The organism is Caloramator mitchellensis (genome assembly GCF_001440545.1).
In the GTDB taxonomy this organism is placed as follows: domain Bacteria; phylum Bacillota; class Clostridia; order Clostridiales; family Caloramatoraceae; genus Caloramator; species Caloramator mitchellensis.
Window position 1 is genome coordinate 127,843 of the sequence record NZ_LKHP01000004.1, and the last position, 108,926, is coordinate 236,768.

122 protein-coding genes, 5 tRNA genes and 1 other annotated feature (1 of these 128 running past the window's edge) are annotated in these 108,926 nt (G+C 32.5%); of the genes, 29 read left to right on the forward strand and 98 right to left on the reverse strand.

The window, feature by feature from the left end:
- The 3 genes from ABG79_RS04820 to ABG79_RS04830 all read left to right on the forward strand — a co-directional run.
- On the forward strand, positions 1-574 hold the 3' portion of the coding sequence (locus ABG79_RS04820) for a hypothetical protein (RefSeq protein WP_057977711.1). 470 nt of this gene lie to the left of the window's left edge; the window shows 574 of its 1,044 coding nt (coding positions 471-1,044); its start codon lies off the left edge, out of view; its stop codon occupies positions 572-574.
- Positions 575-705: 131 nt separating this feature from the next.
- Entirely contained in the window at positions 706-1,872 is a 1,167-nt protein-coding gene (locus tag ABG79_RS04825) for a peptidoglycan-binding protein (RefSeq protein ID WP_057977713.1), read from the forward strand.
- Between the two features lie 253 nt (positions 1,873-2,125).
- A complete protein-coding gene (locus ABG79_RS04830) occupies positions 2,126-2,827 on the forward strand; it encodes a L,D-transpeptidase family protein (RefSeq protein ID WP_057977715.1) in 702 nt (233 codons plus the stop codon).
- A gap of 26 nt (positions 2,828-2,853) precedes the next feature.
- On the opposite strand, the gene ABG79_RS04835 is transcribed toward ABG79_RS04830, so the two are convergent.
- Positions 2,854-3,915 carry a DUF5050 domain-containing protein gene (locus ABG79_RS04835; protein WP_057977717.1) on the reverse strand — a complete coding sequence of 354 codons (1,062 nt, stop codon included), beginning with the start codon at positions 3,913-3,915 and terminating at the stop codon, positions 2,854-2,856.
- Positions 3,916-4,169: 254 nt separating this feature from the next.
- Between ABG79_RS04835 and ABG79_RS12240 the strand changes: the two genes are divergently transcribed.
- A complete protein-coding gene (locus ABG79_RS12240) occupies positions 4,170-4,325 on the forward strand; it encodes a DUF1540 domain-containing protein (RefSeq protein ID WP_083490341.1) in 156 nt (51 codons plus the stop codon).
- Between the two features lie 32 nt (positions 4,326-4,357).
- On the opposite strand, the gene ABG79_RS04840 is transcribed toward ABG79_RS12240, so the two are convergent.
- Positions 4,358-5,260 carry a hypothetical protein gene (locus ABG79_RS04840; protein WP_160318219.1) on the reverse strand — a complete coding sequence of 301 codons (903 nt, stop codon included), beginning with the start codon at positions 5,258-5,260 and terminating at the stop codon, positions 4,358-4,360.
- 236 nt (positions 5,261-5,496) lie between these two features.
- Here ABG79_RS04840 and ABG79_RS04845 point away from each other — a divergent pair, with 236 nt between their 5' ends.
- Positions 5,497-6,324, forward strand: a complete 828-nt coding sequence (locus ABG79_RS04845; RefSeq protein WP_057977721.1) for a methyl-accepting chemotaxis protein — start codon at positions 5,497-5,499, stop codon at positions 6,322-6,324.
- An 18-nt stretch (positions 6,325-6,342) separates the two neighbouring features.
- On the opposite strand, the gene ABG79_RS04850 is transcribed toward ABG79_RS04845, so the two are convergent.
- Entirely contained in the window at positions 6,343-10,434 is a 4,092-nt protein-coding gene (locus tag ABG79_RS04850) for a phosphodiester glycosidase family protein (RefSeq protein WP_057977722.1), read from the reverse strand.
- A gap of 192 nt (positions 10,435-10,626) precedes the next feature.
- On the opposite strand from ABG79_RS04850, the gene hydE reads away from it, so the two are divergent.
- Positions 10,627-11,664 (forward strand): [FeFe] hydrogenase H-cluster radical SAM maturase HydE, encoded by a 1,038-nt coding sequence (hydE, locus tag ABG79_RS04855; RefSeq protein WP_083490342.1) that lies wholly within the window; start codon positions 10,627-10,629, stop codon positions 11,662-11,664.
- A gap of 48 nt (positions 11,665-11,712) precedes the next feature.
- Entirely contained in the window at positions 11,713-13,011 is a 1,299-nt protein-coding gene (locus tag ABG79_RS04860) for a hemolysin family protein (RefSeq protein ID WP_057977724.1), read from the forward strand.
- A 173-nt stretch (positions 13,012-13,184) separates the two neighbouring features.
- Here ABG79_RS04860 and ABG79_RS04865 read toward each other — a convergent pair whose 3' ends face one another.
- The 8 genes from ABG79_RS04865 to ABG79_RS04900 form a co-directional block, all read right to left on the reverse strand.
- Positions 13,185-14,114, reverse strand: coding sequence for a V-type ATP synthase subunit I domain-containing protein (locus tag ABG79_RS04865; RefSeq protein WP_057977726.1), 930 nt, complete (start codon positions 14,112-14,114; stop codon positions 13,185-13,187).
- 84 nt (positions 14,115-14,198) lie between these two features.
- Positions 14,199-15,149 carry an L-threonine 3-dehydrogenase gene (locus tag ABG79_RS04870; RefSeq protein ID WP_057977728.1) on the reverse strand — a complete coding sequence of 317 codons (951 nt, stop codon included), beginning with the start codon at positions 15,147-15,149 and terminating at the stop codon, positions 14,199-14,201.
- Positions 15,150-15,339: 190 nt separating this feature from the next.
- Entirely contained in the window at positions 15,340-16,329 is a 990-nt protein-coding gene (gene galE, locus ABG79_RS04875; RefSeq protein ID WP_057977731.1) for a UDP-glucose 4-epimerase GalE, read from the reverse strand.
- 78 nt (positions 16,330-16,407) lie between these two features.
- Positions 16,408-18,534 (reverse strand): type I pullulanase, encoded by a 2,127-nt coding sequence (gene pulA, locus ABG79_RS04880; protein WP_083490343.1) that lies wholly within the window; start codon positions 18,532-18,534, stop codon positions 16,408-16,410.
- 12 nt (positions 18,535-18,546) lie between these two features.
- On the reverse strand, positions 18,547-19,467 hold the full coding sequence (gene mnmL / locus ABG79_RS04885) for a tRNA modification radical SAM protein MnmL/YtqA (RefSeq protein WP_057977733.1): 921 nt from the start codon (positions 19,465-19,467) through the stop codon (positions 18,547-18,549).
- Positions 19,468-19,588: 121 nt separating this feature from the next.
- Positions 19,589-20,239 carry a hypothetical protein gene (locus ABG79_RS04890; RefSeq protein ID WP_057977735.1) on the reverse strand — a complete coding sequence of 217 codons (651 nt, stop codon included), beginning with the start codon at positions 20,237-20,239 and terminating at the stop codon, positions 19,589-19,591.
- A gap of 4 nt (positions 20,240-20,243) precedes the next feature.
- Positions 20,244-20,897, reverse strand: coding sequence for a PspA/IM30 family protein (locus ABG79_RS04895; RefSeq protein ID WP_057977736.1), 654 nt, complete (start codon positions 20,895-20,897; stop codon positions 20,244-20,246).
- Positions 20,898-20,909: 12 nt separating this feature from the next.
- On the reverse strand, positions 20,910-21,305 hold the full coding sequence (locus ABG79_RS04900) for a hypothetical protein (RefSeq protein WP_057977738.1): 396 nt from the start codon (positions 21,303-21,305) through the stop codon (positions 20,910-20,912).
- A 262-nt stretch (positions 21,306-21,567) separates the two neighbouring features.
- Between ABG79_RS04900 and ABG79_RS04905 the strand changes: the two genes are divergently transcribed.
- Both ABG79_RS04905 and ABG79_RS04910 read left to right on the forward strand, forming a co-directional pair.
- Positions 21,568-22,152 carry a DUF1836 domain-containing protein gene (locus ABG79_RS04905; RefSeq protein WP_083490344.1) on the forward strand — a complete coding sequence of 195 codons (585 nt, stop codon included), beginning with the start codon at positions 21,568-21,570 and terminating at the stop codon, positions 22,150-22,152.
- A 28-nt stretch (positions 22,153-22,180) separates the two neighbouring features.
- A complete protein-coding gene (locus ABG79_RS04910; RefSeq protein WP_057977742.1) occupies positions 22,181-22,759 on the forward strand; it encodes a class I SAM-dependent methyltransferase in 579 nt (192 codons plus the stop codon).
- Positions 22,760-22,905: 146 nt separating this feature from the next.
- Here the strand turns inward: ABG79_RS04910 and ABG79_RS04915 are convergent, their stop codons facing one another.
- The 9 genes from ABG79_RS04915 to ABG79_RS04955 all read right to left on the reverse strand — a co-directional run bounded on the left by ABG79_RS04915 (position 22,906) and on the right by ABG79_RS04955 (position 31,217).
- Complete coding sequence (locus tag ABG79_RS04915) at positions 22,906-25,224, reverse strand: glycoside hydrolase family 31 protein (protein ID WP_057977744.1); 2,319 nt, start codon at positions 25,222-25,224, stop codon at positions 22,906-22,908.
- Positions 25,225-25,392: 168 nt separating this feature from the next.
- The gene (locus tag ABG79_RS04920; protein ID WP_057977746.1) at positions 25,393-25,842 is read right to left on the reverse strand and encodes a threonine/serine exporter family protein; all 450 of its coding nucleotides are present in this window, start codon (positions 25,840-25,842) and stop codon (positions 25,393-25,395) included.
- Positions 25,839-26,600 carry a threonine/serine exporter family protein gene (locus tag ABG79_RS04925; RefSeq protein WP_057977748.1) on the reverse strand — a complete coding sequence of 254 codons (762 nt, stop codon included), beginning with the start codon at positions 26,598-26,600 and terminating at the stop codon, positions 25,839-25,841. The genes ABG79_RS04920 and ABG79_RS04925 overlap by 4 nt, the downstream gene beginning before the upstream one ends.
- A 137-nt stretch (positions 26,601-26,737) precedes the next feature.
- Positions 26,738-27,754, reverse strand: a complete 1,017-nt coding sequence (locus ABG79_RS04930) for a permease (protein WP_057977751.1) — start codon at positions 27,752-27,754, stop codon at positions 26,738-26,740.
- 26 nt (positions 27,755-27,780) lie between these two features.
- Positions 27,781-28,014 (reverse strand): thioredoxin family protein, encoded by a 234-nt coding sequence (locus ABG79_RS04935; protein ID WP_057977753.1) that lies wholly within the window; start codon positions 28,012-28,014, stop codon positions 27,781-27,783.
- 2 nt (positions 28,015-28,016) lie between these two features.
- Positions 28,017-28,316, reverse strand: a complete 300-nt coding sequence (locus tag ABG79_RS04940) for an ArsR/SmtB family transcription factor (protein ID WP_057977755.1) — start codon at positions 28,314-28,316, stop codon at positions 28,017-28,019.
- Between the two features lie 744 nt (positions 28,317-29,060).
- Positions 29,061-30,119, reverse strand: coding sequence for an ACR3 family arsenite efflux transporter (gene arsB / locus ABG79_RS04945; protein ID WP_200956796.1), 1,059 nt, complete (start codon positions 30,117-30,119; stop codon positions 29,061-29,063).
- Between the two features lie 14 nt (positions 30,120-30,133).
- The gene (locus ABG79_RS04950; RefSeq protein WP_057977760.1) at positions 30,134-30,844 is read right to left on the reverse strand and encodes a metallophosphoesterase family protein; all 711 of its coding nucleotides are present in this window, start codon (positions 30,842-30,844) and stop codon (positions 30,134-30,136) included.
- A 25-nt stretch (positions 30,845-30,869) separates the two neighbouring features.
- Positions 30,870-31,217 (reverse strand): ArsR/SmtB family transcription factor, encoded by a 348-nt coding sequence (locus tag ABG79_RS04955; RefSeq protein ID WP_057977763.1) that lies wholly within the window; start codon positions 31,215-31,217, stop codon positions 30,870-30,872.
- 146 nt (positions 31,218-31,363) lie between these two features.
- On the opposite strand from ABG79_RS04955, the gene ABG79_RS04960 reads away from it, so the two are divergent.
- A complete protein-coding gene (locus tag ABG79_RS04960; protein WP_057977765.1) occupies positions 31,364-32,035 on the forward strand; it encodes a beta/alpha barrel domain-containing protein in 672 nt (223 codons plus the stop codon).
- On the opposite strand, the gene ABG79_RS04965 is transcribed toward ABG79_RS04960, so the two are convergent.
- The 10 genes from ABG79_RS04965 to ABG79_RS05010 all read right to left on the reverse strand — a co-directional run bounded on the left by ABG79_RS04965 (position 32,032) and on the right by ABG79_RS05010 (position 41,387).
- Positions 32,032-32,739, reverse strand: a complete 708-nt coding sequence (locus ABG79_RS04965) for an NAD-dependent protein deacylase (protein WP_057977767.1) — start codon at positions 32,737-32,739, stop codon at positions 32,032-32,034. The genes ABG79_RS04960 and ABG79_RS04965 overlap by 4 nt on opposite strands.
- 169 nt (positions 32,740-32,908) lie before the next feature.
- A complete protein-coding gene (locus ABG79_RS04970) occupies positions 32,909-34,597 on the reverse strand; it encodes a methyl-accepting chemotaxis protein (RefSeq protein WP_057977769.1) in 1,689 nt (562 codons plus the stop codon).
- A 61-nt stretch (positions 34,598-34,658) separates the two neighbouring features.
- Positions 34,659-38,930, reverse strand: coding sequence for a 2-hydroxyacyl-CoA dehydratase (locus ABG79_RS04975; protein ID WP_057977771.1), 4,272 nt, complete (start codon positions 38,928-38,930; stop codon positions 34,659-34,661).
- Positions 38,931-39,215: 285 nt separating this feature from the next.
- A tRNA-Cys gene (locus ABG79_RS04980) sits at positions 39,216-39,290 on the reverse strand.
- A gap of 9 nt (positions 39,291-39,299) precedes the next feature.
- A tRNA-Gly gene (locus ABG79_RS04985) sits at positions 39,300-39,375 on the reverse strand.
- Between the two features lies 1 nt (position 39,376).
- A tRNA-Phe gene (locus ABG79_RS04990) sits at positions 39,377-39,452 on the reverse strand.
- 3 nt (positions 39,453-39,455) lie between these two features.
- A tRNA-Asp gene (locus ABG79_RS04995) sits at positions 39,456-39,532 on the reverse strand.
- A gap of 42 nt (positions 39,533-39,574) precedes the next feature.
- Positions 39,575-39,650: transfer RNA gene (locus tag ABG79_RS05000), tRNA-Val, on the reverse strand.
- Between the two features lie 123 nt (positions 39,651-39,773).
- Positions 39,774-40,646, reverse strand: a complete 873-nt coding sequence (hslO, locus tag ABG79_RS05005) for an Hsp33 family molecular chaperone HslO (RefSeq protein ID WP_057977773.1) — start codon at positions 40,644-40,646, stop codon at positions 39,774-39,776.
- Positions 40,647-40,658: 12 nt separating this feature from the next.
- Positions 40,659-41,387: a class I SAM-dependent DNA methyltransferase gene (locus tag ABG79_RS05010; protein ID WP_057977775.1), complete on the reverse strand. Its 729-nt coding sequence runs from the start codon at positions 41,385-41,387 to the stop codon at positions 40,659-40,661.
- A 116-nt stretch (positions 41,388-41,503) separates the two neighbouring features.
- Between ABG79_RS05010 and ABG79_RS05015 the strand changes: the two genes are divergently transcribed.
- Positions 41,504-42,451: a type I phosphomannose isomerase catalytic subunit gene (locus tag ABG79_RS05015; RefSeq protein WP_083490345.1), complete on the forward strand. Its 948-nt coding sequence runs from the start codon at positions 41,504-41,506 to the stop codon at positions 42,449-42,451.
- On the opposite strand, the gene ABG79_RS05020 is transcribed toward ABG79_RS05015, so the two are convergent.
- On the reverse strand, positions 42,452-42,682 hold the full coding sequence (locus ABG79_RS05020) for an alpha/beta-type small acid-soluble spore protein (RefSeq protein ID WP_057977777.1): 231 nt from the start codon (positions 42,680-42,682) through the stop codon (positions 42,452-42,454).
- 208 nt (positions 42,683-42,890) lie between these two features.
- On the opposite strand from ABG79_RS05020, the gene ABG79_RS05025 reads away from it, so the two are divergent.
- The 4 genes from ABG79_RS05025 (at position 42,891) to ABG79_RS05040 (ending at position 46,878) form a co-directional block, all read left to right on the forward strand.
- Positions 42,891-43,874 carry an aspartate-semialdehyde dehydrogenase gene (locus ABG79_RS05025; RefSeq protein WP_057977779.1) on the forward strand — a complete coding sequence of 328 codons (984 nt, stop codon included), beginning with the start codon at positions 42,891-42,893 and terminating at the stop codon, positions 43,872-43,874.
- A gap of 64 nt (positions 43,875-43,938) precedes the next feature.
- Complete coding sequence (gene dapA, locus ABG79_RS05030) at positions 43,939-44,820, forward strand: 4-hydroxy-tetrahydrodipicolinate synthase (RefSeq protein ID WP_057977782.1); 882 nt, start codon at positions 43,939-43,941, stop codon at positions 44,818-44,820.
- Positions 44,821-44,830: 10 nt separating this feature from the next.
- Positions 44,831-45,583 carry a 4-hydroxy-tetrahydrodipicolinate reductase gene (gene dapB, locus ABG79_RS05035; RefSeq protein WP_057977938.1) on the forward strand — a complete coding sequence of 251 codons (753 nt, stop codon included), beginning with the start codon at positions 44,831-44,833 and terminating at the stop codon, positions 45,581-45,583.
- Between the two features lie 155 nt (positions 45,584-45,738).
- The gene (locus ABG79_RS05040) at positions 45,739-46,878 is read left to right on the forward strand and encodes an aminotransferase A (RefSeq protein WP_057977784.1); all 1,140 of its coding nucleotides are present in this window, start codon (positions 45,739-45,741) and stop codon (positions 46,876-46,878) included.
- 241 nt (positions 46,879-47,119) lie between these two features.
- Here ABG79_RS05040 and ABG79_RS05045 read toward each other — a convergent pair whose 3' ends face one another.
- From ABG79_RS05045 to ABG79_RS05060, 4 genes are all read right to left on the reverse strand, one after another.
- Entirely contained in the window at positions 47,120-47,539 is a 420-nt protein-coding gene (locus tag ABG79_RS05045) for a hypothetical protein (RefSeq protein WP_057977786.1), read from the reverse strand.
- Positions 47,540-47,581: 42 nt separating this feature from the next.
- The gene (locus ABG79_RS05050; protein ID WP_057977788.1) at positions 47,582-47,770 is read right to left on the reverse strand and encodes a hypothetical protein; all 189 of its coding nucleotides are present in this window, start codon (positions 47,768-47,770) and stop codon (positions 47,582-47,584) included.
- 127 nt (positions 47,771-47,897) lie between these two features.
- Positions 47,898-49,280 (reverse strand): hypothetical protein, encoded by a 1,383-nt coding sequence (locus ABG79_RS05055; protein ID WP_057977790.1) that lies wholly within the window; start codon positions 49,278-49,280, stop codon positions 47,898-47,900.
- Positions 49,281-49,526: 246 nt separating this feature from the next.
- Positions 49,527-50,066 (reverse strand): cob(I)yrinic acid a,c-diamide adenosyltransferase, encoded by a 540-nt coding sequence (locus ABG79_RS05060; protein WP_057977792.1) that lies wholly within the window; start codon positions 50,064-50,066, stop codon positions 49,527-49,529.
- Positions 50,067-50,221: 155 nt separating this feature from the next.
- Here ABG79_RS05060 and dapD point away from each other — a divergent pair, with 155 nt between their 5' ends.
- Positions 50,222-50,944: a 2,3,4,5-tetrahydropyridine-2,6-dicarboxylate N-acetyltransferase gene (gene dapD / locus ABG79_RS05065; protein ID WP_057977795.1), complete on the forward strand. Its 723-nt coding sequence runs from the start codon at positions 50,222-50,224 to the stop codon at positions 50,942-50,944.
- Positions 50,945-51,048: 104 nt separating this feature from the next.
- Here dapD and ABG79_RS05070 read toward each other — a convergent pair whose 3' ends face one another.
- The 3 genes from ABG79_RS05070 to pdaB form a co-directional block, all read right to left on the reverse strand.
- Positions 51,049-51,672, reverse strand: coding sequence for a single-stranded DNA-binding protein (locus tag ABG79_RS05070; RefSeq protein WP_057977797.1), 624 nt, complete (start codon positions 51,670-51,672; stop codon positions 51,049-51,051).
- A gap of 75 nt (positions 51,673-51,747) precedes the next feature.
- Positions 51,748-52,338, reverse strand: coding sequence for a hypothetical protein (locus ABG79_RS05075; protein ID WP_057977799.1), 591 nt, complete (start codon positions 52,336-52,338; stop codon positions 51,748-51,750).
- 35 nt (positions 52,339-52,373) lie between these two features.
- Positions 52,374-53,162 carry a polysaccharide deacetylase family sporulation protein PdaB gene (gene pdaB, locus ABG79_RS05080; protein WP_057977801.1) on the reverse strand — a complete coding sequence of 263 codons (789 nt, stop codon included), beginning with the start codon at positions 53,160-53,162 and terminating at the stop codon, positions 52,374-52,376.
- Between the two features lie 90 nt (positions 53,163-53,252).
- Here pdaB and ABG79_RS05085 point away from each other — a divergent pair, with 90 nt between their 5' ends.
- From ABG79_RS05085 to ABG79_RS05095, 3 genes are all read left to right on the forward strand, one after another.
- Entirely contained in the window at positions 53,253-53,441 is a 189-nt protein-coding gene (locus ABG79_RS05085) for a hypothetical protein (RefSeq protein ID WP_057977803.1), read from the forward strand.
- A gap of 149 nt (positions 53,442-53,590) precedes the next feature.
- The gene (locus ABG79_RS05090; protein ID WP_057977805.1) at positions 53,591-53,833 is read left to right on the forward strand and encodes an alpha/beta-type small acid-soluble spore protein; all 243 of its coding nucleotides are present in this window, start codon (positions 53,591-53,593) and stop codon (positions 53,831-53,833) included.
- Positions 53,834-53,940: 107 nt separating this feature from the next.
- Positions 53,941-54,468: a DUF4364 family protein gene (locus ABG79_RS05095; protein ID WP_057977807.1), complete on the forward strand. Its 528-nt coding sequence runs from the start codon at positions 53,941-53,943 to the stop codon at positions 54,466-54,468.
- Between the two features lie 35 nt (positions 54,469-54,503).
- Here ABG79_RS05095 and ABG79_RS12490 read toward each other — a convergent pair whose 3' ends face one another.
- Both ABG79_RS12490 and ABG79_RS05100 read right to left on the reverse strand, forming a co-directional pair.
- Positions 54,504-54,680, reverse strand: a complete 177-nt coding sequence (locus ABG79_RS12490; RefSeq protein WP_160318220.1) for a hypothetical protein — start codon at positions 54,678-54,680, stop codon at positions 54,504-54,506.
- Between the two features lie 47 nt (positions 54,681-54,727).
- On the reverse strand, positions 54,728-56,020 hold the full coding sequence (locus ABG79_RS05100) for a bifunctional folylpolyglutamate synthase/dihydrofolate synthase (protein ID WP_057977809.1): 1,293 nt from the start codon (positions 56,018-56,020) through the stop codon (positions 54,728-54,730).
- A gap of 138 nt (positions 56,021-56,158) precedes the next feature.
- Here ABG79_RS05100 and ABG79_RS05105 point away from each other — a divergent pair, with 138 nt between their 5' ends.
- Positions 56,159-56,437, forward strand: a complete 279-nt coding sequence (locus ABG79_RS05105; protein ID WP_057977811.1) for a hypothetical protein — start codon at positions 56,159-56,161, stop codon at positions 56,435-56,437.
- 108 nt (positions 56,438-56,545) lie between these two features.
- Here the strand turns inward: ABG79_RS05105 and ABG79_RS05110 are convergent, their stop codons facing one another.
- The 4 genes from ABG79_RS05110 to ABG79_RS05120 all read right to left on the reverse strand — a co-directional run bounded on the left by ABG79_RS05110 (position 56,546) and on the right by ABG79_RS05120 (position 61,988).
- Positions 56,546-59,185 (reverse strand): valine--tRNA ligase, encoded by a 2,640-nt coding sequence (locus tag ABG79_RS05110; RefSeq protein ID WP_057977814.1) that lies wholly within the window; start codon positions 59,183-59,185, stop codon positions 56,546-56,548.
- A gap of 15 nt (positions 59,186-59,200) precedes the next feature.
- Positions 59,201-59,377: a hypothetical protein gene (locus ABG79_RS12495; protein WP_160318221.1), complete on the reverse strand. Its 177-nt coding sequence runs from the start codon at positions 59,375-59,377 to the stop codon at positions 59,201-59,203.
- Between the two features lie 30 nt (positions 59,378-59,407).
- Positions 59,408-59,613: a binding site (T-box leader), on the reverse strand.
- Positions 59,614-59,628: 15 nt separating this feature from the next.
- Entirely contained in the window at positions 59,629-60,822 is a 1,194-nt protein-coding gene (locus tag ABG79_RS05115; protein WP_057977816.1) for an L-lactate MFS transporter, read from the reverse strand.
- Between the two features lie 14 nt (positions 60,823-60,836).
- Positions 60,837-61,988 carry an MFS transporter gene (locus ABG79_RS05120; RefSeq protein ID WP_057977817.1) on the reverse strand — a complete coding sequence of 384 codons (1,152 nt, stop codon included), beginning with the start codon at positions 61,986-61,988 and terminating at the stop codon, positions 60,837-60,839.
- A 113-nt stretch (positions 61,989-62,101) separates the two neighbouring features.
- Between ABG79_RS05120 and ABG79_RS05125 the strand changes: the two genes are divergently transcribed.
- The 4 genes from ABG79_RS05125 (at position 62,102) to glpX (ending at position 65,804) form a co-directional block, all read left to right on the forward strand.
- Positions 62,102-63,118, forward strand: a complete 1,017-nt coding sequence (locus ABG79_RS05125; protein WP_057977819.1) for an ABC transporter substrate-binding protein — start codon at positions 62,102-62,104, stop codon at positions 63,116-63,118.
- Between the two features lie 42 nt (positions 63,119-63,160).
- Positions 63,161-63,928 carry an ABC transporter ATP-binding protein gene (locus ABG79_RS05130; protein WP_057977821.1) on the forward strand — a complete coding sequence of 256 codons (768 nt, stop codon included), beginning with the start codon at positions 63,161-63,163 and terminating at the stop codon, positions 63,926-63,928.
- Positions 63,918-64,730 (forward strand): ABC transporter permease, encoded by an 813-nt coding sequence (locus ABG79_RS05135; protein WP_057977940.1) that lies wholly within the window; start codon positions 63,918-63,920, stop codon positions 64,728-64,730. The genes ABG79_RS05130 and ABG79_RS05135 overlap by 11 nt, the downstream gene beginning before the upstream one ends.
- A 120-nt stretch (positions 64,731-64,850) precedes the next feature.
- Positions 64,851-65,804: a class II fructose-bisphosphatase gene (gene glpX / locus ABG79_RS05140; protein WP_057977824.1), complete on the forward strand. Its 954-nt coding sequence runs from the start codon at positions 64,851-64,853 to the stop codon at positions 65,802-65,804.
- Positions 65,805-65,873: 69 nt separating this feature from the next.
- Here glpX and ABG79_RS05145 read toward each other — a convergent pair whose 3' ends face one another.
- From ABG79_RS05145 to ABG79_RS05185, 10 genes are all read right to left on the reverse strand, one after another.
- Positions 65,874-67,616: an aldehyde ferredoxin oxidoreductase N-terminal domain-containing protein gene (locus ABG79_RS05145; protein WP_057977825.1), complete on the reverse strand. Its 1,743-nt coding sequence runs from the start codon at positions 67,614-67,616 to the stop codon at positions 65,874-65,876.
- A 2-nt stretch (positions 67,617-67,618) separates the two neighbouring features.
- Positions 67,619-68,017 carry a 4Fe-4S binding protein gene (locus tag ABG79_RS05150; RefSeq protein WP_057977828.1) on the reverse strand — a complete coding sequence of 133 codons (399 nt, stop codon included), beginning with the start codon at positions 68,015-68,017 and terminating at the stop codon, positions 67,619-67,621.
- Positions 68,018-68,107: 90 nt separating this feature from the next.
- Complete coding sequence (locus ABG79_RS05155; RefSeq protein WP_057977830.1) at positions 68,108-68,722, reverse strand: hypothetical protein; 615 nt, start codon at positions 68,720-68,722, stop codon at positions 68,108-68,110.
- An 89-nt stretch (positions 68,723-68,811) separates the two neighbouring features.
- Positions 68,812-70,071 (reverse strand): tetratricopeptide repeat protein, encoded by a 1,260-nt coding sequence (locus tag ABG79_RS05160; RefSeq protein ID WP_152978215.1) that lies wholly within the window; start codon positions 70,069-70,071, stop codon positions 68,812-68,814.
- Between the two features lie 26 nt (positions 70,072-70,097).
- Positions 70,098-71,396, reverse strand: coding sequence for a helix-turn-helix domain-containing protein (locus ABG79_RS05165; protein WP_057977833.1), 1,299 nt, complete (start codon positions 71,394-71,396; stop codon positions 70,098-70,100).
- A gap of 121 nt (positions 71,397-71,517) precedes the next feature.
- The gene (locus tag ABG79_RS12390; RefSeq protein WP_152978216.1) at positions 71,518-71,682 is read right to left on the reverse strand and encodes a YtxH domain-containing protein; all 165 of its coding nucleotides are present in this window, start codon (positions 71,680-71,682) and stop codon (positions 71,518-71,520) included.
- Between the two features lie 73 nt (positions 71,683-71,755).
- Complete coding sequence (locus ABG79_RS05170) at positions 71,756-72,673, reverse strand: hypothetical protein (protein WP_057977835.1); 918 nt, start codon at positions 72,671-72,673, stop codon at positions 71,756-71,758.
- 61 nt (positions 72,674-72,734) lie between these two features.
- The gene (locus ABG79_RS05175) at positions 72,735-73,277 is read right to left on the reverse strand and encodes a flavodoxin family protein (RefSeq protein WP_057977837.1); all 543 of its coding nucleotides are present in this window, start codon (positions 73,275-73,277) and stop codon (positions 72,735-72,737) included.
- 152 nt (positions 73,278-73,429) lie between these two features.
- Positions 73,430-73,834, reverse strand: a complete 405-nt coding sequence (locus ABG79_RS05180) for a hypothetical protein (protein ID WP_057977839.1) — start codon at positions 73,832-73,834, stop codon at positions 73,430-73,432.
- Between the two features lie 125 nt (positions 73,835-73,959).
- Positions 73,960-75,141 (reverse strand): FprA family A-type flavoprotein, encoded by a 1,182-nt coding sequence (locus tag ABG79_RS05185; RefSeq protein WP_057977841.1) that lies wholly within the window; start codon positions 75,139-75,141, stop codon positions 73,960-73,962.
- 95 nt (positions 75,142-75,236) lie between these two features.
- Here ABG79_RS05185 and ABG79_RS05190 point away from each other — a divergent pair, with 95 nt between their 5' ends.
- Positions 75,237-76,292: a hypothetical protein gene (locus tag ABG79_RS05190; RefSeq protein ID WP_057977843.1), complete on the forward strand. Its 1,056-nt coding sequence runs from the start codon at positions 75,237-75,239 to the stop codon at positions 76,290-76,292.
- Between the two features lie 64 nt (positions 76,293-76,356).
- On the opposite strand, the gene ABG79_RS05195 is transcribed toward ABG79_RS05190, so the two are convergent.
- On the reverse strand, positions 76,357-76,866 hold the full coding sequence (locus tag ABG79_RS05195; RefSeq protein WP_083490347.1) for an ECF transporter S component: 510 nt from the start codon (positions 76,864-76,866) through the stop codon (positions 76,357-76,359).
- Positions 76,867-77,206: 340 nt separating this feature from the next.
- Between ABG79_RS05195 and ABG79_RS12500 the strand changes: the two genes are divergently transcribed.
- Together ABG79_RS12500 and ABG79_RS05200 are read left to right on the forward strand one after the other, a co-directional pair.
- Positions 77,207-77,368: a hypothetical protein gene (locus tag ABG79_RS12500; protein ID WP_160318222.1), complete on the forward strand. Its 162-nt coding sequence runs from the start codon at positions 77,207-77,209 to the stop codon at positions 77,366-77,368.
- Positions 77,369-77,418: 50 nt separating this feature from the next.
- Positions 77,419-77,649 (forward strand): MoaD/ThiS family protein, encoded by a 231-nt coding sequence (locus tag ABG79_RS05200; protein WP_057977845.1) that lies wholly within the window; start codon positions 77,419-77,421, stop codon positions 77,647-77,649.
- An 87-nt stretch (positions 77,650-77,736) separates the two neighbouring features.
- On the opposite strand, the gene ABG79_RS05205 is transcribed toward ABG79_RS05200, so the two are convergent.
- The 3 genes from ABG79_RS05205 to ABG79_RS05215 all read right to left on the reverse strand — a co-directional run bounded on the left by ABG79_RS05205 (position 77,737) and on the right by ABG79_RS05215 (position 85,547).
- Positions 77,737-79,410 (reverse strand): putative ABC transporter permease subunit, encoded by a 1,674-nt coding sequence (locus tag ABG79_RS05205; protein WP_057977846.1) that lies wholly within the window; start codon positions 79,408-79,410, stop codon positions 77,737-77,739.
- On the reverse strand, positions 79,403-80,131 hold the full coding sequence (locus ABG79_RS05210; protein ID WP_057977848.1) for an ABC transporter ATP-binding protein: 729 nt from the start codon (positions 80,129-80,131) through the stop codon (positions 79,403-79,405). Before ABG79_RS05210 ends, ABG79_RS05205 begins: the two co-directional genes overlap by 8 nt.
- Positions 80,132-80,237: 106 nt before the next feature.
- Positions 80,238-85,547, reverse strand: a complete 5,310-nt coding sequence (locus ABG79_RS05215) for a diguanylate cyclase (RefSeq protein WP_057977850.1) — start codon at positions 85,545-85,547, stop codon at positions 80,238-80,240.
- Between the two features lie 173 nt (positions 85,548-85,720).
- On the opposite strand from ABG79_RS05215, the gene ABG79_RS05220 reads away from it, so the two are divergent.
- Together ABG79_RS05220 and cwlD are read left to right on the forward strand one after the other, a co-directional pair.
- Positions 85,721-85,945, forward strand: coding sequence for a hypothetical protein (locus ABG79_RS05220; protein WP_057977851.1), 225 nt, complete (start codon positions 85,721-85,723; stop codon positions 85,943-85,945).
- An 86-nt stretch (positions 85,946-86,031) separates the two neighbouring features.
- Complete coding sequence (gene cwlD / locus ABG79_RS05225; protein ID WP_057977853.1) at positions 86,032-86,715, forward strand: N-acetylmuramoyl-L-alanine amidase CwlD; 684 nt, start codon at positions 86,032-86,034, stop codon at positions 86,713-86,715.
- Positions 86,716-86,755: 40 nt separating this feature from the next.
- On the opposite strand, the gene rpsI is transcribed toward cwlD, so the two are convergent.
- The 40 genes from rpsI to ABG79_RS05425 all read right to left on the reverse strand — a co-directional run.
- Positions 86,756-87,148 carry a 30S ribosomal protein S9 gene (gene rpsI / locus ABG79_RS05230; RefSeq protein WP_057977942.1) on the reverse strand — a complete coding sequence of 131 codons (393 nt, stop codon included), beginning with the start codon at positions 87,146-87,148 and terminating at the stop codon, positions 86,756-86,758.
- Between the two features lie 25 nt (positions 87,149-87,173).
- Complete coding sequence (gene rplM / locus ABG79_RS05235; protein WP_057977855.1) at positions 87,174-87,608, reverse strand: 50S ribosomal protein L13; 435 nt, start codon at positions 87,606-87,608, stop codon at positions 87,174-87,176.
- Positions 87,609-87,724: 116 nt separating this feature from the next.
- Positions 87,725-88,459 carry a tRNA pseudouridine(38-40) synthase TruA gene (gene truA, locus ABG79_RS05240; RefSeq protein ID WP_057977858.1) on the reverse strand — a complete coding sequence of 245 codons (735 nt, stop codon included), beginning with the start codon at positions 88,457-88,459 and terminating at the stop codon, positions 87,725-87,727.
- A 2-nt stretch (positions 88,460-88,461) separates the two neighbouring features.
- A complete protein-coding gene (locus ABG79_RS05245; protein ID WP_057977860.1) occupies positions 88,462-89,259 on the reverse strand; it encodes an energy-coupling factor transporter transmembrane component T family protein in 798 nt (265 codons plus the stop codon).
- Entirely contained in the window at positions 89,256-90,116 is an 861-nt protein-coding gene (locus tag ABG79_RS05250) for an energy-coupling factor transporter ATPase (RefSeq protein ID WP_057977862.1), read from the reverse strand. The genes ABG79_RS05245 and ABG79_RS05250 overlap by 4 nt, the downstream gene beginning before the upstream one ends.
- A complete protein-coding gene (locus tag ABG79_RS05255; RefSeq protein WP_057977864.1) occupies positions 90,101-90,943 on the reverse strand; it encodes an energy-coupling factor transporter ATPase in 843 nt (280 codons plus the stop codon). Before ABG79_RS05255 ends, ABG79_RS05250 begins: the two co-directional genes overlap by 16 nt.
- 77 nt (positions 90,944-91,020) lie before the next feature.
- The gene (gene rplQ, locus ABG79_RS05260; protein WP_057977944.1) at positions 91,021-91,365 is read right to left on the reverse strand and encodes a 50S ribosomal protein L17; all 345 of its coding nucleotides are present in this window, start codon (positions 91,363-91,365) and stop codon (positions 91,021-91,023) included.
- 24 nt (positions 91,366-91,389) lie between these two features.
- Positions 91,390-92,337, reverse strand: coding sequence for a DNA-directed RNA polymerase subunit alpha (locus tag ABG79_RS05265; protein WP_057977866.1), 948 nt, complete (start codon positions 92,335-92,337; stop codon positions 91,390-91,392).
- 57 nt (positions 92,338-92,394) lie between these two features.
- Positions 92,395-93,015: a 30S ribosomal protein S4 gene (gene rpsD / locus ABG79_RS05270; RefSeq protein ID WP_057977867.1), complete on the reverse strand. Its 621-nt coding sequence runs from the start codon at positions 93,013-93,015 to the stop codon at positions 92,395-92,397.
- A gap of 18 nt (positions 93,016-93,033) precedes the next feature.
- A complete protein-coding gene (gene rpsK / locus ABG79_RS05275; protein ID WP_057977869.1) occupies positions 93,034-93,432 on the reverse strand; it encodes a 30S ribosomal protein S11 in 399 nt (132 codons plus the stop codon).
- A 17-nt stretch (positions 93,433-93,449) separates the two neighbouring features.
- A complete protein-coding gene (rpsM, locus tag ABG79_RS05280) occupies positions 93,450-93,827 on the reverse strand; it encodes a 30S ribosomal protein S13 (protein WP_057977872.1) in 378 nt (125 codons plus the stop codon).
- 77 nt (positions 93,828-93,904) lie between these two features.
- On the reverse strand, positions 93,905-94,018 hold the full coding sequence (gene rpmJ / locus ABG79_RS05285; RefSeq protein WP_048571584.1) for a 50S ribosomal protein L36: 114 nt from the start codon (positions 94,016-94,018) through the stop codon (positions 93,905-93,907).
- Between the two features lie 12 nt (positions 94,019-94,030).
- Positions 94,031-94,249, reverse strand: a complete 219-nt coding sequence (gene infA, locus ABG79_RS05290) for a translation initiation factor IF-1 (RefSeq protein ID WP_057977873.1) — start codon at positions 94,247-94,249, stop codon at positions 94,031-94,033.
- A 17-nt stretch (positions 94,250-94,266) separates the two neighbouring features.
- On the reverse strand, positions 94,267-94,536 hold the full coding sequence (locus ABG79_RS05295) for a KOW domain-containing RNA-binding protein (protein ID WP_057977875.1): 270 nt from the start codon (positions 94,534-94,536) through the stop codon (positions 94,267-94,269).
- A gap of 14 nt (positions 94,537-94,550) precedes the next feature.
- Complete coding sequence (gene map, locus ABG79_RS05300; protein ID WP_057977877.1) at positions 94,551-95,297, reverse strand: type I methionyl aminopeptidase; 747 nt, start codon at positions 95,295-95,297, stop codon at positions 94,551-94,553.
- Positions 95,294-95,947: an adenylate kinase gene (locus ABG79_RS05305; RefSeq protein ID WP_057977878.1), complete on the reverse strand. Its 654-nt coding sequence runs from the start codon at positions 95,945-95,947 to the stop codon at positions 95,294-95,296. Before ABG79_RS05305 ends, map begins: the two co-directional genes overlap by 4 nt.
- A gap of 18 nt (positions 95,948-95,965) precedes the next feature.
- A complete protein-coding gene (gene secY, locus ABG79_RS05310) occupies positions 95,966-97,240 on the reverse strand; it encodes a preprotein translocase subunit SecY (RefSeq protein WP_057977880.1) in 1,275 nt (424 codons plus the stop codon).
- 1 nt (position 97,241) lies between these two features.
- Entirely contained in the window at positions 97,242-97,682 is a 441-nt protein-coding gene (gene rplO, locus ABG79_RS05315; RefSeq protein WP_057977882.1) for a 50S ribosomal protein L15, read from the reverse strand.
- Positions 97,683-97,701: 19 nt separating this feature from the next.
- A complete protein-coding gene (gene rpmD, locus ABG79_RS05320) occupies positions 97,702-97,881 on the reverse strand; it encodes a 50S ribosomal protein L30 (RefSeq protein ID WP_057977884.1) in 180 nt (59 codons plus the stop codon).
- Positions 97,882-97,893: 12 nt separating this feature from the next.
- Positions 97,894-98,394 carry a 30S ribosomal protein S5 gene (gene rpsE, locus ABG79_RS05325; RefSeq protein WP_057977886.1) on the reverse strand — a complete coding sequence of 167 codons (501 nt, stop codon included), beginning with the start codon at positions 98,392-98,394 and terminating at the stop codon, positions 97,894-97,896.
- A 19-nt stretch (positions 98,395-98,413) separates the two neighbouring features.
- On the reverse strand, positions 98,414-98,782 hold the full coding sequence (gene rplR / locus ABG79_RS05330; protein WP_057977889.1) for a 50S ribosomal protein L18: 369 nt from the start codon (positions 98,780-98,782) through the stop codon (positions 98,414-98,416).
- Positions 98,783-98,801: 19 nt separating this feature from the next.
- Positions 98,802-99,344, reverse strand: a complete 543-nt coding sequence (gene rplF, locus ABG79_RS05335; RefSeq protein ID WP_057977891.1) for a 50S ribosomal protein L6 — start codon at positions 99,342-99,344, stop codon at positions 98,802-98,804.
- A gap of 24 nt (positions 99,345-99,368) precedes the next feature.
- Positions 99,369-99,767 (reverse strand): 30S ribosomal protein S8, encoded by a 399-nt coding sequence (gene rpsH / locus ABG79_RS05340; protein WP_057977892.1) that lies wholly within the window; start codon positions 99,765-99,767, stop codon positions 99,369-99,371.
- Between the two features lie 28 nt (positions 99,768-99,795).
- Positions 99,796-99,981, reverse strand: a complete 186-nt coding sequence (locus ABG79_RS05345; RefSeq protein WP_057977894.1) for a type Z 30S ribosomal protein S14 — start codon at positions 99,979-99,981, stop codon at positions 99,796-99,798.
- 16 nt (positions 99,982-99,997) lie between these two features.
- Entirely contained in the window at positions 99,998-100,540 is a 543-nt protein-coding gene (rplE, locus tag ABG79_RS05350) for a 50S ribosomal protein L5 (RefSeq protein ID WP_057977896.1), read from the reverse strand.
- A gap of 22 nt (positions 100,541-100,562) precedes the next feature.
- Positions 100,563-100,880, reverse strand: coding sequence for a 50S ribosomal protein L24 (rplX, locus tag ABG79_RS05355; protein ID WP_057977897.1), 318 nt, complete (start codon positions 100,878-100,880; stop codon positions 100,563-100,565).
- A 15-nt stretch (positions 100,881-100,895) separates the two neighbouring features.
- Entirely contained in the window at positions 100,896-101,264 is a 369-nt protein-coding gene (rplN, locus tag ABG79_RS05360) for a 50S ribosomal protein L14 (RefSeq protein WP_057977900.1), read from the reverse strand.
- Positions 101,265-101,288: 24 nt separating this feature from the next.
- The gene (gene rpsQ / locus ABG79_RS05365) at positions 101,289-101,543 is read right to left on the reverse strand and encodes a 30S ribosomal protein S17 (RefSeq protein WP_057977902.1); all 255 of its coding nucleotides are present in this window, start codon (positions 101,541-101,543) and stop codon (positions 101,289-101,291) included.
- Positions 101,544-101,561: 18 nt separating this feature from the next.
- Positions 101,562-101,774: a 50S ribosomal protein L29 gene (gene rpmC, locus ABG79_RS05370; RefSeq protein WP_057977904.1), complete on the reverse strand. Its 213-nt coding sequence runs from the start codon at positions 101,772-101,774 to the stop codon at positions 101,562-101,564.
- Positions 101,764-102,204 carry a 50S ribosomal protein L16 gene (rplP, locus tag ABG79_RS05375; RefSeq protein ID WP_057977906.1) on the reverse strand — a complete coding sequence of 147 codons (441 nt, stop codon included), beginning with the start codon at positions 102,202-102,204 and terminating at the stop codon, positions 101,764-101,766. The genes rpmC and rplP overlap by 11 nt, the downstream gene beginning before the upstream one ends.
- Before the next feature lie 26 nt (positions 102,205-102,230).
- Positions 102,231-102,905 carry a 30S ribosomal protein S3 gene (rpsC, locus tag ABG79_RS05380; protein WP_057977908.1) on the reverse strand — a complete coding sequence of 225 codons (675 nt, stop codon included), beginning with the start codon at positions 102,903-102,905 and terminating at the stop codon, positions 102,231-102,233.
- An 18-nt stretch (positions 102,906-102,923) separates the two neighbouring features.
- Positions 102,924-103,268 carry a 50S ribosomal protein L22 gene (gene rplV / locus ABG79_RS05385; protein WP_057977910.1) on the reverse strand — a complete coding sequence of 115 codons (345 nt, stop codon included), beginning with the start codon at positions 103,266-103,268 and terminating at the stop codon, positions 102,924-102,926.
- An 18-nt stretch (positions 103,269-103,286) separates the two neighbouring features.
- The gene (rpsS, locus tag ABG79_RS05390; RefSeq protein ID WP_057977912.1) at positions 103,287-103,568 is read right to left on the reverse strand and encodes a 30S ribosomal protein S19; all 282 of its coding nucleotides are present in this window, start codon (positions 103,566-103,568) and stop codon (positions 103,287-103,289) included.
- Between the two features lie 74 nt (positions 103,569-103,642).
- Positions 103,643-104,470: a 50S ribosomal protein L2 gene (gene rplB / locus ABG79_RS05395; RefSeq protein ID WP_057977914.1), complete on the reverse strand. Its 828-nt coding sequence runs from the start codon at positions 104,468-104,470 to the stop codon at positions 103,643-103,645.
- Between the two features lie 60 nt (positions 104,471-104,530).
- The gene (rplW, locus tag ABG79_RS05400; protein ID WP_057977916.1) at positions 104,531-104,830 is read right to left on the reverse strand and encodes a 50S ribosomal protein L23; all 300 of its coding nucleotides are present in this window, start codon (positions 104,828-104,830) and stop codon (positions 104,531-104,533) included.
- Positions 104,830-105,450 carry a 50S ribosomal protein L4 gene (rplD, locus tag ABG79_RS05405; protein ID WP_057977918.1) on the reverse strand — a complete coding sequence of 207 codons (621 nt, stop codon included), beginning with the start codon at positions 105,448-105,450 and terminating at the stop codon, positions 104,830-104,832. The genes rplW and rplD overlap by 1 nt, the downstream gene beginning before the upstream one ends.
- A gap of 23 nt (positions 105,451-105,473) precedes the next feature.
- Positions 105,474-106,115 carry a 50S ribosomal protein L3 gene (rplC, locus tag ABG79_RS05410; protein ID WP_057977920.1) on the reverse strand — a complete coding sequence of 214 codons (642 nt, stop codon included), beginning with the start codon at positions 106,113-106,115 and terminating at the stop codon, positions 105,474-105,476.
- A gap of 46 nt (positions 106,116-106,161) precedes the next feature.
- Positions 106,162-106,470 (reverse strand): 30S ribosomal protein S10, encoded by a 309-nt coding sequence (gene rpsJ, locus ABG79_RS05415; protein WP_057977921.1) that lies wholly within the window; start codon positions 106,468-106,470, stop codon positions 106,162-106,164.
- 277 nt (positions 106,471-106,747) lie between these two features.
- On the reverse strand, positions 106,748-108,292 hold the full coding sequence (locus tag ABG79_RS05420) for a glycoside hydrolase family 26 protein (RefSeq protein ID WP_057977923.1): 1,545 nt from the start codon (positions 108,290-108,292) through the stop codon (positions 106,748-106,750).
- Positions 108,293-108,442: 150 nt separating this feature from the next.
- The coding region (locus ABG79_RS05425) for an EF-Tu C-terminal domain-related protein (RefSeq protein WP_242859311.1) at positions 108,443-108,926 on the reverse strand (484 nt) is incomplete at its 5' end.

The following is a 108,926-nucleotide window of genomic DNA, read 5'->3' on the forward strand; positions in this document are numbered from 1 at the left end:
AAATATTTTATATTCCAACTTAAAAACTGCTAAAATATCTCTACCAGATGATTTTTCTAAATTCCCAGATACGCTTCAGACTTTTGCATATAAATATTTTGAGAACTACGATAAAAAAAACAGGTTGTTTGAACAATATCAGGATTATTTTGTGTCGACGGATGCAATTATTAGTCAATTTATTAATACAAAAGTAAATTTGTCAATCTATTTAGATAAAATGAAAAATAATCATATGTCTATAGAAAATATAAATGCTGAAATAGAAAAAAGATTGATTTTTTTAGAGGATATTAAAAATACTTACTTAGAAGTAGCAGCACCAGAAAAAGTAGTCGATGCTCATTCAAAGTTAGATGCTATTTTAGAAGGGTTTGAATTATACTGTAAGGATTTTAAGTCTAATCTTTTGGAGCTAAGCAATGCAGGTTCTGATGAAGCGAAGTTATTGCAGATAAGTCAAAAATTTGAGGAACTTGAAAAGAGCTATAATCTGTTGACTGAAGATTGGATGCGTTTTCTTGATGAATATAATAATCTCAAAGATGAGTTTTCAGATATTAATAATATTTAAGCAGCTTATGCTGCTTTTTTTATGCCATCAATCCATGATATAGCAGTAAAACCATATATTTTGCATTAATTTTTATACTTATGTTTGTTATAATTATAAAAAATTTTAATTTAATATAAGGAGTGATTACGTTGGTTAAAAGAATCACAGCACTATTAGTAGCCTTCTTCGTAACATTTGCAACGATAGCCAGCGCAGCAATAACGATGCCTTTAGTTTATGGCAATAAGAATTTCCAGGTGGCTGAGCTTCAAACAAGCTTAAAAACCCTTGGATTTTACACTGGAACAATTGATGGTATATTCGGCTATGGAACTTATACAGCAGTAAAAAAATTCCAGAGCTCTAATAACCTCGAACCTACTGGAAATTTAGACTTAACTACTCTTAACGTTTTGAATAAGATATTAGCTGGGGAACCAAAAATATTAAGCATAGGTATGAGGCATGATAGAGTTTCTGAATTGCAGACTTATCTTTATGCATTAGGCTATTTGCCAGTCTCGCCAACAGGATATTTTGGAACTTTAACATTTGATGCAGTTTCAAGATTTCAAAAAGACAACGGAATGACAGTAACAGGTAGAGCAGATAATACTGTCTTTAATAAAATATTCGAAGTAGTAGATAGCAAATATGTTCCGTATAAAGTTTACAACACTTATTATGTTCAGTCAGGGGATACCCTATGGTCCATTTCACAAAAAACAGGGGTAACGACTCAAGATATTATGAGTGCGAATAATTTTACTTCTACAACAGTTTTATATATTGGACAAGCCATAAAAATTCCAAAAATAATTGTTCCAGTAAAGCCTTCATATGGCAAGTATGGTGAATATCTTGACTGGTTCAGTGCAGCTCAATATGTTTTCCCAATAGGTTCTGAGGCAACAGTTGTGGACTACTTTACTGGAAAGAGCTTCAAGATTAAAAGAACTTTAGGTTCTGGACATGCCGATGTCGAAACATTAACAGCTCAGGATACTGCAATAATGAAGGAAATATTCGGCGGAAGCTGGACATGGGATGTAAGGCCTATATTAGTTATTGTTAACGGAAGAAAATTAGCAGCATCTATGTCCGGAATGCCACACGCTGGACTTGATGCTTACGCTGGAGGAGTGAACGTATATAACCGTTCTGGAGGCTATGGTTATGGCCCAAATTATGACTATATTAAAGGAAACAATATGGATGGACACTTCGATATTCATTTTGTAAACTCACTAAGACACAAGGATTGGCAGATAGATGCAAGACATCAGGCCATGATTGAAATTTCAGCTAACAGATAATTTATAATAGCTGGAGCAAATAAAATTTTGTTTAAGCGCTAATTTTACTAAGTCCCATGAAATTATTTCATGGGACTTTTAATTCCTATCTATTTATATGCATATTTTCGTTTGAATCATTATTAAATATTTCATTCTTACTTTCATCTATTAATTTTTCTATAGATATACAACTTTTGAGAAATCTAATAAATCATATTTCTAACTACAATATAATAAAATGTTAATGGGACTTATTTAGAGGAGTGGTGTTGTGAAAAAAGGCATACTTATTTTCTTTATATTCATTATCTCGATTGTTGTTATTCTATTAGGGAAGATTACTTTTATTAGAAGCGACAGCGTATTGAAGCAGGTTAATAATAGCGTTAAGTATAAAAACATATATATATTTGTTGATATCACTGAAAATAAAATGTATGTTATAAGCGAGGGAAAAGTGGTAAAAACCTATCCAGTCTCATCCGGGAAATATTCAACTCCTTCCCCCATAGGCGACTGGATTATAACGGGCAAAGCAAGGTGGGGAGAAGGTTTTGGAGGATACTGGATGGGGTTTAATGTCCCGTGGGGACAATATGGTATTCATGGAACTGACGAACCCTGGTCTATAGGATACGCAAAGTCACATGGCTGCATAAGAATGTTTAATAAAGATGTTGCTGAATTATATAAAATCACACCTATAGGGACAAAAGTTAGAATATACGGTGGACCATTTGGACCATTTGGAAGTGGATTCAGGGTTTTGGAGCCGGGAGACAGAGGTTCAGATGTATATGAGATTCAAAAGAGACTAAAAGCATTAGGTTTCTACCATGGCTATGTAAACGGTATATATAACGAATCTACAAAACATGCTATCCATAACTTTCAGAAAAAACATGGACTTCCTATATCTAACTACGTAGGATTTAGTTTTTATAATAAATTGGGGGTATTTTTGTTTGATTAAAAAAGTGGCAGAAATCTGCCACTTTTTTAATCTATCGTTAAGAAGAAAATTTCACCAAAAACATTTTCTAAGTTTTGCGATTTTGCCAATAGAATTAGTTGGTCATCCTTATAATCTAAAATAAAAATATATTTTAAATCTTCATTATAAAATCTTTTTTCTTTATCATTGTTTATCATGATAATTTCACCATCTTCATAGGAAGTAAAATATATTACTCTGTCATTTTTAACGTAAAAATCCTGAACATTATTTGCAACCAAACTTTTTTGTCCATCAGCTAGGTCTATGCGGACTAAATCGCTTTTATTATCTCTATATGATATGTAATAAAGTTTATTATCATCTATCATTAGTTTGCCTGCTGTAAAGTCACCTGTATCATCAAGTGCTCTATCTTCGCTAATAATCTCAAGGTTTTCCCCTCTTAAATCAGTGCTGCACACTCTTTTATCTTCATCAATAAAATAAATTTTGTCTTTATAAGTGGCCAAAAAATAAACTCTACTAAAATATATTTGTTCTACTTGAAAATTATTGATGTCAATTTTATTTATTCCTTCCTCTCCCCAAGTAAACAGTGAATCACCTATAATAATTTGATTTTCATATATATTATTTGCAACATACTTTTCTGAAGGCATTACAATTAAGTCTCTACCATTTGAGACTTTATGTAAATTATTTAACTCGTCAAAATAAAAAATATCATTCTTTAAAACAAAAAAGCTGCCATACTTTTTAACTAATTTATACTGGCTTATTTTATCAGTCTCTTTATTCAAAATATCGTAGCTATATAAATATCCATTATCTTTTTTATAAATAATTTTCCCATCTTTGTATATAAAACCTGTATTATCTACTTTATCTCCAATTAACTTAAGTTTATTTTCTTTATCCAAATCGGATACATATATGCAAAAATCATTGGTGTCTATAAAATAAATATTTTGCCTGTCAACATGATAGTATGAAGCCCAAATGAAATTATTCTGCTTATTATGACTAAATGCAGGCTCTGTCTTAGCGGAATACATGTTTAACAATATTGGAATTATAATCAAAACCTCTAAAATTTTTTTCATACGCCACACCTCATGGAATTTTTTTCTATTTATATTATTCTTTTACTTTTATAAAACTCCTTCTATAAATTTTATGAATTCGTATTGCAAATTATTATAATAATTTGCAATAAAACAACTTATTTTATATTCTTCACTATATTTCTTATTTTTAGACTATTTCTTGGTTTAAATTTTCATATTTCTTGGTTTTTTGAATAATATAAATTTAATTGTAAAAAATATTAATATAAAAATTACTTGGAGGTGTTTTTATGATAAACAAAAGCATTGGTTGTAATGTAAGGGACTGTAGATACCATGCTCAAAATGAAAACTACTGCACACTAAATAGCATTCAAGTTGTTAATCACTCAACTCCTGCGACAACAAAGGAAAGCACAGATTGCGGAAGCTTTGAAAAAAGATAAGAAAATCCCTTATGCACGTGCATAAGGGATTTTTATTTGACCTCAAAAATATATTTATCATATTTTTGTGATATTTCTTTATTGCTAAATTTCAAATAATAAATTCCTTTATTAAGTTTTATTTTATAAACATCACTGTCAAAATACATCAAAACATTTTCTTTATCATCTATTAATTGTGCTTCAATTCCTTTTGGCAGCTGATATATTTTTATTAAAACTTCATCATGTTCATCAACTAATAATTTAAAATAATCAACATCCTCAATGTAATCCATTCCACCTGCGTAAATAAAATCTTTTTTTGCAGGATATGCAATATTTTTATTATTATTAAATTCATATTGGTCCATCCTAATACTAACTTCATCATCTATTATTCCTTTATATCGCATTACTTTGTATTTTTTCCCATTTATTCCCTTGTTGATTTCTTCATAAGTTCTATAGCTTACAACGGTCTTATCTTTACTTTTGATGCTATCGCTGTGCCTTGCTTCTAATGTAATTATACCGTTTTTATCATAGCTTTCCTTAAGATATATGAAAGTGTGATTATTTTCGCTATTAAAAATGTCCATAGGTTTTATTTCGCTTAAATTTATATAGCTAAAATAATTTTTTAATGTTTCAGTCGACACTTTTTCACGAAGTTTAAACACAGCTCCAATATATCCAGAGCAATCAAGCCCAGCAGTTTTATCTTTATAGACACCTTCTGTCAAAATATTTCCCGGAAAATATCCTTTTTTTATTGCATCTGTAAAGTTCTTTACTTCTTTTCTGTCGCTTAAATCGATTGAAATATATCCTCCCCAGCAATAAGGAATTCCTACATATGTTTTTTTATCATTTGTTATAAAATTCGGCAGTTTAATATCATTTCTGTCAAGTTCTTTAGCTTCATACTCCCATACAAAATCAATTATTTCCATTGCCCGCTTATAAGCCTCAGAACGTTTAATAGGTTTTATCACTATTTTTTCTGTTTTGGGCAACCTGGATATTAAGATTATAATAACAATTACGATAAATAATAGCATAAGTGCGAACAAAAAAATAAAACAATTTTTTCTATACCTCATAGAATCACCACATAACATTTTAATATTAAAAATATTATTGCATTTCAAAAAATATGATAAAATAGTTAAAAAGGGGGTAAAAAAAGATGAACGATATCCATGAAGTGTTGAATTCATTTGAACTCGTTGCTCCATATCTTGTTAATTTTTTTGAAGATAGGGTAGCCTTTAATATTTCTGATAAAGAGAGATACTTAAGGGTATATTACCTTGATAAACTTGGAATTCATGTTAATAATGGAGACCCTATATCAAGGGATGGAGCTGATTATGAAGCTATTAGAACTGGTAGAGTTATTACCCGAGACATCCCAAAGGAAGTATTTGGTGAACCCATTAGATGTGTATCCAATCCTATTAAAGATTCTAACAACAATGTGATTGGAGTTATTTCCATAATAAAAAGCACTAAAAAACATGCTGAAATACACAATCTATCTGACAATTTAAATCAAGCCCTCACTCAAATAACCGAAGCAATAAGCAGTATTTCAGTTGGTGTTCAAAATGTCTCGGAATCAAATAAAAAAATTCAAGAAACAATTGATATTACAAATGAGCAGGTGAAAAGCACAGATGAGATATTAAAATTTGTAAGAAACGTAGCTGACCAAACAAATCTATTAGGATTAAATGCAGCAATTGAAGCTGCAAGAGCAGGGGAAACTGGAAGAGGTTTTAGCGTTGTTGCTCAGGAAATCAGAAAACTTTCTAATTCGAGCAATGAATCCATCAAGAAAATAAACGATATATTAAAATCATTACAAAAATCTGTTAACGAAATATACCAAAATGTTAATGCTGCTAACTCTATATTTGAAGGACAAGCTTCTGCACTTGAAGAAATACTTGCAACTGTTGAAGAAATTTCAGCTACTTCACAGGTTCTATTTGAAATAACTAGCAAAAGATAAAGGCTACAGATGCAGCCTTTATCTTACTTCAAGATTAATTGTAGCTTTTAACTTACCATAGGTAGCCGTAACTACTGACTTAGCTCCTTTTTTTGCTTTAATAGTAATTTTGCCTTGTTTTATTGTTCCAATTTTGCCCTTCATCTCGTATTTTATTTTGCTAGTATCAATCAAATGAGCATTTCCATATAAGTCAAAACCGTATAAATTTAGATTGTAGGTTTTATTGTTTTCAACTTTTAACAGGCTATCTTTGAAACCAATGCTGGTAAATTCCTTTACCTGCTCAGTTACTTCAACTGGAATTCTTCTTGTTATATCCCCGATTGTCACCTTAATATAAGTATTTCCAATATTTTTTGCATAACAGATTCCATTTGAAACAGCAACTATATTTGAATCTTCAGATTCCCATTTAACATCAACATTTCTTAAATAGGCTGAATTCATTATGTTGTTATAACTTCCATAGGCAAAATCAACAGCAGCCAAAATTTCATTTGACATCCCCCTTGATAAGTAAATTTTATTCAAAGGTTCATTAAATTTATTCATTATACCAATTCTCTCGATAATTGGTATATTCTTTATAACAATTGAATTACCTATTGATAGCCTTGTATAGCTCAAATATCCTCCATCCTCCATCTTAGCATATTTTTTACCTGAACCATTTCCTGAAATCAGATAATTGATGCCATTTGTAGTCCAAGTTTTAAATATATGCTGATGTCCAGAAATCACTAATATATTTTTATCCTTATTCTTTGATTTATAGTTTACTAATATGCTTTCAAGTAGCTTTCTATCCTCTTCTTTTAATGAATAGGATTTATTTATGAAATCTCTTGTTGGAATATGAGTCATTATGATGATATTTTTCTTCTTATTCTTTGCTAATATTTCCTTCAAAAATTCATATTGCGTAGGGTCTGAATCTTTTATCGAATTATTTATAGAGCTATCCAACTTAATAATAATCGTATTCCCATAATTGTATACCTGTGATAAACCACCAAAATATGAATTAAAGTTATCACTTCCGTTTATCACATCATGGTTTCCTGCTGCAGCGATTATTTGTTTACTATAACTGCTTAAAGTCTCCTTTACACCATCCCATTCATCCTTATTGTTGCTGTCAACTATGTCGCCTACATGTAAAATCAAATCGGACGTTCCTTTGCTTGATGAGTCTAACAATTCATTCAAATAATATTTTGTATGCGTATCTGCAAATACGTCTATAGTGAACTCATTTGATTTTGGCTGTCTCAAGTTGTTCACTACAAAATTAGTAACATAAACATCTGAGACATTGCCCTTTTTATCTTTTGCATATATTGTAAGAGTTTGATTCCCTTCTAAAAGCTCTGCAGCTGGTAGTGCATAACCATAACCTGAATCATCATCATAATAGACCTTTAATTGCTTTGAATTTAGAAAAACAAATATGTCATTTTTACTAATTCCCGACTTATCATCGACAATTTTAAATGAAATTTTAGGATAGTTAGTTAACACCTTTGCGTCCTTAACTGGATAAACATTTAAAATAACAGGAGCTTTAGTGTCTTCTTCTAAAATAACATTAAATGTGTATTGCATCTCCTTTGACACATTTCCCGCTGTATCAGCCGCAATTACACTAAAAGTGTGACTTCCTGCCGCAAGGTCCTTTGCTTCTACATATATTATATTGTTTTCAGCATCATAGATTGGTTTAACTATATTCCCATCAATTTTTACCTTTAATGATTTTTCATCTATTTTTGATTTATCGTCTAAAACCTTTACAGAAATTCTGCCTTTATTGCTATATATATTGCCTGGCTTAAAGGATGTAAACTGTGGTGGGTTATGGTCGTTTATATCGTTATAAATAAATTTTATATCGTCTATATAAATATTAGCCCTTCCGGTCAGTGCTTTATCACTCTCGGTAAATGCGATATTCAAGAAGGTAATAGGCAGTGTAACATCCGGTATATCCGCTGTAATATATGTCCATTTCCCCTTTTCTATCTTTGAATTTAAATTTATTTTCTGTATATTTTCGTTTCCATCTAATATGTTTATATAAGCATTTCCGTTTATTCCTTCACCGTAAGCCCAGAAAGAAATTTTTTGTGGTTTTACATAGGACATATATTGAGAACTTATATTATTATCGTTTTTATCAACAAGCGTCGGCCATGTATTAACAGTTAAGTTGTCAAGTCTATCCCATTCGTTTAAATCAAATACAGTCTTTAATGAATATTTACCCTGTTTTGATTTTTCATTTGTAATAACAGCATCAGCGTTTAATAAACCTTCGGCTAAGTATCTGCTGTTATCGTTATGTTCAAAATCATCAATCAACAGCTCATCTAAATCTACATAAACGCTTGCTTTATCCATTTTGTCGTCCAATTTTGCTATAATTTGCCCTGTTCCCTTTTTATTTGCTTTAAAAAGTCCTTTTGAACTAATGCTTCCAATACCACCTAAAACTGACCATGAAACTTTTTCGTTAGGAATTTGCAGCGTTTTACCATTGTATTTAGCTACTATGCTAAATTGCTTTGTATCTCCTGATTTTAGTAATAGGCCATTTTCTGCTATTTTAATCTCTGAAACTTTATCAACAACTGTGACATCCACGACTGACTTCTTGCCCGAAATTTCAGCAGTAATTTTTCCATTAGACGCTTTATTTGATGCAATAAAGACACCATTCTGAACTTTTCCTATATTGCCTTCGACCTTCCAATTAATTATAGCTTTGCTTAAATCCACTTTATGATAGTTAGTGTCATATCCATTAATCTTTAATTCTGTCTTAGTATTTTTGTATACTAGTAATTGACTGTTTTCAAAAACTATTTTTTCAAGTATCTTGGAAGGTTGAGTTTTATTAACAAACAATATTGCATTTGTAAGAGCTCTTTCACGTCCATCGGACAATTTATTTACAATTTTTAAAGTCGACTCACCAGGAAATTTAACATTCATCTGGGTAGAGCCTCCCCCGTCAAGCACAACTGCATCATATGCACCTAAACTTTTTAATATATTTCCAAGTTCTGCATAAGTTGCTCCATCGCTTGAATATCCTTCATTTACGCCTGCATCTATAACAACTGAAACCACTTTATTATCAGAAGTTATTCCAATAGCTGTTCTTGCTCTTTTTGAGCTCACATGGTTGGAATTTGCTCCATTTTTTATCATGTCTTGTGAGGTTAGCGCCTTTCCGTCGTCTACTATTTGAGTATAGGTTCCAATGACATCTGCAATACCTTGTTTGTCAAAATCAATTTTAAATTTTATCTTGTCTCCGACCTTTATGTTGTCCTTTACCCAGTTGAACTTTTTACCATGGCTTGCTATAACTACTGCATCCTTTGGTATTATTATTTCTTTTTTCCCAATTCCTAAATCCACTACTGTTCCTTCGTATTCTTTTCCAAGTTTAATTGGCTCATTTATTCCCTTTACAAGAGTTAATGCCCCATTTTGATAATAGTCTTTATAATCTATTTTTCTTTCATCGTTTATCATGTAGTTTAATAATATCAAAGACTCTTTGAATTTTTCTCTATTTAAATTATCTATTGCAATATTTTTTTCATCATTAACAGATAAATTTGCCTGCATATGTATTTTATCTATAAATGGTTTGCCGTTAATATCTATTCCAAACACAGGGTAAATATTTTCTTCGCTTCTTGATGAAAATCCGGTCATAACCTCCCCGTTAGTTATTTGCGGTCCTGTGCTGAATCCTGTAGACATTTCAAACATATCAGCATTGATTCCTGCCACAACATCGTTTCCCTTTAGTATTTCCCTCTCAATTTGCCCCGTTAGAGTCTCGGATTTTTTTACTCTGTCCTTTGCCTTTGAAAAAATTATTCCAACTCCTTTATTACTTAAGTCTGCAGTTAATATATACATATTTTTTCGGTCAGTGGATTCAACATATTTTCTTATATAATTAATGCCCTTCGAAATCTCTATATTTTTTATTTCGTTTTCATTTGTTTTTATTTTTGAATATGCTATATTTGTAGATAATATACTTAAAGATAAAATTAGTGTTAATGCCTTTTTAAATTTTGTCATATCCTCACCCCAACGTTTTATTATTTTGACTTATTTTTTCTTCAATTTGTTCAATATAGATTATTATACCATAAATTTTGTTAAATTTTATACATTTGATAATTTTCGACAAATAATTGTTTTCTTGTTTTATTTTTTATCACAATATATTATAATTAAGTTGTTAAAATAATATTTTTCGAGGTGGTATTTTTGTTAGATTTGATTAAAAAGGCTGAAGAAACGCATATGCTGACGAAGGACGAGTTAGTTGCACTACTTAGCACAGACGAGTTTGATAAAGAAATATTTGAAGCGGCAAATAGAGTTAGAAGCAAATACGTAGGTGAAGAAGTTCATTTAAGAGGTCTTATTGAATTTTCTAATATATGCAAACAAAATTGTCTATATTGTGGCTTGAGAAGGGATAATCCAAACGTTGAAAGATACAGACTCGATGCTGAACAGATAATTAATTTTGCAAGAAACGCAAGGAATTTAGGTTATAGAACTGTTGTATTGCAATCGGGTGAGGATGACTACTTCAATGTAGAAAGAATGAGATATATTATTAAATCAATTAAGGAATTGGACCTTGCTATAACGCTTAGCATAGGTGAAAAGACATATGATGAATATAAGGCATATAAGGAAGCCGGAGCAGATAGATATCTTTTGAGAATTGAAACGACGGATAAAAATTTATACGAAAGTCTTGACCCAAAGATGAGCCATGAGAATAGAATTAGGTGTCTCATAGATTTAAAGGAGCTTGGATTTGAGGTTGGAACAGGATGTCTTGTAGGACTTCCTGGCCAAACAATTGAATCACTTGCTGATGATATATTGTTTTTTAAGAGCCTTGATGCCGATATGATTGGTGTTGGACCCTTTATTCCAAATCCCGATACTCCTTTAAAGGATGAAGATGGAGGAACATTTGAGCTTAGTTTAAAGGTCATGGCACTTACAAGACTGCTTTTACCCGATGTTAATATACCTGCTACAACTGCTATGGAGACATTAAATAGAAATGGAAGGTTAATTGCTCTTCAAAGCGGAGCTAATGTTGTTATGCCAAATGTCACAGAAGGAGAATATAGAAAATTATACGCACTTTATCCAGGAAAAATATGCGTAAACGATACACCTGCACATTGTTTTGGATGTATATCCGGAAAAATAAACAGTATAGGAAGACCAATTTCAAAGGATTATGGATATAGAAAAAAGTTTATTGAAAAAAATTAAATTAACATATAATAACATATATATTGCAATTTTAAGGGGGACAAATATATGACCCGGAGTTATCAATTGATTTTTGATTTTTTGGTTATACTTTTGCTGGTAATAATAAATGGTTTTTTTGCTGCATCAGAAATTGCAATAATATCAATAAATAGAAATAGAATAACTATGGCAGCTCAAGAGGGAGATAACAGGGCTCTTTTAATACAGAAGCTATTAAAAGAGCCGAGCAAATTCCTTGCCACTATTCAGGTTGGTATAACACTTGCTGGATTTTTAGCCAGCGCATCAGCTGCTGTCAGCATATCAACCTATTTTGCGGCTTTTTTGAAAAGTATTAATTTTCCTTTTGCTGACCAAATTTCACTTGTTTTAACTACACTATTTATATCCTACATGACGCTTGTATTGGGAGAACTGCTTCCCAAAAGGCTATCTCTTCAGAATCCTGAAAAGGTAGCATATGCTGTGGTTGGAATAATATTATTTATTTCTAGGATTACATCCCCTTTCGTAAAAATATTAACCCTTTCAACAAACTTTTTTGCGAAATTATTTGGTGTTGAAGCAGCATATGTTGAAGAAAAGGTTACAGAAGACGAGATAAGAATGATGATTGACGTTGGTGAGGAAAATGGAGTATTAAACGAAACGGAAAAGGAAATGATTGATGGTATATTTGAGTTCGATGACACTCTTGCTAAAGAAGTTATGACTCCAAGGACAGCTGTTTTTGCAATAGATGTTAACTCACCGCTGGAAGATATTATTCATCAGATTATAGAAGAACAATATTCAAGAATTCCGGTGTATGATGGTGAGATAGATAATATCGTAGGTATTTTATATATGAAGGATTTGTTTGTCGAAATGGCAAGCAAGAAACTCGAGGATATCTCTATAAGAAATTTGTTGAGACCTGCTTATTTTGTTCCTGAAACTAAAAAAATAGACACCCTGTTCAGAGAATTGCAGGCAAGTAAAAATCATATGGCTATTTTAATTGACGAGTATGGAGGAGTTTCAGGAATAATAACAATCGAAGATTTGATTGAGGAAATCGTAGGAAATATAGCTGATGAATATGATGAGGATGTAAAAGATTTTCAAAAAATTGATAACAATACATATATAATTGATGGACTCGTAAGCATAGATGAAGTAAATGAAATGCTAAACCTTAAGCTCCCTGCAGAGCATAACGACACAATCGGGGGATTTGTCCTTAATTTAATAGGAAATATACCAGAAAAAGGCGAAATTGTTCAATATGAAAATATAGTCTTTACGGTTGAAAAAATCGATGAAAAGAGAATTGAACAAATTAGAATACAAATTAAAGAATAAATTATCCTGTCTAGTCCCATGAATGATTTTTGTGGTTTTGTCTATTGCACCAATATACTTGAATTGCTAGGGTTTATGAGAGGTTTCTTTAATAATCATTCATGGGCTAAAATTATGTTAAAAAAATCTAATTCATATTTAATGTGTTGTAATTTTATTGGCTTAAATATTAGTTATTGCAACGAAGATACATATTTTGAAATCTGGTCTTCTAACCACTGATTCTGCTGCATAACTGTTTCGTCGTAGGCCTTGTCCTCTTTTAAATACATCTCAACAAGTTCCTGATTTTCCTTGTTTATTAAATCCTTCCACTTAAACGCTGATTCTACTTTCTTTGACTTCAGCTCATTAAACTGCACATCATATTTTGCGTTTATAGATGTTTTATATTGTGTTTGATTCTTGTCTCTTAAATCCTTTGCGTTTTTAATGCTGTTTTCATAATCCTTCAGTAATTTTTCAATTTCGGCTTGTTTGTTTTTCAAGTTCATAAGTTCAGCATCCCTTTGAATCTTTATATTATATAATTTATTGTTCAACTCTTCTCTTGCCTTTGCTTCTTTATCGATTCTATCCTGTTCTATTTTATTCAGTTGCTCTTCTAACTTACTCTGGTCATCGGAATATTGCGAAGACTTGTTTAATTTGTCTTTCTGATTTTGAGCATCGCTTTTTATTTTTTCAATCTTATATTTATATTCTGCATTAGCATTTTCTTCCATATTCTTATACATTTTTGTTATATAATCCTTTTTAGATTGTATTAAGGAATTTATGTTCTGTCTTTTTGAATTTACAAAATTTAATCTTATTTTTTCCTTTGCTTCGTTTTCCATTTTAACAGAATTGAGCCTTTGCAATTCCATGTCGTTTCTTAAGATACTGTATTCATTTGCAATATCAATTTTCTGAGTTTGCTCAACCGTATTGTTTTGAGTTTGTTTATTTGTATTTTGATTTGAAGTTTGGGTAGTTGTTTGTTGCGTTGTCTTCGTATTTGTTGTGTTTTTCTTAAATTTATTTATAACATTATTTATTGTATTACAGCTGCTCGATATTAACATGTTCAAAATTAGTAAAATTAATAAAAGTCTTTTCATACTACTGCCTCCGAAATATATTCTCAATAATATATCGGAATTATTTTGTTAAAATAAATAGCAAAAGGTGCCAGAGGCACCTTATTATTTTAATTTTTCTCTTAATTTTTCAAGCATATCCACTGTCATTGACGCAAGGTCATACTTAGGATTCCATCCCCATTCTTCCCTTGCTGCAGAATCGTCTAATGAATCTGGCCATGAATCAGCAATCGATTGTCTTACTGGGTCAACGTTGTAGTCTATTTCAAATTCAGGTATATGCTTTTTAATTTCAGCGGCTATATGTTCAGGAGCAAAGCTCATAGCTGTTATGTTAAATGCGTTTCTATGAACAAGCTTTGTTGGGTCAGCTTCCATAAGTTGAACTATAGCTTCAAGCGCATCTGGCATATACATCATGTCCATGTATGTTCCCTGTTTAATATAGCTGGTATACTTTTTATTCTTAATTGCTTCGTAGTATATATGAACTGCGTAGTCCGTAGTTCCTCCACCAGGTAAAGTATCATATGATATAAGTCCTGGATATCTTACACCTCTTGTGTCAACTCCATATTTTTGGAAGTAATAATCGCATAATAATTCTCCTGCAACCTTTGTTACTCCATACATAGTAGTTGGTCTTTGAATTGTATCCTGTGGAGTTTTAACTCTTGGAGTGCTTGGTCCAAATGCTGCGATTGAGCTTGGAGTGAAAACTGCAAGTTTCATTTCTCTTGCAATTTCCAAAACATTGTAAAGACCATTCATATTTACGTTCCAAGCAAGTTCAGGTTTTGCTTCACCAACTGCTGAAAGAATTGCTGCAAGATGTATAACTGTATCTGGGCTATATTTTTTAATAACTTCTGCAAGCTTATTTGCATCTGTTACGTCAACAGCTTCAAATGGACCTGATTTTAATACCTTTTCTGGACCATTTGGATTCTTGTCAGTTGCAATAACATTAGCATCTCCGTATAGTCTTCTTAAATACATAGTAAGTTCTGAGCCTATTTGTCCAAGTGCACCTGTAATAAGTATTTTTTTCATGAAAATACCTCCAACATATTTTTTAGGTTTTTCTAAAATAATTATAACATTATTGTTGCAATATTTCTATATAATTTTTTAACTTTTTGCAATTTTTAATTCATAATTCGATATTGATTAAAGATTTTTGACAAATTCTGTCGTTTTCATTCAAACCCATAAAAATTAAAAGCCTGGATAATTCCAGGCTTTATTTATCATCATATCCATTTGGATTATTCTTATGCCAAATATATGCTGTTCTTATTATTTCTTTTATATCTGTATATTTAGTTTTCCAGCCTAAATCATTTTTTATCTTTTCTGAACTTGCAATAAGTATTGCAGGGTCCCCTGGACGCCTTGAAACTATTTCTCGTTTTATAGGGTGACCTACAACTTCTTCTGCAGCATCAATAATTTCCTTAACTGAAAATCCTACTCCATTACCAAGATTGTAAACATCTGATTTGTGTCCATTGATAAGAGCTTCAAGAGCAAGGTAATGCGCCATAGCAAGGTCATTAACATGTATATAATCTCTTATACATGTTCCATCATTAGTAGGATAATCATCGCCAAATATCTTTATACTATCTCTTTTCCCAAGAGCAGCCTGTAAAACTAAAGGTATCAGATGACTTTCAGGATTGTGGTCCTCTCCGATATCGCCTTCTTCATCTGCTCCACATGCGTTAAAATACCTTAGCGCAATATAATTTAATCCATAACTTCTTGAGTAATCCTCCATTGCACCTTCCATAATAAGTTTTGTTCTTCCATACACATTTGTCGGATTTTTAGGAAGGTCTTCTGTTATTGGAACTCTTTCAGGCTCTCCATACACTGCTGCTGTTGATGAAAAGACTAAATTTTTCACTCCATTTTTAAGCATAACTTCAAGTAAATTTAAAGTTCCTTCAACGTTATTCTTATAATACATCATTGGCTTTTCCATAGATTCACCAACTAAGCTATAGGCTGCAAAATGAATAACCGAGTCTATGTTATATTTTTTAATTGTATCTTCTAATAGTTCACTATCAAATATATCTCCTTTGACAAATACATCGCATTTTACTGCATCCTTATGTCCCTTGACCAAATTATCATAGGCAACAACGTTTTTACCCATCTTATTAAGCATTTTAACTGTATGTGAGCCAATATATCCTGCTCCTCCTGTTACTAAAATATTCATACTCCATCCCCCATTCTAATAGAAAGCCTTTTCTATATTTTATTATATCAAATTTTTATGCATTTGTATATTATTTTGTTATCTATATGCTACAATACAGCTTATTGGTGCTACCTTAACCTTATCGCCGTAAATTCTATAAAGTGTTTCTACACCTGATAATCTGCCATCAGCAACAACGTTATAAACACCGTTTGGTATTTTTATTTCAACTGTGCTTTTGTTTGAATTATAAATTACCAGTATATCCTTCCAAATATCATTATTAGCATGGTCATGTATCATAAAAGCAACACATTTTTCAGGCGAATCTAAAAAAATTATATGCTTAACTACTTCTGAAGCAGATGACATTCTAAAAGCTGGATGCTCCTTCCTAAGTTTCACAAGCCCTTTAATATATTCAAAAACATCTCTGAATTCATACTTTCTATCCCAATCAATTGAATTAATGCTGTCGGGAAGGTTATAGCTGTTCTCATGGCCATGCTTAGTTCTGCAAAAATCACATCCCAAATGTAAAAAAGATGCTCCCTGACTCGTTAATACAATAGCATGTGATAATTTATGAACTCTAATTCTTTCTTCCACTGAATCTTCTTTGTTTGTTATATTTATTTTGTCCCACAGAGTATGGTTATCATGGCAGGATACATAGTTTATAGACTGTGATGGGAATATAAAAGGTCCTTTTAAACTTTCATTATAATTGATTAAACCTACAACAGACCTTTTTATCTCGAGTTCTTTTCCTTCTCCTCCGCCTGCAAACCCCTTTTTATCTGCTTCAAATGTATGTCCTCTGACAGCATCTCTTATTACATCATTAAAATACCCTATTTTAGGAGTCTTATATGCATTGTATTGCGTCGCCTTTTTATCATTTTCAAGGTAAGTATTTAAATCCCAACCTTCTCCATAGACTATTATATTGGGGTTTATTTTTTTAAGTTCTTCATAAATGCTGTTAACTGTATCAATATCTAAAAGTCCTAAAAGGTCAAATCTGAACCCATCAAGATGATATTCCTTTGCCCAGTAGGTTACAGAATCGATGATAAACCTTCTGGTCATCTTGTTTTCAGACGCTACATCATTTCCACAACCACTTCCATTTGACACATTGCCAAATCTGTCATGTCTGAAATAGTAGCCTGGAACTAATTTTTCAAAATTGCTTCTTTTGTATTCATATACATGGTTGTATACTACATCCATTATAACACCTATATTATTTTGGTGAAATTTTTTAATCATCTCTTTAAGTTCTTTAATCCTCAAAGCTGCATCATATGGATTTGTTGAATAACTTCCTTCTACGGCATTATAATTTTGAGGGTCATATCCCCAATTGTATTTTCTAAACTGGTCCCTTTCATCTACACTCTGATAGTGAAAATCATACATTGGAAGTATCTGAACATGTGTAACACCAAGCTCTTTGATGTGTTCAAGTCCTGTTTTGACTCCCTTTGCTGTTTTTGACTCCTCCAAAAGTCCAATAAATTTCCCCTTGTTTTGAACGCCGCTGTTATCATTTGATGATATGTCCCTAATGCTAATTTCATAAATTACAGCATCTGTATAATTTTTTAATTCTATTGGTTTATCCAAATCCCATCCAATAGGGTTAGTTGATTCAAGGTCAATAATACATCCTCTTAATCCATTAACTCCTACCGCCTTTGCATATGGGTCAACAACCTCTTCAATCTTTCCGTATGCTTCAACCTGATAAGTATAGTAATATCCAATATAGTTTTCTTCTACTAATGCTGAAAACACTCCCCTTTTACTTTGTAGTGGAATAATAATAGGTGTTTCTTCAATAAGTGGGTCTCCATTTTTATACAAAAGAACGTTTATTGATGTCGCAACTGGAGACCAGACTTTAAATTCAGTTTTCCCATCTATAATTCTCGCACCTAAAAATCCATCATAGAAGTATTTTTCATTAAATTCTTGGCTCTTAAATAAATTAGAGTATGAAATTTCAAATTTACTGTTTTCTGCAAAAAGATATGTTTTCTTTTTAATATACACAGGTTCTGCTAAAACCAATTCACAATAATCCTTTTTCTTGTTTATAATGCTGATATCTATAAATTCATTTTCCTGTAAGATTCTAATATTCGACCAATCGACTCTATTGGCTTCTTCACAATAAACATTAATTTTATAAAAACTCTCAAAGGCTGCCTTCATATAACTCCCCCATTACTCCAAATATTTTCCCTGCCAGGTGTCTCTTTCTTCAAATCTTCTATCGATTGCATTCAGAACTTCCCATTTTTTAAGACTCCATAGAGGTTCTATTATCAGGTTTCTTGGGCTATCTCCAGTTAATCTATGCACTACCATGTCCTCTGGTAGTCTCTCTACGCAATCTACAATTAAATCGACATATTCATCCATAGATAGAAAGCTTAATTTTCCTTGTTCATATAGTCTTACAAGTCTTGTTCCCTTCATAAGGTGCAATAGGTGCAGCTTAATTCCCTTTGTGCCAGTATGTGCAACAAAATTAACAGTTTGCAGCATCCTTTCCTTATCTTCACCTGGAAGTCCTAGTATTACATGGGTTACAACATCAATATTTCTCTTTTTTAAATTTTCAACTGCATCTATATAGGTTTTTAGTGGATAACCTCTATTAATAAGTTTTGCAGTATCCTCATGAATAGTTTGAAGTCCAAGTTCCACCCAAAGATAAGTTTTTTTGCTTATTTCCTCTAAAAGGTTCAATACATCCTCAGGAAGGCAGTCGGGTCTTGTAGCTATTGCAATCCCAACGACCCCTTCAATGTCTAAAACTGCCTCGTATTTTTCTCTTAACACTTCTACTGGTGCATATGTATTTGTAAAGGCTTGAAAATATGCAATGTATTTTCCTTCCTTCCATTTCTTATTCATCATATCCTTAACTTCATAGAACTGTTCAATTAAATTTTCTTTTGTTCCTGCAAAATCGCCTGAACCTCTTTCGCTACAAAATAGGCATCCTCCATATCCTGCAGTTCCATCTCTATTAGGGCAGCTAAATCCCGCATCAAGCGATATTTTAAACACCTTTTCTCCAAATTTTTGCCTTAAAAAGTTGTTTAATGAATTATATCTTTTGTCTCCCCAAAGCTTCAAATGATCACCTTCTTAAATGTAAGCTTTATAAATTATATTTTACTTTTAATAATTAGTTTTAGCAACAAAATAGCTTAAGCTACCCCAAAATTGAGGTAGCTTAATATATAAAAGGGGGGGATTATCTTTCAACCGACTGGTAAGTCTCTACTATATAATCAAATTCCTGCTCATCTTTTATTTCTCCAAATCTATCTTCATCTATATCAGGATAGTAATATAAAACATATTTATCCTTTGAGAACACTCCTTCTATGATAATGTAATGTCTGTTTTGTTTTGCATCCATAAGTGTAGCTAAAACCTTATACTTTTCTCTCTTGCCTGATTTTTCGTTTAAAAGTTCCTGATAAAAATTATCATGGAATCTTACATTTATTTTTTCATGGTCGCAGGATACTACATTTGACCCCTCTCTGCATCCTAAACATCCGTCAAACTTACATCCTATAGAACAGTTTAGACATTTACAATTTACACATTTTTCAAGCTGTCTTAACTCTTCTTTGTATTCAAATTTAAACTTTTCAAGCTCATCAATAATTTTTCCATTTGAAAAAATTGAAAAGATGCCTGATTTATTTAAATTACTCTCTGCCACTTCAATTTTATCAATATATTTTTTCAAGACAGGGAGAAAGGAGGAATATTTCCTCGTTTTGAGCTCCCTTGTATCTAAAAAGGGGGATATATTATCAATTGCAAATGATATATCTGAGTAAATTTTTCCGTATTTTTCTTTCTCTTTATCCAAAAATTCTTGAGCTTTCATTTTATCACCCTAAATTTTCTTTATATTTTTTAAGCTCCAAATCAAGGTCAATCTTTTCTAAAGATTCAAACTCCTTATCCAATGAATCGTTTCTTAAATCCTCTAATCCTTCTGCTATAGCTTCTTTTCTTTGTATCTTTCTTTCAATTTCATCTATGCTTATATTGTTTGTTTTTGACTTTATATCTAGTATTATCTCATTAACCTTTTCGGTAGCCTTTGCATTGTTGTATCTTGCTGCTGCCTCATCTCTATATCTTCTTGTCCTTTCTATTTCCCCTTCAAGCTCTTTAAGCTTTGACTTTATCATCTCTGCCTTTTTGGACGCATCTGCATAGCTTGCTTCTAAACTTTTTAGATTCTTCTCCTCTTCAATTTTTCTTTCAAGCGCCTTCTTTGCAAGTTCTTCATTTCTCTTTGAGAGGGCAAGTTTAACCTTCTCATCAAACTCCTTAGCGTTTTGCTTAGCAATGTTGATTTTTTTCTCGATTTCATGGACATTTCCAAGTATCTCTGCTGCAGAAATTCTTGCGTTGTTTAGGCTCTGCTCCATGTCCCTTATCTTTTGGTCCAAAATTTCAATTGGATTTTCGATTTCGTCTATCACCTTGTTAGCCTTTGCCCTGAAAATGTTTGACATTCTTTGTAAAATACCCATTTAAACCACTCCTTACCTTCTAAATATTTTTAAAATTATTGATAAAACAAATAAAATGAGTAACAGTTTAAAAATAAATCCTATTACACTAAAAAGTGCATAGCCTGCGTAAAATGTTCTAAATGGACTTCCCCACATCCCAAACGGAAATGGTATCGGAACATAGTTTTTGGAGCCACTGCTTTTTTTTTGATAAGTTTTTGGAATAGGAAGATTAAATTTTGGTGCTGATTTAAAGCTGCCTGACTTAAATCCGCCGCTGTTAAATGTCGAGGATTTAAAAGAACCAGATTTAAATCCACCTCCGCTGGATTTTGGTGCTGCATTAACAATATCTAAGAAAGGACTTAACACAGATGTCAAAGTAATAGTCAACAAAATCAGAAGGCTTAAAAATTTCTTTCTCATTTACTCACCCCTTATCATTTATCACAACTTTATTATATGGTATTAAATACTATTTTACAATGTTAATATTATCTTGTTTTGGGATTATTATAAGCGTTTTTGTCATTTATATAAATCAAAACTCATTATATCTAATTTTTTCATTATATTTCTTCATTTTTTAAATATTTTTTTGTTTTTAGAATCATATTAAATTAGATTGTTTATCTTGTAATATGGTTAAAATTACTTTATAATAGATATATAGATTGGAGGGATAAAAATGAAAAATTTATCAGATACGTTAATAAAGCTTTCTGGGGAAATTTCAAAAAAGGCTATTATAGGCATTGATGAGCTCCCACCTTATGACTTGTTTTTATCCCAGGTTACTGACTTTTTAAACAATAAGTTAAACGAAGAATATACCAGCAATATAATTCAAAATTATATAAAAGGTGAAGTTATATCTAAACCTGAGGATGGGAAAAAAAGAGGTTATTCTAAGGACCATTTAATTCAGTTAATTCTTCTTAATTACATGCGCCCTATTCTTACTACAGAAGAAATAAAGAACGTATTTAATCTTGCATTTAACAAAATCAACGAAAAATCAGACGACCTGATTACCTGGGAATTTGCATATGAGATTTTTACTGATTTGCAAAGGGAAACTTTGAAAAATTTTGTAGAAACAAGCCAGGAGACTGAAAAAAGATTGAAGAAACTTATAGATAACAAAAATTTAAGTGAAAAAGATGGTCAAAGGCTTCTTGTTTTCTTGACTGTTATTTCGCTTATCGCACAAGCAACAGCATTCAAAAAGCTTGCGCATAATTTATTAGAAGAATTTAATAATACTCTATAATTACATTGTATCAAAAGGAGGCGATGTGATGCACAAATTTGACCCAAAACATATTGAAAAGCTTGATAATCCAACGAGGAGAAAATATATGCCCCCGTTTAAGACGCTTGAAAAATTTGGTCTTAAACTAAAAGGAATCGGCACATTTCTTGATATAGGCTGTGGAATTGGATATTTCACAATTCCCGCGGCAAAAATTCTTTCAAATGGAAAAGCAATAGGAATTGATATCCAGCAGGAAATGCTCGACCATGCTAAAGAAAGAGCACATGATGTTGAAAATATTGAGTTTAAATTAAGTAGAGAATACGAAATCCCAATTAATGATTGTATTGTTGATTATGCCCTTTTATCTAATGTTTTACACGAAATTGAAGATAAAAAAAGATTAATAGAAGAAATAAAAAGAGTGTTAAAGTCGAATGGTAAGATTTTTATAATAGAATGGAAGAAGATTGATACCAATTATGGTCCTCCTGTTGAGCATAGGATTTCCGATTATTATGTAATAGATTTAATGAAAGATTTAGGTTTAAAATTGACAGAACAAATTGAAGTTTCACCGCATCACTACGGATTAATATTTGCAAAAAATGTTGTCGAATGATGTAATATTAACATTTTCTTAACAAAATCTCAATAACTTCTTAAAAAAACTTTGTTATTATAAAAATGTAGTTGATCCCCCCCTTTAATATAGATTGACTATGAAGTAAAAAGCCGGCTTTGCCGGCTAATTTGCTTTTTTGAATATTAGTTCATGCTTATTTCTAATATAGAGTTTTTAACTGAATATTCTTTTGAATTGATTAATACTTTTCCATCATAATTGTTAAATTTAAAAATTATTTTTTCGTAGTCAGTATATCCATCGTGTTCCTTTGAAATATCTATTCTTAATATTTTTTCTATTTGCATGCTTATTTTATATAAATTATATTTTCCATCTCTATAATCAAAGCTTTCTCCATCATCTTTATAATGATAATACTCTCCACTTCCAGGGTAAACGTCAATAATCAAAATATTATTTGGCTTTTCACCAACAAAGTTTTGCTCCTCATAATTTGGAATTACACTTCCCTCTTTGATAAAAATAGGACAAATATCAAGTGGCGCTTCTTTTAAAATATACTTTCCACCCTCATGTATTTGCTTTGTCCAATAATCCACCCATCTTCCTTCTGGAAGATATACAGCTCTCACATTTTTACCCTGCTCTAATACGGGGGCAACGAGTATATTTTCACCAAACAAAAATTGGTCGTTTAATTCAAATGTATTTATGTCATTTTCATAATGCAATATTAATGGTCTCATAACTGGCAGACCATAAAATTCTGCCTGATACATTAAATCATAAATATACGGAAGCAGTTTATATCTTAATTTTATATATTTTCTATTTATATCTTCTGTTTGTTTATCAAATGCCCAAGGCTCTTGGTCTCTTGTATGCATACATGAATGATTTCTAAAAAGCGGTGTAAAACATCCAAGCTGAACCCATCTTGACAAAAGTTCTCCAGTTGCATCAAACTGAAAACCACCAACGTCTGTTCCTGAGAATGCCATACCCGATAATCCTAAATTCAAAAGCATTGGAACTGCCATTCTTAAATGCTCCCAGAAGCTGTGATTATCACCTGTCCAAATAGTAGAGTATTTTTGTGTTCCTGCAAAACAAGCCCTTGTAATGACAAATGGCCTTTTATTTGTATATTTTTTGATTCCTTCATATGTAGCCTTAGACATCAAATGTCCATATACATTATGAACTTCAAGGTGGTTTGTTGGTCTACCGTCGTTCTTAAATTGAACATCATCTGGCAATGGCCCTTTGAAGGATGCAGGTTCATTCATATCATTCCATATTCCAGCAATGCCATCCTCCATCATTATTCTTTGATTTTCAGACCACCACATTCTGACCTTTTCATCTGTAAAATCAGGATATAGCGCTTCTCCCGGCCACACTTCGTTAACATAAGGAATTCCATCCTTATCTGTTGCAAAATAACCATTTTTTAACCCGTCATCGTATATTTTATATCCCCTGTCTTTTTTAACACCTGGGTCTATTATAGTCACCACTTTAAATCCCATATTTTTTAAATCTTTAATCATTTTTTTATGATTTTCAAAAGCCGACTTATCCCACGTAAACACTCTAAATCCGTCCATGTAATCTATATCAAGGTGAATTACATCGCAAGGGATATCTTTTTCCCTAAAAAGCTTTGCTATTTCCATTACCCTATCTTTTGGCGAGTAGCTCCATCTTGATTGGTGATATCCAAGCGTCCATAATTGTGGAAGAGGAGTTTTACCAGTAAGCTCCGTATATCCTATTACAACTTCCTTTATTGATGGTCCGTATATAAAATAATAGTCTAAGTTACCATCATCTGCTGCAAAATAATAATATTCACTATTTTCCTTGCCCATGTCAAAATATGTTTTAAATGTATTGTCAAAAAATATTCCGAAGGATAAATTGTTTCTTTTTGTTATAAAGAATGGAATTGATTTGTAAAGGGCTGTATAATTTTCTACATGGGGTTTTGGGTCGTCTGTATTCCACATTTCATAGTAATATCCCTTCTTATTCAAATGACCGGTTTTTTCTCCAAATCCATAGAAGTATTCATCTCCCAGCATCTTCTTTACTATTTCAATTTTGTGTTTTCTAAAATTTTCTTCTACCTTAATCCCTTCACCTTCCGCGATTTTCCCGTTTCCTCTTCTTATAAAAGGCTTTCTTTTGTATTTATAATCTTCACAAATTATATTTCCTTTGTTGTCATATATATCAACCTTAAATTCATCATAGACTTTAATTCTTAAAATACTGCTTTCAATTTCAATACAGTTCTTTTCGTTAATAACGTGAAAGTCTACTTTTGACTTTTTTAAATCTTCTACTGCTCGCGAAAAATGTTTTTCATATTTTAATGGTGAGAAAAAATTAACAATGTTTTCGTTTATAAATTCTATTTTCCCAACTCCATTCTCAAATTGTATTTCTATTATGTTTTCATTTACAATATAAAAACCTAATTTCCCTAACATAGCAGCACCCCTTATAAATTAACAATTTGTTCACAATGTCTAAATACTTTTTTAATAATCTATTGATATCATTAAATTGTAAGGGACATCCCCAAATAAATTGTTACCCCCCCTCTTTAATATAGATTCATAAAAACCCCTGAAATAACCTCGCCTCTGGCGAGGAATTTACTTTTTTGCTTTATTTTTAAAAATTTCATACAAAATTCTCTCAATCAATTGATATCCCGTTGAAGAAAGCATAATTCCGAATGCAATTGCTCCGGCTGTTGCTGCAGTTTCAATTCCTTTGTTAATTCCATCCTCCATCTTTCCAAATACTAATAGATATATTGTGTCAAACGCCATAATTCCTGGGACAAGTGGATACATTCCTGGGATTGAAAATATATATGCAGGAGTTTTAGCTCTTCTTGCCATAAATTCACTAAAAAGCCCAACAAAAATAGCTGATATGAATGTTGCATAGACAGCTCTTCCAGAAGAATGTATTAATATTTCATAGGTTGTCCAAGCAATTCCTCCGCATAAGCCTGCCCAAAGCAGGTTATACCTTTCTATATTAAAAAGAACTGCTCCTGCAAAACTGCCTAAAAAAGCAAGTAAAAATTCCTTCATCCTATCACCCATCCTATTCCCAATGTTAATGCAAATCCTACTCCAGCTCCTACTGCCGCAGCTATAAATAATGCTTCTCCAAATCTTGCAAAGCTTGATATTATATCTCCATAAAGTGCATCTTTTATTGCATTCGTCATTGCAATCCCGGGAACTAATATCATAATAGAGCCAATTATTACCTTATCGACATGTATTGAGTAAATAAAATTTTTTAAAATTAGCGAGAGCATTGCCGCCAAAAAACCTGATATAAAATACTCTAAAAATTGAAAGAATCCTAATTTTGAAATACTGTTTTTTGTTATATAAATAGCGCAGGTTATGATAAAGGCTATTATTGCATCGATTATATTACCATTAAACAGAAGTGTAAACGATAATGCGACCAATCCTGAACTCAGTATCCTCAACCAATATTTGAAATAGGGTATATTGTTAATTTTTTCAATCTCTTTTAAAACTTCTTCATATCCAGGTTTATCTGATTCTATTCTTCTTGATAAATCGTTTAAATACTCAATCCTGTGGAGGTCAACTGTTCTGTTCTTTATTCTTTTGACACAAGTGATTACCTCGCCTTTTATATTTTTTGCTGTCGCTGAAAATCCAGTTGGCATTACAAAACTTTCAAATTCATAGCCGTATGATTTCGCAATTCGACTCATCGATTCTTCTACTCTGTATATTTCAGCTCCAGAAGACAGCAGCATTTCACCAATAGTTGTTGCAATTTCTACTACGTTTTTTAAATTCACATAACCACCACCTTTTTTTCTATTCTAACACATAATTTAATTTATTTTAATTAATTAATGTATAAATTAACAAATTTTTATCAAATAAAAAAGGGCTATAGGAAAAATCTATTTTCCCGCCCTATTTAATAAAATTATTATATAAACAAATAAGAAATCATATTGAATAGATATCCTATTAGAATAATGCCTAAAGTTACAATCGCAGCAAAAATAGCAAGTAATTTTGTTTTAACTACTTTGCTCAACATAATCATCGACGGCAGTGACAGTGCTGTAACAGCCATCATAAAAGCAAGAATGGTTCCTATTCCTACTCCCTTTGCTAAAAGAGCCTCAGCAATTGGTAAAGTTCCAAATATATCAGCATACATTGGAACCCCAACTATCGTAGCAAGTATAACGGCAAATGGATTTTCTGAGCCAACTAATTTTTCTATAATAGATTGCGGAATCCAGTTGTGAATAGCCGCACCTATACTAACACCAATAAGTATATATATCCAAACCCTACCCACAATTTGTTTTACCTGGTCTTTAGCAAAGTCAATTCTATCTTTGTAAGACATTTCGGGCAATTCAACATCTACATTTTCAATTTCTCTAACATATCCTTCAACATATTTTTCTAAATTTAATTTATCAATCAAAGTTCCTCCGATAACCGCAAGCACAAGTCCTACTATAACATATGCAAATGCAATTTTGGCTCCAAAAAATGACATTAATAGCAAAAAAGAAGCTAAATCTACTAAAGGTGAAGATATCAAAAATGAAAATGTAACTCCTATAGGCAGCCCTGCAGATGTAAATCCAATAAAAAGTGGAATGCTTGAACAGCTGCAAAATGGAGTTATTGTCCCAAGCAGAGCCCCAAATATATTGCCTTTTATACCCTTTATTTCCCCTAATATTTTCTTTGTTCTCTCAGGTGGAAAATAGCTTTGAATAAATGAAACCATAAAAATCAAGACTGATAAAAGTATAAATATCTTTATTGTGTCATAGATAAAAAAATGGATACTAGCACCCAGTCTATTTTCTATTGAAAGTCCAAATATCTTATTTATCAATATTTTAATAATATCTGATAACCAAGTCATTTTTAATAATTGATTATTTAGCCAATCAAATGTTTGTATGAAAAATTGCATCTAATACTCCTCCAATATTTACTTAATTAAGCTTGAATTAATTTTTTTATTTCATCAACAGTTAAAACCTTACCAAATGATTTAACCTTTTCATCAACAACTAAAGCAGGGGTCCTCATAACACCATATTTCATTATTTCTTTGAAATCCTCAACCTTAATCACTTCAGCATTAGCCCCCGTTTCTAACACTGCCTTTTTAGCATTTTCCTCTAATTTGCTGCAGTTTGCACAACCTGAACCTAAAATTTTGATAACCATTATTATTCCTCCTCATATCTTTTTAATTTATTTTCGATTATATTTTGAACTATATGAATCAGATTCTTAACCTGTTCATCCGCAAGTCTATAGTGAATGTTCAACCCAACCTTTTCACTTTCTACAATCCCTGCTTCTTTTAAAATTCTTAAGTGTTGCGAAAGATTGGACTGAGAAAATTCAATATCTTGATTTAACACGCAAACACATTTTGGCCCATCCAATAAGTATTTGATTATTTTAAATCTAATAGGATGTCCAAGTGCCTTAAATATCTTAACCAATAATTCATCCCTATTCATTGTTTCACCTCTATATCATTATTTAAGAATTTTCTAATATACTAATATTCTATGCCCTAATCAGATTTATGTCAAATATTTTATTTGTAAATAAGTATTATTGTTTTTTTAAATACAAAAAATAATTTTACACGACTTTATTATATCTAAAATATGTTATAAAATAAGAATACAAAAATATTAAGGGAGGAAATATAAATGGATATAAAATTAAATAAAGATGTAGCTGAAAAAATAAAGGAAATACTATCTGAAAACGGAAAGAACGCTTTAAGATTCGACATTATAGCCTTTGGCTGAGGTGGCCCTGTATTTGATATTGTTCTGGATGAACAAAAAGATTCTGATGAATTTGTAGAAATTGAAGGCGTAAAGTTTGTTGCTGAAAAGGACATAAAGCCCTTTATCCGCGACATTGAAATTACAATAAGCGGCGGACGTCCTGCAATAATCACACACGGCTGCTGCTGTTAGTTGAGTGACATTCACTTGATTTCTTGACTTCTTGAATTGTTTGTCAATTTGGACAAATAGCTCCATGAATGTTTCGAATTCAATTTTTGATTCAAATACATTCTTGGAGCTATTTTTGTCTTATCTTTTCATTTTTATTTTTTTGAATTAATTCTAATTAAGTTGATATAAATTTATTTTATTACTATCTCATTTATTCTTTGATAGACCATTCTATACCATAATTCTTATTGCTATTGGAATATCAATAACCATTTCCTAACAAACTATTTATGCGGCTTGTCCTCTTTTATTGAATTCAAAACTTTTCTTAGTTGCATTTGCTATTTTTACAAGTGTAAGCATTATTGGTACTTCCGTAAGAACCCCAACAACAGTCGCAAGTGCTGCTCCAGATTGTAATCCAAACAATGAAATTGCTACAGCAACAGCTAGCTCAAAGAAATTGCTTGCACCAATTAGTGCAGCAGGTGCAGAAACATTATGTGGTAGTTTCCATACCCTTGCCCATCCATATGCAAAAAAGAATATAAAGAAAGTTTGAATTGTTAGTGGGACTGCAATTAATAATATGTGGAATGGATTCTTAACTATTATCTCACCCTGGAAAGAGAAGATAATAACTAATGTTAAAAGCAATCCTATAATTGTTACATTATCAAATTTTTTAAGAAACACATTTTCAAAATACTCAGTTCCCTTATTGGCTATTACTCTTTTTCTTGTTAGGTAACCAAATGTCAAAGGTATTACAACAAATAATATAGTTGAAAGTATCAATGTATCATAAGGAACTTTTACATTTGAAACTCCAAGCAAGAACGCAACTATTGGTGTAAAAGCAAACAATATTATCAAATCATTTGTAGCGACCTGAACCAATGTGTATGCTGGGTCACCCTTAGTCAAATAACTCCAGACAAAAACCATCGCTGTGCATGGAGCCGCCCCGAGTAATACTGCGCCTGCAAGATACTCAGTTGATAGTTCTTCTGGAATATATGCTTTAAAAAATACCTTTAAGAACAAATAGGCAATTAGATACATCGAGAAAGGCTTAATTAACCAATTAGTAACCCACGTAACAATAAGTCCCTTTGGTTTATTTCCAACATTTTTTATGCTTGTGAAGTCTATTTTTAGCATCATAGGATAAATCATAAGCCATATAAGTATTGCAACAGGTATTGATACATGCGCATATTCTAATTTGCTCAAAAATCTTGGTATATCTGGCATAAATTGTCCTATTAAAACTCCAGTTATAATACAAAGTGCTACCCAAATGCTTAGGTATTTTTCAAAAAAACTTAGTCCTTTCTTTTCCACAAATATTCCTCCTCTTAGCCCCTTCCGGTTCTTATGTTTTCTGCAAATTTTATTGGAAGTTGATTATTAATAATTTCATTTGCTATTTTTTCATAATCGTATGCTACTGAATATATTTCAACATTCAGTTCATCTCCAATATTTATAATTATATAATTCACATCTGGAGAACCCGTTTTAGGTTTGCCTGCACTTCCAGCATTTATAAGCCACTTGCTGCCATACTTTTTGGAATATGGAATATGAGTGTGTCCGCAAACCAGTGCATCATACTTAAATTCTCCCATTACTTCCTCTGCTTCCTTTGAGTTTTCCTTTAGATATTCGTTTATTCTTCTTGGGCTGCCATGAACAAACATTATATTTTTACCTTCAAATTTTAGAACCATCTCAAGAGGTAGTTCTCTTAGGAATCTTTTGTTTTCTTCTGTTACCATATCTATTGTAAAATTCAGTGAAATTGATGCGTTTTCCATATCCTTGGGGTCTGGATAGTCGCAACCGCAGACTAATTTTTCATAACCAACTGCATCATCATAATTGCCCATAATAGTTAATATATTCTTCTGTCTTATAAGGTTTATTACCTCATTTGGATATGTGCAATATCCAACCAAATCTCCTGTGCAAACAGTTAAATCTACGTTTTTCTTTTCAATGTCCTTTAAAACTGCCTCCAGCCCCAAAATATTGCTGTGAATGTCTGATATCACCGCTATTCTCATATGTTCGGCTTTGCCTTCTCTCCTTTCAAATTAAGTTATTACAGCCTTTTCCACTGTTTTTGAATGTAATTAATTTATTATAATCTTCATTAAGAAGATTTATTTTCTCAGTTTCTTTAAAAATCAATTCCATTAAAAAAGCATATTGTCTAAACATATCTTCATTTAATTTATAATAAACAAATTGTTGTTTTTTAGTTCCGATAACTAATCTGCTATTGCTTAGTCTTGTTAAGTGCCTTGAAGCATTTGACTGAGTTATGCCTAATAAACTTTCAATTTCACATACACAGAGCTCTCCATATTTTAATAAATTTAATATTCTTAACCTCGTCTCATCAGATAAAGCCTTTAATATTTCGATTATCTCCATTATAACACCTCACATGAGTATATGCATTTATACTCATATTATAACATAAAAATAAAGCAAATGAAATATTTTGTTGAAATTTGTTTTAATATTACTATATTCAAATTCTGATTAATCATATAAAATATCTCTAAGGGGTGATACGAATGCCAACTGATAAATATATTCCAGAAATAAAGGGAAATTTAAGAAATCATCTAATAGAAGTTCCGAATGTTATTAGAGAAGCAAGTGGAATAATAATTTTCGGAAGAAGGATAAAATCTCTTGTTTTTTCTACAGACGTTGCAATAATTAGGAATACGAATGCTGATGCCGTTATAGCTGTTTATCCATTTACACCTCAACCTGTAATTGCAGAAGCAATTTTAAATGTATCTGAAGTTCCAGTTTTCTGTGGTGTTGGCGGTGGATTAACTACTGGGAAAAGAGTTATTCGACTTTCAAGGCACGTTGAATTTCTTGGGGCAATTGGCGTTGTTGTAAATGCTCCAACTCCTAATGAAACTATTAAAGCTATGCGGGATGAGATTGATATTCCAATTGTAGTAACAGTTGTTTCTGAAAAAGAGGATTTCAAAGCTCGAATTGATGCTGGCGCATCAATATTTAACGTATCTGGTGCTGCTAACACAGTAAAAATTATTAAAAGGATAAGGGAAGAATTTCCCTTTGTTCCGATAATCGCTACAGGTGGTCCAAGCGAAGATACAATAAGAGAAACGATAAAGGCAGGTGCAAATGCCATAACATATACTCCACCTACAACAGGAGATATATTTAGAAAAATTATGGATAAATACCGTGATACGTTTTAACTTGTTAAAAGGCGTGCAGTTTCAGCAAATGGTTTTCTAATAATTATATTTGCCATTGAGTCATATTGTGTTGGGCTTGTATTAATTATTATAAAATACTTGCCATCAAAATATTCTAATAAAGAATTAGCAGGATAAACTGTTAAGCTGGTTCCTGAAACTATCAGGCAATCAGCTTTTTTTACTTCGCTAATGGACCTATTTACTATATCAACATCTAATGGCTCGCCATATAAAACAATATTTGGTCTTACGATTCCCCCGCATTCGCAGTCAAAAAATCTATCCTTCTCCCTTCCACACTTCATGCAGTAAAACTCTCTTAAATTACCGTGAAGTTCAATTACATTCTTTGAACCTGCCTTTTGATGTAGGCCATCAATGTTTTGAGTAATAATAGCCTTTAATTTACCCGTATTTTCAAGTTCGACTAGATATTTGTGCCCTGCATTTGGTTTAGCATTTTCACAGCAAAGTTTTTCATTGATAAAATCATAAAATATTTGAGGATTTTTCAAAACAAATTTCAGGCTTAGGATCTCTTCAGGATTATATCCTTTGTATGTTTTTTGATACAAACCTCTGTCACCTCTAAAATCTGAAATGCCGCTTTCAGTAGAAGTCCCAGCACCTCCAAAGAAAACAATGTATTCTGAATTATCTATTACTTGTTTAGTCTCTAAAATTTCATTATAATAGTTCAAACTACCACCCTCTGCTTTTGGTTTTAAAATCAAAAGATATAATTTTCTCTTTTAATATTATTTCTCAACTTTAAAAATTAAACCAAATAAATTGTCAAACAATTCAAGAACTCAAGAAATCAAGTGAATGTCACCAAAATAAATCCCATGAACTTTAGGTTCATGGGATTTAAACTTTAAACTTGTTTATATTATTTATTACATCCTTAGTCATTTGATTTAATTTTTGTGCTGATGAAGCAACCCTTTCAGCCGAAGTAGCCATTTCCTCAGATGTTGCAGCTATTTCTTCAGATGAGGCTGATGTCTCTTCTACAACTGCGCTTACATTTTCAACGCTTTCTATCACTTTGTCCTTATCTTTAATAGCATAGTCAATTGAAACGTAAGCATCTTCAATTAATGGTGCAACTTCTTCAATTGAGTTTATTATATCCTCGAAAGTAGAAGTTGTCTTTTCAACTGTTTTAATTTGATTTTCAATTAAGCCATCAACTTCTTTTGTAGCAACAATAACTTGTTTTGTTTCCTGACTGACGTTTTCAACAATATTGCCAATTTCATCAGAGAATTTCTTTGACTCCTCAGCCAGTTTTCTAACTTCATCTGCTACTACAGCAAATCCTCTACCAGCTTCACCTGCTCTTGCTGCCTCTATTGCTGCATTTAATGCCAATAAATTAGTTTGCTCGGAGATATTTTTTATCATATTTGTAATATTTCCTATGCTTGTTATTGAGCCTGAAAGATTATCTATTTTATTTATAACAATCTCAAACGCACTCTTGATACCCTCAACCGCACTTATCAAAGTATCAAGTTCATTCTTCCCGTAATGAGCCTTATTTGATGTGTTTTCAGCACCCGTCTTAATGTTTTTTAGTTTTTCATGTATTTCATCTATTCTAACCGAGAAATTTGAAAATAAGTTTACAACGCCAGCAATTTCTCTATTTTGGCTTTCAGCTCCGCTTGCAACTTGCTGAATTGAAGCTGCAACCTCTTCAGAAGAAGCTGACATCTCTTCAGATATACTTGCTAATTCAGTGGTTTCATTGTCAATAACAGTTATACTTTCTGCAAGTTTTTTTATCATATCGTTAAGAGATTTTAGCATGTTATTTAAAGCGTTTGCTATTTCTCCAACTTCATCAGTCTTTTTTAAATACTTATCTTCTATCGTAACCGTTAAATCACCTTCTGAAATTTTGCCTATTATCCTGTTTGTATCTGTAAGTGCATTTAAAACCACTTTATTCATGAAAACCAATATCATAAATGAAATTAATAGAATCAATAACAATGTTAATACTATAATCGATATGATAACAGGCGTTACTTGTTCATCGATTTTACTTTTTTCCATTCCAATAAAGAACATACCAATAACTCTTCCGCTAACATCCTTAATTGGCATGTAGATAGAACTATAAACTTTCTTGCCAATCTTAACATTTCCAATATACTCTTTATTATTAAGAACAGTGTCTATAATTTTTTTATCTATCTTATTTTCAGCTAATGTCTTTCCGTTTTCCTCAAGAGTGGTTGCGATTCTTTTATCCCCTAAGTAAATTGAGCACTCAACGTTTGCAGTATTTCGTATCATATTTGTTACTATATAATTATCCATCAAATTTGTAGACCCTTTATATAGTTTATTATCACTTATCCTCCATATTCCTGGAAATTCTCTGTTTAAAAGCTCAAAGCTCAACTTTCCAGTATTCTTAAGAAGGCTTGAATTCATTGTTTTATTGAATTGATAATAAACAACAAGGTTTACTGATACGCTAAACATTACAATTATCGAAATTAATACTAAAAGAATTTTGCCCTTTATCTTTAGCTTTTTCAAGTAAATACCCCCCTTTTCAATAAAATTATACAATAATTTTTATTGTATTTCAATCATCCACTCAGTTCACTGCTGACGCAAAGTTATCTAAAACAACTATATTTTCAGTTGGGTTAACGCTTTTTAATTTAGCGTTTGAAAGCATCAACTTTATTCTATTCAGTTGATTGACTTCACTTGCTCCAGGGTCATAATCTATAGCTACAATATTAGATTGCGGATACAATTCTCTCAATTTTTTAATCATTCCTTTACCAACTATGTGATTAGGAAGGCATCCAAATGGTTGTAAGCAAACAATATTAAAAGTCCCTTCTTCTATCAATTCAATCATCTCACCTGTTAAGAACCAACCTTCACCTGTCATATTGCCAAGTGAAATAATTTTTTCCGCCAATTCAGCTTTATCATAAATAGTAGAAGGTGCTTTAAAGCGTATGCTGTTTTCCAATGCCCTTCTAACCTCTTTTCTATAAAACTCTATTGCAGAAATAGTTATTTTTCCCGCAAACATTTTCGAAAAATCCCCTGTTAAATTATCAAACTTATATTTCTCATCATAGGCAGAATAAAGTAAAAAGTCTGCTAAATCTGGTTGAACTGCTTCAGCTCCCTCTTCTTCAAGTATTTTAACAATTTCATTATTGGCTGTTGGATGATATTTAACAAGTATTTCGCCAACGATCCCGACTCTTGGCTTCTGTATATTTTCTACTTTTACATTATCGAAATCTTTTACTATATCCCAAATATTTTCTTTAAATTGTTTTAAACTTCCATTCTTGATATTTTCAAAAATACTGAATTTCCACTCTTCAAATAATTCATTAGCATTACCTTTTACTTTTTCGTATGGTCTTGTTCTCAAAATCAGTCTGTTTAACAAATCCCCATAAACTACTGCCATCAATCCACGGTGTATAAGCATGGGTGAAAGTTCAAATCCTGGTTGTTTTTCAAGTCCTTTAGAGTTCAAAGATATAACTGGAACATTGCTAAAGCCTGCATCGATTAACGCTTTTTTAAGCAGAGCAATATAGTTAGTAGCTCTACATCCCCCTCCAGTTTGCGTCATCATTACTGCAGTTGAGTTTGTATCAAAATCCCCTGATTTGAGAGCGTTAATTATTTGCCCTATTACTATTATGGATGGGTAGCATGCATCGTTGTTTACATATTTTAAACCTTCTTCTATAGAATTCTTATCAACCGAAGGCAAAACTTTTAATTTGTATCCGCTCACCTCAAAGGCCTTTTCCAATATCTCAAAATGAACAGGAGACATTTGAGGTGCTAAAATTGTATACTCTTTTCGCATCTTTTTTGTGAATACCGGATTTTTTATACTTTTCACTTTAACCGGCAACATTCCTTTTTTATCCCTTTCTTTTAGTGCAGCAATAAGGCTTCTTATTCTAATCTTTATAGCACCTAAGTTAGTTCCTTCATCTATTTTAATAGAAGTATATATTTTGCCACTGCCCTCAACTATGTCCTTTACTTGGTCCATAACTATTGCATCAAGACCACATCCAAATGAGTTTAGTTCTATAATATCAATATTGTTATAGTCAGATATTAGGTTTGCTGCTCTATATATTCTTGAGTGGTAAGTCCATTGGTCAACTACTCTTAAGGGATTTTTAAGACCCTTAATATGGCTTATCGAATCCTCTGTTAATACCGCAATTCCAAATGAATTTATTACATTTGGAATGCCATGATTTATTTCTGGGTCTATATGATATGGCCTTCCTGCAAGAACAATACCCTTTTTTCCAGTCTTGATTAGATAGCTTAAAGTCTCCTCTCCCTTTTTTCTTATATCCCTTTTGTAATTTTCAAATTCATATAATGCAGCTTTCAGCGCCTCTTCTATTTCTTTTTTTGTAATGCCAAATTCACATAATGATTTGAATAAAGAATTGCTGAGCATTTTTTCATTTTCTAAGCTAATAAAAGGATTTAGAAATTTGATTCCATTTTCATTTAATATATCCATATTATTTTTTATAACTTCTGAATATGAAGTCACAATTGGACAATTGTAGTGATTGTTTGCGTCCAAAAACTCTTTTTTCTCATAAACTACAGAAGGATAAAAAATAGTTTTGACACCCTTTTGTATAAGATTTACTATATGTCCATGAACAATTTTCGCTGGATAACATACGGTATCGGAAGGTATTGTCTCCATGCCAAGTTCATATATTTTTTTGTTTGACTTATCGGATAAAACAACTCTAAATCCAAGTTCAGAAAAAAATGTATGCCATAGTGGGTAGTTTTCATAAATATTTAAAACCCTTGGTATTCCAATTATGCCTCTTTTCGCTATTGATTCATCTAAAGGTTTATATTCAAACAATCTTTTATACTTATACTCATAAAGATTTGGGACATCGCTTTTTACACTAAAATTTCCAGCGCCTTTTTCACACCTATTGCCTGATACAAATTTCTTACCATCGCCAAATGTGCTTATTGTTAACTGACAATTGTTTGTGCATAATTTGCATCTTGTATGCGATTGTTTAATTTCAAATTTTTCTAATCCCTCGCTTGAAATTATGCTCGACTTTTCTCCATGTGCAAACCTTTCCTTTGCTATTAAAGCTGCTCCAAATGCTCCCATCAAGCCAGATATGTCAGGTCGTATCGCTTCCTTACCAGACACCAGTTCAAATGCTCTAAGAACTGCTTCATTATAAAAGGTGCCTCCTTGGACAATTATTTTTTCTCCTAAATCTTCAATATTTCTTATCTTGATAACTTTTTGCAATGCATTTTTAATAACCGAAAACGATAGCCCTGCTGAAATGTCAGCAACACTTGCACCTTCCTTTTGAGCTTGTTTCACTTTTGAGTTCATAAAAACTGTGCACCTTGAGCCCAAATCAACGGGATTTTTTGAAAATAATGCCTCCTTTGCAAAATCTTCTATGGCCATACCTAATGATTTTGCAAAAGATTCTATAAATGAACCGCAACCCGATGAACAAGCCTCGTTCAATACTATATTTTCTATTACTCCATTTTTAACTCTGATGCATTTCATATCCTGACCGCCGATATCTAGTATAAAATCGACGTTCGGATCAAAGAATTCTGCTGCTTTATAGTGTGCAATGGTTTCAACTTCAGATTCATCTATTGAAAAGCCAGCCTTTATTAATCCTTCTCCGTAACCTGTAACGCATGACTTGGCGATATGTGCGTTGTCTGGAAGTTCTTTATAAATTTTTTTGATTATGTTTAATACCGCATTAACAGGGTTTCCTTGATTATTTGAGTAAAGACTAAATAATAGATTATTCTCAGCGTCTATTAAAACTGCCTTTGTAGTAGTTGACCCAGCATCTATTCCTAAAAAGCATTCTCCCTTATGCTGAGCAATATTTTTTCTTTTAATTTTATTTTGCTCATGCCTTGTTTTAAAACTTATATAGTAGTTTTCATTTTCAAATAAAGGACTTAGGACATTTATTTCTTTATTCAAAAAAAGAGTAGTATCTTGAAGCTTGTCTAAAATTGTTTCAAGTTTGAATGTTTCCTTATCCTTTGCAACGTGCGCTGCGCCAAGTGCTACAAATAGCTGAGAATTTTCAGGAAAAATTGCATCATTAATATCTATATTTAGAGTCTCTATAAACCTTTTTCTAAGTTCACTTAAAAAATAAAGTGGACCACCTAAAAAAGCTACTTTTCCCGTTATTTTCCTCCCTGCAGCCAATCCGCTTATCGTTTGGTTTACAACTGCTTGAAACACAGAAGCCGCTATATCTTCCTTTTTTACTCCTTCGTTTATAAGGGCTTGAATATCGGTTTTTGCAAATACACCGCATCTTGAAGCAATTGGGTAAATTACTTTATAACTTTTTGCCAATTCATTTAACCCTATAGCGTCTGTTTCCATCAATCCTGCCATTTGGTCAATAAATGCTCCTGTTCCTCCAGCGCAACTCCCATTCATTCTTTGTTCTATGCTGCCGCTAAAATAGGTGATTTTAGCATCTTCTCCTCCAAGCTCTATAGCTATATTTGTTTCAGGAGCATATATATTAACAGCCTTTGTAGCCGCAATTACCTCCTGCTCAAAAGGCAAATCTAACCATTTTGAAATTCCAATTCCAGCCGAACCAGTGACAGCTATCTTTATTTTTTTATCCCCAATTATCTGCTTTGCATCAGTTAAAACTTCCTTAACAGTATTGACAACATCAGCGTAATGACGCTTATATTTGCTGTTTACTATTTTGTTATATTTATCTAATATTACTAATTTGACGGTAGTTGAGCCAACATCTAATCCCAATAAATACTCATAACCCATTATTTTCCCTTCTTTCAAGTAAGCTAAGTAACAATCTGAATTTAATTCTAATACTCTAAAATAAAAGCAACAAATCCAAAATATTCTATTTATTGGTCTAATTCAGTTGATTTGCTCAAAACAGACAAACTAAAGCCATTTATCTTTTATTTGCGATTAGTATCTTTGTAAATTGCCATTTATCAAGGACGCATGTTCAAATTGACAAACAAATCAAGAAGTCAAGAAATCAAGTGAATGTCACCAAAAGAAAAAGCAGCTTGCAATATTGCAAGCTGCATTGTATGGAGGCGGCACCCGGATTTGAACCGGGGAATGAAGGTTTTGCAGACCTGTGCCTTACCACTTGGCTATGCCGCCATATTTAGTTGGAGCGGGAAACGGGACTCGAACCCGCGACTTTCACCTTGGCAAGGTGACGCTCTACCAACTGAGCTATTCCCGCATGGTGGCCAGAGCCGGAATCGAACCAGCGACACGGGGATTTTCAGTCCCCTGCTCTACCTACTGAGCTATCTGGCCAGTTGGCGACCCAGAAGGGGCTCGAACCCTCGACCTCCGGCGTGACAGGCCGGCACTCTAACCAACTGAGCTACTGGGCCAAGAAACTTAATCTTAGGTGCCAGGCACTTAAGATTAAGATTTGGTGGGCACAATAGGGCTCGAACCTATGACCCTCTGCTTGTAAGGCAGATGCTCTCCCAGCTGAGCTATGCGCCCACATCGATGTTTTGATTATATCATCAAAACTTATCTTTGTCAACTTTGCCTTATTGGCGCTGCCGACATGTAATATATTATATCATTTTTGCACTTATGTCAACACCTTTTTTTTAATTTATTTTATTTATCAATTAGTTTCTTAATTTCTTCCTTTGTGAACTTATATTTCTTATCACAGAAATGGCATTCAAGTTGAATAGATTCCTCTTCGTCATGCAGCCTTTGTAGTTCTTCTTTTCCGAGTGCAATCAATGCCCTTTCAACCCTTTCTCTTGAACAATCACATTCGTATCGGCAGTCTATTTTTTCGTATATTTTCAAATCCATATCATCAAACAACATATTTAATATCTCTTCACCTGATTTTCCTTCAGCAATCAGTGTTGATAGTGGAGGAATTTCCTGAAGTCTAAATGTGATTATGTCTGCTAAAAATTCATTTGCACCTGGCATCATCTGGATAATAAGTCCACCCGCAGCTTTAATAGAAATATCTGTATCAACTAAAACACCAAGCACAACTGCCGATGGAACTTGTTCAGATACTGTAAAATAGTATGCAATATCGTCACCTATCTCACCTGTTCTTAATGGCACCTGACCAACGTAGGGTTCCTTTAGCCCTAAATCCTTTACTACGTTTAAAAAGCCATTCACACCTACTATTCTACCAACATCTAATTTGCCTTTTTCATTTAGCGGAAGATCTGCTCCTGGATTTGATACATAAGCCTTGACATTGCCCTTAGGGTTTGAAACAGCTACCATATTGCCAATTGAGCCTCCACCATTAAGAGAAAGTGTAATGGTATCCCGCTCCCCCTTGAGCATTGTTCCCATCATTGAAGCTACTGTCATAAACCTCCCAAGCGCTGCAGATGCAGTAGGTGAAAGGTTGTGTATCCTCCTTGCCTCTTCTACCATATCAGTTGTAATAGCTGCAAATAATCTTATATCTCCATTTGCTGCTGTCGCTCTTAAAATATATGCCATATTTTGACCTCCTTATTTTTTAGCTACAAAGGTGATTCTTAAAGTCTCATTGTGAATGTTATTAAACGAATAATCATCATATATTTCAACTTTTTTGTATCCTGTATTCTTGAGCATATTAACTATTTTATCACAAGTATGCGCTCTTTGAACATGGTGTTCATCTATTCTCTTAAATAGTTTGCCTTCCTTTACAAAGAATGTAATATACATATCTAAAATATCATCATCTATATAGTTATCCCATATATAGCAGTAATCGTCTTCATTCAATGTAAAGGAGTTGTTTCCTATTATTTTTTTTAATTTGTATTCAGAACTTATATCAAATAAAAATAAGCCACATTCATTTAGATGATTATTGACTCTGTTGAAAATATCAATCAATTCTTCATCTTCAATTATATAGTTTAATCCATCATTATGGCAGAATATGAAATCAAATTTTTTGTCAAACTTCAAATCTCTCATGTCTTGATTTATAAATACTACATCCTTATTTTTTATTTTATTTCTTGCAAAATTCAGCATATCTTCTGAAACATCAAGGGCTACTACCTTTAATCCCATATCATATAACCTTTGAGTCATGTTACCAGTCCCGCAGGCTAGTTCAAGGACAGTTTTCCCATTATAATCTATTCCATTTAAATTCATATACTTTTCTATAAATCTTTTCCAAGAGTCATAATCTATGTCTATCATCTTGTCGTAAATCTGTGCGAGTTCAATATATTGCATTCTCCCACCCCGCTTAAATTTCTCTATATATTTTATTATATTAATCAAATAAAGTCTATTATATATTTATATTTTATTGTATAATATTGTCAGCAATTTTATGGGAGGGGATTTATTTGTTGTATCCTTTGTTTTTTGAGCCTGTATATAAGGAAATAATATGGGGAGGAAGAAAATTAGAAAAATACTTTAATCGAAATATACCCGATGGAAATATAGCAGAAAGCTGGGAGGTTTCTTGCCATAAAAGTGGAATGAGCATCATTAGAAACGGCGAACTAAAAGGGACAACTTTGAAGGAAGTAATAGATTCATACGGTGAAATAATTCTTGGGAAAAAATATAACTCTTTCCCACTTCTAGTTAAATTGATTGATGCAAATGATAAACTTTCCGTTCAGGTTCATCCTGATGATGATTATGCTAAAAAGTTTGAAAATCAATTTGGCAAAACAGAAATGTGGTATGTGATAGATGCTAAGGAAAATGCTCAATTAGTTTATGGTTTAAAGAGTGAAATATCAAAAGAAAAATTTATTGAAGCGATAAATTTAAACAAGGTTGAGGAATGTTTAAATTATGTAAATGTATCTAAAGGTGATGTGATCTTCATTCCTTCTGGAACCGTTCATGCAATTATGGATGGGTTATTGCTTGCAGAAATACAGCAGAGCAGTGATGTAACATATAGGCTTTATGATTGGAATAGAGTTGATAAAGAAGGAAAAAGGCGAGAACTTCATATTGATAAGGCGCTTGATGTAATCAATTTTAATTTTGAAGGAAATGTGTTAAAACCAGAGTTTAAATCATTTGACGGCTATGAAATTGCAGATGCAATAAAGTGCCCTTATTTCGAAGTAAGTATAATCAAAGTCAATCTAAGTTATAAATCAAACTGTAATGGTAGTTTCAAAGTATACACAGCTGTAGAAGGAGAAGGAGAAGTTTTATACAATGGAATCTCATATAAAATAAATTGCGGCGACAGTTTCTTGATGCCAGCAGAACTTGATGAATATGAAATATTAGGCAAAATAACTTTATTAGAAACTAAAGCCTAATTATTCATTCCACTTTCGTCCAGCGTCCTTATTTAATTTGGTCATTATTCCTCCAATGCGTCCAGTTTCTTCTGCAGTTAATCCGCTCCATCCATATTTTCTAACTTTATCTATAAGTCCTAATTCTTCAGCTATTTCGAATTTAATTTTTTCTCTTTCCTTTTCCTTTTCAGAAAGCTCTTTTTTAGCCTTAATTTTAGACTTTACAATTTTTTTGAAGGGCGTAGTCATGAAAACACCTCCCTGTTTTTAGTATTACAGAGAGGTGTTTTTTTATACCATATGAAAGAATATTTATAAAATAGTGCTTAAAAAATATTTTTATTGTGGTATAATATCATCTAATAAAACAAAAGCTTACATATTAATAGGCTAATATAATATTAAATAAGTTGTTAGTAATATATTATATTAAGATAATTAAAAGGAGGCGGTTATTATGCCAAAGGTTGCTGTGGTTGGTGCTACCGGTATGGTAGGCAGAATGATGTTAAATGTTTTAGAGGAGAGAAATTTCCCTATTGATGAGCTTTATTTGTTTGCTTCAGCTAAGTCTGCTGGATTGGAGATTGAGTTTAAAAATAAAAAATATATCGTAGAAGAGCTAAAGGAGGATTCTTTCGATAGAGGTATTGACATTGCGCTTTTCTCAGCTGGAGCTTCAACAAGTTTAAAATTTGCTAAAATTGCTGCATCTAAAGGATGTGTTGTTATAGACAATAGTTCAGCATGGAGAATGGATGAGGAAGTGCCTCTTGTAGTGCCAGAGGTTAATCCTGAAGATATAAAATGGAATAAGGGTATAATTGCAAATCCAAACTGCTCAACTATTCAAGCAGTGGTTGCACTTAAACCACTCGATTTGAAATATAAAATAAAAAGAATAGTCTACTCAACATATCAGGCAGTATCAGGTGCTGGTCAGAGCGGATATGAGGATTTAAAAAATGGGGTTCAAGGCATAGCTCCTAAAAAGTTTCAACACCCAATTGCATTTAATGTTATACCTCATATAGATGTTTTTATGGAAGATGGCTACACTAAAGAAGAAATTAAAATGATTAATGAAACAAGAAAAATAATGCACAGACCTGATTTAAAGGTTACTGCTACAACTGTAAGAGTTCCAGTTTATCATGGCCATAGCGAATCCATAAACGTTGAATTTGAGAAAGATTTCAAATTGCATGAAGTTAAAGAAATATTGAGAAATAGCCCAGGGATTATACTTATGGACGACCCGAACAATAATATTTATCCTATGCCAATTTATGCTGAAGGTAAAAACGAAGTTTTTGTTGGAAGATTAAGAAGAGATGATAGTGTTGATTTTGGTTTAAATATGTGGGTAGTTGCAGATAATATCAGAAAAGGTGCCGCAACAAATGCAGTTCAAATTGCTGAGCTACTAATCAGCAAATGATTGTTCGTGGTAAATTTTGTGCATATAATAATAATATATATTAAATTAAGAGAGGATGGTCATTATGACTTTATTCAAGGGTTCAGGCGTTGCAATAGTAACACCTTTTAGGGAAGACGGAGTTGACTTTAAAAAGCTAGAAGAGCTTATAGAATGGCATATCCAGGAGAAAACCGACGCTATAATTGTTTGCGGAACTACAGGCGAAGGTTCTACAATGAGTGAACAGGAAAAAAAGGAAACAATCAAATTCACAGTTGATGTCGTTAAAGGAAGAATTCCTGTTATAGCTGGAACTGGTTCAAACAACACTAAGGTTGCTGTTGAAATGTCAAAATGGGCAGACTCTATAGGAGTAGATGGACTTTTGGTTATAACTCCCTATTATAACAAAACAACGCAAAGGGGAGCTGTTGAGCACTTTAAAGCTGTTGCATCAGCAGTTAAGAAGCCTATCATTATATATAATGTTCCATCAAGAACAGGATTCAATATACTTCCTGAAACATTATATGAGCTTTCAAGGGTTGATAACATAGCTGCTGTTAAGGAAGCAAGCGGTAATATATCTCAAATAGCAGAAATTGCACAACTTTGTGGTGACGATTTGGACATTTATTCAGGAAATGACGACCAAGTAGTTCCTATGCTTGCACTTGGCGCAAAGGGTGTTATTTCAGTTGTAGCAAACATTATTCCAAGAGATACTCATGACATGTGTGAAAAATGGTTTAATGGCGACATTAAAGGTTCAAAAGAACTTCAATTAAAAATGATTCAGCTTATTAAAGCACTTTTCATTGAAACCAATCCAATTCCAGTTAAAACTGCAATGAATTTAATGGGAATGAACGTTGGACACTTGAGGCTTCCACTTGTTGATATGTCTCCAAAGAACCTTGAAGTTTTGAAGAAAGAAATGCTTAATTATGGAATTAGGATATAGAGGTGACGGTATGAGAGTTTTACTGCATGGTTGTAATGGAAGAATGGGACAGGTCTTGACAAGGATAATTTCACAGCTAGAGGATATGAATGTTGTTGCAGGAGTTGATAGAGAGCCAAATAAATATAATAATAACTACCCTGTATATGATAACCTTACTAAAGTTCAGGAAGAAGTTGACGTTTTAATAGATTTTTCAAACCATACAGCACTTGATTCTGTATTGGAGTTTGGGCTTAAAAGAAATGTAGCGCTTGTAATCTGCACAACTGGATTTACTCCAGAAGAAAAGACAAAAATGAGAGAAGCTTCGAAAAATATTCCAGTTCTTAATTCGGCAAATATGTCAATTGGAATCAATTTGTTAAACAAAATACTAGGTCAAGTAGCACCTGTATTATACGGTGATTTTGATATAGAAATAATAGAAAAACATCATAATCAAAAATTAGACTCTCCAAGCGGAACTGCTCTTATGCTTGCCGATGCAATTAACGCTTCACTTGACAATAGTTTAGAATATGTGTATGGAAGACATTCTAAAACAGAAAAAAGACAGCAAAATGAACTTGGTATACATGCAATTAGAGGGGGTGCTATAGTAGGCGAGCACTCGGTAATATTTGCAGGTGCAGGGGAAGTTATTGAGATAAATCATTCTGCCCTATCTCGTGATGTTTTCGCCTATGGTGCTATAAGAGCTGCTAAGTTCTTATCTGGCAAAGAAGCTGGATTTTATACTATGAGCGACGTAATAGGATAATTTATTAAGGGGTGTCTCATATTTTCCAAAATAACATATTATGAGACATCCCTTTTACAATTTCTATGTTCAGTAATACCAACAGGTAAATGCTATGTGCCTGATTAAATAAATATTAGGAATAGAAAATATCAGGAATTAGGAGGATTGCACTCATGAACAAGCGTTTAAAGGAGATTCAAATTTCAGGAATTAGAAGATTTTATAACTTAGTCTCACAATATAAGGATGCAATTTCCCTAACTATTGGACAGCCCGATTTCCCAACTCCAGAACATGTTAAGGTGGCTGCGAAATTAGCTCTTGATAATAATAAAACTGTTTATACCAATAATGCTGGAATTATTGAATTAAGAAGAGCCATTTCAAATTACTATAAAAAATATGGATTAAACTATAATCCAGAGGATGAAGTAATTGTTACCAACGGTGCAAGTGAAGGAATTTATTTAGCCTTAAATACTATACTTGAAGTGGGTGACGAGGTAATACTTCCTGGTCCGATTTATCCTGGTTATGAGCCGGTTATAAAGCTTTGCGGTGCTGTTCCTGTTTTTGTAGACACTACAAATAACGGTTTCAAATTGACTGCTGAATCAATCAAGGATAAGCTAAGCAGCAAAACAAAGTGCATAATAATACCAACTCCATCGAATCCCACAGGCGTTGTTCTAAGCTATGATGAATTATCAAAAATCGCCTCTTTAGTTAGTAATAAAGATATATTTATAGTTTCAGACGAAATATATAGCGAGCTTGTTTATGATTTTGAACATACATCCATAGCAAGTTTTAAAGAGGTTTTTGATAATACTATTGTAATTAATGGACTTTCAAAGTCCCACTCCATGACTGGTTTTAGAATAGGCTATACCCTTGCGCCTAAATACATAACTTGTGAAATGATTAAACTTCACCAATATATAAATTCTTGCGCATCTTCAATAGGTCAGTATGCAGCTCTCGAGGCATTAACTAATGGCCTTGATGATGCATCCCCAATGAGGGAGGAATATAAAAAAAGACGTGATTTTGTATATAAAAGGTTAATTGAAATTGGATTTGATGTAATAAAACCTAACGGTGCCTTTTATATTTTCCCTTCAATTAAGAAATTTGGCTTATCTTCATTGGATTTTGCAACAAAGCTACTTGAAAGTGAAAAGGTAGCAGTCGTTCCAGGAGATGCGTTTTCTCATCTTGGTGAAGGATATATAAGAATATCCTATGCAAGCTCTATGGATACTTTAGAAGAAGGATTAAACAGGATTGGAATATTTCTCAAAAAATTATAAAATAAAAAATGCTTATCTTATTAAGGAGTACCATCCCAGGAAGAGTTTATGCTCATATAAAGATTAGTAAAAAGAATATTTTGATGCAGAAATATATTTGATATCACCATCATCTTTTAAACCTCCAATTGATTTAATAAATGTTTTAAGTTTGAAATAAAATTTATGGGTTGCCTTATCAAAATTTACTTCAGGCAACCCATATTTCATTCTATGGTTTTTTAGTATATTCGATTATATTTTAGCAAGGGCAGAACGGGAAACTTGGAAAATCCCCATAATGAGCTATAACTTTTACTACAAATGTTCTAGAATTACAAATGTTTTCATCTGGGAATACAAAGCAGAATTCATCCACCGTAACATTTGTGCAGTTTCCTGTTCCACTTGGAACGGTAAACTGGCAAGCTTTAAAAGCTCTTGTAAAGAATGTTCCACTTTCATTTTCACAAACTAAAACACCAACATTAACTTTTCTTCCTCTGCATACATTTTTCAATTCTACTCTTATCTTCAAAAATCTTCCTTCGCATTTTAATTCAAGGTTTTGAATTGTAAAATCCTTAATATCCTCACATGAATTAAAAGTTATATTTTGGCTTCCTATGCAGCAGCATTCACATTCTGTTGTAGTTCCTGAACTTACATTTGTGTCAGTCAAAATTTCCTCAAAATTTTTTTATGTAGTCTTTTGTTTAATTTATTAATTATTGCAACAAATGCAACAATTGTTTAAAACAAATAAAATTAGAACTAATAATATAACTGAGTTTATATTATTTCTTTCGCATCTTTTATCAAACCAAGGACTTTCACTGCTTAAATCAATGCTTATATTCTCAACTTTAATTTGTTCACAAGGGCTAAATTTAATTTCAATTTCTTTTTGCATTTATAACACCTCTTTTCCCTTCTATTATAGATTATGTCTTGTTTTATCAGTATGTAACTAAATTTTGCAAATTATTTACAAAAAATAAAACCATCCTAGTTAAAAACTAAGATGGTTTCTTAATGTTCTATATAAGGAACATAGCAAATAGCGTTGTTACTGCTAAACCTGTAACTACAGGAATCAAATTCTTTCTTGCAAGGTCAAATGGGCTAACCTTACAAATTGCTGCAACCGGTATAACTGCCCATGGAATGAGCGTTCCTCCTCCAACCCATATTCCTGCTATCTGTCCTAGTGCTGTCAAAGTTGCCGTGCCAGAGCCTATTGCTGTTCCAAATATCTTCCCGACTGTTCCTGCAAGACTTATTCCTGAAAAACCTGAACCATCAAGTCCTGTTATAGCCCCAACAGTAGTGAGAGTCGCAGCCCCGAATGCCTTATTTATAGGTATAATCTGGGACAAAGCCAGCCCTAAATCATTTACAAGTCCTGTGGAATTTCTAGGTAAAAATTCACCTAGTATTTTAATAAACCCTTCATCCCCTAAGTAGAAGAAAGCTGCTATCGGAATAACCGGTCCAAATACTTTAAAGCCAAATTGAAGTCCCTCAATCAAATAATTTATTATTTCGTCAATTGCATTAGTTTTTGATGAAAAAATTAAAATAATAATCAAAATGAATAATGATGTCCCCCCAATCAGAGATGTCGCATCACCACCCTGCAGTTTAAATATTTTCATTGCATAGATATCAATTACAAAAATCAATGGTATTATTGCCGCAAACCATTTTCTTGCAGTCAAAGATAGCGGATATTTTACTGCCATATCATCATTTGCATCATTCTCCTCAAGCTTTAATAATCCTTTCTTGATGTCTTTTCTTATTAGAATATACGCTGTTATTGTTGTTACGAACCCCATGACAATAATCAGAGGGACGCTTGCCCTTATTACATCTCCTACAGGTATACCTGCACCACCTGCTGTCAATTTCGGTGCCCCCTGAATAACAAAATCTGTAGAAAGTGCTATTCCATGTCCAAATAGGTTCATCGCCATAGCAACAGCAAGAGCTGGTAGTCCTGCTCTGATTGCAACTGGAGCAAATATGGCTCCTATTAATGCTACTGCAGGTGAAGGCCAAAAGAACCAGGAGATAGACATCATAACAAGCCCAATTATCCAATAAGCAAGTGCTGGGGTTTTAATGAATCTCAAAAAAGGTCTTACCATTTCTTTATTAATTCCCGTTTTCTCAAGCACACTTCCCATTCCAACTATAATAGAAATTATCAATATTGTGCCTAAAAGCTCCTTAATTGCGTAAGCAAAACTATTAAAAACTCCCATGACTGATTGATATATAGAGCCTGTAGCCGCTAGCCCTATTATAAATATCCCAAGTATGCAAATTAAGCTTGTATCCTTTTGGTAAATCATAAACGCTATTACAAGCAAAATAAAGATTAGATAAATAAAATGAAGTGATGTTAGTTGTATCATAAATTCACCAAAAAAGCTTGTTTGTATTACAATATGCAAAAATTAATATTGCGTTACTAAACTTTTGATAACAAAATTATTACAAAAATCCCGCAAAATGTTCAAGGCTTATACAATAGACATATCAAAAACTAATTACCTGAAGTAAAGCATAAAATAAAAACATACATGGGACTTAAAAGTTTTATCACATTCGTCCAAATTGACAAACAAATCAAGAAAATCAAGAAATCAAGTGAATGGCACTTAAAACTCGATTCCTTTTCTTGCTGGGATGCCCTTTTCAAAATAATGCTTAATGTCCTTCATCTCTGTAATTAAATCTGCAATTTCTTGTATCTCATTTGGAACGTTTCGCCCTGTCATAATTATTTCTATATCTTCTGGCTTGGATTTCAAAAATTCAACTACCTCCTCAACGGTTAACAGCTTGTTATGTAATACACCCATTATTTCATCAAGTATGAGCATATCGCATTCTTTATTCTTTAAGACTTCTTTGCAAAATTCAAAAGCTTTTTCTATTTCTTTTTTTAGCTCTGCTTTTTCTTCATCACTCAATGTCCAGAAAAAACCTCGTTTTTTTTCAAATCTAAATATTTTAAAGTATGGCTCTAATTTAGCAATACTCTTCAATTCTCCAGTTTCAGAACCCTTTAGGAATTGAACCATATATACTTTAAGTTCATCTCCTGCTGCTCTAACTCCCTGTCCTATCGCTGCAGTAGTCTTACCTTTGCCATTTCCCGTGTAAACTTGTATACAACCCTGTGAAAGCTTTCCCATAATATTCCCCTTTCATCTTTATTTTCTAATATTATATCACTACTCAAAAACAGCAGCTACTTACTTTTTTTAATTACTTTATTAAAATTAATTTTAATTGACAAAAATATTTATAAAATGATATATTTAATAAAAAATAAGTCGAGGTGATATAGATGGAGCAAATAAGGGAATATGATTTAACTGATCCATATGAAATAGCAAGATATATAAAAGAAGCTAAAAAGACAACCCCTGTTAAAGTCTATGTTGATGGGGATTTAAAAGGATTAAATCCTGATGGTATTGAAATCTATGGTGATAATAATTTTTATATACTATTTGGCGAAAACGAGTTAGTAGAAAATTTCCTTACTGAGAACAAAGAAAAAATTAGTAAATATAGAATAGAATGCGACAGAAGAAATTCTGCGATACCGATGCTTGATATAAGGCATATTAATGCAAGGATAGAGCCTGGCGCAATTATAAGAGAAGGGGTTGCAATTGGAAACCATGCGGTTATAATGATGGGTGCCGTTTTAAACATAGGGGCAGAAATAGGTGAAAACTCTATGATAGACATGAACGCAGTTATAGGAGCTAGAGGAAAAATTGGAAAGAATGTTCATGTGGGTGCAGGTGCAGTGGTTGCAGGAGTATTAGAGCCACCAAGCAAAGAGCCTGTCGTAATTGAAGATGATGTATTAATTGGAGCAAATGCAGTGATTCTAGAGGGAGTTAGAGTTGGAAAAGGCTCTGTAGTAGCAGCAGGTTCAGTAGTTACCCACGATGTTGAAAGCGGAGTTGTTGTTGCTGGAATTCCCGCAAAGGTTATTAAAAGAGTTGATGATAAGACAAAAGAAAAAACAAAATTATTGGATGATTTAAGAAAATAATTACGAAATAAAAAACACCCACAAATGCACATCAAATGTGGGTGTTTTTTATTAAATAAAATAAATTGACAAACAACTCAAGAAGTCAAGAAATCAAGTGAATGTCACTCATCGCTTACTTTTTCTAATTTAGAAATTGAAACTTCATATGCAGTTCTCTTTATTACATTGTCTTCTGATAGCTTCTTCTCATATTCACGGCTCTGCATTCTCCCCCACAGACGGATATGAGTTCCTACTTCAAACTGACTTGAGAATCTTGCATTTCTACCCCACGCAATTGCTGGTATGTAGTCAGATTTGTTATAAGCTCTGTTAACAGCAATTAAGATATCTGTTATTTCTCTACCAAATGGAGTAGTTCTGTAAACTGGAGCTTTACATACATAGCCATCAAGACTTATAACGTTTGGGCTGTCTGAAAGTGTCTCAATTTCTTTTATATCTCTTGCAAATAATGTTAATAGTAATCTACTGCTTCCATCGATAACTCTATTATAAGACCTTATTTGACCATCAACAGACACTAAAGTTCCTATTGATGTATTAACATTTGTAAGAAGTCTTTCCGAAACAGTTACAGGAAGCACATCTACTGTTTCGCTTAACCTTGGCACCTCAATCATAAAGGTTAAAAATCTTTCGCCAAATATTTCATGGCTTAAAGTTAAAGGTGAAACAATTTTGCCTTCAATATAGGCTTTGTTTGATAAGAAAAGGTTTTGCATCCCCATCCCTCTCCCTTCGTATTTTGTAATCTAAAATATAAATATTAGGGAAAGAATGAAAATATTACACATTAATTATAATTTTATACCAATAATTAACATGCAAGTTAAAGCTGCAAGATAATAATAAATTTCACTATATTTTCCCGATACTTGATAGAGTTTTTCAAATGGTTGAATTACTTCCTTTTCAAATGTAACTATGGTTCTCTGTAGACAAAAGCTAAAGCAAAGGCAAGTTAAATCATCAATGCTTGTTGCTGTTACAGTTGCTTTATCATTTAAACCAAAAGATAATGGATAAAATTCAGTATCTGTATCAATTGCAGGAACATTATCAGCGTTGAATATATAATATCCATTTTCATTTATTCTATCTAATAATTCCTTTACTTTGTTTCTAAATAAATTTGATTCATCAATATATCCTATATTAATTATTACATTAAAAGATATATTATTTAATCTATCTTCGAGCAAGTCTTCTCTTGAAATTGAAATTAGGACATATTCTACTTCTTTAAAGAGCAGTTTTTCAAATGCATCTGCAGAGTCGTCATGGGTTCCAATAACGACGGATTCTTTTCCATTCTTGTATAGCTCTTCCTTTAATATATCAATAATCCTTGACTTGCCTTTGCTTCCCATTATACCTATAAGAATCATCCCATCACCTCTTTTTTCTTGTGTATATAGTTTGTTCACATACCAGCTTTGTTATTCTCTATAAGTTTTTGCCTTCCTGTATGGTCTATATAAAAATTTTCTTTATAAATCAACTCTGATATAGTGACAAATTGAAAACCCTTTTTCTTCAATTCTTTAATTATTCTATCCAGCACTAAAGGGGTTTGTTTAGCATAATTGTGGAAAAGAACAATAGAACCATTAGTAACTCTGCTAACAACTCTGTTATATATTACCTCTTCACCAGGATCCTTCCAGTCTATAGAATCAACGTCCCATTGAATACAGTAATGACCAGCTTCCTTTACAGTTTTTACAACTAAACTGTTGTAATCTCCAAATGGAGGTCTGAATAAATTTGTTTCTTTCCCAGTTATTCTTCTTATTTTTTCGCTTGTTTTAAATATCTCTTCCTTCATCTTATATGGGCTAAGCTGTGAAAAGTGAGGATGGGTTGTTGAGTGATTGCCAATCTCATGTCCCTTATCAAAAATATTTTTTACCTTTTCTGGATACTTATCAACCCATCCACCTACTAGGAAAAAAGTTGCCTTTACTCCGTTTTTTTCGAGTATATCTAGTATTTGATCTGTGTATTCATCTCCCCACGCCGCATCAAATGTGATTGCTACCTTCTTATCAGAAGTATCAACACAGTAAATGGGAAGTTCCCTTTGAGTGTTAAGAAAAACGTTGAGTAGTTCATACTTTCCAGTTGCAGCATAAAATACTGAAAATAAAAAAATAAAAACTACTGCTAGTGATTTAAAAACTGACTTTTTTGTGAAAATTATTACCTTCACTAAATTCCCTCCAAATTTATATTACAGTAAATATTTATTACTTTTCTGCAAAAAATATTATTAGGTTGATTTTAAAAGGAGGGATTTTGTATGACCATGCGTAAGGCCAGATTCACAAATTTGTTTGGACATCAAACTGAGTTTGCTTCAGAAAACCTATTAGGTCAGGATAGGCACTATCACAGAGAGGCTAAATCCCAAAAAGCTCAGCTAAGGAGTGCTCATAAACATGGAACTAGAAAGAACTACAAAATCCCCTTTGAAAGGAAATTGACCTAATCGGAGATTTTTAAATCTCCGATTTTTATTATCCAGAAATTTCTTGTATATTCGAGCCAATTCTACATAAATTAATATTAAGATGAAATTAATATTCATCATCCCTATAAGGAAACAGAACTACATAAAATAAAAAGGAGGTTTAAAAAATGGCAGCAGGTCAAGATTTCCACGGAAGGACACAATTAGTCCCAGAAGCACATAAGGCTCTTGATAATATGAAATATGAAATAGCTTCAGAACTTGGGGTCCCTGTATATCAGGGTTCAGAGGATTACTGGGGAAATATACCTTCAAGAGATTGCGGAAGAGTTGGCGGAACGATGGTTAAAAGACTTATAGCACTTGCAGAAAGAGAAGTTGCTAATGGAAAAATACCTGATAAACTATAAAGAATATCGAAATGCTCCCAAATAGGGAGCATTTTTATTGAAAAGAATATTTATTTATTGTTATAATATAATTATTGATACAGCTTATCCAAAATGGAGGTTTTAAAATGTATAGAGATACAACTGAACTGGCCGAAAATAAACTTTTAATATTATATATACTTAATAAAATAGATGCTTCAATTACTAACTCTTATCTTACGCAAATTGTTTTGGAAAACAACCTAATAAACTACTTTTCACTTCAACAGTATATTTCAGAGCTAATTGAAAGCGGATTTATTGACCTCACAAAGGAAATTAACAGGCAACTTCTAAAAATAACATTAAAAGGTAAAAGAACTTTAGATTTTTTTATAGATCGAATACCAGAAAATAAAACAAAAATTATAGATGCTTATCTGCTAGAAAAGGAAATTGAAGTTCAATATGAATATATTCCTAGAGCAAAATTTGAAAATATAGGAAACGATTACTTTGTAGATATTAAGCTTCTCGAAAATGATAAGATAATATTTGACCTTAGGCTTAGAACAAATTCTCTCGAAAACGCCAATACAATTTGTGAAAATTGGGAAAAAAAATATTCTCACTACTACGATACAATCTTAAAAACTCTTACGAAGGAAATATAAATGACTGTAGAAAAATCCACAGTCATTTTTTTCGTTTATTTGAAAATGTTCTTGTTTGAAGTAATCCCCATTTCTTTAGCCTTCTTAATATAATCATTAATGATTTTTTTTGAAAATTCAACCAAAACCTTCGGAGTTTTATTTTCATACTTAATAGCAAGATAATAAAGCCTCTTTGCCTTCTCAATTTCCTCAAGAAGCTGCTCACTCAAATAAATTTCCCCCAAAAATCTCTATACAAAATATTATGCAGCTTCTGCTAATTTAAGACCTTCTTTAATATACTTCGTGCGTGACCTATCATATATAAAGAACCGCAGAATAATAGAACATCATTTCCTTTTACCAAGTCTAATCCCATCTTAACTGCTTCTTCTACATCCTTTGCAGCAATTGCATTCTTGCCATAAGATATAATAATGTCCCTCAACTCATAAGACTTTAAAGCTCTTGGACTATCTGGAGTCACAGTAATAAATTCATCTGAAGCTTTGAAGAGCATTTCAATCATCTTTATATATTCCTTATCCTTTAGCATCCCTACTACAATCTTAACTTTACTGCCTTCAAAATAATGTTTTACTGACTTAACAAGCGATTCTATTCCTTGAATATTGTGACCTCCATCAAGAACTATATATGGATTTTTATTTAATATTTCAAATCTTCCTGGCCATTTTGCATTCTTTAACCCTTCATATATCGACTTATTACTTATATTAATTCCTAAATCCCTTAATGCTTCTATCGTCATAATACTCGTTAGTGAATTATAAACTTGATGTTCTCCTAGAAGGTTTATATGCAAATTTTTATATTCTTTATAACCTGAAATGTTGAATTTTATTCCATCAACAGAATTTTGATTAATCTTTGGTATTAAGCTTTCTACAAAATAAATTTTAGAGTTATTTTGATTTGCAACGTTTATAATTACATCTCTTGCCTCTTCCATTTGAGGATAAAGGACGAGAGGTTTATTAGGCTTTATTATTCCTGCTTTCTCATAGGCAATTTTATCCAGAGTATCCCCCAATACATTCATATGATCATAGCTTATAGTGGTTATAACTGAAACTAAGGGATTTACAACATTAGTAGCATCATATCTTCCTCCAAGTCCTACCTCTAGAACTACAAAATCAACCTTCTTATCATAAAAATATTTAAATGCCAATGCAGTTATTATTTCAAATTCAGTTGGGTTTTCAAAACCTTCTTTTACTATTCTTTCAATCAGCGGAATTATTAACTCTATATACTTAACCACATCCACTTCACTTATTTCGTCTTTATTAATTCTAATTCTTTCTGTAAACCTTTCTATATATGGAGAAGTATACACCCCAACTTTATACCCTTCCTCCTCCAATATGGATGATACAAAGGCAGAAGTTGAGCCTTTTCCATTAGTGCCTGCTATGTGGATAAATTTCAAGTTATCCTGAGGATTTCCCATAAGTTCGCAAAGTCTTCTAATTCTTTCAAGTCCCAGATTCATTCCGAATTTGCCAACATTTTCTATATAATTGATTGCTTCATCATATTTCATAATAATCCCCCACAATTCTTGTTATAAAATATTCTAAATAAAATATTTGTCTAAATTTGTAACAAATAGAAAAATACTAGCATAATTTAAACTAGGAAGAAATTTATCTTCCAAAAATTATAAGAGGAGGGATAATGTATGCCAAATGGTTATATCCATGGTGATCACAGCCCTTGCAGGTCAATAAAATCAGTTCTTGAAGCACTTGAAGGGCAAAAGGTAGTAATAGTTCTCAAAGGCTGCTGCGAAGAATGGGTTAAAATACTAAAGGTTTGTCATGAAGTTGTAATTGTAGAAATGATTGGTCACAAATGTAATTGCCCTGTTAAGTTTATCGATATCGACTGTATCTGCGAAGTAATTACTGATTGTAGAGCGGTTCTCCAAAAATTTTTGGACGATGATGACTGCCATTAATTTTATGTCCTCTGCCTTTAAAGGTAGAATCACACAATAGCTATTTAAAATATTGAAAAGCGACATTCATTCCCTGAAAGAAGGGGATGAATGTCGTCTTTATTTAATTTACTTTAATGCTTCCAATCTTTCTAATACTTTTTTTAGCATATCCTCATACATTTCCTTCTTAGCTTTTTCCTCGTCAACAACTTTTTGCGGTGCCTTGTTTACAAAGCCAGGGTTTGAAAGCTTATTAACAACTCTTTCAACTTCCTTTTCCAGTCTCTCTTTTTCCTTTATAAGTCTTTCAATTTCCTTTTCCCTGTCGATTAAATCCTCTAGAGGAAGGAATATCTCTCCACCTGGAATTACCTTTGAAACAGCATCCTTTGGTATGTCATCGGAATTAATAAATACTATTTCTGATGCATTAGCAAGTCTTTCAAAGTATATTCTTCCATCTTCAAAGGCAGTCCTTGATTCCTCATTTGAAGGAATTAAAAGTATCTTGGCCTTTCTTGAATTTGGAACATTCATTTCAGTTCTAATATTTCTTACAGCCCTAATTGCATCTATTACATGATTCATCATTTGTTCTTCTTTATCAAAGATTCTATCTTCACTGAATTCAGGCCAGTTTGCAATTGTAATTGATGGTGTTTCATCAGTAAGATGCTTGTAAATTTCTTCTGTTATAAATGGCATGAATGGATGCAATAGTTTTAAGCTGTCAACTAAAACTGTTTTTAGTGTAAACTGCGCTGCTGCCTTATCCTTTAAATCGTCCCCATAAAGTCTTGGCTTAATTAGTTCAATATACCAGTCGCATATTTCTGACCATATAAAATCATATATCTTTTGTAGTGCAATTCCTAATTCAAACTTATTTAAGTTTTCAGTAACTTCTTTAACTACTTCATTTAATCTTGAAATTATCCATTTATCTGCATTATTTAGGTTCTCAGCCTCATAATTTTGAATATTTTCATCAAGGTTCATCATTGCAAATCTTGCAGCATTCCATATTTTGTTTGCAAAGTTTCTTGCAGCCTCTACTCTTTCCATGTAGAATCTCATATCGTTTCCAGGGGAGTTTCCTGTAACTAATGTAAACCTTAAGGCATCTGCACCGTATTGGTCTATTATTTCTAGCGGGTCAATTCCATTTCCAAGTGACTTTGACATCTTCCTTCCCTGTGAGTCTCTTACTATTCCATGGATGAAAACATATTTAAATGGAACTTCTCCCATGTGTTCAATTCCTGAGAATATCATTCTTGCTACCCAGAAGAATATTATATCGTAACCGGTTACTAAAACGCTTGTTGGGTAGAAGTACTTTAAATCCTCAGTATTTTCAGGCCAACCCAAGGTTGAGAATGGCCAAAGAGCTGAGCTAAACCATGTATCAAGGGCATCTTCATCCTGATGGATATTGTTGGAGCCACAGTGAACACATTTTGTTGCATCATCAGCCTGAACAGTTAATTTACCACAGTCATCGCAATACCAGACTGGGATTCTATGTCCCCACCAGAGCTGCCTTGATATACACCAGTCCTGTATGTTTTCCATCCAGTTAAAGTAAACCTTTGAGAACCTATCAGGTATAAATTGAACTTTTCCTTCCTTAACCGCCTTAATAGCAGGTTCTGCAAGTGGCTGCATTTTTACAAACCATTGCTTTGATAAAAGAGGTTCAACTACAGTGCTGCATCTATCGTGAGTACCTACGTTATGATTATGCTCTTCTATTTTTATTAAAAGCCCTTGTGCCTTTAAATCGTCTATGACAGACTTTCTTGCCTCATATCTATCCATTCCCTGGTATTTTCCGGCAAGTTCGTTCATCGTTCCATCTTCATTCATAACAACAATTTGCGGTAGATTATGTCTTTGTCCTACTTCAAAGTCATTTGGATCATGGGCTGGTGTAATCTTAACAACTCCTGTTCCAAATTCCATATCAACGTATTCATCAGCAACAACCGGAATTTCTCTGTTAACCAGAGGTAAAATCAATGTCTTTCCTATTAAGTTTTTATATCTTTCATCCTTTGGATTTACTGCAACTGCAACGTCACCGAGCATAGTCTCTGGCCTTGTTGTTGCAACTATTACGTATTCTTCTCCACTTTTTGCAGGATACTTTATATGATAAAAGTTTCCTTGTTTTTCTTCATATTCTATTTCCGCATCCGAAAGGGCTGTCATACACTTTGGACACCAGTTTATTATTCTGTTCCCCTGATATATAAGTCCCTTTTCATAAAGCCTTACGAAAACTTCCCTAACTGCTCTATTTAGGCCTTCATCCATAGTAAATCTTTCCCTAGTCCAGTCGCAGGATGAACCTAGTTTCATAAGCTGTTCCTTTATTCTATTTCTATATTTGTCTGACCATTCCCAAACCTTTTCAAGAAATTTTTCTCTTCCCATTTCCTTTTTATATAATCCCTGCTTTTCAAGTTCAGCTTCAACCTTAACCTCTGTCGCTATGCTTGCATGATCTTCGCCAGGAAGCCAAAGTGTTGAATAGCCCTGCATTCTCTTCCATCTAATTAAAACATCCTGCAGTGTATTATCAAGTGCATGACCCATATGCAGCTGGCCTGTTATGTTTGGCGGCGGTATCACAATTGTGAAAGGCTCCTTATTCTTATCTACCTTAGGAGTAAAATACCCCTTTTCTAACCACTCGCTGTATAACCTTTCTTCAAATTCTTTAGGGTTGTAGTTCTTTGCAATATTTTTGTTATCTTCCATATTATTGCCTCCTAACTATTTAATAACATCAAGTATTTTTAGTGCTCCCACCGTTGAAACTATTAAGCCTATAAGCTTTAGAACAATTATTTTATTCACATTTGGTTCTATCTTTAAAACTTTAAAAACAAAGTTCACTTGATAAACCATAATTGCACCGAGTATCATTAAAGCTCCGCCAAACCAATCCATTCTTTCACCTCCATATAAAAAGTCCCTCACCCAAAGGGCGAGGGACCGCGGTACCACCTTTATTCCAGATATCCTGGCTCTTATTAGAATAACGGAATTCCGTTCCATCCTACTCCATTTCAGACGGAAAGCTCAGAAGCTACCTTCAACAGCAATTTACTTAGAAGACCTCTCAACCGGTGGATCTTCCTCTCTGTAAGTTTTAACTGTCTACTCCTCTTCATCATTGCTTTTTAATATTGATTTATATATTATTTTATAACTTGTTTTTCGTTTTTGTCAATAAAAAATATGTTAGAAATTATAATTCCTAAAACCGATAGCGTTATTATAGGATAAGCAACTAATTTATAGCTACCAAAGAAATCCTTCGAAATTCCTGACAATAAATTTCCTGTTATTGCGCCAATTCCGTAAGCTGTAAAAAGCATGCCGTAGTTTTGGCTATAATATTTATTACCAAAGAATTTTGAAGTCAATGAAGGTGCTATTGCAAGCCAGCCGCCAAAATTCATCCAAAACAAGCTCAAAGAAATTGTATATAAAATAATACTATTTTCAGAATAAAAAATCATCATAATCGCAGCAATTAGAATCAAAACATAGGAAGTATTTATTGCAAATATTGGTTTTATCTTATCAGTTAAAAATCCAAAAATTGGTCTGCCAATTCCATTAAAAATAGAGAAAAATGAAACCAGTAAGGCTACCTTTTTTGTATCAATTTTAATTATTTCCTCTCCAATAGGGCTGGTAATTCCAATTATCATCAATCCTACTAAAGTTGATATTGCAAAACATACCCATAATGCATAAAATCTAATATCTTTTAACATCTCTTTGGTGGTTATAGCGTTATCATCAACTGCACCTATCTGAATTACATTTTCAGGAAATTTAAACGGCATCGATAATGATAAAATTAGTATTAGAAATATATTACCCATTATCCTAAATGTAATGAATGGTCCATATAAATCTATTAACGTTTTTGCAATAGGTGCTGTTATAAATGGTGATAAGCCAAAACCAGTTAAAAGCATTCCTAGAGCCAATCCCCTTTTGTCAGGAAACCATCTTGTGACTACTGATATAGGAACTCCATAGGCTATTCCTACTCCACTCCCAGCAATGACTCCATACGTAAATATTAGCTGGTATATGTTATTAACATAGGATGAAGATATCCAGCCTAAAGCAGTCAATATTCCACCTATCCAGAGCACTTTATTAGGTTTTAATTTGTATTGTAATTTGCCTCCAAACGGCATTAAAAAGGCATAAAAGGCTAGGAATACCATGAATGGTAGTCCGCTTTGAGTAGAAGATAAACCTAACATATTTTCTAAAGGTTTTCTAAAGATACTCCAAGAATAAACCGTTCCTAAGCAAATAAAAATTATAATTCCTAATATCACATAAAGCCATCTTACATTTCTTTTCATAAGCTCCTCCCCTTTTATAGTTTATTATCTACAGAATTCATTATTTTTAGCAAGGTTAATAGTGAAATTATTAATGAAATTGGAATCAAAAAGAAAGTTAAGTAGGTTCCTATTCTATCATTCAAATATCCTACTAAAAAGCTCAAAATCATATTTATACTAGATGTTGCTGCTATTATTATTCCAAGTATATATGTCTTCCCGATTTTAAAAGTATTGTTAACTATCACAACAATTGTTGGGAAACCAATGGAAAAGAAAAATCCTGAAATAGAAATCAATATAATGTATTTCTCCCTTCCAATTAATCCTAAAGTAAATAATGTAGCAGCAACTGAAAAGAAAAATATTAACGAGTTAAAATATCCAAACCTTTCTACAATAAAACCGCCTAAAAACCTTCCTATAGTAAAAACTAAAAAGAAAAGCGAAAGATATGCTGATGCTCTTAATGTATCAAATTTATAATTAGTTATCATAAAATTAGCAAACCAGTTTGATATTGATAATTCTGAGAATACATAAAGACCAAGAGCAATTATAAACAGAAATACTTTCTTATTCCTAATAACATTAATAAACTTAACTTCTTCATCTTCATTTTCAATTTCCACCTGTGGAAATCGAATAAAGAAAAAAATAACTAATAGTAATGAAAATATAATTCCATTCCAAAAATATAGTGTTCTCCATGCAACTCCATTTTTTAGAAAAATTCCAGTGAATCTTTGACCCATAGATGTTCCAAATCCATAACAAAAATGTGTTAAATTCATCAAAATAGCTTGATAACTTGCGAATAGTATAGGAATTATTGAGTTTGTTCCTATTGAAAATAATGAAACTCCTAAATTAAAAATAAACATAGCTAATAGCAAAATATAAAAATTAGGAGCCCAACTTAAAATCAAAAATGACAAAATAATCAATATTAAACTAAAAAAATATGCCCTCCTATGGCCATGTTTCTGAATCAATATACCACCAACATACTGGAATAATATATACCCTAATGATGACACAGTAAGCATTATTCCTATCATGCTGTTGTTAATATTAAAATCATCTTTAAATATAGGTATAAATAAACCTCTCATGTTCTCCGAAAAACCAACTATTATCATAAAAATAAAAATATAAATTATTGCTACTATATTTATCTTCATAATATCCACCTCTAAATTTTGTTCAATTATATTATTACAGTTTAATTTTATAGTGTCAAATGCACATTAGTATTCATATTATAAAATAACATAAATCTATTATGGAGGTATATATGAAAAAATATCTTAAACTAGTTTCTTTAGCTCTAATACTTTTCTCTACTATTTCGTTTATTTCATGTAATAAACCTAAAAATACTGAGCTTACAAAGATTAGGCTTAACGAAGTTGTGCGTTCAATCTTTTATGCACCTATGTATGCTGCAATAAATAAGGGCTTCTTTAAGGAGGAGGGGCTTGAAATAGAGCTTTCGACTGGACAGGGTGCAGATAAAACAATGCAGCAGGTTTTATCGAAGAATGCAGATATAGGTTTTTGTGGTCCTGAACAAGTTATTTACCTATATAATCAGGGAAGAGATGACTATGCCGTATTATTCGCACAGTTAACTAAAAGGGATGGAAGTTTCCTTGTTGGAAGAAATAAAGAAGAAGATTTTAAATGGGAGAGTTTAAGAGGAAAGACTGTTATTGGCGGAAGACCTGGTGGAGTTCCAGAAATGACATTAGAATATGTTCTAAGAAATCATGGTATAGCTCCAAATAAAGACATACAAATTATAACCAATCTTGCATTTACAGCAACTGCTCAAGCCTTTAAATCTGGAACCGGTGATTATGTTGCTCTATTTGAACCAACAGCAAGCATGCTGGAAAAGGAAGGCGGAAGTTATATTGTAGCTTCTGTCGGAAAGGCTTCTGGGGAAATACCTTATACTTGTTTCTTTACAACAAAATCATATCTAGAAAATTATCCTGACATAATTCAAAGATTCACAAATGCAATTTATAAGGGTCAGCTCTGGGTAGAATCACATAATTCTAAGGAAATTGCTGATGCTGTTATAGATTTCTTCCCAGGTTCAGATATAGAACTTTTAACAACTGTTGTTGAAAGATATAAGGCTCAGGATACATGGGCAAAAAATCCTATTTTAAAAGAAGAAGCATTAAGTAGACTTATGGATATAATTCAAAGTTACAATTCTGAACTTTTACCTTCAAGGCCGCCTTATGAAAAAATAGTTACAAATAAATTTGCTGAAGAAGCTATAAAAAATATCAAATAGCATCCTCGCTCCTGCGAGGATGCACTTTAAGGGGGGATAATAGTGTATAAGTTAAAAATAGAAAATCTTTCGGTTATTTACCATACAATCGATGCTGAAACACATGCCATTGATAATATCAATTTTGAGATAAAAGAAGGTGAATTTGTATCAATAGTGGGACCTTCTGGTTGTGGGAAATCCACCCTCTTAAACGTTATTGCTAATCTTATCAAACCCTCTAATGGAAGAGTTTTTATTGATGAAGAGGAGGTTGTAAATTATTCAAATAAAATAGGCTATATGTTTCAAAAGGACTATTTATTAGAGTGGAGAACAATATTTAAAAATATAACTATTGGATTAGAAATACAGAAAAAAATGAATTCTGAAAGTATAGGAAAAATAAATGATATGCTTGAAAAATATGGGCTATCTAATTTTAAAAACTATTATCCCCGTCAATTATCAGGAGGTATGAGGCAAAGGGCCGCACTAATTAGGACTTTAGCTCTAAATCCTGAAGTTCTTCTTTTAGATGAACCATTTGCTGCTCTTGACTATCAAACAAGGCTCGCCGTTTCAGATGATATATATAGAATAATTAAAGCTGAGGGAAAGACAGTTCTCATGGTAACTCATGATATTTCTGAGGCAGTTAGCTTAAGCGACAGAGTTATTGTATTTTCCAAAAGACCTGCAAAAATCAAAAATGTTCATGAAATCAAATTTCAAATCGAAGATAGAACACCATTAAGAGTTAGAGAAGCTCCCGAGTTTAAAGACTATTTTAACAGCATTTGGAAGGAGCTTGATGTTCATGTTGAATAAAAGTGTTAATTATACAAAGGAGCATGAAAACTATTTAAGACAAGTCAAAAGAAAAAAAATTAGCATCATAATCACTCAGATTCTAATCCTTATAATCTTTTTTTCCCAGTGGGAAATAGCCGCAAGACTTAAAATTTTAGACCCTTTTTTGGTAAGCCAGCCATCTAGAATGCTTAAATTTATGATAAAATTATACAATCAAGGCGAACTTTTTAAACATATATATGTAACATGTTATGAAACAATTATTGGATTTGTCTTTGGAACATTATTAGGAACATTTATAGCTGTAATTTTATGGTGGTGGGATTTTTTAAGCAGAGTTTTAGACCCCTATTTAGTAGTTCTTAACGCTCTTCCTAAAATTGCATTAGGACCTATAATTATTTTCTGGGTCGGGAATGGTAGACCTGCTATAGTTATAATTGCTCTTATGATTTCTGTTATAGTAACAATTATTTCGGTTCACTCAGGCTTTAAAGAAGTAGACGAAGACAAAATAAAACTTTTAAAAACATTTGGAGCAAACAAATTTCAAATCCTAAGGTATATGGTTTTTCCATCAAGCATTCCAACAATTATTTCTGCATTAAAAATAAATGTTGGCCTATCATGGGTTGGTGTTATAGTCGGAGAGTTTTTAGTCGCTAAAGAAGGTTTAGGATTTTTAATAGTGTTTGGGGGGCAAGTTGCTCAGCTTGACATGGTAATGCTTAGCATTATAATTTTGTCGATTGCAGCATATGTTATGTATATCCTAGTAGCTTCTATTGAAAAAAGATTTCTTGGTTGGAGGAATTAGTGCCTGGTAACAAATATTTAATATTTATTTAATAAATTAAGTCGATACTATAATTGACATCTACAAAGGAAATAGTGTATAATATTATTGTAAAAAGTATAGCACATTAGGAGGCTTAAGATGTTAGATATAGATTTAGCCCTTGGTCTTGTTAGAATTACCGAGTCAGCAGCTTTAAATGCAGCAAAATTTATGGGACGTGGAGATAAAAACGCTGCGGATGGTGCCGCAGTTGATGCTATGAGAAAAATGTTTGATTTATTACCTATCAGAGGGACTGTAGTAATTGGAGAAGGCGAACTTGATGAAGCTCCTATGCTCTACATAGGCGAAAAGCTTGGCTGCGGCGATGAGAATTCCATCGAACTAGATATAGCTGTGGACCCATTAGATGGAACAAATCTTATTGCAAAGGGACTTCCTAATGCAATTGCTGTTGTTGCAATTGCTGAAAGAGGAAACCTGCTGCACGCTCCAGATATGTATATGGAAAAAATAGCTGTAGGTCCTAAAGCAAAGGGCGTAGTAAATCTTGATGCTCCATTGAGCGAAAACATTAAAAATGTTGCGAAAGCTCTAGATAAAGATGTTGATGAAGTAACAGTAATTATGATGGACAGAGAAAGACATTATCATTTCATGGATGAAGTTAGAAAAGTAGGTGCAAGAATGAAGCTCATAACAGATGGTGATATTGCAGCTGCTATTGCTACAGGATTTGAGGATACCGGCGTAGATTTAATGGTAGGAATAGGTGGTGCACCTGAAGGTGTTATAGCTGCAGCTGCTTTAAAATGCCTTGGAGGTGACTTCCAGTGTAGACTTTATCCAATGAATGATGAAGAAAGGGAACGATGCAAGAAAATGGGTGTTAAAGATTTGAGCAAGATTATGTATCTTGACGATATAGTAAAAGGTGATGAAGTATATTTTGCAGCTACAGGAGTTTCAAACGGCGACCTTTTAAAAGGTGTTGTATATTACCAGAACGAAACTGCAAAATCTCAATCCGTAGTTATGAGAGCCAAAACAGGAACAGTTAGGTTTATAAATACAATTCATAAGATATATTAATCCTTACCAGCACCAGTTAAATAAAAACACACTCCAGTCTACCCCCGTTGACTTGAGTGTGTTTTTATTTTATTCCTTCATTAAATCTTCAATAACTCTTATATATTCTTTAATCATTTGGTTAGCCTTATCTTCGTCAAGTCTACCGTTTAATGTTATAGTTTTAAAGAATCTTTTTGGAATCTTAATTTTATTAAGTGAGTATCCTAATTTTGCTTTTATTCTATACTTAGTTCTTAATATTTCCCTTGCAATATTTGAGAGTTGCTTATAATCCATTTGCATTCCTACAGCATCAAGAGCCTTTATAATTACCTCCCTATTATAAACCTTTCTTGCAAAAAGACAGATTACAAGGCTTGTTAATATGTTTCTTTCTAATTCCTCATCAAATATTTTCTTAACTACTTCTTCTTCTTTTACTTTTCCCTGGTCAATTGAATATCCTGCATTATCAAGATGCGAATGTCTTGAACCAACCGCAAAGCCTACTACGCTTCCATATCCCGTATGGTATCCTGGCATTTCATTTCCGCCTAAATGGCATGCAAACTCTTCCCCGCCATACTTCTTTGCTGCAAATTCAACTCCCCTTCCAAGCGCCTTATAAAATTCATTTTTTCCTGTTGCAATATAGTGAACAGCCGCCATATAGTTTGGAAGGACACCAAACTCAAATGGCATCAATGTGTCATCTATAGTTATATAACCTCTTTTATAAGCCTCAGTTGCCCATCCAAGTGCAATACCAGTAGATATTGCATCAAGCCCTTCCCTTTCAACTACATCTATTAACTGAAGAACTTCTTCAGGTTCTTTTAATCCTACAAAACTTCCTAGAGCAAAAACTAACTCATGATCATATGAAACGTTTACTGTCTCATACTCATATCCATCATCAAATTCTCTTCTAAATTGCCCTATGTGAATACAACCAATGGGGCATCCTGAACATGCTACTTTCCTTACCAATACTTCTTTAGCAAAATTTTCTCCTGATATTGCTTCTGCATGTTCATATCGCGTAGTCTGTAAGTTTAAAGATGGAAGCGAATTCATTTCATTAAGAGGTAAAACATTTATTGCTGTTCCAACAGCATGATATTTTTCCATAACATCTGTTTTTATAACTGTATCGTATATGCTATCGTAAACTTCCCTATATTTTTTCATATTTTCCTTTGGAATTTTTACAGATTCATCACCAACTATTACAATACCCTTAAGATGTTTTGAGCCAAAAACTGCACCTAACCCTAGTCTTCCAAAGTGTCTATATGTATCGACATTAACTCCAGCATAGGTTACAAAATTTTCTCCAGCCCTTCCTATTCTCATAGAGCTCCTTATTCCGCTCCCTGAGGTGTGCTGTCTTAATATTTTGCCTGTATCCTCAACCGAAAGTCCCCACATGGCTCTTGCATCTTTAAATAAAACCTTATCATCAATAACAAGATATTCAGGGTGCTTTGCCTTTCCTGTTATAACAATAGCATCTATATTATTAAACCTCATTGCCATAGCAAGGCGACCACCTGCATGACTTTCACCATATTCTCTAGTGTGAGGAGAGTAAAAAGTTGCTACAACCTTTGTGCAAACCGGCATTACAAATGACAATGGTCCGTTAGCAAAAATTATTGGCTGTTCTGGAGCAAGCGGATCAAGCTCTGGTTTTATATTCTCTTCCAAAAGCTTTGCTGCAACTCCAGTTCCACCGATAAATTTTAAAAGGTCTTTTCTTTCTTCAAACCTATATTGTTCGTTTGTCATATCTATGTATAATACGTTGATAAAATCCTTATTAAGCATGTTTAGACCTCCTTCGTAGCAATACATCTGTGTGGACAATATTTAGTGCAGTAACCACAATGCGTGCATATTATTGGATATCCTTCCTTGTCCATTCTAATTGCACTAACCGAACAAGCTCTTGCACATGCTCCACATTTTATGCATTTTTCTTTATGAAAAACTACTCCTCCGCCATTTCTTTTTGTTAGTGCTCCAAATTTGCACGCTTCCATACAAGCTGGTTCATCACATGCCATGCAAATATTTATAATAAATTCACCTGACATTCCCCCTGCTGTTTTCACATCCAAAGCTGCATTTGAAGGTGAAAAGTCACCCCTTAATCTTGCACATGCCTGTCTACAGGATAAGCATCCTATACATCTACGTCTGTCTACAACCCTTAACACTTTTGGCATAACTTTACCTCCTGCATCCATCACAACAAAGTTTGTTAAAAAAATAACTTGACTTTTCTATTATAAATGCAATTTATTTAAAAATCAACTTCAAAATGCCTTGTTTAACTCCAGTGTTTTTATTAAAGCATCATAGGCATTTCTGACTATATCTTTCCCAAGTTTTATGGATTCATTCTTATTAAACAAATAACCAATTTGAATTAGTGATAAAGATTTATTTTGAGTGTTTTTTAACGCATTGATTATATTTTCATAATTTTTTGAATTTAATTCGTGTGAAAGAATTCTTATATTTTTTACATTCTTAATATTTGGTAAATATTCTATAAAAGTATGTTTGTTGGACAACATAAACTCCCAGATTAAATCTTTTTTATCTTGAAGTAATTCCTCATAGTTTGGACATTTGAGCTCAATTGTGACACCTAAGAATTCACTATTTAAAAATATTTTAAGCTTACTTTTCTGAGATATATCAGAAAATGCAGCAATCTCATCACTTTTCTTTGTAAAGCTATGAAATTCCTTATCAAGCTCCAATACCCCACCAGTTATTTTATGATATTGTTTTTGTAATTCATAACAATACTTTCTAAAATGAAGCTTAATATCATTCCTAGTCTTTTCGTATTCTTCTTTAGTCATTTTGTCTTTTTTCTTAAAGTAATCAAAATCAGCCGTCAAAAACCCATTAAACTCCATATTTTCCCCTCCCTTATATAAAAAGCGCGAATTCCTTATTATAATATTATATCCAGTTATTACAAAAATGGAATTCACGCATTAATTTTTTAATCTTTAGCCTTAAGCATATATTCGATTGTCATAGATTCATTGCCTATTTTTCTATATAACTTTGATAGATTTAAGTATACCTTCTCTAACATCTGCTTATTATTCTTCCTCAGAGCATTATCCAGCGCTAGAAAGCCATAAATTTCAGATTTATCAAAATCATTATGTTTTATAAAAAAGTCCATCTTTAATAGATATATGTTTATTAAGCCTTCATAATCGTTTCGTTTAATAAAGATTGATTCAGCATTATTTAATATATCAATAATATTGTCATAAAGAACATCGTTCGAGTAAATTTCAATTAGATTCCTAACTGGCTCAAGTATATCCTCATCGTTAGAAATAACCTTATATTCCAAAGCTTCCTTAAAGCACTCTATAGCCTTGTCGCTTTGACCAAGTTCTCTTAGGCATATTCCAATATTATTTTTCGCTCTAGCCATTCCTACTATATCATTTTGCAATTTGTATTTCTCAAATGCTTGGTTGAATTCCTCAAGACTCTCTTTAACGTTATCGAGCTTTAAATTTATAAGTCCAATCATCATATTAATATACGGTAAAAGATTACTCTTAGTTTCAAGATCATTCATTTTAATATATTCAATGCATTTTTCCAAATATTCTCTAGACAAGCCAAACCTATCTAATGTAAAGTAGCAGAGCGAAAGATCATAGAATATTCTTGCTGTAATACTCAAATCACTTAACTTATCTATATAGCTCAATGCATTTAGATAATAGCCAAGTGCAATCTCATAATTCTTAGCCATATACAAACTATTACCAATTTTAATATTTATATCTGCTATTAGGTTGTACTCAACGGTTCTCAGGTAATATACAAGTGCTTTATTGAAATTTTCGAAGGATTGCTCATATTCGCCCATCGAATATAAACAATCACCAATAAATGTATAATATATACCTTTATCCAAATTAGATAATATATTAAAAATCGGCCTTGCTGAATTAAAATAATTTAAAGCTTCCTCATATTTTGCATCATTATAATAAGCCTTTGATTTTAATAATATGTCATTAAATTTAATATGAGCTGCGTCATGCTCAGAAATTATAAAATATTCAATATTTACACCCAACTGTTTTGCTAAAAACTCTAATAATTTCTTACTAGGTTTGCTTTTTCCATTTTCAATAGAAGAAAGCTGTGCAACAGTAACAAAATCCCCAGCAACTTCTTTTAATGTTAGTCCTAACTCTTTTCTTCTTTTTCTAATTTTTTCCCCCATCAATTGCACTTAATCCACTCTCCCAATTAGGACAAAATAAGTCCAAGCGATTTATATAAATCCAATCCTTTATCAATATACTTAATTGCAAGTTCCTTTTCATTTATTTTTAAATAGAATTTACCTAATAATGTATAAAAGTCCGCCAACTCTTTCTTGTGGTCTAATTTTTCAATATATTTTACAGCTGAAAGCAACACTTTTTCTAGATTTTTCATATCATTCAATCCATCATAAATTTTATACTGAAATTCAAAACACTTAATATGAACTTTTTCATCATCTCCATTTTCTTTCAAAATTTTATCTATCATTTCTAAAGCTTTATTGTAATCCTTTATCCTTATATAATTTTCACAAAACACAACAAGAGTATCTGCAATAGATTTGTTATCCTGTTCTAACTTTAATTTAACAGCTTTTTCTAGGTGTTCAAATGATTCTTCAATATTATCTGTTTGTGAATATAATATACCTAGATTTTTCTCAATTTCAGCAATTTCACTATTTGCCTCAATTAAACTAAAAATCTTTTGTGCTAGTTTAGCATATTTTAATGCTTCCACCAAATTGTTTTCATTTGCATATGAAATACTAAGAAGCATTAATGTTTCACCATATTTTCTCTTATCTTCGATTGTTGAAAGCTTGTCCTTTGTTAAATTCGCATAATTAACTGCTTGCTCCAAATTTCCTAATTTCATATAACAGTTTGCAATATTATAGAGTATTTGAGCTTTTAATAATTCATCGACATGGTTATAATCACTTAATATTGTATCTGCCTGCATAAAGTAATTTAGAGCAGTATTAGTATATCCCATCTCCAAACTAATGTTTCCTAGCATTATAAAACTTCTAATAATATAATCAATGCAATCAGCTTTAAGAAAAAGACTATTAGCTGTAAGACAGTGTAATTGTGCCTTTTCCAATTGCCCTTTTTCAAAATATATTCTTGCATATGAATACTCAAACTTCGCTCTAAAATATGTTAAATTATATTCCTGTGTATAAAAAATGCCCTTTTCAATCGCTTCTATAGCACGCAAAAAATTACCTGCAGAAATTGCTGAATCGGTTAAATTAGAGTAAAATTCGCAAATTCTCGATGCCTGCTTTTCTTCACTTTCAAGAAAATATTCAATATCGGTTTCTAGTTTTTGGGCTAAATATTCTAAAAGGTCAATGCTAGGATTAGATTTGCCTGACTCAACTAAGCTGATTTGCCCAGGCGTAATTCTGTCTCCAGCAAGTTCCTTTAGAGTCATGTTTTTTTCTTTGCGTTTTAATTTAATCTTTTCCCCCAAAGTTAAAACTTCCATATAAATCACCTTATAATATTTATTAAATATTTTGAAATCTTAACATATTTATAATATTATACATTAAAAAGTTTATTAAGTAAAATAAAAAAATAGAAAAAGCAGGGAGTCCTGCTTTTTCTTATCTCATATTTTGTCTTAACTCGTTAAGTAAATCTTCAACTCTCCTACTTGCTCTACTAATTCTTCTTCTGTTTCTATAATTCATTTGCGGCATCATCATCATGCCAGCTATGGTTCCTAGTATAGTTCCAGCTGCAAGTCCACTAAAAAATCTTCCTCTCATTTTACACACCCCTTTCAAAAATTCTATTATTAGAGTGTGTAATTTATTAAATATTAAACATGTGAAAAATATTCTATTTTGTTATAATTTGTATAATTTTATAATCAGGATTTAATAAAATATATTTTTTATTATAAGTTTCATTCTTTTTATTTATTCTTTTTTCATCTTTTATTTCAACATCCCAAGTCTCTAAAGTATCTATGTTTATCTGATTGTTATCATCAATATAGGCGTTTTTAATCTCAAAACTATTGAGATTTTTCTTTACTTTAATATTCGATTCCTTATACCAGTTTATTTCATCTATTAATTCATTAAATATTCCTCTATCCTTATCAATTATTTCTGTATCTTGGATTTTATAATTGTTAATGCTTTTTTGATAAAATTCATGGTATTTCCTTATTATATCTTTACAGTTCTCGATTGCAGCATCGTTAAGTTCAAGGTTTATTCTTAAGTTTTGTCCAGATAATATTTTTTCTGAAAAAGTTTTGCAATTTTCAAGAACGGCTTCTAAATTATATAATCCAAATGGGATATTTTGTATTTTTACTTCTCCCGAAGTGTTTATATATACCATATCTTCTAAGAATATTTTGGTATTTAAGGGGGCCGTAATAGAAAAGGGAGTAGAATAATCATTAAAATCCCAATATACCTTATTATCATCTTTTCTTAAAATAATTATTTTTTCGTTACTATAAGTTTTCACAGTCAGAAATGCAAAATTATTCATCTCCTTTTTTTCTTTGATTTCAATCTTTCCATCAAAATTATACTTAAAGTATTCTTCAAATATTTTCTTGGAAAAACTTGGATATTTAATAAATGAGTATAATTTGTCAATATCTTTATTTTTTAGATAATATTCAAAATCTCTATTAGCAAACATCTTCCCGCCTACTAAAATTATAGGAGTTAATATTATCATTAATATAAATAATATAAAATAAACTTCCCTATTAAACAACCTTTTAGATTTCATGGTTAACCTCCCATATATTTTTACATGTAATTATATCCACGAAATCCAAAAAATATTCATATTATACTCTAAGCGCCCTTTCGTATGCGGTTTCTAATATTGCTCCCTCTATATCATTTTCGTCTGTATTCAAACAATATATGACTTCATTCAAATCAGCATTACAGGAGAACAAAAAATATTTTGCAACTAATTCCATTGCATCAACCATTTTTTTGTTTTTTCTTCCTGCAGTAAAAATTAAAACACCTTTTCGTTTAACTTTATCTTCTATATTTAATACAAAGCGTCTGTTGTATAATGGCTGGCATCTGTCTATTAAAACCTTTAAGTAGGAAGTTACTGTCCCGAAATAAACTGGGGAAGCTAAAACAATAATATCGGATTCATATATTTTAGTATAAATTTGTTCCATGTCATCCTTAAAGATACACCCTTTATTTTTTAAACAAAAATCACATGATTTACAATGAGATATATTAAGTTTAGTTACATCAATAAATTCAACTTGTATATTTCTTTCTTCTAAGCCTTTTTTAAAACTTTCTGTCAATTTATATGTATTTCCCCTTCTTGGACTGCCAAATAAAACTAATGCCTTCATAAAATTCCTCCAAAATTCATTGAATCCCCAAAAGCCCCATGAAAGATTCCAATTCATTAATTCTTTTTACTATGTGGCACATCGGAATCTATTCATGGGGCTTTAAATTAACTGCATCAGAGTAATTTGTTGCTTATCCTGAACTAAATTTTTTATTGTTCTATTTCTTCTAAGATTTGCTCAATATCTACATCCTTCCCCTTCTTTGTGAGAACAAGTATACATTCGCACTGGTCATGGTAGTCTCTGTCCATTTCATAAAGGATAAATTCACCTTCTAAATCAAATTTTTCTCCTATTTCATCAACAATGTCTTTAATGTTATCCGCTGCCATATCTGTTAAATATGGAAGGAAACATTCTTCATACCATTCATCCTCTGTCTTTTCTTCTTCAGCATTGTCATTGGCAAATTGTCTTGCAGCATCAAGTTCAGTCTCATCGAAGGTATAGAAAAAATTTAATACAATCACATCTTCATCATCGTATTCGATTTCATCTATTTCATCTAGACCTTCATTCTGTAAATTTTGAATTATCGTATTCTTGTCTAACATATCTTCACTCCTTTCGTTTATATATCTATATTATCTCATAAATGGCAATAAATAAACTTACTTTTAGTTAGAAATCATCCATTGTTCTCAGAATCATTTCCTTTACAGATTATTATGCAATAATCTTAGCTTATTTCTTCACCGATTTGTCTTCCAAGCGCCCTTGCCTTTTCAAGGTCTTCTTCGCTTGGTTTGAAGCAAACTTTAAATCCTGGCTCCATAACATTGAATTTTAATCCTTTTAGTCTATCAGTTATAAGTTGAACTCCTTCACCACTCCATCCGAATGAGCCAAATGCCATTGCAATTTTCCCTCTGTTCGCTATAGGACTTACAAGAGAAAGGAAGTCCCATACAGGTTTTACTGCATCCTGGTTTATTGTAGGAGAACCCACTAATAGCGCTTTAGCTTGTTCTGCCTTGGCAACAAGTTCTTCTAAGTCAATTTCAGTGATGTCAACCACATCTACTTCACAATCTACATCCTTAAATCCTTCACTAAATGCTTTTGCGATATCTCTTGTATATCCATAAGCAGAAACATAGGCAATCAAAGCATACTTGCTTTTTGGAATGTTTAATATCGGCTTACTCCATTCATAATATAAATCCAAGTATTTTTTTAGGTCTCCCCTCAAAATCGGACCATGGCTTGTTCCAACTGTATCAAACTCAAGATTCTTAATCTTATCAAGAGCTGATAAAACATGTTTTTTAAATGGCCCCATAATAACATCATAATAATATTTGAATTCTTTAGAAAAATCTTCAACTTTATCGCTGAATATTTCATCTTCTTCACAGTAATGACTACCTAAAAAGTCACATGTAAATATCATTTTATCATGTTCATCATAAGTAAAAATGGTATCTGGCCAATGTAAAAATGGAGCTGAAATAAATTTCAAAGTTCTCTTCCCAATGTTTAAATCTTCTTTAGCTTCAATTCCATTAAATTCTCCGTTTACTATATTTTTAATATTTAATAGAGCGGCTTTGGAACCAAACACCTTGATGCTTGGATATTCTTTTAAAATAGCCTTAATTGAACCGCTGTGGTCCGGTTCTGTGTGGTTGACTACAAGGTAATCAATTTGCCTATCTCCAATCACAGACTTTATTCTTCTTAAAAAAGCATCAAAAAATCCATCTTTTACAGTATCAATAAGAGCAACCTTATCATCAACAATTAAATATGAATTATAAGTTGTTCCCTTTTCTGTTGTCATTATTATATCAAAAACTCTCAAATCAGGGTTTTTAACTCCAACCCAATAGACACCCTTCTTTATTTCTATTGCTTCCATATTAGCACCTCCATTTTTTATATTTATTATAATATAATTTTTCCATTTTTTGAAACATATAATTTACTAAAGTTTAATTTTGGGAGGGTATAACTTTGCATATATTGCTTTTTTCAATTCTATTAGGCATACTTACTCCATTAATTTTAGTAGCACCACCAAGCTATTATCCTTTATTATTTACATTTCTAACAATTTCATTATTAATAATTATTTTCTCTAGAAAATATTTTACCATAAACTATAAAATATTGCTACTGGGTTTATTAAATTTTATTGTATTTTATGCGTTATGTAGTTTTATAATATTTAATCAAAACAAAACTGATTATCCAAACTTTGGTAATGTTCAAGAGACTAAAAAGGCTGTTATCTTTTATAGTGAAGGTGAAATGGAAAAGTATTCACCCTTTTTTGCAGACTATTTTTTTAAAGATAAAAATATTTTATTAAAGCCGTTATATTGCTATAAAATTAAAAAAGAATACAGCGTCTTTGAAGTAAATGAGAAAAATAAAGAATTGACTAAAATCGCTCAAGAACTTAAAAAAGCACTCCTAAATTACATGCCGTATTATTACTACATTGCATTTGAAGGATATATTCCTAATATAAGGGATTCAATATTCTCTGCTGTTAAAGATGGGTGCAAAGAAATTTATATAATAAACTACACTTCTAAAGAAATTGAACTCAAAATTAACAAATATGTTGACTTAAACTTTTTAAGGGATAAAGGAATAAACATAAAAATAACCAAACCCATATATGAGTCTGATTTATTCATTAATTACTTCGTAAATAAAATAAACAACCTACCAGTTAGATATCAGGGAATATTGATTTATGATAATGAAACAAAGACTTCATCAAGACTAAAGGAAAGGCTTGTAAAATATGGATATAAAGAAAGTGGTATAATTATTTCAAAAGATATTAAAGGTTCATTTGATTATTTTAAATCTCAAAACTTTAAAGATATACTCTTTCTCAATCTTACCCAAAGTAGCAGTGGCATTGAAGCAGAAAAAATCATAAACAATGAAGTTTCTAAATATACACAGGATTTCAGAGTTCATGGTATTAAATCATGGGGTTTTGATATAGAGCTTGTAAAGGCTTGTATAAAAGAATTCAAAGAAATTGAATAAATTAATATTGAATATTTTTAAGATGACTGTGCAAATATTTTCTTCAAACAGTCATCTTTTGATATCAATTTCTAATTTCAATAGCTTTAAAAAGTTTTGCTCTTTGATTTAAAGTTCTTGCAAAAACATAGGCAATTATTGAGTCCACTGTGTGATGTAAAGCGGTGCCTATTCCTATCGAAGTAAATATAAAGGGGAGTGCAAATTTACCAAATGGAATAACAACAAGTGCCTCTAATAGTGCATGCACCGGAAGCAAAGCTGTTAATACAAATTTATAGCTTCTTCCTTTCTTAATCATGTAAGCTCCAAGAAAACCAATTATAATATGCATAAATCCTCTTGAGCCTGCAATTGGACCTAACTTAAGTAAAAATCCAAGCCCTGATGCAAATCCAACCATCGCTCCTGTAAGGGGGCTAATAAGCATAGCAAGAAATGTTGGAACATGCGACATAATAGTAGCAGTAAATGGACCGACCTGGACCATTAATGCGCCACCAAAATACATCGGAATCATAAATGAAATTGCTGCTAATAATCCTGCTGTTGTAATTTCACTTGATTTTGTCATCATTAAACCTCCTCATTTATTAGATTCAATTTATTGGGTAAAATTATAAGTTATTTATTATCTAACTTTCAATGAAAATGCTTTAACACCTAATTCAATTATATTGTATATACACCTGTAATGCAACATTTTTACATTAACTAATATTGTAAAAATTGTTTGACGTGATAAAATGTATATATAGAGGAAGGAGGTATCTTATATGAATGCAGCAATGAATGACAAGACCTATAACTATATAATTAAAAAAGGTGGAAAGCTTGAAATTAAAGTGATTAAAACCTCCTGCGGATGAGGTGGACCAACACAAAAAAGCCTCTGGATTGAGGCAAAAAAAGTAGTGCTAAATGAAGAAAAGTATAACATTCATCAGTATAAAGATGTGCAAATATATATTCAAAAGGGAATTAATGTTCAGGACAACGTAGAAATTGAGCTTAAAGCTACACTACCGCTTCTTGGTTCATTTTTTAATTGCAAGGGTATAAGTATTGACAACTAATTTAAAAGAAATTAACATACTTAGTGATATTACTCTAAGGATGTGATAATATGAAGGTGACTGTTAAACTATTCGCTATGCTATCTAAATTCACAAAAAACAATGCAGTAATAGAGCTTGAAGTTGATGATAGCACTACAATTAAGGATATTTTAATAAAAATCGGTATTCCCGAAGATGAGGTATTCAATTGCACAATAAATGGGAAAAACTCAGAGCTTAATGAAACAATAAAAAACGGCGACACTGTAGGATTCTATCCATACTTAGGAGGAGGCTAATAGAATTATAGACTATCAATTTAGTAACTCTGCATATTTTGGATGACCTTTTTTAACCCCCATGAAATATTTCATGGGGGTTATTTTTTAAATTTCAATTTCATAAAATTTTTTATCAACATAGTATATTAAAAATTTATATAGAAATATTACTGCAATTAGAGGGATGATTGTTAATAGTGTATAAACTGTAATGCTTTTAATTTTGAAAAATATTATAACAAATCCTAAAAACGCAACCAATCCCATTGTTCCAAGCATTCCTACTATTCCATTTATGTTTTGTTTAATTGCCTTTTGAGGATTATCCCAATTTAGTTTAGGCCATCTTAATTCTGCTAATATTTCTAATATATAAATAACTATTAAAATTAAATTTGAAATCATTACAATTAAAAATATATTAAATATACTAAGTTTAAAAATAATGTAATTAACTAAAATAATGAAAACTGAAGCCAGCAAACCAAAAATACTTCCATGAAGTAATTTTGCTTGAATATAATATTTAGGATTAATAGGCAATGATTTGATAAGTTCAAATGCTCTTCCTTCCCTTGATATGCATGTTGCAGTAATGCTTGTTGAAGCTCCTAAGAAAATAATCGCACCTATTGATAAAATAGTTGTATAGAAATCAAAATTTGGATTTACCATCCACTTTTTAATCTCCACTATAATAGAATCTTTCTGAAAATAAAATGACGCTCCAAAAATCAATGGTAATAAAATTATTACCATTGGCCCATTTATGAAGTATATTGGTTCTCGATTCATAAGCTTTAACTCTCTATCCAATAAACTAATTATAATGTTTCTCCTTTTTATACTCTTTTTAAATTCAACCTGCGTTATTTTTTTGGTGTTCTTTTTCAATTCTGTGCTTCCTATGAGAGTATCATAATATAAATCTGATAAAGTAATAATCAACAAGAATAATGCTCCGCAAACAATTGCAATAAATAAAATCAAATGACCAAGCTTATTTAATATATTACTATCCACAATGGATTTTGTTGCCACAACTGCAGGGTAGTAATATTGGCTAGCTAAGTCCAGATAACCATTTTGTTCAGTTAGCTTTTGCATGACAAGTTCAGGATTTTTATCTGCTCTAACTAAGGAATTTGAAAAATATTGAAAAACAAATGAAATTGATATTGCAAAAAATCCTGATAGATACATCATTAAATCCTTTTTCTTGAGTAATTTCCCAAATTTCATAATAGGTGAAATTAGGAAGTATCCTATGACAAGAGGAATAATTGGAATTAGCAATGTTACAACGATCGAGAATAAATAAAACAATGCTCCCTCATTATTTTTTATTCCATAGACTATTATTCCTGTAGCCATTATAACAGTCGATAAAATCGCTTCAGAAATATAGCTTATTGTAAATTTAGCTAAGAATAAATTCCATGGTTTTAAAGGAAGCGATAAAATTATATCCCCTTCTTGGTTTAAGTAATAGGTTCCTATAACTGTAATAATTCCTATAAAAAAAGTAAAGTATGTTGCAATAACAACTGTGTTTAATACAATTAAGCCTTGCTGATTAATTTGCTTTAATAAATCAAACATTTTAATATTAAAAGCAGCAAACATAGTAACTATACCAGAAAAAGAGAACATAATAAGCAATATCAATCCCAATGCTTTAAACGCGTTTTTCTTGTTATATTTAATATCTCTAACCAATGCATTCAATCCAAATACAGAATTCACATACAATTTGATTAATGATATAGCCTTATTCATTTTCAACCAACTCCAAGAATAAATTTTCAAGACTTTCTTCTTCTTTACTTGCTTGCCTTAGTTCATCTATGGTTCCTGTAAAAATTATCTCTCCTTTTTTGATTATACCTATTCTATCGCAAACTTTTTCTGCAACTTCCATTATATGCGTTGAAAAGAAAACAGTATTACCTTCGTTAGCATGTCTTCTCATCATATCCTTCAAAACAAATGCAGCCTTAGGGTCTAATCCAACTAATGGTTCATCAAGTATCCAAACTGATGGGTTGTGGATAAGTGCTCCTATAATTATTAGTTTTTGTTTCATACCATGAGAATAACTACCTATGCTTGAATTAAGTGCATCCTTTATTTCAAATGATTCAGCTAATTCGTTTATCTTATCATATCTTTGTTGGTTATCAATATCATAGATATCAGCTATAAAGTTTAAATACTCCATTCCAGTTAATCTATTAAAAATTTCTGGATTATCTGGAACAAATCCGATATGCATTTTCGCTCTAATAGGCTCTTTAACAACATCTATTCCATTAATGCGTATTCTACCATCATCTGGTCTCAATATTCCAGTTATCATTTTTATTGTAGTCGTCTTACCTGCCCCATTTGGACCTAAGAATCCAAATATTTCTCCCTGCTTGACACTCAAATTAAGATTATTTACTGCTTTAACCTTTCCCTTTGCATATGTCTTAGACAAATTGTTAATTTCAATCATGCTCTCACCTTCTATATTAGAATCAATTGATATTTTACACGATATTCCTTAAATTTCCATGTATTTTTTATTTTTAAGGGAACAGCCTAACATAAAGGCTGCCCCCTTATATCAATGCCGAAAAAATATTTGATAAGATTGACACATAATTAAAATCCTCAAATTTATATTCTTTTTCGTTTGAAGAAGTAGCAAGATAAATAACGCCAAGTATTTCCTGCCTTTTAATTACAGGAACTAACATAACAGAATAAAATACAGGAATATTTTTTATCTGGTCATATTCAAAGTATTCTTCCCAATCTATCAAGAATCTACCTTCTTTTTCGCTTATCGTTCTATTTATCAAATTCATGTTATAATAATTGAATCCTATCCAACCATCGATGAAAGCTTTCCTCCAATAAGATTCGATTATTTTGTTATTTTTTACCTTTAAGTATCCAGCATATTTGCTTTCGGTTGATTCTAATAAAATGCCAAGCAGATAATATATCAAGTTAAGAGTATCAATATTTGCTTTTGATAACTCACTTAATTCTATTAAATATAAAATCTTTGCTGAATCCTTAACTTCATTTCCTGTTAGCAATCCGGATAGCTTATTAGTTACTCTTCCTTTATTTTCAAAATCTTCTCTCCAAATTTCAACTCTATTCTTTCCATTTTCCTTAGCTGCATAAAGTGCTTTATCTGCCTTTTCAATTAACTCATCCTTCCATTCAGCATCTTCAGGGAAAGTTGATACCCCCATGCTTACAGTTATTGATTTGTTAAAAAGCATAACAGTATTCTCTATTTTATTTCTAATTCTTTCTGCTAAAATATAAGCCTCATTTTTTTTAGTATCTGGTAAAATGATTATAAATTCTTCTCCTCCGTATCTACAAAACAAATCGTTTTTCCTAATTGTTTCCCTTACAACGTTCCCTAATTGTTTTAATATCTTGTCTCCAGTTTGATGCCCAAACTTATCATTTAATTTTTTAAAATTATCAATATCAATCATAATAATCGAAAAATATCCATTACTATTTTCAGCATTTTGAATATGCTCTTCAATAGCATCATCAAAAAATTTTCTTGTATAAGCACGGGTTAGTTTATCAAAAATAGATGAATTTATAATATTGTTCTTGTCAATCAATTCAAGAACTATATTTGAGAATTTTATACACTCTTGAATGCTTTCTTCATTAATATAATTTATTATCTTATCGCTTTCAATAAAGATATACCCTAAGACTCTTTTAATATCATATGTTGATATTCTCTTCCTATCTTTAAAATTACGCTTAACAAGCGGTATGCATGCATAGCTGTATATTGAATTATCTTTTGTTACAGTATCTGTTGAAAATACTGGTTTTTCAATTTGCTTTACTGTATTAAAAATAGTTAAATCATCCGGCAGTTGTTTGTTTTCATTGCTTGATGCTAAAATCTCAAGCTCATTTGTTTCTGAAACAATTAAGCATCTTGTAGCTAAAGTAACATAGGCCAAGTATTTAGAAATTAAATCCAGGTCAACAAGCGGATTTAATATAAGCTTGCCTATCAAATCTTCAAAGCTTTTAATATTAATCTTAAGTTCATTCCTTATTATTCTTCTTGTATTGTTAATGAGATGTTTATCGTATAATACATTCTTTACATGCTTATATGAGAGCATTTCATCAATCGTCTTATCAGATAACTGCTCAATACATGTTTCTTTTAAAGCTATATAATCTCCTTTTATTTCGTATATCTTACACAGAGGTTTTAGCGCATTTTTTGCAATTACAAAACTTCGTTTATACTCGATAGGAATTTCAGATACTATGCTGCTTATTTGTTGGATTGCATTTGCATAATGATTGAGTGCCATAAATATATTGCCTTCATCATAATAGGTATCGCCTAACAGAACGCTTAGTCTCCAATAAAGCTGCTTTAATCTGTTTTCTTTACTTTCTTTTAATAACAATTCAATTTGTTTTAGCTGCCCTTTGTTTACTTTTAAAACATGTTTTAAATAATCTAATTTTATTCTGATAATTTTAGGAACATCATTTAAGTCATTATTATTTATCAGATTGAGGATTAAATTTTTAGTGTTCTCGTCAGCAATTTTATGACAGTTTATTAGTAAATTATAGTAAATATTCAATTTTTCAAATTTGTTTTGATAATTAGCGGAAATATCTAAAATCTTTGTTATAGCTGATTTTAATATTTTTTCTTCTCTAAACATTTTTATATTTATTATTTCAATCAGTATTTCTGCATCCCATTTCGTTTTAATATAATCTTGGTTGTAAATTTCTACAACCCTTTCTAAATTTGATTTTGCTCTTTCAAAATCCCCTAAATAATAAAATAATTCTCCTGAAAAATAATAGTATAGACTTTCGTATTTACCCTGATTAGGGTATTTTTCAATTTCTTCCTTAGTTTTTAAATAATAATCATAGGAGCTTTTAACCTGACCTAACCTTAAATAAACTCCTATTAAATAGCAGTAAATATAGAAAACATAAACTTCAAATTCAAGGCTTTCTGATATTGCTAATGCCTCTAAAAAATATTTTAAAGATTTTTCATAATCAAATCGCAAATAGTAAATCGATGCTATATTTAATAAACTTAAAGCTTTTATCGTCAATGAATTTTCTGCACTGCTTATAATTAGCATGTCTTTTAAATATTTCAAAGAAACCTCATAATCCTGATAATAATCTGAATAAATTATGCTTATATTGTTTAGAACTGTCATCATACCAACTTTATTTCTTGCTTTGTCAAAGCAGCTTAATGATTTTTCATAATACTTTAAAGCTTCGTCTGGCATCGATTTGAACAAACAAATGTCTCCAAGAAGTTTGATAAACTTCCCCCTTGACCTGTAATCTTCATCGTTAATAAGCTTTAATGACTCTCTAGCTATTTCGTCAACTTTTGAAAAATCGTTTAGTTCTCTATAATAAATGGCCAAATTATATCTATATTCTAAATATCCTTTTAAATAATCCTTCTCCTTTTCATTTATAATTTCTTCAATTTTTCTTAAATTTATTTGGGCTGATTCAAGTTCATTTTTATTAAGACTTATTTCTACAATAAAGTTCAATGCATCTATAGCATCTTTATAATTCTCCAAAAATAGTGATATATTCAAAACAAGTTTGTAATAATGCAATGCTTTTTGTATGTTACCTGTCTGGTAGTATAGTAACGCCGTTTCAAAAAATGTATTTAACTTTACTTCATCCTCTATTTTTTCATCAAATAGGCTTATCGCTTTCTCAAAATAATTTATAGCATCATTCATGTTCTTAAATTGTTTCATTAGTTCAGCATTTTTAATACAGAATTTTGCAGCTTTTTCTTTATCTCCATATTTCTCTAGATGATATATCAACTCATCGTTTAATGCAAAGGATATAAAATCATCAGCATACTTTTCAATAATTTCAGCAACTTTTTTATGAAGAAATTTCTTTTTATTTTCATCAATTTTGGAATATATTATTTTTTTTAATAATTTATTTCTAAAATCGTATACATAACCTTCATCGCTAATTTTAAATACGATAACTCCTGTAGATTCAAGTTGTAAAAGAACCCTAGTTAAAGTATCAGCATCTAAGTTTATAGTGTTTTTAAGAATTTCTAATGAAGCAGAAGTTTCAAACATTGCTATAATCTCTAATATATTCATCTGCATTTCATCTAAGCCTCTTATTTGGCTTAAAATTGCTTGTTCAACTGTAGTTGGTAAAATCATATTATCATAATTATCATCATATTGGCTGCTCCAAATTCCTGATATTGGGTTAACATAAAGTATTTTTCTTATATATAAGTCCTTTAATAATTCCTCAATAAATAAAGGATTGCCCATAGTTATTGAATATATTTTATTTGCAAATAACTTTGGGGTGTATGACATAAACAGCTTACATTTAATCATTTCTGCTGTTGCGTCTTCTGATAAGCCTTCAAGGTTTATTGATATAGTTCTATCTTTTTGTTTTATTGTATATAATAAGTCTTTAAATTTTTTATCTGTTGACTTTTCTTCTTTATATGATATAACGAAAAATATTTGTTCATTTAAATCTGAGTTAACTAAATCTAAAGCTAAATCCATAGTAAAACTGTCTATTTCGTTTAAATCGTCTATAATTAATACTATTTTTTTGCTTCCAAACCTTTGTTTTATAAATCTATAAAATGAGTTAAGCAACCTTATTTTTGTCTTCTCATCATATGTAAATTCATTAATGTTGTTTGACTTTAATTCCGGCAATATTGATACAAAGTCGTTTTCAAACTGTCTGATTAAATCTTCGTTAGTGTTTATAAACATTTGTTTAATAATATCTGAAACAACTTTTTTACTTTGAGTTTCATAATTTCCAAAAAAACTAAAACTTTCAATATTATTTATCTTAAATTTAAATTCTAATTCTTTAAGAAGTCTCGATTTCCCTATACCAGTTTCCCCAGAAACAATCGCACACTTTGCACCCCGCTTATATCCATCTAAAATCTTTTCAATCTCACTTTTTCTATCACATATTTTTATCTTGTCGTTCAGTTTTCCTAAGTTTTCTAAATCTATTGCGTTGAAATTTGAGTTAAATACACAATTTAATTCCTTAATAACAGCGTTTATATTTTCAAATCTATCGTCTGGATTTTCTCTCGTCATTGTCTTAATTATATTTATTAAACCACTTGGAATTTGTTTATTTAACCCATAAAGAAATTGAATGCCTTCCTCAATATTTGTAAATTTTAATCTTCCAAGCAAGAAAGCAATTAACATTACTCCAAGTGAATATATGTCTGATTGATTTGTCACTTCGTCTGATTTTATTACTTCAGGTGCTTTAAATAATAAATTACCTTTTTTGGAACTATATAATTTATCATTTATTTTTGATGTTAGTATATCGTTAATAACTATATCTAAATCTCCTTCTCTATTTATTAGATTAATATTTAATAAATTTAAATATAAATAATTGTAACCAATCAAGTGCAAATAATTTATTGTTCTACATAACTTTATGAATAATTCTATTTTTGACTGTAAACTTAACTTTTCTATCATGTTGAAAGAAACTTGGTTTTCCACTCTATCAGATGTAAAAAAATAAGTCTTATCTTTAATTTGACCGTTATCTATGCTTTCAATAACGTAAAAATTATGTAGCTTAATAATATTATCATTTTTTATGTTGGACAACATAATAAATTCTTCGATACAATAATTTATTAATTTTTTGTCCATAGAATCTGAATTAAGAATATTAAGATTAATCGTCCTATGGGAACTCTTAAGGTCGGCAACTCTATATGATGTAATTATCTGATTTTGGTAGTTCTTCTTTATAATTCTGAATCTATTGTTTATTATTTTCATTTAACCATCCCCAACTCATAATTTAAAGCATAAGTATATTATAAATAATTATAAAATTTAGACAATAGTTTTTTTGATTTAAATCACATTTTTTTGATTATTTCTATTCTTTATTATTATTGCACATCGTTAAAAATTTGTGTTATAATTACAGAAAAAAGATGAGGTGGAATATGAGAAGATACAATTACCCTTACTTTGGAAAAAGATATTTATATGATATTCCTAATAAGACTCTGCACGATTTATTAAATGAAAAAGATGAATGTAAAATTAATTCTATTCATGAGGATGATATCGATATGTATAGTTCTTTAAATGAGGCTTCTTTGTTAATGGACCATCCCTTCTACTATGAGTGCCCTCATTGTATCGAAAAAAAAGATAATGAGATATAGTTTAGGCTGCCAAACGGCAGCCTTTTTGAATAATACAAATTATTTCTGCATAGTATATTAATGTATTTTTATTTTAGGGTGATGCTATGAAAAGAATATTAATCCCTATAATATTTGTCTTTTTTGCTTATATCATAGTATTCGCAAGCAGATTGTATATAGATACTACAACTTTTGGCGTTAAAAATAATATTACAATTATAGTTGATGCAGGTCACGGTGGAATTGATGGTGGTGCAATCGGCAATAATGGAACAGTTGAAAAAAATATAAATCTTGCTATAGCGCAGAAATTAAAAGGATATATTGAAAGCCATGGTGACACATGTATTATGATACGTGAAGTTGATGAAGGGCTTTATTCCTACGAAACACGGCGGGGGAAAAAAGCAGAAGATTTAAAAAATAGAAAACAGATAATTAAAGAGAATCAGGCTGATTTGTTTATAAGCATTCATCTAAATTATTTTCCACAATCTAGGTATTATGGTGCCCAAACATTTTATCTAACTGGAGATTCCAAAAGCGAAGAATTAGCAAAATATATCCAACAGGAGTTAATTAATATTCTAAACAGAGGTAATAATCGTGTTGCTAAATCATCTGATACTTACTATATTCTTAAGAATAATGGAATTCCTTCAGTAATCGTTGAGTGCGGCTTTTTATCAAATCCTGATGAAGAAGCCCTATTAAATCAAGAGGATTATCAGAATAAAATAGCATGGGCAATTTATTGTGGCATCCTTGATTACTTTGGGTCAAAATAAAAAATATACAATAAAAACCCTCCTGAACGGAGGGTTTAAATTATCTCTTTGAGAATTGTGGAGCTCTTCTTGCCTTCTTTAGACCATATTTCTTTCTTTCTACCATTCTTGGGTCTCTTGTTAAGAATCCTGCCTTCTTTAATACTGGCTTAAGGTCTGCATCTGCATTAACCAATGCTCTTGCTATACCATGTCTAATTGCACCAGCTTGGCCTGTGAATCCACCACCATGAACGTTTACAAGAACATCATATTTATTTAAAGTCCCTGTAAGTGCAAGTGGCTGTCTAACTATAACCTTTAAAGTTTCTAGTCCAAAGTAATCTTCAATATTTCTTTTATTTATTATGATATTTCCTTCACCTGGAACTAATCTTACTCTAGCTACAGATGTCTTTCTTCTTCCTGTTCCGTAGTATTGAACTCTTTCCATCATCGTATCCTCCCTTCAGGCCTCATTAATACTTAAGTTCAAGAACTTCTGGCTTTTGAGCTTCATGATTGTGAGCTGAGCCTCTGTAAACCTTAAGTTTTTTGAACATTTGTCTTCCAAGTGGTCCCTTTGGAAGCATTCTTCTAACAGCTTCTTCGATTGCAAGTTCTGGTTTAGTATCTAATAGTTTTCTATATGATACTTCCTTCATTCCGCCTGGATATAAAGAATGATGTCTATATAACTTTTGGTCAAGCTTCTTTCCAGTTAATGCAACCTTTTCTGCATTGATAACGATAACAAAGTCACCAGTGTCAACGTTTGGAGTGTAAATCGCTTTATGCTTTCCTCTTAATATAGTCGCTATTTGGCTAGCAAGTCTTCCTAATGTCTTATCAGTAGCGTCTACTACATACCATTTTCTTTGAACTTCTTCCTTCTTTGCCATGTAAGTTTTCATCGTTTTCCCTCCCTAACAAAATCCTAGTTTCTATCGTAAAGGATCCGGGGCTAGTGGTCCTTTTTACACATAATCACACTATTTTATTTTAATACAACTATCCTGGTGTGTCAACATCAATAATAAACTTTTTCAAGATAAAGTCCTTGTGGTGGTGCAGTTGCACCTGCTCTTTTTCTATCCTTTGACTGTATTATATCCTTTATTTCATTGGGTTTAATTTTACCTCTGCCAACATCTATTAATGTCCCTACAATTATTCTTACCATATTGTAAAGAAACCCATTTGCTTCAATGTTGACAGTTATAAATTCATCTCTCTTAATCAATTCTAGTAACATAATGTTTCTTACACTTGTTTTAACCGAGCTTCCTGTGCTTCTAAAGGCACTAAAATCATGTTCTCCTAAAAAATATTTACAGGCTTCCTGCATATTGCCTAAATTTAAATCATATTTTACATGCGCTGCATAATTTCTATACAAAGCCAACGGAACTTCCCTGTTCACAATTAGATAGCTATATTTTTTACCTTTGCTGTCATATCTTGAATGAAATTCCTTTGAAACTTCTTCAGAATGAATTATCTTAATATCTTCTGGTAAAACTGAATTAAGAGCATTGCATATCTTTTCTGCAGGGACACGAGTGTTTGTAAAAAAGTTAGCTACTTGTCCCTTAGCATGAACCTTTGCATCGGTTCTGCTTGAACCTATTAGCTCAACCTTTTCCTTTAAAATTTTCTCAATTGATTTTTCTATCATTTCCTCAATGGATATACCATTTTTTTGTTTTTGCCATCCACAATAATTGGTTCCGTCATATTCAATAATAAGTTTTATGTTTCTCATACTTATCGCCTGCTTATAATACATATTATTGAAAAAACTAAAAACAGTGTTATAGCAATATAATCCCTATAGCTAACTCTAAGCTGCTTTAAACGTGTTCTTCCTTCTCCTCCTTTGTAGCATCTAGCTTCCATAGCTAATGCTAACTCATCAGCTCTCCTAAATGCACTAATGAATAACGGCACTAAAACTGGGATTAACCCCTTTGCTTTTTTTACAATGCTGCCAGAGTCAAAATCTGCACCTCTTGCCATCTGTGCCTTCATTATTTTGTCAGTTTCGTCTAATAATGTAGGTATAAATCTTAATGCAATAGTCATCATCATTGCAAGTTCGTGTGCAGGAAGTCCTATTCTTTTAAAAGGATTTAATATTCTTTCAATGCCATCGGTAAGAGCTATTGGTGATGTTGTTAATGTTAGTAATGAAGTCCCTATAATCAAAAGAATTAACCTTAACGACATAAAAATTGCCAGATTAATTCCTTTGTCGGTAAAAGGTATAACATCAAACAACCTAAATAATACATTCCCAGGAGTCAAGGTCGCATTTAATACAGCGGTAAAAATTATTAACCATATGATACCCTTTATGCCGTTAAATAAATATTTGAATGGAACATGTGCAATTGCAATCATAAATAATGTAAATACAATTACAATTCCATACCCCGCATAGTTATTAACCACAAAAACTGTTATGAGATAAAGAAAAGATAACATTATCTTAACTCTTGGGTCTAACTTATGGATAAACGAGTCCCCTGGAAGATATTGTCCAATAGTAATATCCTTTATCATAATGTTCTTCTCCTTAAGACTCTAAGTATTTCGTGTTTTGCCTCTTCAATTGTCATGATATCCTCTTTTATATCAAATCCTTTGCTCCTTAAATTTCTAGCAAGGTAAGTTACTTGCGGAGCAGCAAGGCCTATTTTTTCCAAAACATCAATCTTGCTAAATACTTCTCTGGGGGCTCCCTCTAAAACTACTCTTCCTTTATCTAATACAATTAGCCTATCTGCCAATTGTGCCACCTCTTCCATGCTATGAGAAACCATTATAATAGTCATTTTGTATTCTTTATGCATATTCTTTATTTGATTTAGTATTTCATTTCGTCCCCTTGGGTCAAGTCCTGCTGTTGGCTCATCAAGAATTAAGACCCTAGGCTCCATTGCTAATACACCTGCAATTGCCACTCTTCTTTTTTGTCCACCACTCATTTCAAATGGAGACTTGTCTTTATATCTTTCATAATCTATTCCAACAAACTTCATTGCTCTTTTTACTCTATCTTCTACTTGTTCAGGATTAAGTCCTAAATTTGTCGGTCCAAAAGCAATGTCTTTATATATCGTTTCTTCAAATAATTGGTGTTCTGGATATTGAAATACAATGCCTACTTTGTGCCTAATTTTTTTTAATTCAACATTTTTGTCTGTCAGGCAGATTTCATCAATGTAAACTTTACCTTCAGTCGGTTTTAACAGTCCATTTATTTGCTGTATTAAAGTAGATTTTCCTGAACCTGTATGACCAATCAAACCAATGAACTCTCCATCAGCTATGTTAATCGATATATTTTCTAACGCCTTTTTTTGAAAAGGCGTATTTGGCATATACACATACGATAAATTTTCTATTTTAACCGGCATAATGCATCCACCATCTCTTCAATAGTCAAGATATTATCCTTTATATCTATTCCTTCATTTTTTAATTCAAATGCGAGTTGAGTCACTTGTGGCACGTCAAGGCCTAAGCTTTTTAATTCCTTTACCTTTTTGAAAACTTCTCTTGGGCTATCATCCATAACAATTTTCCCATCGGAAACTATAACTACTCTATCGGCATCAACAGCCTCTTCCATAAAATGAGTTATTAATATAATGGTTATTTTTTCCTCTTTATTCAATTTCTTTATAGTGTTAATAACTTCACGTCTACCTGATGGGTCGAGCATTGCAGTTGGTTCATCAAGAACAATACAGCTTGGTTTCATAGCCAGGACTCCCGCAATTGCGACTCTTTGTTTTTGACCTCCTGAAAGCAGATGAGGTCCATGTTTCGCATATTCTAGCATTTCAACTGTTTCTAGTACTTCATCTACTCTTTTGCGAATTTCCGCTGGCTCTACTCCTAAATTCTCTGGTCCAAATGCAACATCTTCTTCAACTATAGTTGCAACAATTTGATTGTCAGGATTTTGAAAGACCATGCCAACGGATTTTCTTATATCCCAAATCAAAGATGCATCTTTTGTATTCATATTTTTTACGATTACATCTCCACTTGAAGGAACTAATATTGCATTGAAGTGCTTTGCAAGAGTTGATTTTCCTGAACCATTATGACCAATAATAACAACAAACTCACCAGGTTTAATGGTCAAATTGATTCCATTCAATGCAGTGGTTTTATCTTCATCGTCAAATTCCTTTTTATAATTAAAATTTACGTCTATAGCTTTTATCATTTCCATAAGGCAAACACCTTCTATAAAATTTAATTAACAAAAAGGGATTAAGTATAGATATACTTAACTTAATCCCTTACTGCTTACACTAATTCTAATATAACCATTTCTGCGGCGTCCCCTCTTCTTGGTCCAAGTTTCATTATTCTTGTATAGCCGCCGTTTCTATTTTCATATTTTTTTGCTATATCGCTAAATAACTTTGCTACAACTTCTTCTTCTGTTATATAAGAAAGAACTTGTCTTCTTGCATGTAAATCTCCTCTTTTAGCAAGAGTTATCATCTTTTCAGCAATGCTTCTAACTTCCTTAGCTCTAGCTTCAGTAGTTAGTATTCTTCCATCCTCTGATTTGAAAAAGCTTGTTACAAGATTTCTCAACATAGCTATTCTTTGATCTGTAGGACGGCCAAGCTTACGGTAGCCCATATTCTTTGCCACTTTGCATCCCTCCTATTCTTCTGACTTCTTTAAGCTAAATCCTAGTGACTCCAATTTTTGTATAACTTCCTCGAGAGATTTCTTACCTAAATTTCTAACCCTCATTAAATCTTCTTCAGATTTTTCAACCAAATCTCCAACAGTATTGATGCCTGCACGTTTTAGACAATTGAATGCTCTTTGTGATAAATCTAGCTCCTCAATAGTCATATCAAGAGCCTTATCCTTCTTTTCGTCTTCCTTATCTACGAGAACCTCAACTCTGTCCACGTGATCTGTTAAAGATAAGAATATTCTAAAATGTTCTATTAACAACTTTGCTGATAAACTAATTGCATCATCTGGCGAAACTGTTCCATTAGTCCAAATTTCAAGAGTTAATTTATCATAATCAGTTCTTTGTCCTACACGAGTGTTTTCAACTACATAATTAACTCTTTTAATAGGGGTGTATATTGAATCTATAGGGATAACACCAATAGTATGGCTCAATTCCTTATTTCTTTCTGAAGAAACATATCCTCTGCCCTGATCTATTGTCATTTCAATATACAATCTCCCACCTGCACTTACTGTGGCAATATGATGGTCTTTGTTAACAATTTCAACTGACCCATCGCATCTGATATCGCCGCCAGTTACTACTGCAGGTCCAGTAACGTCAATTACTGCTGTCTTTGGGAAGTCGCCTTCAGCCTTTATCGCAAGGCCTTTAATATTTAATATAATTTCAACGACATCCTCTTTAACATTTGGAACAGTTGAGAATTCATGTAAAACTCCGTCTATCTTAACTGTTGTCACAGCTGCACCTGGCAACGATGAAAGAAGAACCCTTCTCATCGCATTGCCAAGTGTTGTTCCATAACCTCTTTCAAGAGGTTCTATAACAAATTTAGCATAATTATTTGCATCATCACGTTCAACACATTCAACCTTTGGTTTTTCAATATCAAACATTAACAAACCCTCCCTTTTTTATCTTTTCATACCGAGGGCAACTGATTCTAATTATTATTACTTGCTGTAAAGTTCGACGATTAGTGTTTCGTTAACTGGGATATCAATATCTTCTCTTTGTGGAAGAGCAACAACTTGACCTTCCATCTTTTCTTTATCAACTGTTAACCACTTTGGAGTAGTAGTTGCTAGTTCCTGTAAAGCTTTAAACTTTTCAGAATTCTTGCTTGATTCTTTAACAGCAATAACATCATTTAATCTAACAATGTATGATGGTATGTTTACCTTTTTGCCGTTTACTGTGAAGTGTCCGTGTCTAACTAATTGTCTTGCTTCAGCTCTTGAACCAGCAAAACCTAACCTGAAAATAATGTTGTCAAGTCTTAATTCAAGAAGTCTTAATAGGTTTTCACCGGCAATACCCTTTTGTCTTTCTGCTTCTTCATAGTATTTTCTAAATTGTGATTCTAATACTCCATAAATTCTCTTTGCCTTTTGTTTTTCTCTTAATTGTAAACCATAGTTAGTTAGCTTCTTCTTGTTATGTCCATGTTGTCCAGGAGCATATGCTCTTCTAACTATAGCACATTTATCTGAATAGCATCTATCTCCCTTAAGATATAGCTTAACTCCTTCTCTTCTGCAAAGTTTGCAGGATGGTCCTGTATATCTAGCCATTTGTTACACCTCCTATAATCAGACTCTTCTTCTCTTTGGTGGTCTGCAGCCATTGTGTGGTATTGGAGTTACGTCCTTTATTAGACTAACTTCAAGTCCTGCAGCTTGTAATGCTCTGATTGCAGCTTCCCTACCTGAACCTGGACCTTTAACGTAAACTTCAACTGATTTCATACCGTGGTCTGTTGCAACTTTAGCTGCAGTTTCTGCTGCCATCTGTGCTGCAAAAGGAGTGCTCTTTCTTGAGCCTCTGAATCCAAGTGCACCAGCACTTGACCAAGCTATAGCGTTTCCATTCACGTCTGTGATAGTCACAATTGTATTGTTAAATGTTGATTTAATGTGAGCTGCGCCACGATCAACATGCTTACGTTCTCTTCTTTTTCTAACTTTCTTACCTTTAGCTTGTGCCGCCATTCATCGTCCCTCCTTTATTATTTTCCTGCCTTCTTCTTTCCTGCGATTGTTCTTCTTGGGCCCTTTCTTGTTCTTGCATTTGTCTTTGTTCTTTGGCCTCTAACTGGCAATCCTCTTCTATGTCTTAATCCTCTGTAGCATCCTATTTCCATTAATCTCTTAATGTTTAGTGCTATTTCTCTTCTTAAGTCACCTTCAACAGTAAAGTTCTTGTCAATGTATTCTCTTAACTTAGCAACTTCTTCTTCGCTTAAATCTTTAACTCTAGTGTCTGGGTTAACACCAGTAGCTTGCAATATCTTATTAGCACTTGGTCTACCTATACCATAGATATAAGTTAGAGCTATTTCTACTCTTTTTTCTCTTGGCAAGTCAACACCTGCAATTCTAGCCATTGTGTTTTTACACCTCCTGTGATTTTATTAAACTATATATTATCACCGATTTTGCCTTCGGTGCAGCCGCGTTCAAATTAACCTTGCTTTTGCTTATGCTTTGGATTTTCGCAGATCACCATTACTCTACCATGTCTTCTTATAACTTTGCACTTTTCGCAAATTGGTTTTACTGATGGTCTAACCTTCATGGCTATCCCTCCTTACTTTCCTCTCCAAATTATTCTTCCACGATTTAAATCATATGGTGAAACTTCAACAGTAACCTTGTCGCCTGGAAGTATCTTTATAAAGTTCATTCTAAGCTTACCAGATATATGTGCTAATATTACATGCCCATTTTCTAATTCTACCTTAAACATCGCGTTTGGTAAAGCTTCAATTACAGTTCCCTGTAACTCAATAACGTCGTCCTTTGACATAAGGTGGACACACCTCCTTATAATAGACCCATTGACTGCAGCGATTTCCTAATATCTGCGTCAGTAATCCTTTTATTTTCCAACAGAGCATTTCTTATATCATCAGCAAACTTGTCGTGAAAAACTAGATGTTTAATCTTTTTCTTCTTGGGTTTGCTAAATTTTCTTAGGTCTCCGTCAGCAATTAATACATAGTTTTCATCCAAAAGTCCAACTATGATAAAATATCTGTTTTTATCCCTACCTGCCCTGGAGTGAACCAATTGTCCTAGGGCAATTCCTTCCATAAAATCCACCTCTATTAAATTATTGTCAAAATTTCAGGTCCATTTTCAAGTATAGCAACAGTATTTTCATAATGAGCAGACAATCTGTTATCAAGAGTCACAACCGTCCAGCCATCATTAAGTTCAGTAACGGCATATGTTCCTAGGTTAATCATAGGCTCAATAGCTATCACCATTCCTTTTGACAGCTTAGGACCCCTGCCAGCCTTACCGAAATTTGGAACGGATGGTTCCTCATGAATTTGTTTGCCTATGCCGTGTCCTACATAATCCCTAACCACAGAGAATCCGTAGGATTCTGCATACCTTTGGATGGCATTGGATATATCTCCAATTCTGTTTCCAACTGTTGCAAACTTGAGTCCTTCAAAAAAGCTTTGTTTTGTAACTTCTATGAGCTTTTTTGCTTCTTCTGAAATTTTTCCTACTGCAAAAGTTCTAGCAGCATCACCGTGAAAACCTTGATATAAAACTCCGCAATCAATGCTTATTATGTCTCCTTCTTCTAAAACCCTGTCGCTTGGTATACCATGAACTACTTGCTCATTTACCGAGGTGCAAAGGGTTCCAGGGAACCCGTAATAACCTTTAAATGATGGACGGGCCCCGTATTTTATTATAAAATCTTCAGCAATACTATCTAGCTCTTTTGTTGTAACTCCAGGCCTTACATGATGTTCTAGAAGTTCTAATAATTCTGCCACTATCCTTCCAGATTTTCTCATGATTTGTATTTCATTATCTGATTTTAAATAAATCATTTGGGGTCTCTCCCTAACGTTTTACATATATCTTCAAATACCTTTGCTATATCTTGATAACCGTCGATATTCTTTAGTAATCCTTTGTTTGAATAATAATCTATTATAGGTTGAGTCTGCCTTTTGTAGACCTCTAATCGTTCATTTACAGTTTCAAGTGAATCATCACTTCTCTGTATTAAATCAGAACTACAGAAGTCACATTTGCCTTCCAGCTTTGGTGGATTTGTTTCAATATTGAAACTTGCTCCACAGTGTACGCAGACTCTTCGACCTGATAACCTTCTTTTCAAGACATCTTCAGGAACTACAATATTTATCGCCGCATCAAGACTTAATTCCCTTTTGCTTAAGAATTCCTGCAGGGCATCAGCTTGAGGAACAGTCCTTGGAAAACCATCCAATAAGAATCCATTTTCACAGTCTTTATAGGTTAATCGTTCAAGACAAATATCAATTGTAATATCATCAGGAACTAACTGCCCATTGTCAATAAAAGCTTTTGCCCTAACTCCAATCTCCGTTCTTTCAGATATATTTTTTCTAAATATATCCCCCGTTGAAATATGCGGTATATTAAACTCATTTATTATTTTTTTTGCTTGAGTCCCCTTACCAGCACCAGGTGGTCCAAGCAAAATTATCCTCATCTAAATTCCTCCAAAAAATTATTTTAAAAATCCCTCATAATGCCTCATTGATAGCTGTGCCTTTAATTGTTTATTTATTTCAAGAGCAACTCCAACTACGATTAGAAGAGCAGTTCCCCCGAACTGTAAGTTTCCAAACGCAGGGAATCTTGAAAGTACAACAGGCAATACAGCTACGACTGAAGCAAATAGACCTCCAATTAGCGTCATTCTGTTTATTATTCTTGTTAAATATTCTTCAGTTGGCTTTCCAGGTCTTAAACCAGGAATAAACCCTCCACTTTTTTGTAAGTTCTGAGCAACTTCGTCTGGTTTAAAGGTTACTGACGTATAGAACCAAGTAAAGAATATTATCAAGAAGATATAAACTATTGGATATACCCACCCTCTTGAACTTAAAGCTCCTGAGTTAAACAATACATAGATGGGATGAGTTGGTTGTAATGCTAATTGAGTAATAATTTGTGGGAATTGAACAACTGATATAGCAAATATTATCGCAATAACACCTGCTGAATTTACGTTTATTGGAATATGTGTGCTTTGTCCTCCGTAAGTTCTCATACCAACTTTTCTTTGGGCATATTGAACAGGTATTCTTCTTTCTCCTAAGTCCATTGCCACAACACCTGCAATAACAAGCAGTGCAAAGACTAGGAAAAGTATTATCTCAATATAATTTGCAGTTCCACCCTTTACTGCTATCCACAACGCATAGCCCATTGATGGAATTCTTGCAAGTATACCTGCAAAAATTATCATTGAAGAACCATTCCCTATACCATATTCAGTTATTTTTTCACCTAGCCACATTATAAATGTAGTGCCTGCAGTAAGCGTAATCATGATAAGGAGTATCTGTCCCCATGAGCTATCCAATAATGCTCCATTATTTCTTAAATAAAGTGCAATACTAAAGGATTGAATTAACGCAAAGATTACTGTTCCATATCTTGTATATTCAGCAATCTTCTTTCTTCCTTCTTCACCTTGTTTTGAAAGTTCTTCAAGCTGTGGAATAGCAATTACTAGCAAGCTAAATATAATTGATGAGTTTATATATGGAACTATACCCAAAGCAAATATACTGAATTCTTTAAAAGCACCACCTGATATTATGTCCAGGAATCCAAATAATAAACCTTGATCCACCATGCTTTTTAACTGATTAATGTCGATTCCAGGCACGGGAATGAAAACTCCCGCCCTGTATACCATTAAGAGCAATATCAAAGCAAGTAGTCTTTTTCTTAAGTCCGGAATATTTAAAGCATTACGTAAGGTTTTTACCATATTAGATCACCTCTATCTTGCCTCCGGCAGCTTCAATCTTTTGAGTAGCTGATGCACTAAACTTGTGTGCTTTAACTGTTAGAGCCTTCTTTAATTCTCCGTTTCCTAAAACCTTAACTCCATCATACACTTTATTTATTATTCTTGTTTCAAGCAATAATTCTGGAGTTACAACTGTTCCGTCTTCGAATCTATTTAAAGCTTCTATATTAACTTCTGCATATTCTTTTGCAAATATATTTGTGAAGCCTCTTTTTGGAAGTCTTCTATGCAATGGCATTTGACCACCTTCGAAACCTGGTCTTACTCCACCGCCTGTTCTTGACTTTTGACCTTTTTGTCCTTTTCCAGCAGTCTTTCCTTGACCTGTAGCTGTTCCTCTACCTACTCTCTTAGGCTCCTTCTTAGCTCCGGGAGCTGGTCTTAATTCATGTAGCTTCATTTTCGGCACCTCCCTCGTATTAAACTTCTTCAACCTTTAGCATATATTTAACTTTATTCACCATACCTCTTATTTGAGGAGTATCTTCATGTTCAACATACTTGCCAATCTTTGTTAAGCCGAGGGCTCTTACTGTAGCTTTATGGTCAGGCTTTCTGCCGATTGTGCTTCTCACAAGAGTTATTTTGAGCTTACCCACGGTCTTCCCCTCCTAACCTAAAATCTCTTCTACGCTCTTGCCTCTTAATCTTGCAATTTCTTCAGCTGTCTTTAGCTTGCTTAATGCATCCATTGTAGCATTAACCATATTTCTTGCGTTGTTTGAACCAAGTGATTTTGCTCTAACATCCTTAATACCTGCTAATTCAAGGACTGCACGAACAGGGCCACCTGCAATTATACCTGTTCCTTCTGGAGCTGGCATTAAGAATACCTTACCTGCACCATATTCTCCAACTATTTCATGTGGTATTGTTGTTTCATATCTTGAAACCTTTATTAATTGTTTCTTTGCATCTTCTATAGCCTTTCTTATTGCCTCAGGAACTTCAGTAGCCTTACCTATACCTACTCCAACGTATCCGTCTTCGTTTCCTACAACAACAAGAGCACTGAATCTAAAGTTTCTACCACCCTTAACAACCTTAGCAACTCTATTTATGAAAACAACCTTTTCCTTTATATGTCCAACTTTGCTTGGATCAATTCTCATCTATTTCCCTCCTTCTCCTTTAGAAGTCAAGGCCTGCTTCTCTTGCGCCTTCAGCAAGTTCTTGTATTCTTCCATGATATATATATCCGCCTCTGTCGAAAACAACCTGATTAATTCCCTTTTCTAAAGCTCTCTTTGCTATAAGCTTTCCAACTTCCCTTGCTGCTTCTTTGTTGCTGCCTGCTGATATCTTATCCTTTAATTCCTTATCAAGCGTTGAAGCAGCAACTAAAGTTACTCCAAGGTCATCATTTATAATTTGCGCATACATATGCTTTTCGCTTCTATAAACATTTAATCTTGGACGCTCAGCTGTTCCATATACCTTTTTACGAACTCTTAGATGTCTTCTTTCTTTTTGTTCGTTTCTGGATGGCTTACTAAACATCAAAGCTCACTCCTTTCTATTACTTCTTACCAGTCTTACCTTCCTTACGTCTGATAACTTCATCAGAGTATTTAATTCCTTTTCCTTTGTATGGTTCTGGTTCTCTAACGCTTCTTACTTTAGCTGCCATTTGTCCAACAACAGCATTATCAATTCCTTTAACTATAACCTGAGTTGCAGCAGGAACATCAAATTCAATTCCTTCTGCTGGCTCTATTTCAACTGGATGTGAATATCCAACGCTTAAAACAAGCTTCTTGCCTTGCTTAGCTGCTCTATATCCTACACCAACTAATTCAAGTGTTTTTTGGAATCCTTGAGTAACACCAATTATCATGTTATTTATAAGCGCTCTTGTTAATCCATGTAATGATCTAACTTCTTTTTCATCGTTTGGTCTTGTAACGACTACCTTACCATCCTCAATAGCTATGTTTATTTTCTTGCTCATTTGCTTTGTCAAAGTTCCCTTTGGTCCCTTTACAGTTACTAAATTGTTTTCATCAACTGTAACTGTAACGCCTTGAGGTATAACTACAGGAAGTCTACCTATTCTTGACATGACTGCACCTCCTATTCACTAATATTACCAGATGTAGCAGATAACTTCTCCACCGATACCTTCTTTTCTTGCAACTTTATCAGTTATGATTCCTCTTGAAGTTGATAAAATTGCTATACCAAGTCCTCCAAGAACCTTTGGTATATTATCCTTATGAGCATAAACTCTTAAACCTGGCTTAGAAATTCTTCTTAAACCTGAAATTACTCTTTCTTTATTTTGGCCATATTTCATTGTAAGCTTAAGCATTGGAACTGGACCATCTTGGTATTCTTCCATTGCTGCTAAATAACCTTCTTCTACTAATATTTCCGCAATCCTCTTTTTAATTTTTGAGGCTGGAACTTCAACGTATTCATGTCTTACTATATTTGCATTTCTGATACGAGTTAACATATCAGCAATTGGGTCAGTCATAACCATAGTTTCTGGCCTCCTTTCAACTTATATATTACCAACTTGCCTTCTTGCAACCTGGAATTTCACCTTTATATGCAAGTTCTCTAAAACAAATTCTGCATATTCCGTATTTTCTAAGCACTGCGTGTGGTCTTCCACATATTCTGCATCTTGTATAAGCTCTTGTTGAGAACTTTGGTTCTCTTTTCCACTTTTCAATCATTGCTTTACGTGCCACAATGTTCCCTCCTTTTTTACTGAGCGAATGGCATACCGAGTAATCTTAATAATTCTCTAGCCTCTTCATCTGTCTTAGCAGTTGTAACGAAGATAATATCCATTCCTCTAACTTTTTCAACCTTATCATATTCAATTTCAGGGAAAATAAGTTGTTCCTTTATACCAAGTGAGTAATTTCCTCTACCGTCGAATGCCTTATTTGAAACTCCCTTGAAGTCTCTAACTCTTGGAAGAGCAATGTTTAATAACTTATCAACAAATTCATACATTCTTACTCCTCTTAGAGTTACCTTGCATCCTATTGGCATTCCTTGTCTTATCTTGAAGTTTGATACTGACTTTTTTGCTCTTGTTACAATAGCCTTTTGTCCAGCTATTGTTGATAAGTCATTAACCGCAGCATCCAATAGTTTTGGGTTGTCTTTAGCATCGCCAACTCCCATATTTATAACAACTTTTTCAAGTTTTGGAACTTCCATTATGCTCTTATATCCAAACTTTTCACGCAAAGCTGGAACTACTTCGTTTTCATACTTTTCTCTGAGTCTTGGAATCATTTAGTTAACCTCCTTTCAAGGTTTAGAATGTCTCATTGCAATGCTTGCAAACTCTAACCTTTGATCCATCTTCAAGTATTTTATGCGCTATTCTTGTAGGCTTATTGCATTTTGTGCAGTAAAGCATTACGTTTGAAGCATGGATTGCAGCTTCTTGCTTTATTATTCCGCCTTGTCTATTAGCCATGTTTGGTCTAACATGTTTTGAAACAATGTTTACATCCTTAACTATTACTCTATTCTTATCAGGGAAAACCTTTAAAACTTCTCCCTTCTTACCTTTATCTTTACCAGAGATTACAAGAACTGTATCTCCTCTTTTTACATGAACCTTAGGCATTTAGTCCACCTCCCTTTATAGTACCTCTGGTGCAAGTGAAAGAATCTTTGTAAATTCTTTTTCTCTTAACTCTCTTGCTACAGGTCCAAAAATTCTTGTTCCTCTTGGAGTCTTATCTTCTTTTATGATTACCGCAGCGTTTTCATCAAATCTAATGTATGTTCCGTCTACTCTTCTAACACCCTTAACAGATCTTACTACAACAGCCTTTACAACGTCTCCCTTTTTAACAACACCTCCGGGTGTTGCGCTCTTAACGCTAGCTACTATTATATCTCCAATATTTGCATATCTTCTATTTGAACCACCAAGAACTCTTATGCACATAAGTTCCTTAGCACCTGTATTATCAGCAACTTTTAATCTAGTTTGTGGCTGAATCATAAGTTAAACCTCCTTTCAGAGAAATTATTTTGCTTTCTCAACAATTTCAACAAGTCTCCATCTCTTATCTTTGCTTAGAGGTCTTGTTTCCATTATCTTTACAACATCGCCTATTTTAGCTGTGTTATTTTCATCGTGTGCCTTAAACTTAGCTGTTCTCTTCACTGTCTTGCCGTAAAGAGGGTGACGAACTAATTTTTCTACAGCAACAACAATAGTTTTGTCCATTTTATCAGAAACTACCTTGCCTATTCTAACTTTTCTAAGTCCTCTTTCCACAGGCTATACCTCCCTTCATTATCTTCCCATAGCCTTAAGTTCGTTCTCTCTCATTATTGTTTTGAGCTGAGCTATAGTCTTTTTAACTTCTCTTATTCTCATTGGGTTTTCAAGCTGGCCAGTTGCATGTTGAAATCTTAGATTGAAAAGTTCAGCCTTTAATTCTGTTATTCTCTTTAATAGTTCATCTGGTGTCGATTCACGCATTACCTTTAATTCATTAGCCTTCATTTACTTCACCACCCATCTCAAAGTCACTCTTAGTTACAAACTTTGATTTAACAGGAAGTTTGTGTGATGCAAGTCTCATAGCTTCTCTTGCTACTTCTTCGTTAACTCCACTTAATTCGAATAATATTCTGCCTGGCTTAACTACTGCTACCCAATATTCTGGAGCACCTTTACCTGAACCCATACGAGTTTCAGCTGGCTTCTTAGTTACTGGCTTATCTGGGAAAATCTTTATCCAGAGCTTTCCGCCTCTTTTGATGTATCTGTTTATTGCAATTCTCGCTGCTTCGATTTGGTTGCTTGTAACCCAACCTGATTCAGTAGCTACAATACCAAAATCGCCGTAAGCAAGAGTATTTCCTCTTGTTGCCTGACCCTTCATTCTTCCACGTTGAACCTTACGATGCTTAACTCTCTTTGGCATTAACATGTCCAATTCCTCCTTCCCTTTTGCAATTATTCGTTAGCAGCTTCAGTTGATTCAGTTATTTGTGGCTTCTTCTTTGCAAGAACTTCGCCCTTGTATATCCAAACCTTAACACCGATTTTACCATAAGTTGTGTGAGCTTCTGCAAAACCGTAATCTATATCTGCTCTTAATGTTTGAAGTGGAATAGTTCCTTCATGGTAACCTTCAGTTCTTGCCATTTCAGCACCACCAAGTCTACCTGAAACAGCAGTCTTGATACCCTTTATTCCAAATCTCATTGATCTTGATATAGCTTGCTTCATTGCCTTTCTAAATGAAACTCTCTTTTCAATTTGAGCTGCAATGTTTTCAGCAACTAATTGCGCATCAACTTCTGGATTCTTAACTTCAACGATGTTGATAAGTATATTCTTCTTAGTCATTTTTTCAATTTGACCCTTTAATTCTTCAACACCTTGGCCACCTTTGCCTATAACAATACCTGGCTTTGCTGTGTGTATGTTAACTCTAACCTTGTTTGCTGTTCTTTCAATAACAACCTTTGAAATTCCAGCCTGGAAGTATTTGTTCTTTATAAACTCTCTTATTTTGTTATCTTCTATTAATAGGTCAGCAAAATGCTTATCATCAGCATACCACTTTGCATCCCAGTCCTTTATTATACCTACTCTTAATCCATGTGGATTTACTTTTTGACCCACGCGATGACCCTCCTTCCGTTACGCTCTTTCCTTTAATACCACTGTGATGTGGCTTGATCTTTTCTTTATTTCAAATGCTCTACCTTGAGCATGTGGCTGATATCTCTTTAAAGTTGGTCCTTGATTAGCATATGTTTCTGCAACATATAGCTTTGCAACATCCATGTTATGGTTGTTTTCAGCATTTGCCATAGCTGATTTTAAAACTTTTTCAACTATTGGAGCAGCTGCTCTTGGTGTAAGTTTAAGTATTGATAAAGCTTCTCCAACATTCTTTCCTCTTATCAAATCAAGAACTACTTGAACTTTTCTAGGAGATATTCTCACGTATCTTGCATGGGCTTTAGCTACTTTTGCCTCCATTGAAGCACCCTCCCTTCATTATCTTACCTTTGATGACTTTTCAGTGTCGTCATGTCCTTTGAATGTTCTTGTAGGTGCAAATTCACCTAACTTATGTCCTATCATATCTTCTGTCACATACACTGGAACATGCTTTCTTCCATCATATACAGCGATTGTGTGTCCAATCATTTGTGGGAAAATTGTTGATCTTCTTGACCAAGTCTTTATAACTCTCTTTTCGCCTGCTTTGTTCATTTCAAGAATCTTATTTAATAAATGTTCGTCACAGAATGGTCCTTTTTTTAATGATCTACCCAACTTTATTTCCTCCCTTCTAGGATTTTTAGGAAGCAGCTTGTATAAGAGTCCCCCTATACAAGTGCCCCCTTAAATTATTTTCTTCTCTTAACAATGAATTTATCTGAGTATTTCTTATGCTTTCTTGTCTTGTATCCAAGAGTTGGTTTACCCCATGGAGTAAGTGGTCCTGGATGACCGATTGGTGATCTACCTTCACCACCACCATGTGGATGGTCAACTGGGTTCATTACAGAACCTCTTACAGTTGGTCTTATACCCATATGTCTCTTTCTGCCTGCTTTTCCTATTCTAACAAGCTCGTGACTTAGGTTTCCTACTATACCAACTGTTGCTCTGCAGTCTAATCTAACAAGTCTTATTTCACCGGATGGTAGTCTTACATGGGCATGGCTTCCTTCCTTTGCAAGAAGCTGTGCTGAACCACCCGCAGCTCTTACAAGCTGTCCACCCTTTCCAGGGTATAGTTCAATATTGTGAATAAATGTTCCTACTGGAATATTTCTTAATGGAAGAGCATTACCTACCTTTATATCAGCGTTTTCGCCTGACATAACAGTATCTCCAACCTTTAAATCGTTTGGAGCTATAATGTATCTCTTTTCTCCATCAACATAATGTAGCAAAGCTATGAATGCTGATCTGTTTGGGTCGTATTCAATTGCTGCTACCTTTGCTGGAACATTGTCTTTGTTTCTCTTAAAGTCGATTATTCTATACTTTATCTTGTATCCGCCGCCTCTATGACGAACAGTTATTCTTCCGTATGAATTTCTTCCGGAATTCTTCTTTAAAGTTATTACAAGTGACTTCTCAGGCTCTTTTTTTGTTATTTCAGCAAAGTCAAGAACTGACATGTTTCTTCTACCTGGAGAAGTTGGCTTATATACTTTAACTCCCATTTTTTTCCCTCCTTCGTCTCGCTTATCTGGCATTTAGCCAATAACAGCTTTTATTTTAAATTAAGCACCAAATCCTTCGAAGAATTCGATTCCCTTGCTATCTGCTGCTAATTTAATTATAGCTTTTTTGTAGTCTGGTCTTTTTCCAAAGCTCATTCCTACTCTTTTTTTCTTTCCCTGGTAGTTGATAGTCTTAACATCTTCAACTTTAACACCGAATATATCTTCAATTGCTCTTTTAATCATTGACTTATTCGCATCAGGATGAACGAGGAATGTGTATTGTCTTAAAGCCATTTGATTCATTGTCTTTTCAGTTATAACTGGTCTTACTATTATATCGTAATTTGTTAGCTTCATTATGCATACACCTCCTCAACTAGCTTTGCAGCTTCCTGAGTGATAATAAATTTTTCATACTTTAATATATCGTAAACATTCAAGTTGTTTACTGGAACTACATGAGCATTTTCAATGTTTCTAACTGACTTGTAGATTGCTTCATCTGATTCCTTAACAACTATTAAAGTCTTGTTAGCATTGAACTTATTAAGCATTTCTGCAATTATTCTTGTCTTTGGAGCTTCAAGAGCAAGCTTATCAAGAACAATTATCTGATTTTCAGCAACCTTTGAGGAAAGAGCTGATTTTAACGCAACTCTTCTTAACTTCTTTGGTAATGTATATCTGTAATCTCTTGGCTTTGGAGCAAATACAATACCACCATGTCTCCATTGTGGCGATCTGATAGAACCATGTCTTGCTCTACCTGTTCCTTTTTGTCTCCAAGGCTTTCTTCCACCACCGGAAACTTCCGCTCTTGTTAATGCTGATTGTGTTCCCTGTCTTCTATTTGCAAGGATATTAACAACTACTTGATGCATTGCTTCCTTGTTTATAGGAGCACCAAATACTGCATCTGAAAGTTCTATTTCACCTATCTTTTCAGCACTCATGTTAAATAAATCTACCTTAGGCATCCTACATCCTCCTTTCCTTTGTGTTATGCCTTCTTAACAGCCTTAACAGAATCTCTTATAATCACAAGGCTCTTCTTAGGTCCTGGGACAGCACCCTTTATAAGTATTACATTCTTTTCTGGGTCAACCTTAACTATTTCAAGATTTTGAATAGTAGTCTTTACTGCTCCCATATGTCCTGGCATCTTCTTACCTTTGAAAGTTCTTGATGGGAATGATGAAGCACCCATTGAACCTACGCCTCTGTGATACTTTGAGCCGTGTGACATTGGTCCTCTATTTGCATTCCATCTCTTCACAACACCTTGATATCCTTTACCCTTTGAGGTTCCTGTCACGTCAACCTTTTCACCAACTTCAAAGATATCAGCCTTTATTTCTGAGCCTACTTCATATCCATTGATATCTTCAAGTCTTAATTCCTTAACAAATCTCTTAGGCTTAAGGTTTGCCTTTTCAAAGTGTCCCTTTTCTGGTTTGTTTACAAGCTTTTCTCTTATATCTTCGAAACCAACTTGTATAGCATCGTATCCATCTGTTTCAACTGTTTTCTTTTGAACTACAACACATGGACCTGCTTGAATCACTGTAACTGGAATTACTTTTCCTTCTTCAGTGAATATTTGAGTCATTCCCAACTTTCTTCCTAATATTCCTTTCTTCATTTCGGCACCTCCTTAAATATTAGCGGAATGCTTTGCATTCATAATATTAGAGCTTAATTTCAATATCCACACCAGCTGGTAAATCAAGTCTCATAAGAGCGTCTACAGTCTTTTGTGTTGGATTCAATATGTCGATTAGTCTCTTGTGAGTTCTAATTTCAAACTGTTCTCTTGAATCCTTATACTTATGAACTGCTCTTAGGATTGTTACAACATCCTTTTCTGTTGGTAGTGGCACTGGTCCTGAAACTGAAGCTCCTGTTTTCTTTGCTGTTTCTACTATTTTTTGAGCTGATGAATCTAGTAGATTATGATCGAAAGCCTTGAGCTTAATTCTGATTTTTTGTTTTGCCATTTTCTTACCCTCCTTTTCATCGCACGCTTTGTTTTTTCACGCACGACAACGGTAGCTAAACACACATATCCGGGTGTATCATTGTTTTGTCCACACTAAACTTAACTACCTTTGTCGCCCGATTCTTGATCGAACTTACTCAGCAAGAATTCCCCGAATATCGGCAACCTCTTGCATCATCGCATCTTTTCACTTTGCAACTCTTATATTTTACAATATTATTTGTAAATTGACAAGTATTTTATTGCATTTTATTAAAAACATTTCTTAAATTATTTTAATTTTTTTGTATTGGTTCTTTAATTATCCAATCTTGTTTTAATCCCTCTTTTAACGCTTTTATGCTTAAGTCTGAATTCATTAAATCAAAATCATATTCCCCATCATTCTTGTTAAACCAAATTACAATTTTAATGTTTTTGTATTTAGTTTTTATCTTTTCAAACATATCCTTTATAAACAGGGGTCTGTCCCCACCCGAGCTGACAGAAGCAAATTCTCCAATCATCATAGGTTTATTAGGATAATTTAAAAGGTAAGTTTTATACATATCGGAATATAATTCATCAAAATAACTAAACTTTGAATATTTGGTATTACCAAAGTTATACGCAGTCATGCCTATTATATCTACAAATTTGTTTCCGGGATAGAATAAAACAGCATCATTCCAGATATAATTTGGAATTGACTTATTATTTGGATTCCAAACAAAGTAGGCGTTGTTGCAGCCGTTTGTCTTAAATAAATTTACTATGTGAGCAAAGGCTAACTTATACAAATCTGGGTCGTTATAAGTATATTTGAGACTCCAAAATGTCCATTCGCCATTCATCTCATTTCCAATTCTAAATAGAACAGGTGCATTTAATTTTTTTACATTTTCAACCCAAGTAAGAAGTGTATTGTCGAATTCTCCTTTAATTACTTTTTCAACATAACTCTCGCTTGAGTCAGGAACAGTATTCATAAGAAAAGTAACTATTGGAATTTTACCCTTTGACACTAATTCTTCGGTGTATGAATCATAAGGTTGATTTATGTTCTTATAAAACATTTGAGCCCCTATCCTGGTTTCTAAAGTTTTTTCTAATTTATCAATATCTCTTGAATGCTCATGAAATGTTCCAAACACAAATTTTTCTTTAGGAATCGATAATTTATATCCATTTGTTAGATAGTTAATTTCACCCGAAACTGTCCTATAATCGAAGTTATAATTGTTAACTTTTTTCCTTTCATTAAAATTAATTGTTTTAATAATTTGGTCTACTGTCTTTTTATTTATAGATAGATTTTTTAGGTCTGTCTTAAGTTGAATAAGTAAGACTTTGTTTTTATAATTTATAATGTAGTAGTGATAATAATTCAAATCTCCTTCAAATAACTTGTTTTTTCTTTCATATCCTATAATCCTAACATTATAGTTGTTTATCTTAGCATACCTTGAAAAGATTATATTTTTTCTTATTGATTTTGTCAAATCATCGATATATGTATTTATGTTCTTATTCGTCAGATTCTCATGATATAGGTCGATTCTACAGCTTTTATTAAACAGCCTTACATAATACTTATCTTTTGCAATATCAAAATTGAAATCTTTAGGAAATTGAAAAGAATATCCATGGTTATAGTTGGTAAGTTTATACTTACCCCTACTATAAACTACCCTGGAATTTGTTTTGTAAAGCGTTTGTTCATATTTGCTGCTCAACCATAAATCATAGTAGGTTGTTTTTTTTGATGTTGAAAAAACTGTAGGGCTAAAAAAATTAATTATTAAAAATATTACTAAAAGAACTGCAACAACTTTTTTCATCCTAACTCTCCTCCCCAACAAATAAAAAGACTTTAATATGACTTATAAAACGGGAGAGATGTTCCTTTATTTTAGTTTTTTGCAGTTTTTTTAGTAACACTTGAAATTAAGGGCAATACAAAAGCGGCACAATGTGCCGCTTTTTAAATATTATTCAAAAATCTTAGCAACAACGCCAGCGCCTACTGTTCTTCCACCTTCTCTAATCGCAAATCTTAATCCTTCTTCCATTGCGATTGGAGTGATTAACTCAACATCCATGTTGATGTGGTCTCCTGGCATGCACATTTCTACTCCATCTGGTAACTTGATTGATCCTGTTACGTCTGTTGTTCTGAAGTAGAATTGTGGTCTGTATCCGTTAAAGAATGGAGTGTGTCTTCCACCTTCTTCTTTCTTTAATACGTATACTTGACCTTCAAATTTTCTGTGTGGGTTTACTGAACCTGGCTTTGCAAGAACTTGACCTCTTTCGATTTCTTCTCTTGTTACACCTCTTAATAGTGCTCCTATGTTGTCTCCTGCTTCTGCCATGTCAAGTATCTTTCTGAACATTTCTACACCAGTTACTACTGTCTTCTTCTTTTCATCTTGTAATCCTACGATTTCTACTTCGTCGCCTACCTTCAATACT

Coding starts and splice junctions, on each gene's coding strand:
- ABG79_RS05255 (WP_057977864.1), bottom strand. CDS start 90,943: ATGGAAATGATAAAAGCTATAGACGTAAATTTTAATTATAAAAAGGAA.
- ABG79_RS05170 (WP_057977835.1), bottom strand. CDS start 72,673: ATGAAATCTAAAAGGTTGTTTAATAGGGAAGTTTATTTTATATTATTT.
- rplB (WP_057977914.1), bottom strand. CDS start 104,470: ATGGGAGTTAAAGTATATAAGCCAACTTCTCCAGGTAGAAGAAACATG.
- rplQ (WP_057977944.1), bottom strand. CDS start 91,365: ATGGGCTACCGTAAGCTTGGCCGTCCTACAGATCAAAGAATAGCTATG.
- rpsE (WP_057977886.1), bottom strand. CDS start 98,394: ATGAGAATTGATCCAAGCAAAGTTGGACATATAAAGGAAAAGGTTGTT.
- rplF (WP_057977891.1), bottom strand. CDS start 99,344: ATGTCAAGAATAGGTAGACTTCCTGTAGTTATACCTCAAGGCGTTACA.
- infA (WP_057977873.1), bottom strand. CDS start 94,249: ATGTCAAAGGACGACGTTATTGAGTTACAGGGAACTGTAATTGAAGCT.
- ABG79_RS05210 (WP_057977848.1), bottom strand. CDS start 80,131: ATGATTGAAATTAACAATTTGTCTAAGACATATGCAAAGGGAAAGGTT.
- ABG79_RS04975 (WP_057977771.1), bottom strand. CDS start 38,930: ATGGGTTATGAGTATTTATTGGGATTAGATGTTGGCTCAACTACCGTC.
- rpsI (WP_057977942.1), bottom strand. CDS start 87,148: ATGGAAAGAGTTCAATACTACGGAACAGGAAGAAGAAAGACATCTGTA.
- ABG79_RS04850 (WP_057977722.1), bottom strand. CDS start 10,434: ATGACAAAATTTAAAAAGGCATTAACACTAATTTTATCTTTAAGTATA.
- ABG79_RS04940 (WP_057977755.1), bottom strand. CDS start 28,316: ATGAATAGGGATGAATTATTGGTTAAGATATTTAAGGCACTTGGACAT.
- pulA (WP_083490343.1), bottom strand. CDS start 18,534: ATGAAGGCAGCCTTTGAGAGTTTTTATAAAATTAATGTTTATTGTGAA.
- ABG79_RS05185 (WP_057977841.1), bottom strand. CDS start 75,141: ATGGAAGCAATAGAAATAAAGAAGGGTGTCTATTGGGTTGGAGTTAAA.
- hslO (WP_057977773.1), bottom strand. CDS start 40,646: ATGGCATATATTTTAAGAGCGACAGCAGCAAATGGAGATATAAGATTA.
- rplN (WP_057977900.1), bottom strand. CDS start 101,264: ATGATTCAGCCACAAACTAGATTAAAAGTTGCTGATAATACAGGTGCT.
- ABG79_RS04860 (WP_057977724.1), top strand. CDS start 11,713: ATGACCCGGAGTTATCAATTGATTTTTGATTTTTTGGTTATACTTTTG.
- ABG79_RS04920 (WP_057977746.1), bottom strand. CDS start 25,842: ATGAAGGAATTTTTACTTGCTTTTTTAGGCAGTTTTGCAGGAGCAGTT.
- ABG79_RS05195 (WP_083490347.1), bottom strand. CDS start 76,866: ATGACAAAATCAAGTGAAATTACAACAGCAGGATTATTAGCAGCAATT.
- rpsJ (WP_057977921.1), bottom strand. CDS start 106,470: ATGGCAAAACAAAAAATCAGAATTAAGCTCAAGGCTTTCGATCATAAT.
- ABG79_RS05175 (WP_057977837.1), bottom strand. CDS start 73,277: ATGAAGGCATTAGTTTTATTTGGCAGTCCAAGAAGGGGAAATACATAT.
- ABG79_RS05055 (WP_057977790.1), bottom strand. CDS start 49,280: ATGATACAACTAACATCACTTCATTTTATTTATCTAATCTTTATTTTG.
- ABG79_RS04935 (WP_057977753.1), bottom strand. CDS start 28,014: ATGGTTATCAAAATTTTAGGTTCAGGTTGTGCAAACTGCAGCAAATTA.
- ABG79_RS05135 (WP_057977940.1), top strand. CDS start 63,918: ATGTTGAATAAAAGTGTTAATTATACAAAGGAGCATGAAAACTATTTA.
- ABG79_RS05040 (WP_057977784.1), top strand. CDS start 45,739: ATGAACAAGCGTTTAAAGGAGATTCAAATTTCAGGAATTAGAAGATTT.
- map (WP_057977877.1), bottom strand. CDS start 95,297: ATGATTTATTTAAAATCAGATAATGAAATACAAATCATGAGAAAATCT.
- secY (WP_057977880.1), bottom strand. CDS start 97,240: ATGGTAAAAACCTTACGTAATGCTTTAAATATTCCGGACTTAAGAAAA.
- ABG79_RS05120 (WP_057977817.1), bottom strand. CDS start 61,988: ATGAAGATAAATATAGTAGCAATAATTTATATTTTTATTTTTATGATA.
- ABG79_RS04905 (WP_083490344.1), top strand. CDS start 21,568: ATGAAAAATTTATCAGATACGTTAATAAAGCTTTCTGGGGAAATTTCA.
- ABG79_RS05050 (WP_057977788.1), bottom strand. CDS start 47,770: ATGCAAAAAGAAATTGAAATTAAATTTAGCCCTTGTGAACAAATTAAA.
- ABG79_RS05245 (WP_057977860.1), bottom strand. CDS start 89,259: ATGATAAAGGATATTACTATTGGACAATATCTTCCAGGGGACTCGTTT.
- rpsK (WP_057977869.1), bottom strand. CDS start 93,432: ATGGCGGCACAAGCTAAAGGTAAGAAAGTTAGAAAAAGAAGAGAACGT.
- ABG79_RS05250 (WP_057977862.1), bottom strand. CDS start 90,116: ATGCCGGTTAAAATAGAAAATTTATCGTATGTGTATATGCCAAATACG.
- ABG79_RS04910 (WP_057977742.1), top strand. CDS start 22,181: ATGCACAAATTTGACCCAAAACATATTGAAAAGCTTGATAATCCAACG.
- ABG79_RS04870 (WP_057977728.1), bottom strand. CDS start 15,149: ATGAAAAAAATACTTATTACAGGTGCACTTGGACAAATAGGCTCAGAA.
- ABG79_RS05155 (WP_057977830.1), bottom strand. CDS start 68,722: ATGGAGTTTAATGGGTTTTTGACGGCTGATTTTGATTACTTTAAGAAA.
- ABG79_RS04900 (WP_057977738.1), bottom strand. CDS start 21,305: ATGAGAAAGAAATTTTTAAGCCTTCTGATTTTGTTGACTATTACTTTG.
- rplX (WP_057977897.1), bottom strand. CDS start 100,880: ATGCCTAAGGTTCATGTAAAAAGAGGAGATACAGTTCTTGTAATCTCT.
- ABG79_RS05110 (WP_057977814.1), bottom strand. CDS start 59,185: ATGGAAGATAACAAAAATATTGCAAAGAACTACAACCCTAAAGAATTT.
- ABG79_RS04835 (WP_057977717.1), bottom strand. CDS start 3,915: ATGAAAAAAATTTTAGAGGTTTTGATTATAATTCCAATATTGTTAAAC.
- rplM (WP_057977855.1), bottom strand. CDS start 87,608: ATGAAAACTTACATGGCAAAGAAGGAAGAAGTTCAAAGAAAATGGTAT.
- ABG79_RS05115 (WP_057977816.1), bottom strand. CDS start 60,822: ATGAAAAGAAATGTAAGATGGCTTTATGTGATATTAGGAATTATAATT.
- dapB (WP_057977938.1), top strand. CDS start 44,831: ATGAGAGTTTTACTGCATGGTTGTAATGGAAGAATGGGACAGGTCTTG.
- ABG79_RS04865 (WP_057977726.1), bottom strand. CDS start 14,114: ATGAAAAGACTTTTATTAATTTTACTAATTTTGAACATGTTAATATCG.
- rpsH (WP_057977892.1), bottom strand. CDS start 99,767: ATGGTTATGACTGACCCAATTGCTGATATGTTAACTCGTATCAGAAAT.
- rpmJ (WP_048571584.1), bottom strand. CDS start 94,018: ATGAAGGTTAGACCATCAGTAAAACCAATTTGCGAAAAGTGCAAAGTT.
- rplC (WP_057977920.1), bottom strand. CDS start 106,115: ATGAAGAAAGGAATATTAGGAAGAAAGTTGGGAATGACTCAAATATTC.
- rplD (WP_057977918.1), bottom strand. CDS start 105,450: ATGCCTAAGGTAGATTTATTTAACATGAGTGCTGAAAAGATAGGTGAA.
- ABG79_RS04915 (WP_057977744.1), bottom strand. CDS start 25,224: ATGTTAGGGAAATTAGGTTTTTATATTGTAAATGAAAACATAATAGAA.
- truA (WP_057977858.1), bottom strand. CDS start 88,459: ATGAGAAACATAAAACTTATTATTGAATATGACGGAACCAATTATTGT.
- ABG79_RS05305 (WP_057977878.1), bottom strand. CDS start 95,947: ATGAGGATAATTTTGCTTGGACCACCTGGTGCTGGTAAGGGGACTCAA.
- cwlD (WP_057977853.1), top strand. CDS start 86,032: ATGAAAAGAATATTAATCCCTATAATATTTGTCTTTTTTGCTTATATC.
- rplV (WP_057977910.1), bottom strand. CDS start 103,268: ATGGAGGCAAAAGTAGCTAAAGCCCATGCAAGATACGTGAGAATATCT.
- ABG79_RS05095 (WP_057977807.1), top strand. CDS start 53,941: ATGTATAGAGATACAACTGAACTGGCCGAAAATAAACTTTTAATATTA.
- galE (WP_057977731.1), bottom strand. CDS start 16,329: ATGAATATTTTAGTAACAGGAGGAGCAGGATATATTGGCTCACATACA.
- rplO (WP_057977882.1), bottom strand. CDS start 97,682: ATGAAGCTACATGAATTAAGACCAGCTCCCGGAGCTAAGAAGGAGCCT.
- ABG79_RS04955 (WP_057977763.1), bottom strand. CDS start 31,217: ATGGAGATAATCGAAATATTAAAGGCTTTATCTGATGAGACGAGGTTA.
- ABG79_RS12495 (WP_160318221.1), bottom strand. CDS start 59,377: ATGGATTGGTTTGGCGGAGCTTTAATGATACTCGGTGCAATTATGGTT.
- ABG79_RS04890 (WP_057977735.1), bottom strand. CDS start 20,239: ATGAAAGCTCAAGAATTTTTGGATAAAGAGAAAGAAAAATACGGAAAA.
- rpsM (WP_057977872.1), bottom strand. CDS start 93,827: ATGGCTAGAATTGCAGGTGTTGACTTGCCAAGAGAAAAAAGAGTAGAA.
- rplW (WP_057977916.1), bottom strand. CDS start 104,830: ATGAAGCTAACAAATTACGATATAATAGTAAGACCAGTTATAACTGAA.
- ABG79_RS04895 (WP_057977736.1), bottom strand. CDS start 20,897: ATGGGTATTTTACAAAGAATGTCAAACATTTTCAGGGCAAAGGCTAAC.
- ABG79_RS05200 (WP_057977845.1), top strand. CDS start 77,419: ATGAAGGTGACTGTTAAACTATTCGCTATGCTATCTAAATTCACAAAA.
- ABG79_RS05165 (WP_057977833.1), bottom strand. CDS start 71,396: ATGGAAGTTTTAACTTTGGGGGAAAAGATTAAATTAAAACGCAAAGAA.
- ABG79_RS04930 (WP_057977751.1), bottom strand. CDS start 27,754: ATGCAATTTTTCATACAAACATTTGATTGGCTAAATAATCAATTATTA.
- ABG79_RS12240 (WP_083490341.1), top strand. CDS start 4,170: ATGATAAACAAAAGCATTGGTTGTAATGTAAGGGACTGTAGATACCAT.
- rpsD (WP_057977867.1), bottom strand. CDS start 93,015: ATGGCTAGATATACAGGACCATCCTGCAAACTTTGCAGAAGAGAAGGA.
- ABG79_RS04950 (WP_057977760.1), bottom strand. CDS start 30,844: ATGAGAATAGCGGTGATATCAGACATTCACAGCAATATTTTGGGGCTG.
- ABG79_RS04845 (WP_057977721.1), top strand. CDS start 5,497: ATGAACGATATCCATGAAGTGTTGAATTCATTTGAACTCGTTGCTCCA.
- ABG79_RS05220 (WP_057977851.1), top strand. CDS start 85,721: ATGAGAAGATACAATTACCCTTACTTTGGAAAAAGATATTTATATGAT.
- ABG79_RS05265 (WP_057977866.1), bottom strand. CDS start 92,337: ATGTTTGATATTGAAAAACCAAAGGTTGAATGTGTTGAACGTGATGAT.
- ABG79_RS05020 (WP_057977777.1), bottom strand. CDS start 42,682: ATGACTACGCCCTTCAAAAAAATTGTAAAGTCTAAAATTAAGGCTAAA.
- ABG79_RS05085 (WP_057977803.1), top strand. CDS start 53,253: ATGACCATGCGTAAGGCCAGATTCACAAATTTGTTTGGACATCAAACT.
- ABG79_RS04960 (WP_057977765.1), top strand. CDS start 31,364: ATGCCAACTGATAAATATATTCCAGAAATAAAGGGAAATTTAAGAAAT.
- ABG79_RS05060 (WP_057977792.1), bottom strand. CDS start 50,066: ATGGGAAAGCTTTCACAGGGTTGTATACAAGTTTACACGGGAAATGGC.
- ABG79_RS05160 (WP_152978215.1), bottom strand. CDS start 70,071: ATGGGGGAAAAAATTAGAAAAAGAAGAAAAGAGTTAGGACTAACATTA.
- ABG79_RS05145 (WP_057977825.1), bottom strand. CDS start 67,616: ATGCTTAATAAGGATTTTATCAACGTATTATACATAGATATGACAAAC.
- rplP (WP_057977906.1), bottom strand. CDS start 102,204: ATGTTAATGCCAAAGAGAGTTAAGCATCGTAAGGTTCAACGTGGAAGA.
- ABG79_RS05180 (WP_057977839.1), bottom strand. CDS start 73,834: ATGTTAGACAAGAATACGATAATTCAAAATTTACAGAATGAAGGTCTA.
- ABG79_RS05150 (WP_057977828.1), bottom strand. CDS start 68,017: ATGCCAAAAGTGTTAAGGGTTGTAGACAGACGTAGATGTATAGGATGC.
- ABG79_RS05125 (WP_057977819.1), top strand. CDS start 62,102: ATGAAAAAATATCTTAAACTAGTTTCTTTAGCTCTAATACTTTTCTCT.
- ABG79_RS05215 (WP_057977850.1), bottom strand. CDS start 85,547: ATGAAAATAATAAACAATAGATTCAGAATTATAAAGAAGAACTACCAA.
- ABG79_RS05100 (WP_057977809.1), bottom strand. CDS start 56,020: ATGAAATATGATGAAGCAATCAATTATATAGAAAATGTTGGCAAATTC.
- dapA (WP_057977782.1), top strand. CDS start 43,939: ATGACTTTATTCAAGGGTTCAGGCGTTGCAATAGTAACACCTTTTAGG.
- rplR (WP_057977889.1), bottom strand. CDS start 98,782: ATGTTTAGTAAGCCATCCAGAAACGAACAAAAAGAAAGAAGACATCTA.
- ABG79_RS05295 (WP_057977875.1), bottom strand. CDS start 94,536: ATGGAAGGAATTGCCCTAGGACAATTGGTTCACTCCAGGGCAGGTAGG.
- dapD (WP_057977795.1), top strand. CDS start 50,222: ATGGAGCAAATAAGGGAATATGATTTAACTGATCCATATGAAATAGCA.
- ABG79_RS05075 (WP_057977799.1), bottom strand. CDS start 52,338: ATGATTCTTATAGGTATAATGGGAAGCAAAGGCAAGTCAAGGATTATT.
- glpX (WP_057977824.1), top strand. CDS start 64,851: ATGTTAGATATAGATTTAGCCCTTGGTCTTGTTAGAATTACCGAGTCA.
- ABG79_RS12390 (WP_152978216.1), bottom strand. CDS start 71,682: ATGAGAGGAAGATTTTTTAGTGGACTTGCAGCTGGAACTATACTAGGA.
- ABG79_RS05105 (WP_057977811.1), top strand. CDS start 56,159: ATGCCAAATGGTTATATCCATGGTGATCACAGCCCTTGCAGGTCAATA.
- ABG79_RS05010 (WP_057977775.1), bottom strand. CDS start 41,387: ATGCAATATATTGAACTCGCACAGATTTACGACAAGATGATAGACATA.
- ABG79_RS05025 (WP_057977779.1), top strand. CDS start 42,891: ATGCCAAAGGTTGCTGTGGTTGGTGCTACCGGTATGGTAGGCAGAATG.
- rpmC (WP_057977904.1), bottom strand. CDS start 101,774: ATGAAGGCTAATGAATTAAAGGTAATGCGTGAATCGACACCAGATGAA.
- ABG79_RS05090 (WP_057977805.1), top strand. CDS start 53,591: ATGGCAGCAGGTCAAGATTTCCACGGAAGGACACAATTAGTCCCAGAA.
- ABG79_RS05205 (WP_057977846.1), bottom strand. CDS start 79,410: ATGAATAAGGCTATATCATTAATCAAATTGTATGTGAATTCTGTATTT.
- rplE (WP_057977896.1), bottom strand. CDS start 100,540: ATGATTCCAAGACTCAGAGAAAAGTATGAAAACGAAGTAGTTCCAGCT.
- ABG79_RS04840 (WP_160318219.1), bottom strand. CDS start 5,260: ATGGAAATAATTGATTTTGTATGGGAGTATGAAGCTAAAGAACTTGAC.
- ABG79_RS05420 (WP_057977923.1), bottom strand. CDS start 108,292: ATGAAAAAAGTTGTTGCAGTTCTTTTAGTAATATTTTTAATAATTAAT.
- ABG79_RS05070 (WP_057977797.1), bottom strand. CDS start 51,672: ATGCAAAACCTTTTCTTATCAAACAAAGCCTATATTGAAGGCAAAATT.